The 115,343-nt window shown below is 71.3% G+C and carries 97 protein-coding genes, 1 tRNA gene and 1 pseudogene (1 of these 99 running past the window's edge); 64 read left to right on the forward strand and 35 right to left on the reverse strand.

Annotated elements, in window-relative coordinates; translation table 11 throughout:
• The first annotated feature begins 66 nt into the window (after nt 1-66).
• From lgt to RV983_RS26940, 4 genes are all read left to right on the forward strand, one after another.
• Nucleotides 67-1,101 (forward strand): prolipoprotein diacylglyceryl transferase, encoded by a 1,035-nt coding sequence (gene lgt, locus RV983_RS26925; RefSeq protein WP_475988301.1) that lies wholly within the window; start codon nt 67-69, stop codon nt 1,099-1,101.
• A gap of 186 nt (nt 1,102-1,287) precedes the next feature.
• Nucleotides 1,288-2,028 carry a VIT1/CCC1 transporter family protein gene (locus RV983_RS26930; protein ID WP_475988302.1) on the forward strand — a complete coding sequence of 247 codons (741 nt, stop codon included), beginning with the start codon at nt 1,288-1,290 and terminating at the stop codon, nt 2,026-2,028.
• 345 nt (nt 2,029-2,373) lie between these two features.
• A complete protein-coding gene (gene gltB, locus RV983_RS26935; protein ID WP_475990471.1) occupies nt 2,374-6,921 on the forward strand; it encodes a glutamate synthase large subunit in 4,548 nt (1,515 codons plus the stop codon).
• Entirely contained in the window at nt 6,914-8,374 is a 1,461-nt protein-coding gene (locus RV983_RS26940) for a glutamate synthase subunit beta (RefSeq protein WP_475988303.1), read from the forward strand. The genes gltB and RV983_RS26940 overlap by 8 nt, the downstream gene beginning before the upstream one ends.
• A 67-nt stretch (nt 8,375-8,441) precedes the next feature.
• Here the strand turns inward: RV983_RS26940 and RV983_RS26945 are convergent, their stop codons facing one another.
• From RV983_RS26945 to RV983_RS26955, 3 genes are all read right to left on the reverse strand, one after another.
• Nucleotides 8,442-9,155 (reverse strand): calcium-binding protein, encoded by a 714-nt coding sequence (locus RV983_RS26945; protein WP_475988304.1) that lies wholly within the window; start codon nt 9,153-9,155, stop codon nt 8,442-8,444.
• A complete protein-coding gene (gene wecB, locus RV983_RS26950; protein ID WP_475988305.1) occupies nt 9,152-10,378 on the reverse strand; it encodes a non-hydrolyzing UDP-N-acetylglucosamine 2-epimerase in 1,227 nt (408 codons plus the stop codon). Before wecB ends, RV983_RS26945 begins: the two co-directional genes overlap by 4 nt.
• Before the next feature lie 67 nt (nt 10,379-10,445).
• A complete protein-coding gene (locus RV983_RS26955; RefSeq protein WP_475988306.1) occupies nt 10,446-11,690 on the reverse strand; it encodes a glycosyltransferase family 2 protein in 1,245 nt (414 codons plus the stop codon).
• Nucleotides 11,691-12,214: 524 nt separating this feature from the next.
• On the opposite strand from RV983_RS26955, the gene RV983_RS26960 reads away from it, so the two are divergent.
• The 4 genes from RV983_RS26960 (at nt 12,215) to RV983_RS26975 (ending at nt 18,069) form a co-directional block, all read left to right on the forward strand.
• The gene (locus RV983_RS26960) at nt 12,215-14,047 is read left to right on the forward strand and encodes a DUF2334 domain-containing protein (RefSeq protein WP_475988307.1); all 1,833 of its coding nucleotides are present in this window, start codon (nt 12,215-12,217) and stop codon (nt 14,045-14,047) included.
• Entirely contained in the window at nt 14,044-15,141 is a 1,098-nt protein-coding gene (locus RV983_RS26965; RefSeq protein WP_475988308.1) for a glycoside hydrolase family 113, read from the forward strand. The genes RV983_RS26960 and RV983_RS26965 overlap by 4 nt, the downstream gene beginning before the upstream one ends.
• A 38-nt stretch (nt 15,142-15,179) precedes the next feature.
• A complete protein-coding gene (locus tag RV983_RS26970; protein WP_475988309.1) occupies nt 15,180-17,006 on the forward strand; it encodes an alkyl/aryl-sulfatase in 1,827 nt (608 codons plus the stop codon).
• A gap of 82 nt (nt 17,007-17,088) precedes the next feature.
• A complete protein-coding gene (locus RV983_RS26975; protein WP_475988310.1) occupies nt 17,089-18,069 on the forward strand; it encodes an alpha/beta fold hydrolase in 981 nt (326 codons plus the stop codon).
• Nucleotides 18,070-18,100: 31 nt separating this feature from the next.
• On the opposite strand, the gene RV983_RS26980 is transcribed toward RV983_RS26975, so the two are convergent.
• The 3 genes from RV983_RS26980 to RV983_RS26990 all read right to left on the reverse strand — a co-directional run bounded on the left by RV983_RS26980 (nt 18,101) and on the right by RV983_RS26990 (nt 20,568).
• Nucleotides 18,101-19,003 (reverse strand): zinc ribbon domain-containing protein, encoded by a 903-nt coding sequence (locus tag RV983_RS26980; RefSeq protein ID WP_475988311.1) that lies wholly within the window; start codon nt 19,001-19,003, stop codon nt 18,101-18,103.
• A gap of 33 nt (nt 19,004-19,036) precedes the next feature.
• Entirely contained in the window at nt 19,037-20,065 is a 1,029-nt protein-coding gene (locus RV983_RS26985; protein ID WP_475988312.1) for a class I SAM-dependent methyltransferase, read from the reverse strand.
• 95 nt (nt 20,066-20,160) lie between these two features.
• Entirely contained in the window at nt 20,161-20,568 is a 408-nt protein-coding gene (locus RV983_RS26990; protein WP_475988313.1) for a VOC family protein, read from the reverse strand.
• Nucleotides 20,569-20,731: 163 nt separating this feature from the next.
• Between RV983_RS26990 and RV983_RS26995 the strand changes: the two genes are divergently transcribed.
• The 5 genes from RV983_RS26995 (at nt 20,732) to RV983_RS27015 (ending at nt 27,142) form a co-directional block, all read left to right on the forward strand.
• On the forward strand, nt 20,732-20,893 hold the full coding sequence (locus tag RV983_RS26995) for a hypothetical protein (protein ID WP_475988314.1): 162 nt from the start codon (nt 20,732-20,734) through the stop codon (nt 20,891-20,893).
• A gap of 176 nt (nt 20,894-21,069) precedes the next feature.
• The gene (locus RV983_RS27000) at nt 21,070-21,429 is read left to right on the forward strand and encodes a sortase domain-containing protein (RefSeq protein WP_475988315.1); all 360 of its coding nucleotides are present in this window, start codon (nt 21,070-21,072) and stop codon (nt 21,427-21,429) included.
• Between the two features lie 142 nt (nt 21,430-21,571).
• Entirely contained in the window at nt 21,572-24,073 is a 2,502-nt protein-coding gene (gene pepN / locus RV983_RS27005; RefSeq protein WP_475988316.1) for an aminopeptidase N, read from the forward strand.
• Between the two features lie 188 nt (nt 24,074-24,261).
• A complete protein-coding gene (locus tag RV983_RS27010; protein WP_475988317.1) occupies nt 24,262-25,656 on the forward strand; it encodes a pyridoxal phosphate-dependent decarboxylase family protein in 1,395 nt (464 codons plus the stop codon).
• Complete coding sequence (locus tag RV983_RS27015; RefSeq protein WP_475988318.1) at nt 25,643-27,142, forward strand: lysine N(6)-hydroxylase/L-ornithine N(5)-oxygenase family protein; 1,500 nt, start codon at nt 25,643-25,645, stop codon at nt 27,140-27,142. The genes RV983_RS27010 and RV983_RS27015 overlap by 14 nt, the downstream gene beginning before the upstream one ends.
• Here RV983_RS27015 and RV983_RS27020 read toward each other — a convergent pair.
• Genes RV983_RS27020 through RV983_RS27030 form a run of 3 tightly spaced genes read right to left on the reverse strand, consistent with a single transcriptional unit; the run spans nt 27,096 to nt 30,477 of the window.
• Complete coding sequence (locus RV983_RS27020; RefSeq protein WP_475988319.1) at nt 27,096-27,842, reverse strand: succinate dehydrogenase/fumarate reductase iron-sulfur subunit; 747 nt, start codon at nt 27,840-27,842, stop codon at nt 27,096-27,098. The two genes, RV983_RS27015 and RV983_RS27020, sit on opposite strands and share 47 nt — an antisense overlap.
• The gene (locus tag RV983_RS27025; protein ID WP_475988320.1) at nt 27,839-29,773 is read right to left on the reverse strand and encodes a fumarate reductase/succinate dehydrogenase flavoprotein subunit; all 1,935 of its coding nucleotides are present in this window, start codon (nt 29,771-29,773) and stop codon (nt 27,839-27,841) included. Before RV983_RS27025 ends, RV983_RS27020 begins: the two co-directional genes overlap by 4 nt.
• Before the next feature lie 2 nt (nt 29,774-29,775).
• Entirely contained in the window at nt 29,776-30,477 is a 702-nt protein-coding gene (locus RV983_RS27030) for a succinate dehydrogenase cytochrome b subunit (protein ID WP_475988321.1), read from the reverse strand.
• A 106-nt stretch (nt 30,478-30,583) separates the two neighbouring features.
• Between RV983_RS27030 and RV983_RS27035 the strand changes: the two genes are divergently transcribed.
• Nucleotides 30,584-31,507 (forward strand): LysR family transcriptional regulator, encoded by a 924-nt coding sequence (locus RV983_RS27035; RefSeq protein ID WP_475990472.1) that lies wholly within the window; start codon nt 30,584-30,586, stop codon nt 31,505-31,507.
• A gap of 4 nt (nt 31,508-31,511) precedes the next feature.
• Here the strand turns inward: RV983_RS27035 and RV983_RS27040 are convergent, their stop codons facing one another.
• Nucleotides 31,512-33,323 carry a bifunctional metallophosphatase/5'-nucleotidase gene (locus RV983_RS27040; RefSeq protein ID WP_475988322.1) on the reverse strand — a complete coding sequence of 604 codons (1,812 nt, stop codon included), beginning with the start codon at nt 33,321-33,323 and terminating at the stop codon, nt 31,512-31,514.
• Between the two features lie 150 nt (nt 33,324-33,473).
• On the opposite strand from RV983_RS27040, the gene RV983_RS27045 reads away from it, so the two are divergent.
• Together RV983_RS27045 and pyk are read left to right on the forward strand one after the other, a co-directional pair.
• Complete coding sequence (locus RV983_RS27045; RefSeq protein WP_475988323.1) at nt 33,474-34,181, forward strand: SIMPL domain-containing protein; 708 nt, start codon at nt 33,474-33,476, stop codon at nt 34,179-34,181.
• 196 nt (nt 34,182-34,377) lie between these two features.
• On the forward strand, nt 34,378-35,817 hold the full coding sequence (gene pyk / locus RV983_RS27050; protein WP_475988324.1) for a pyruvate kinase: 1,440 nt from the start codon (nt 34,378-34,380) through the stop codon (nt 35,815-35,817).
• Between the two features lie 132 nt (nt 35,818-35,949).
• Here the strand turns inward: pyk and RV983_RS27055 are convergent, their stop codons facing one another.
• Nucleotides 35,950-37,170, reverse strand: coding sequence for a lytic transglycosylase domain-containing protein (locus RV983_RS27055; protein ID WP_475988325.1), 1,221 nt, complete (start codon nt 37,168-37,170; stop codon nt 35,950-35,952).
• 189 nt (nt 37,171-37,359) lie between these two features.
• Between RV983_RS27055 and RV983_RS27060 the strand changes: the two genes are divergently transcribed.
• Nucleotides 37,360-38,277 carry a DUF4184 family protein gene (locus RV983_RS27060; RefSeq protein ID WP_475988326.1) on the forward strand — a complete coding sequence of 306 codons (918 nt, stop codon included), beginning with the start codon at nt 37,360-37,362 and terminating at the stop codon, nt 38,275-38,277.
• Here the strand turns inward: RV983_RS27060 and polA are convergent.
• Nucleotides 38,208-40,940 (reverse strand): DNA polymerase I, encoded by a 2,733-nt coding sequence (gene polA / locus RV983_RS27065; RefSeq protein ID WP_475988327.1) that lies wholly within the window; start codon nt 40,938-40,940, stop codon nt 38,208-38,210. The two genes, RV983_RS27060 and polA, sit on opposite strands and share 70 nt — an antisense overlap.
• Before the next feature lie 67 nt (nt 40,941-41,007).
• On the opposite strand from polA, the gene RV983_RS27070 reads away from it, so the two are divergent.
• Both RV983_RS27070 and RV983_RS27075 read left to right on the forward strand, forming a co-directional pair.
• On the forward strand, nt 41,008-43,320 hold the full coding sequence (locus RV983_RS27070; protein WP_475988328.1) for an FdhF/YdeP family oxidoreductase: 2,313 nt from the start codon (nt 41,008-41,010) through the stop codon (nt 43,318-43,320).
• A 56-nt stretch (nt 43,321-43,376) separates the two neighbouring features.
• Complete coding sequence (locus RV983_RS27075; RefSeq protein WP_475988329.1) at nt 43,377-43,862, forward strand: PaaI family thioesterase; 486 nt, start codon at nt 43,377-43,379, stop codon at nt 43,860-43,862.
• 63 nt (nt 43,863-43,925) lie between these two features.
• Here RV983_RS27075 and RV983_RS27080 read toward each other — a convergent pair whose 3' ends face one another.
• From RV983_RS27080 to RV983_RS27100, 5 genes are all read right to left on the reverse strand, one after another.
• Nucleotides 43,926-44,696 (reverse strand): ABC transporter ATP-binding protein, encoded by a 771-nt coding sequence (locus RV983_RS27080; RefSeq protein WP_475988330.1) that lies wholly within the window; start codon nt 44,694-44,696, stop codon nt 43,926-43,928.
• Entirely contained in the window at nt 44,693-45,622 is a 930-nt protein-coding gene (locus RV983_RS27085; protein ID WP_475988331.1) for an ABC transporter ATP-binding protein, read from the reverse strand. The genes RV983_RS27080 and RV983_RS27085 overlap by 4 nt, the downstream gene beginning before the upstream one ends.
• Entirely contained in the window at nt 45,619-46,989 is a 1,371-nt protein-coding gene (locus RV983_RS27090; RefSeq protein ID WP_475988332.1) for a branched-chain amino acid ABC transporter permease, read from the reverse strand. The genes RV983_RS27085 and RV983_RS27090 overlap by 4 nt, the downstream gene beginning before the upstream one ends.
• Nucleotides 46,986-47,915, reverse strand: coding sequence for a branched-chain amino acid ABC transporter permease (locus RV983_RS27095; RefSeq protein ID WP_475988333.1), 930 nt, complete (start codon nt 47,913-47,915; stop codon nt 46,986-46,988). The genes RV983_RS27090 and RV983_RS27095 overlap by 4 nt, the downstream gene beginning before the upstream one ends.
• Nucleotides 47,916-48,042: 127 nt before the next feature.
• Nucleotides 48,043-49,176, reverse strand: coding sequence for a branched-chain amino acid ABC transporter substrate-binding protein (locus tag RV983_RS27100; protein WP_475988334.1), 1,134 nt, complete (start codon nt 49,174-49,176; stop codon nt 48,043-48,045).
• Nucleotides 49,177-49,457: 281 nt separating this feature from the next.
• On the opposite strand from RV983_RS27100, the gene RV983_RS27105 reads away from it, so the two are divergent.
• Nucleotides 49,458-50,015, forward strand: a complete 558-nt coding sequence (locus RV983_RS27105) for a hypothetical protein (RefSeq protein ID WP_475988335.1) — start codon at nt 49,458-49,460, stop codon at nt 50,013-50,015.
• A gap of 15 nt (nt 50,016-50,030) precedes the next feature.
• Here RV983_RS27105 and RV983_RS27110 read toward each other — a convergent pair whose 3' ends face one another.
• Nucleotides 50,031-50,663: an ANTAR domain-containing response regulator gene (locus RV983_RS27110; RefSeq protein WP_475988336.1), complete on the reverse strand. Its 633-nt coding sequence runs from the start codon at nt 50,661-50,663 to the stop codon at nt 50,031-50,033.
• A gap of 97 nt (nt 50,664-50,760) precedes the next feature.
• Between RV983_RS27110 and RV983_RS27115 the strand changes: the two genes are divergently transcribed.
• Both RV983_RS27115 and RV983_RS27120 read left to right on the forward strand, forming a co-directional pair.
• A tRNA-Leu gene (locus tag RV983_RS27115) sits at nt 50,761-50,835 on the forward strand.
• A gap of 140 nt (nt 50,836-50,975) precedes the next feature.
• Nucleotides 50,976-51,685 (forward strand): annotated as a pseudogene (locus RV983_RS27120) (helix-turn-helix domain-containing protein).
• Here the strand turns inward: RV983_RS27120 and hrpB are convergent.
• Nucleotides 51,666-54,224, reverse strand: coding sequence for an ATP-dependent helicase HrpB (gene hrpB / locus RV983_RS27125; RefSeq protein ID WP_475988337.1), 2,559 nt, complete (start codon nt 54,222-54,224; stop codon nt 51,666-51,668). The pseudogene RV983_RS27120 and the gene hrpB sit on opposite strands and share 20 nt — an antisense overlap.
• The gene (locus RV983_RS27130; protein ID WP_475988338.1) at nt 54,221-55,054 is read right to left on the reverse strand and encodes a class I SAM-dependent methyltransferase; all 834 of its coding nucleotides are present in this window, start codon (nt 55,052-55,054) and stop codon (nt 54,221-54,223) included. The genes hrpB and RV983_RS27130 overlap by 4 nt, the downstream gene beginning before the upstream one ends.
• 302 nt (nt 55,055-55,356) lie before the next feature.
• Here RV983_RS27130 and rpsA point away from each other — a divergent pair, with 302 nt between their 5' ends.
• From rpsA to RV983_RS27155, 5 genes are all read left to right on the forward strand, one after another.
• On the forward strand, nt 55,357-56,856 hold the full coding sequence (gene rpsA / locus RV983_RS27135; RefSeq protein WP_475988339.1) for a 30S ribosomal protein S1: 1,500 nt from the start codon (nt 55,357-55,359) through the stop codon (nt 56,854-56,856).
• Between the two features lie 149 nt (nt 56,857-57,005).
• Nucleotides 57,006-57,941 carry a PAC2 family protein gene (locus RV983_RS27140; RefSeq protein WP_475988340.1) on the forward strand — a complete coding sequence of 312 codons (936 nt, stop codon included), beginning with the start codon at nt 57,006-57,008 and terminating at the stop codon, nt 57,939-57,941.
• A gap of 112 nt (nt 57,942-58,053) precedes the next feature.
• Nucleotides 58,054-58,656, forward strand: coding sequence for a dephospho-CoA kinase (gene coaE, locus RV983_RS27145; RefSeq protein ID WP_475988341.1), 603 nt, complete (start codon nt 58,054-58,056; stop codon nt 58,654-58,656).
• 69 nt (nt 58,657-58,725) lie between these two features.
• The gene (locus RV983_RS27150; protein WP_475988342.1) at nt 58,726-59,685 is read left to right on the forward strand and encodes a slipin family protein; all 960 of its coding nucleotides are present in this window, start codon (nt 58,726-58,728) and stop codon (nt 59,683-59,685) included.
• Nucleotides 59,686-59,784: 99 nt separating this feature from the next.
• Nucleotides 59,785-60,153 (forward strand): tetratricopeptide repeat protein, encoded by a 369-nt coding sequence (locus RV983_RS27155; protein WP_475988343.1) that lies wholly within the window; start codon nt 59,785-59,787, stop codon nt 60,151-60,153.
• A 63-nt stretch (nt 60,154-60,216) separates the two neighbouring features.
• Here the strand turns inward: RV983_RS27155 and RV983_RS27160 are convergent, their stop codons facing one another.
• Both RV983_RS27160 and RV983_RS27165 read right to left on the reverse strand, forming a co-directional pair.
• Complete coding sequence (locus RV983_RS27160) at nt 60,217-61,050, reverse strand: N-formylglutamate amidohydrolase (protein WP_475988344.1); 834 nt, start codon at nt 61,048-61,050, stop codon at nt 60,217-60,219.
• A gap of 47 nt (nt 61,051-61,097) precedes the next feature.
• Nucleotides 61,098-61,670 carry a methylated-DNA--[protein]-cysteine S-methyltransferase gene (locus RV983_RS27165; protein WP_475988345.1) on the reverse strand — a complete coding sequence of 191 codons (573 nt, stop codon included), beginning with the start codon at nt 61,668-61,670 and terminating at the stop codon, nt 61,098-61,100.
• A 171-nt stretch (nt 61,671-61,841) separates the two neighbouring features.
• On the opposite strand from RV983_RS27165, the gene RV983_RS27170 reads away from it, so the two are divergent.
• Both RV983_RS27170 and RV983_RS27175 read left to right on the forward strand, forming a co-directional pair.
• On the forward strand, nt 61,842-62,780 hold the full coding sequence (locus RV983_RS27170; protein ID WP_475988346.1) for a hypothetical protein: 939 nt from the start codon (nt 61,842-61,844) through the stop codon (nt 62,778-62,780).
• 134 nt (nt 62,781-62,914) lie between these two features.
• Complete coding sequence (locus RV983_RS27175; protein WP_475988347.1) at nt 62,915-63,757, forward strand: MHYT domain-containing protein; 843 nt, start codon at nt 62,915-62,917, stop codon at nt 63,755-63,757.
• Here RV983_RS27175 and RV983_RS27180 read toward each other — a convergent pair.
• Nucleotides 63,704-64,762, reverse strand: coding sequence for a chitinase (locus RV983_RS27180; protein ID WP_475988348.1), 1,059 nt, complete (start codon nt 64,760-64,762; stop codon nt 63,704-63,706). The genes RV983_RS27175 and RV983_RS27180 overlap by 54 nt on opposite strands.
• 253 nt (nt 64,763-65,015) lie before the next feature.
• Between RV983_RS27180 and uvrB the strand changes: the two genes are divergently transcribed.
• From uvrB to RV983_RS27200, 4 genes are all read left to right on the forward strand, one after another.
• Nucleotides 65,016-67,112, forward strand: coding sequence for an excinuclease ABC subunit UvrB (uvrB, locus tag RV983_RS27185; protein ID WP_475988349.1), 2,097 nt, complete (start codon nt 65,016-65,018; stop codon nt 67,110-67,112).
• Nucleotides 67,113-67,225: 113 nt separating this feature from the next.
• Nucleotides 67,226-67,804 carry a TerD family protein gene (locus RV983_RS27190; RefSeq protein WP_475988350.1) on the forward strand — a complete coding sequence of 193 codons (579 nt, stop codon included), beginning with the start codon at nt 67,226-67,228 and terminating at the stop codon, nt 67,802-67,804.
• A 32-nt stretch (nt 67,805-67,836) separates the two neighbouring features.
• Complete coding sequence (locus RV983_RS27195; RefSeq protein ID WP_475988351.1) at nt 67,837-69,648, forward strand: TerD family protein; 1,812 nt, start codon at nt 67,837-67,839, stop codon at nt 69,646-69,648.
• Between the two features lie 264 nt (nt 69,649-69,912).
• Entirely contained in the window at nt 69,913-70,905 is a 993-nt protein-coding gene (locus RV983_RS27200) for a TerC family protein (RefSeq protein WP_475988352.1), read from the forward strand.
• 31 nt (nt 70,906-70,936) lie between these two features.
• Here RV983_RS27200 and RV983_RS27205 read toward each other — a convergent pair whose 3' ends face one another.
• The 3 genes from RV983_RS27205 to RV983_RS27215 form a co-directional block, all read right to left on the reverse strand.
• The gene (locus tag RV983_RS27205) at nt 70,937-72,259 is read right to left on the reverse strand and encodes an MFS transporter (RefSeq protein WP_475988353.1); all 1,323 of its coding nucleotides are present in this window, start codon (nt 72,257-72,259) and stop codon (nt 70,937-70,939) included.
• 85 nt (nt 72,260-72,344) lie between these two features.
• Entirely contained in the window at nt 72,345-73,001 is a 657-nt protein-coding gene (locus RV983_RS27210) for an MBL fold metallo-hydrolase (RefSeq protein WP_475988354.1), read from the reverse strand.
• A gap of 4 nt (nt 73,002-73,005) precedes the next feature.
• Nucleotides 73,006-73,737: a maleylpyruvate isomerase family mycothiol-dependent enzyme gene (locus tag RV983_RS27215; protein WP_475988355.1), complete on the reverse strand. Its 732-nt coding sequence runs from the start codon at nt 73,735-73,737 to the stop codon at nt 73,006-73,008.
• A 237-nt stretch (nt 73,738-73,974) separates the two neighbouring features.
• Between RV983_RS27215 and uvrA the strand changes: the two genes are divergently transcribed.
• The 15 genes from uvrA to pgi all read left to right on the forward strand — a co-directional run bounded on the left by uvrA (nt 73,975) and on the right by pgi (nt 91,637).
• Complete coding sequence (gene uvrA, locus RV983_RS27220; protein WP_475988356.1) at nt 73,975-76,893, forward strand: excinuclease ABC subunit UvrA; 2,919 nt, start codon at nt 73,975-73,977, stop codon at nt 76,891-76,893.
• Nucleotides 76,894-76,974: 81 nt separating this feature from the next.
• Nucleotides 76,975-77,409, forward strand: coding sequence for a Rieske (2Fe-2S) protein (locus tag RV983_RS27225; protein ID WP_475988357.1), 435 nt, complete (start codon nt 76,975-76,977; stop codon nt 77,407-77,409).
• 40 nt (nt 77,410-77,449) lie between these two features.
• Entirely contained in the window at nt 77,450-79,513 is a 2,064-nt protein-coding gene (uvrC, locus tag RV983_RS27230) for an excinuclease ABC subunit UvrC (RefSeq protein ID WP_475988358.1), read from the forward strand.
• Nucleotides 79,510-80,433 carry an RNase adapter RapZ gene (rapZ, locus tag RV983_RS27235; RefSeq protein WP_389251113.1) on the forward strand — a complete coding sequence of 308 codons (924 nt, stop codon included), beginning with the start codon at nt 79,510-79,512 and terminating at the stop codon, nt 80,431-80,433. Before uvrC ends, rapZ begins: the two co-directional genes overlap by 4 nt.
• Nucleotides 80,430-81,437: a gluconeogenesis factor YvcK family protein gene (locus RV983_RS27240; RefSeq protein WP_475988359.1), complete on the forward strand. Its 1,008-nt coding sequence runs from the start codon at nt 80,430-80,432 to the stop codon at nt 81,435-81,437. The genes rapZ and RV983_RS27240 overlap by 4 nt, the downstream gene beginning before the upstream one ends.
• A complete protein-coding gene (gene whiA, locus RV983_RS27245) occupies nt 81,428-82,405 on the forward strand; it encodes a DNA-binding protein WhiA (RefSeq protein ID WP_475988360.1) in 978 nt (325 codons plus the stop codon). Before RV983_RS27240 ends, whiA begins: the two co-directional genes overlap by 10 nt.
• Before the next feature lie 182 nt (nt 82,406-82,587).
• Nucleotides 82,588-83,592, forward strand: a complete 1,005-nt coding sequence (gene gap, locus RV983_RS27250) for a type I glyceraldehyde-3-phosphate dehydrogenase (RefSeq protein WP_475988361.1) — start codon at nt 82,588-82,590, stop codon at nt 83,590-83,592.
• A gap of 149 nt (nt 83,593-83,741) precedes the next feature.
• Nucleotides 83,742-84,953, forward strand: coding sequence for a phosphoglycerate kinase (locus RV983_RS27255; protein WP_475988362.1), 1,212 nt, complete (start codon nt 83,742-83,744; stop codon nt 84,951-84,953).
• A 3-nt stretch (nt 84,954-84,956) separates the two neighbouring features.
• Nucleotides 84,957-85,733, forward strand: coding sequence for a triose-phosphate isomerase (gene tpiA, locus RV983_RS27260; RefSeq protein ID WP_475988363.1), 777 nt, complete (start codon nt 84,957-84,959; stop codon nt 85,731-85,733).
• Between the two features lie 131 nt (nt 85,734-85,864).
• Nucleotides 85,865-86,101, forward strand: coding sequence for a preprotein translocase subunit SecG (gene secG, locus RV983_RS27265; RefSeq protein ID WP_475988364.1), 237 nt, complete (start codon nt 85,865-85,867; stop codon nt 86,099-86,101).
• Between the two features lie 161 nt (nt 86,102-86,262).
• On the forward strand, nt 86,263-86,598 hold the full coding sequence (locus tag RV983_RS27270; protein WP_078862516.1) for an RNA polymerase-binding protein RbpA: 336 nt from the start codon (nt 86,263-86,265) through the stop codon (nt 86,596-86,598).
• Between the two features lie 128 nt (nt 86,599-86,726).
• The gene (locus tag RV983_RS27275; RefSeq protein WP_475988365.1) at nt 86,727-87,707 is read left to right on the forward strand and encodes an N-acetylglucosamine kinase; all 981 of its coding nucleotides are present in this window, start codon (nt 86,727-86,729) and stop codon (nt 87,705-87,707) included.
• A gap of 71 nt (nt 87,708-87,778) precedes the next feature.
• Complete coding sequence (locus RV983_RS27280) at nt 87,779-88,546, forward strand: sugar isomerase domain-containing protein (RefSeq protein WP_475988366.1); 768 nt, start codon at nt 87,779-87,781, stop codon at nt 88,544-88,546.
• A 107-nt stretch (nt 88,547-88,653) separates the two neighbouring features.
• Nucleotides 88,654-89,955, forward strand: coding sequence for an MFS transporter (locus tag RV983_RS27285; protein ID WP_475988367.1), 1,302 nt, complete (start codon nt 88,654-88,656; stop codon nt 89,953-89,955).
• Nucleotides 89,955-91,637, forward strand: a complete 1,683-nt coding sequence (gene pgi, locus RV983_RS27290; RefSeq protein ID WP_475988368.1) for a glucose-6-phosphate isomerase — start codon at nt 89,955-89,957, stop codon at nt 91,635-91,637. The genes RV983_RS27285 and pgi overlap by 1 nt, the downstream gene beginning before the upstream one ends.
• Nucleotides 91,638-91,714: 77 nt before the next feature.
• Here the strand turns inward: pgi and pgl are convergent, their stop codons facing one another.
• The 5 genes from pgl to tkt are packed head-to-tail and all read right to left on the reverse strand — an operon-like array spanning nt 91,715 to nt 98,324.
• Nucleotides 91,715-92,497, reverse strand: coding sequence for a 6-phosphogluconolactonase (pgl, locus tag RV983_RS27295; protein WP_475988369.1), 783 nt, complete (start codon nt 92,495-92,497; stop codon nt 91,715-91,717).
• A complete protein-coding gene (opcA, locus tag RV983_RS27300; protein WP_475988370.1) occupies nt 92,494-93,564 on the reverse strand; it encodes a glucose-6-phosphate dehydrogenase assembly protein OpcA in 1,071 nt (356 codons plus the stop codon). Before opcA ends, pgl begins: the two co-directional genes overlap by 4 nt.
• Entirely contained in the window at nt 93,561-95,084 is a 1,524-nt protein-coding gene (zwf, locus tag RV983_RS27305) for a glucose-6-phosphate dehydrogenase (RefSeq protein ID WP_475988371.1), read from the reverse strand. The genes opcA and zwf overlap by 4 nt, the downstream gene beginning before the upstream one ends.
• Nucleotides 95,085-95,089: 5 nt before the next feature.
• The gene (tal, locus tag RV983_RS27310; RefSeq protein ID WP_475988372.1) at nt 95,090-96,208 is read right to left on the reverse strand and encodes a transaldolase; all 1,119 of its coding nucleotides are present in this window, start codon (nt 96,206-96,208) and stop codon (nt 95,090-95,092) included.
• A 40-nt stretch (nt 96,209-96,248) separates the two neighbouring features.
• On the reverse strand, nt 96,249-98,324 hold the full coding sequence (gene tkt / locus RV983_RS27315; RefSeq protein WP_475988373.1) for a transketolase: 2,076 nt from the start codon (nt 98,322-98,324) through the stop codon (nt 96,249-96,251).
• 388 nt (nt 98,325-98,712) lie between these two features.
• Between tkt and RV983_RS27320 the strand changes: the two genes are divergently transcribed.
• From RV983_RS27320 to RV983_RS27335, 4 genes are all read left to right on the forward strand, one after another.
• The gene (locus RV983_RS27320; protein ID WP_475988374.1) at nt 98,713-99,657 is read left to right on the forward strand and encodes a heme o synthase; all 945 of its coding nucleotides are present in this window, start codon (nt 98,713-98,715) and stop codon (nt 99,655-99,657) included.
• Nucleotides 99,658-99,681: 24 nt separating this feature from the next.
• Nucleotides 99,682-100,041 (forward strand): hypothetical protein, encoded by a 360-nt coding sequence (locus RV983_RS27325; RefSeq protein ID WP_475988375.1) that lies wholly within the window; start codon nt 99,682-99,684, stop codon nt 100,039-100,041.
• Between the two features lie 64 nt (nt 100,042-100,105).
• On the forward strand, nt 100,106-101,497 hold the full coding sequence (locus RV983_RS27330; RefSeq protein ID WP_475988376.1) for a glutamine synthetase family protein: 1,392 nt from the start codon (nt 100,106-100,108) through the stop codon (nt 101,495-101,497).
• Entirely contained in the window at nt 101,494-102,606 is a 1,113-nt protein-coding gene (locus tag RV983_RS27335; protein ID WP_475990473.1) for an amidohydrolase family protein, read from the forward strand. The genes RV983_RS27330 and RV983_RS27335 overlap by 4 nt, the downstream gene beginning before the upstream one ends.
• A gap of 22 nt (nt 102,607-102,628) precedes the next feature.
• Here RV983_RS27335 and RV983_RS27340 read toward each other — a convergent pair whose 3' ends face one another.
• On the reverse strand, nt 102,629-103,642 hold the full coding sequence (locus RV983_RS27340; protein WP_475988377.1) for a COX15/CtaA family protein: 1,014 nt from the start codon (nt 103,640-103,642) through the stop codon (nt 102,629-102,631).
• A 61-nt stretch (nt 103,643-103,703) separates the two neighbouring features.
• On the opposite strand from RV983_RS27340, the gene RV983_RS27345 reads away from it, so the two are divergent.
• Nucleotides 103,704-104,984: a glycosyl hydrolase family 28-related protein gene (locus tag RV983_RS27345; protein WP_475988378.1), complete on the forward strand. Its 1,281-nt coding sequence runs from the start codon at nt 103,704-103,706 to the stop codon at nt 104,982-104,984.
• 1 nt (nt 104,985) lies between these two features.
• Here RV983_RS27345 and RV983_RS27350 read toward each other — a convergent pair whose 3' ends face one another.
• From RV983_RS27350 to RV983_RS27360, 3 genes are read right to left on the reverse strand one after another with little or no spacing between them, the layout of a single operon-like run.
• Entirely contained in the window at nt 104,986-105,495 is a 510-nt protein-coding gene (locus tag RV983_RS27350; protein ID WP_475988379.1) for a DinB family protein, read from the reverse strand.
• 37 nt (nt 105,496-105,532) lie between these two features.
• Nucleotides 105,533-106,303: an ABC transporter permease gene (locus RV983_RS27355; protein ID WP_475988380.1), complete on the reverse strand. Its 771-nt coding sequence runs from the start codon at nt 106,301-106,303 to the stop codon at nt 105,533-105,535.
• Nucleotides 106,300-107,226 carry an ABC transporter ATP-binding protein gene (locus tag RV983_RS27360; protein ID WP_475988381.1) on the reverse strand — a complete coding sequence of 309 codons (927 nt, stop codon included), beginning with the start codon at nt 107,224-107,226 and terminating at the stop codon, nt 106,300-106,302. Before RV983_RS27360 ends, RV983_RS27355 begins: the two co-directional genes overlap by 4 nt.
• A gap of 272 nt (nt 107,227-107,498) precedes the next feature.
• Between RV983_RS27360 and RV983_RS27365 the strand changes: the two genes are divergently transcribed.
• The 11 genes from RV983_RS27365 to RV983_RS27415 all read left to right on the forward strand — a co-directional run.
• Entirely contained in the window at nt 107,499-108,230 is a 732-nt protein-coding gene (locus tag RV983_RS27365) for a helix-turn-helix transcriptional regulator (RefSeq protein WP_475988382.1), read from the forward strand.
• Nucleotides 108,227-109,648 carry a Fe-S cluster assembly protein SufB gene (sufB, locus tag RV983_RS27370; protein ID WP_475988383.1) on the forward strand — a complete coding sequence of 474 codons (1,422 nt, stop codon included), beginning with the start codon at nt 108,227-108,229 and terminating at the stop codon, nt 109,646-109,648. The genes RV983_RS27365 and sufB overlap by 4 nt, the downstream gene beginning before the upstream one ends.
• Nucleotides 109,649-109,844: 196 nt before the next feature.
• The gene (gene sufD, locus RV983_RS27375; RefSeq protein WP_475988384.1) at nt 109,845-111,020 is read left to right on the forward strand and encodes a Fe-S cluster assembly protein SufD; all 1,176 of its coding nucleotides are present in this window, start codon (nt 109,845-109,847) and stop codon (nt 111,018-111,020) included.
• The gene (locus tag RV983_RS27380) at nt 111,017-111,346 is read left to right on the forward strand and encodes a bifunctional 3-phenylpropionate/cinnamic acid dioxygenase ferredoxin subunit (RefSeq protein ID WP_389251057.1); all 330 of its coding nucleotides are present in this window, start codon (nt 111,017-111,019) and stop codon (nt 111,344-111,346) included. The genes sufD and RV983_RS27380 overlap by 4 nt, the downstream gene beginning before the upstream one ends.
• Before the next feature lie 7 nt (nt 111,347-111,353).
• Complete coding sequence (gene sufC, locus RV983_RS27385; protein ID WP_475988385.1) at nt 111,354-112,118, forward strand: Fe-S cluster assembly ATPase SufC; 765 nt, start codon at nt 111,354-111,356, stop codon at nt 112,116-112,118.
• A complete protein-coding gene (locus tag RV983_RS27390) occupies nt 112,115-113,374 on the forward strand; it encodes a cysteine desulfurase (protein ID WP_475988386.1) in 1,260 nt (419 codons plus the stop codon). Before sufC ends, RV983_RS27390 begins: the two co-directional genes overlap by 4 nt.
• Before the next feature lie 17 nt (nt 113,375-113,391).
• Nucleotides 113,392-113,856, forward strand: coding sequence for a Fe-S cluster assembly sulfur transfer protein SufU (sufU, locus tag RV983_RS27395; protein ID WP_319661209.1), 465 nt, complete (start codon nt 113,392-113,394; stop codon nt 113,854-113,856).
• Nucleotides 113,853-114,194, forward strand: coding sequence for a metal-sulfur cluster assembly factor (locus RV983_RS27400; RefSeq protein ID WP_475988387.1), 342 nt, complete (start codon nt 113,853-113,855; stop codon nt 114,192-114,194). The genes sufU and RV983_RS27400 overlap by 4 nt, the downstream gene beginning before the upstream one ends.
• A 106-nt stretch (nt 114,195-114,300) precedes the next feature.
• Nucleotides 114,301-114,621 carry a DMT family transporter gene (locus tag RV983_RS27405; RefSeq protein ID WP_475988388.1) on the forward strand — a complete coding sequence of 107 codons (321 nt, stop codon included), beginning with the start codon at nt 114,301-114,303 and terminating at the stop codon, nt 114,619-114,621.
• A complete protein-coding gene (locus RV983_RS27410; protein ID WP_475988389.1) occupies nt 114,621-115,232 on the forward strand; it encodes a TetR/AcrR family transcriptional regulator in 612 nt (203 codons plus the stop codon). Before RV983_RS27405 ends, RV983_RS27410 begins: the two co-directional genes overlap by 1 nt.
• Before the next feature lie 105 nt (nt 115,233-115,337).
• Nucleotides 115,338-115,343, forward strand: partial view of an MFS transporter gene (locus tag RV983_RS27415; RefSeq protein WP_475988390.1) — the 5' end (the start) only. The gene runs 1,206 nt beyond the window's last position; 6 of the gene's 1,212 nt are visible here — the first part of the coding sequence; the start codon lies at nt 115,338-115,340; its stop codon lies beyond the right edge, outside the window.

Below are 115,343 nucleotides of genomic sequence, written 5' to 3' on the forward strand. Positions count from 1 at the left end.
CGTTACTCAGCCGTTGCCGGGCGGGTGCCCGCCGCACCCGCCCGGCACGGTAGCGTCGGCACTGCCATGGAATTCATCGCCTTCATTCCCAGTCCGTCGCGCGGGGTGCTCCACCTCGGACCCGTACCGCTGCGCGGCTATGCCTTCTGCATCATCATCGGTGTCTTCGTAGCCGTCTGGCTCGGTGGCAGGCGATGGGCCGCCCGCGGCGGACAGAAGACCACGATCGCGGACATCGCCGTGTGGGCGGTGCCGTTCGGTCTGGTCGGTGGCCGTCTCTACCACGTGATCACCAGTTACGAGCTCTACTTCGGTGAGGGCAAGCACTGGGTGAACGCGTTCAAGATCTGGGAGGGCGGCCTCGGCATCTGGGGCGCGATCGCCCTCGGCGCCCTGGGCGCGTGGATCGGCTGCCGGCGCCGTGGCATCTCGCTGCCCGCCTATGCCGACGCCGTCGCCCCGGGTATCGCCATCGCCCAGGCCATCGGCCGCTGGGGCAACTGGTTCAACCAGGAGCTCTACGGACGGCCGACCGACCTGCCGTGGGCGCTGAAGATCGACAGCGCGCACCGGCCGGCGGACAGCCTGGACGTCGCGACGTACCACCCGACGTTCCTGTACGAGTCCCTGTGGTGCGTCGGCGTGGCCCTGCTGGTGATGTGGGCCGACCGCCGCTTCAAGCTCGGCCACGGCCGCGCCTTCGCGCTGTACGTCGCGTCGTACACCGTCGGCCGCTTCTGGATCGAGTATCTGCGCGTCGACGGCGCCCACCACTTCCTGGGGCTGCGGCTCAACGACTGGACGTCGATCATCGTCTTCGCCGGGGCCGTCGCCTACATGATCGTCTCGGCACGGCGGCGTCCGGGCCGCGAGGAGAACGTCGAGCCGGCGCCCGTCGCCGCCGCGGAGGGTGAGCCGGAGGGCAAGGACGTCAAGGACGGCAAGGCCGACCTGACCAAGCCCGCGGCCAAGGACACGAAGAAGGACGGGGCGGAGGCCGGCGACGGGACCGCCGCCGGCAGTGACGAAAAGGCCGACGAGCCGGAAGAGGCGGCGGAGGCCGGGGCCACAGCCCGGGCCGAATCCGCCAAGAACGGCTGATCCCGGTAGATCTCTACGCCGGGCCGCGGCGCCGCCAGGGGTATGACCCCGGGTGGCGCCGCGGTCGTTTCCGCAGGTAGGAGAGGCTTTCCTTGCTGGAAACGCAAGGAATCCGGGCGTACGGTCGAGGCGTTCCAAGGGGGAGGACGCGGGCGGTCGCCACCCGCGGGAAGGAGAACGCGGATCATGTCGGCAGCCGTGGAGCGCAGCGAACTGGAGCCGAACGCTCCGTACCACGTCGCGCACCATACCCACCGGGACGTGAGCGGCGGCTGGCTGAGGCCGGCGGTGTTCGGCGCGATGGACGGCCTGGTCTCCAACCTCGCGCTCATGACCGGCGTCGCCGGTGGCAACGTCGCCCCGTCCACCATCGTGATCACCGGGTTGGCCGGTCTGACCGCCGGCGCGTTCTCGATGGCGGCGGGCGAGTACACCTCCGTGGCCTCCCAGCGCGAGCTGGTCGAGGCGGAGCTCGAGATAGAGCGCCGGGAACTGCGTCGCCATCCGAAGGACGAGCTGCGGGAGCTCGCCGAGCTGTACATCGCGCGCGGCGTGGAGCCCGAGCTGGCCTACGAGGTGGCCCGGCAGATGTCCCGCGACCCGGAGCAGGCGCTGGAGATCCACGCGCGAGAGGAACTGGGCATCGACCCGGCCGACCTGCCGTCGCCGCTGGTGGCGGCGGGCTCGTCCTTCCTGTCCTTCGGTATCGGCGCGCTGCTCCCGGTGCTGCCCTACCTGCTGGGCGCCACCGTGGTGTGGCCCGCGGCGATCGTCGCCCTGATCGGTCTCTTCCTCTGCGGTGCGGCTGTGGCACGTGTGACGGCACGCAGTTGGTGGTTCAGCGGTTTGCGACAACTTGTCTTGGGTGGAGCGGCCGCCGGGGTTACCTTCGTTCTGGGCGCGCTTTTCGGCACCGCCGTCGGCTGAGGCATTGCGGGGCCGCGAACCACTTGTTACCTCCTCGTTTCAGCGCGGCCGACACAGGGCATCAGTCTGTGGCGCCGCGGGCAGTGTCGCCTGCGTCTCACGTGAGCGATGCTGGCCCAGAACTGCCTGCTCGTAGCGCTGTTCAGTCCACATGATGGAATCCGCTATCCACTTTTCGGTCATCGGGCCATCATGTAACCTGCACGAAATCGCAGAGGGCCAACGTCGTCCCTAGCGCGCATGCATATGCCAGATGACGACGACGGGAGAGCCGACCAGATGCGTCCTGTTCTGCACCGGCCCACACACCCCCACGCCGCCGGCTCCGGTTCCGGCCGGGCCCACATGGACGGGCGTCCCGCCCCCCAGGGGATGTACGACCCCCGTAACGAGCATGACGCGTGCGGCGTCGGCTTCGTGGCGACCCTCACCGGTGAGGCCGACCACGCGCTCGTGGAGCAGGCCCTGACCGTGCTGCGCAATCTGGAGCACCGCGGGGCCACCGGCTCCGAGCCGGACTCCGGCGACGGCGCGGGCATCCTGATGCAGATCCCGGACGTGTTCCTGCGCGAGGTCGCCGCCGAGCGCGGCATCGAGCTGCCGGGCGCCGGACACTACGCCGTCGGCATGGCCTTCCTGCCGGTCGAGGACGAGGACCGGCGCAAGGCCGTCGAGTCCATCGAGCGGATCGCCGCCGAGGAGGGCCTGACCGTCCTCGGCTGGCGCGAGGTGCCGACCGACGCCGCGAGCCTGGGCGCCACCGCCCGCTCGACGATGCCGTTCTTCTCGCAGCTCTTCGTGGCCGACGCCCAGGGCCTTGCGAGGGCCGGGATCGACCTCGACCGCCCGGCCTTCGTGCTGCGCAAGCGCGCCGAGCGCGAGGCGGACGTCTACTTCCCGTCGCTGTCCGCCCGGACGGTCGTCTACAAGGGCATGCTGACCACCGGCCAGCTGGAGCCCTTCTTCCCCGATCTGTCCGACCCGCGTGTCGCCACCGCGATCGCCCTGGTCCACTCGCGCTTCTCCACCAACACCTTCCCGAGCTGGCCGCTGGCGCACCCGTACCGCTTCGTCGCCCACAACGGTGAGATCAACACCGTCAAGGGCAACCGCAACTGGATGCGCGCCCGCGAGTCACAGCTGGCCTCGGAGCTGTTCAGCGGGGACCTGGAGCGGATCTTCCCTGTCTGCACCCCGGACGCCTCCGACACGGCGACCTTCGACGAGGTGCTGGAGCTGCTGCACCTCGGCGGCCGCTCGCTGCCGCACAGCGTGCTGATGATGATTCCCGAGGCGTGGGAGAACCACGACTCGATGGACCCGGCCCGCCGCGCCTTCTACCGCTACCACTCCACCCTCATGGAGCCCTGGGACGGCCCGGCCTGCGTGACCTTCACCGACGGCTCCGTCGTCGGCGCGGTCCTGGACCGCAACGGCCTGCGCCCCGGCCGCTACTGGGTCACCGACGACGGCCTGGTCGTGCTGGCCTCGGAGTCCGGTGTCCTGGACGACATCGCCCCGGAGCGGATCGTCCGCAAGGGCCGTCTCCAGCCCGGCCGGATGTTCCTGGTCGACACCGTCGGGCACCGGATCATCGAGGACGACGAGATCAAGTCCCAGCTCGCCGCCGAGCACCCTTACGCGGAGTGGCTGGACGCCGGCCTGATCCACCTCGACGACCTGCCCGAGCGCGAGCACATCGTGCACACGCACGCCTCGGTCACCCGCCGCCAGCAGACCTTCGGGTACACCGAGGAGGAGCTGCGCGTCATCCTGGCGCCGATGGCCAAGACCGGCGGCGAGCCGCTGGGCTCCATGGGCACCGACTCGCCGATCGCGGCGCTGTCCGAGCGGCCCCGGCTGCTCTTCGACTACTTCACCCAGCTGTTCGCGCAGGTCACCAACCCGCCGCTGGACGCCATCCGCGAGGAACTGGTCACCTCGCTGATCAGCGCCGTCGGCCCGTCCGGAAACCTGCTGGAGCCCTCGCCGGCCTCCTGCCGCAACATCACCATGCCGTTCCCGGTGATCGACAACGACGAGCTGGCCAAGCTCATCCACATCAACGCCGACGGCGACCTGCCGGGCCTGAAGGCCGCGACCCTGTCCGGCCTGTACCGGGTCTCCGGCGGTGGCGAGGCACTGGCCGCCCGGCTCACCGAGATCTGCGCCGAGGCCGACGCCGCCATAGAGGCCGGCGCCCGCTTCATCGTGCTGTCCGACCGGCACTCCGACGCCGAGCACGCGCCGATCCCGTCGCTGCTGCTCACCTCGGCCGTCCACCACCACCTCATCCGCACCAAGCAGCGCACCCAGGTGGGCCTGCTGGTCGAGGCCGGCGACGTCCGCGAGGTCCACCACGTCGCGCTGCTGATCGGCTACGGCGCCGCCGCGGTCAACCCGTACCTGGCCATGGAGTCGGTGGAGGACCTGCTGCGCGCGGGCACCTTCATCTCCGGCCTGGAGCCCGAGAGGGCCATCAAGAACCTGATCAAGGCGCTGGGCAAGGGCGTGCTGAAGGTGATGTCCAAGATGGGCATCTCCACCGTCGCCTCCTACCGCGGCGCGCAGGTCTTCGAGGCGATCGGCCTGAACGGCGAGTTCGTGGACACCTACTTCCACGGCACCACCAGCAAGATCGGCGGCGCCGGGATCGACGTGGTCGCCCAGGAGGTCGCGGCTCGCCACGCCAAGGCGTACCCCGCATCGGGCATCGCGCCGGCGCACCGCCGGCTGGAGATCGGCGGCGAGTACCAGTGGCGCCGCGAGGGCGAGCCGCACCTGTTCGACCCCGACACGGTCTTCCGGCTGCAGCACGCCACCCGCTCCCGCCGCTACGACATCTTCCAGCAGTACACGAGCCGCGTGAACGAGCAGTCCGAGCGGCTGATGACGCTGCGCGGCCTGTTCCGGTTCAAGGACGCGGACGGCGGGCGGCAGCCGGTGCCGGTCGACGAGGTCGAGCCGGTCTCCGAGATCGTCCGGCGCTTCTCCACCGGCGCCATGTCGTACGGCTCCATCTCGCGCGAGGCGCACGAGACGCTCGCCATCGCCATGAACCAGCTGGGCGGCAAGTCCAACACCGGCGAGGGCGGCGAGGACCCGGACCGCCTGTACGACCCGGAGCGCCGCTCCGCGATCAAGCAGGTCGCCTCGGGGCGCTTCGGCGTGACCTCGGAGTACCTGGTCAACGCGGACGACATCCAGATCAAGATGGCGCAGGGCGCCAAGCCCGGCGAGGGTGGCCAGCTGCCCGGCCACAAGGTCTACCCGTGGATCGGCAGGACCCGGCACAGCACCCCCGGTGTCGGCCTGATCTCGCCTCCGCCGCACCACGACATCTACTCCATCGAGGACCTGGCGCAGCTGATCCACGACCTCAAGAACGCCAACCCGGCCGCCCGCATCCATGTGAAGCTGGTGTCCGAGGTCGGCGTCGGCACGGTCGCGGCGGGCGTCTCCAAGGCCCATGCCGACGTCGTGCTGATCTCCGGCCACGACGGCGGCACCGGCGCCTCCCCGCTGACCTCGCTGAAGCACGCGGGCGGCCCCTGGGAGCTGGGTCTGGCCGAGACGCAGCAGACGCTGCTCCTCAACGGCCTGCGCGACCGGATCGTCGTGCAGACCGACGGCCAGCTCAAGACCGGCCGCGACGTGGTCATCGCCGCGCTGCTGGGCGCCGAGGAGTTCGGCTTCGCCACCGCCCCGCTGGTGGTCTCCGGCTGCGTGATGATGCGCGTGTGCCACCTGGACACCTGCCCGGTGGGCATCGCCACCCAGAACCCGGTGCTGCGCGACCGCTTCTCCGGCAAGGCCGAGTACGTGGTGAACTTCTTCGAGTTCATCGCGCAGGAGGTCCGCGAGCTGCTGGCCGAACTGGGCTTCCGCTCGATCGAGGAGGCCGTCGGCCACGCGGAGCTGATCGACACCACCGCGGCCGTCGACCACTGGAAGGCGCAGGGCATGGAGCTGGCCCCGCTCTTCCACGTGCCCGACCTGCCCGAGGGTGCGGCCCTGCACCGCACCACCGAACAGGACCACGGCCTGGACAAGGCGCTGGACAAGCAGCTCATCGAGCTGGCCGGCGAGGCGCTGCACACCGGCGACCCGGTCCGCGCCCAGGTCAAGATCCGCAACGTCCACCGCACGGTCGGCACCATGCTCGGCCACGAGGTGACCAAGAAGTACGGTGGCGCGGGCCTGCCCGACGACACCATCGACATCACCCTGACCGGCTCGGCCGGTCAGTCCTTCGGCGCCTTCCTCCCCAAGGGCATCACCCTGCGTCTGGAGGGCGACGCCAACGACTACGTCGGCAAGGGCCTGTCCGGTGGCCGCATCGTCGTCCGCCCGGACCGCGGCGCCGACCACCTGGCCGAGTACTCGACCATCGCCGGCAACACCATCGCGTACGGCGCCACCGGCGGTGAGCTGTTCCTGCGCGGCACCACCGGCGAGCGCTTCTGCGTCCGCAACTCCGGTGCCACCGTGGTGTCCGAGGGCGTGGGCGACCACGGCTGCGAGTACATGACCGGCGGCCGGGCGCTCGTGCTCGGCCCGACGGGCCGCAACTTCGCGGCCGGCATGTCCGGCGGCATCGCCTACGTCCTCGACATCGACCCGTCGAACGTCAACCCCGGCATGGTGAACGTCGAGGACCTGGACGCGGACGACATCAAGTGGCTGCACGACGTGGTGCGCCGCCACTCCGAGGAGACCGGCTCGACGGTGGCCGAGAAGCTCCTCGCCGACTGGGGGAACACCCTGACCCGCTTCGGCAAGGTCATGCCGAGGGACTACAAGGCAGTGCTCGCCGCCAAGAACGCCGCCGAGCAGGCCGGACTCTCCGAGTCCGAGACCACCGCGAAGATGATGGAGGCGGCAAATGGCTGACCCGAAGGGCTTCCTCACCACGCCCCGCGAGACCGCCCCGACCCGGCCGGTCGAGGAGCGCAGGCGGGACTGGAACGAGGTCTACGTTCCCGGCGGGCTGCTGCCGATCATCACCGAGCAGGCCGGACGCTGCATGGACTGCGGCATCCCCTTCTGCCACAACGGGTGTCCGCTGGGGAACCTGATCCCCGAGTGGAACGACTACGCCTACCGCGAGGACTGGCAGGCCGCGAGCGAGCGTCTGCACGCGACCAACAACTTCCCGGAGTTCACCGGCCGCCTCTGCCCGGCGCCCTGCGAGTCGGCCTGCGTGCTCGGCATCAACCAGCCCGCGGTGACCATCAAGAACGTCGAGGTCACCATCATCGACAAGGCCTGGGACAGCGGCGACGTCACGCCGCAGCCCCCGGACCGGCTCTCCGGCAAGACCGTCGCCGTCATCGGCTCGGGCCCGGCGGGCCTGGCCGCCGCACAGCAGCTGACCCGGGCCGGCCACACGGTCGCGGTGTACGAGCGCGCCGACCGCATCGGCGGCCTGCTGCGCTACGGCATCCCCGAGTTCAAGATGGAGAAGCGGCACATCAACCGCCGCATCGAGCAGATGCGCGCGGAGGGCACCAAGTTCCGCACCGGTGTGGAGATCGGCCGCGACCTCGACGGCGCCAAACTGCGCAAGCGGTACGACGCGGTCGTCATCGCCGCCGGCGCCACCCAGTGGCGGGACCTCCCGGCCGAGGGGCGTGAACTCCGCGGCATCTACCAGGCCATGGAGTACCTGCCGCTGTCGAACAAGGTGCAGGAGGGCGACTTCGTCGCCCCGCCGATCACCGCGGCCGGCAAGCACGTGGTCGTCATCGGCGGCGGCGACACCGGCGCGGACTGCGTCGGCACCGCCCACCGCCAGGGCGCCGCGTCGGTCACGCAGCTGGAGATCATGCCGCGGCCGTCCGACGACCGTCCGGCGCACCAGCCCTGGCCGACCATGCCGATGACGTACAAGGTCACCTCGGCCCACGAGGAGGGCGGCGAGCGCGTCTACGCCGTCAACACCGTGAAGTTCGAGGGCGACGAGAACGGCGACGTCAAGGCGCTGCACCTGGTCGAGGTCGCCTTCCAGGACGGGAAGTTCGTCCCGCAGCCGGGCACCGAGAAGGTCATCCCGGCCGACCTGGTGACCCTGGCCATGGGCTTCACCGGCACCGACCGGCACAACGGCCTGGTCGAGCAGTTGGGCCTGGAGATGGACGCCCGCGGCAATGTGGCCCGCGACAAGGACTTCGCCACCAACGTGGACGGCGTCTTCGTCGCCGGTGACGCCGGGCGCGGACAGTCGCTGATCGTGTGGGCCATCGCCGAGGGCCGCTCCGCCGCCCGCGCGGTGGACCGCTTCCTCACCGGCGCCAGCATCCTGCCCGCTCCGATCCGCCCGACGGACCGGCCGCTGACGGTCTGAGAGCCCCACGAAGAAAAGAGCTGTCCCGTACAACGGCGTACGGAACGGAAGGCGGCGCCTGCCCTCACTACCCGGCCGAGGGCAGGCGCCGCACTTGAAGGCCGGCGAAACCGGCCTGCGCGTCCTCGGTGTACGCGCCCACGCTGCCGCTCGTATAGGGCCGTTCGGCGTCGGTGAACGAGGTCAGGAAGCGCCCGCCCACCGTGACGGTGACCACGGCGCCGCGCTGCTCCACCCCGACCTCGTACCAGGGGCCCGGGGGGAACGGCGTCGGCCCCGTCGCCAGGAAGCGCTGGCCGCCGGGGTAGGCGGGGTCGCGTTTGCCCAGCTCCCAGCCGTTGGGCTTGAGGGTGACGTAGTAGAAGTGCTCGGGGTCGCTGTACCCCCACACCAGCCAGGGCACCTCCCACGGGTTGGGCGCGGGGGAACGCAGCAGGCGCAGGGCCCGCATGCGCGCCGAGTACGCCACGTCGGCGTACCGCTCGGTGGTGACCACCAGCCCGGCGTGCGTCTCGTCGGGGCGCGTCGAGGCGGCCGGGGTGAGCGTCAGCGAGGTGTCGTCGCCGCGGTTGTCGCCGTACCCGTCGTACACCGACAGCCAGCGGCCGTGCACCGAGCCGTCCTCCCAGCCGGGGACCGCCGCGACGGGTCCGGTGCAGGCGTGCACGACGCCGCCCGCCACCAGCAGCAGCACCACCAGCGCGAGCCCGGCAGACCGGCAGCCCCTCCGCCGCGGGCGGGGGAGGGGCCGGGACGTGAGGAACCGGGGCGCGGTGGTCATGCCCTGGAGTACGGCTCCGTGACCCGGGGCGGCGCGGCCGCCGCGGAGAGTTCGCCGCGCAGGGCGTCACCGCGTACGTCCGTCACGAACTCCCCGAAGTCCTCGGCCAGTTGTGCGAGGATGCGGTCGGCCGCAAGGCCGTCGCCGAAGGGATTGCCGGCGGTCGCCATGCGGTGGTACTCCGCCGGGTCGTCCAGCAGCCGTGTCGCCGCGCCGAGGATCGCCTCGGGGTCGGTGCCGATGAGCCGGGCCGCACCCGCCTCGACGGCCTCGGGCCGCTCGGTGGTGGTACGCAGCACCAGGGCGGGCTTGCCGAGGCTCGGCGCCTCCTCCTGGATGCCGCCGGAGTCGGTGAGCACCAGGTCGCAGTCGGCGAGGGTGGCCGCGAAGTCCGGGTAGCCCAGCGGCTCGACGACGTGGACCGCGTGGTGACCGGTCAGTTCGGGGAGCAGGGCCTCGCGGACGGCCGGGCTCTTGTGCAGCGGCAGCAGGATCTCCACGTCGCCGCGCTCGCCCAGCCGGCGCAGCGCCCTGCCCATCGCGCGCATGCGCTCGCCCTGGTTCTCCCTGCGGTGCAGCGTCAGCAGGACCCGGCGGCGGCCGGTGCCGGGGAAGGCGCTGCGGCCCACGCCCTCGCCGATCACCCACAGCAGGTTGTCGATGACGGTGTTGCCGGTGACGAACACCTGGGTGTCCGGGGTCCCCTCGGCGCGCAGATGGCCGGCGGCCTGCGCGGTGGGCGCGAAGTGCCAGCGCGCGATCCGCCCGATGAGGCGGCGGTTGAGCTCCTCGGGGAAGGGGTTGTCGAGCACGCCGGTGCGCAGGCCCGCCTCGACATGGGCGACGGGCACCCGCTCGTAGAAGGCGGCCAGCGCACCGGCCAGCGCGGTGGTGGTGTCGCCCTGGACGATGACCAGGTCGGGGCGGTCGCTCCGGATGACCTCGCCCAGGCCCTCCACCAGACGGGCGGTCAGTTCGGACAGCTGCTGGCGCTCGCGCATCACGTCCAGGCCTGTCCTGGCGGGGACCCGCAGCAGATCCAGCATCTGGTGCAGCATCTCGCGGTGCTGCCCGGTGGTGACCACCAGCGGTTCGAAGAGGTCGGAGGCGGCCATCGCGCGGGCCACCGGGGCCAGTTTGATCACCTCCGGCCTGGTGCCGAGAACGAGCATCGCGCGGATGGTGCCCGGCACTTCGGGCGCATCGGCGGAGTATGCGGACATGGATCCCCCTGGGACGGTGTGGCGGTGTGGCGGTGTGATGGTGAGCCGTGGGAACGCGCGGTGCGCGTCAGGTGCGGGCGGTCTTCAGCCAGGTGCGCTTTCCGGTGACCATCCGCCACAGGCCCCACCATCCGGCGGCGAACCAGATGTAGCCGTAGAGGATGAACACGTGCGCGACCAGGACCGAGCGCAGCAGCCCGAGGGTGCGCTCGCGCTTGGCGTAGACGAACCCGTACACATAGGCCGCGGTGAAGGAGAGCACGTACGGGCCGAGCAGCCACATCGGCGACACGAGCGAGTGGCCCGCCCGCACGGAGGCGACGGCGGTGCCGGCGAGGGCGATCAGGAAGGAGAGCGGCAGCAGCGAGGTGAGCAGGATCAGCACCGGGCTGGACAGGTGGTAGAGCAGGTCCAGGGCCGGCCGGGTGGCGACCTCGCGCAGGATCAGCGGGACGAGGTTGGCCGACTGAAGATGGCCCTGGAACCAGCGGGAGCGCTGCCGCACCAGCCGGCGCACGTCGAGCACGGCCTGCTGGGAGACCGCGGCGGTGGTGCAGTACTGGTTGCGCCAGCCGCGGGCGATGAGCCGGACGCCCAGGTCGAGGTCCTCGGTGAGGCTGTCGCTCCACGGGCCCGCGCCGCCCAGCGAGTCCAGTGCGGACAGCCGCATGAACTGGCCGTTGCCGCCCATGCCCACGCTGCCGATGAAGCGCCGGGCACTCTGGAAGACGTCGCCGTAGACGACGAACTCCATGTCCTGGAGCCGGGCGAGCAGGCCCAGATGGCGGTTGTACATCCGGACGCCGATCTGGACGGCGCCGGTGGCCGGGTCGTCGAAGTACGGGTCCACGGACTGCAGGGTGTGCGGGTCCAGCCGGCCGTCGGCGTCGACCACGCAGATGATCACGTCCTGGGGGTCGCGACCGCCGAGCAGTCCTGAGGACCGCAGATGGCGTACGCCGGCGTTGAGCGCCGCGCCCTTGCCGCGGCGGGCGTCGGGCAGGCGGCGCTGGTAGAGCCAGACCCGTTCGGGGTCGGCGGCGCGGACGACATCGGCCGTGCGGTCCTCGGAGGCGTCGTCGATGACCAGGGCCACGAAGCTGTCGGCGGGCAGTGAGGTGATGCGCGCCAGACTCTCGCCGATGACCTTCTCCTCGTTGAGGCAGGCCAGCAGGAAGACGTAGAAGCGGGGTGTGCCGGGGCGGCGGGACCTGCGGATCCGCCGCCGGGAGAGCAGGAAGAGCACGGTGTTGTAGGCGCCGGCCATCACGATCAGCGTGGTCGCGGCCCACAGCGGGATCCGGGAGATCATCCGCCGCCCCCGGGGAGCCGCGGGGCCGGGGTCCGGCCGGTGGGCCGGCGCAGCCACCATCGTGCAGCGATCAGACCGAATGCGATCAGGCAGTACAGCAGGAAGCCCATTCCTGCTGCTATTTGTAAACCCCTGGCGAACGGAATGCCAGGAACGGTTCTCGTCGCCGATGCCATACCGGCAAGCGGCAGCATTGTGCCCAGTGCGGGCCTTCCGTACATGAGTGATTCCCCCCAATGTGCTCCGGCTCCGAAGTCGGGCCGAAACTCCCTCAGGGAAGTTAGCAGATACTTTTAGACGATCATCCTCCGCGATGTCAGCCGCGGGAGGGGGCTCTTGGTCAGCCTTGCGTTTCCACAGGTGAGGCGGGTGGGGGGAGAAGGTAATTCACCCTTCCGGGTGGAGTCGGCCGCGGTAATGGAATGAATAATCGAACGAGATGGGTATCCGATGATCCGGTTGACAGCGGGCATTGCCGCTCTGAACAATCAGCGGCCTGTTCATTCGGTGCAATGGGGGGAAATATGCAATCCCGCATCGGGAGACCACGGAAGTCCCGGGTCTCCGTCATCGTCATGCTCGTCGCGGCGCTTATGGGCGCCGCATTCCTGACCGGCCCGGCCGGCGCCGCGGCCCGCGGCACGGCAGCCGATCCCGGCGGGCGCCACCACCGTCACGGCGAGAACCTCGGCGGCCGCTCGGGCGTCGGCACGATCGACCTCGCCGCGTGGGCGAAGTCCCAGCAGTCCGCCGACCGCGACCGCCGCGCCAAGGGCCCGTCCCTGGGTGTCCTCGCGGGACTGCCGGCCGCCGGCGCCGCGCTGCTCGCCAAGCCGGCCGCCGCGGCCGCCGGCACCTCGGCACTCGTCCTCTACGACACCGCGGGGCCCTACGGACAGCTCGGTGAGCTGTACGCCATGGCCACCGCCAACCTCGCCGGCCACTTCGGCACGGTGACCGCCAAGCCGGTCGAGCAGTACACCGCCGGCATGGTGAACCAGTACACGGCGACCGTCTACCTCGGCTCGACGTACTACGGGGGCAGCGTGCCCGACGCGGTCCCGGCCGCGTTCTACCGGGACGTCGTCACCACCACCCACCCGGTGACCTGGGTCGGCGACAACATCTGGTCACTGGCGAACGCCACCGGCGTCACCCAGTTCCAGAACACGTACGGCTGGGACCCCAGCACGTCGTACTTCGACTCCGCCTCCGTCACGCAGGTGACGTACCGGGACCAGACCCTCACCCGGAAGATCCCGGCCGGCCAGGACGGCGGCGTGCTGCGTCCGACCATCCTGTCCGGACCCGGCTACCCGGCGGTGACATCGCTGGCCCAGGCGGTCGACACGGGCAGCGGCACATCCTTCCCGTGGGCGGTGCGCTCGGGCAACCTCACCTACGTCGGCGAGATCCCGTTCGCCTACGTCTCCGAGAGCGACCGCGTCATCGCCTTCGAGGACCTGCTCTTCGACGCCCTCGCGCCGAACACCCCCGAGCGGCACCGCGCGCTGCTGCGACTGGAGGACATCAGCCCCGACTCCGACCCGGCCGAACTGCGCGCCACGGCCGACTACCTCTACTCCCAGAAGATCCCTTACGGCATCAATGTCATCCCCGTCCACACCGACCCGCACGGCACCTACAACAACGGCCGTGCCGAGACCGTCACCCTGGTCCAGCGCCCGCAGGTGGTCTCCGCGCTGAAGTACATGCTGGCGCGCGGCGCCGTCCTGATGAACCACGGCTACACCCACCAGTACGGCACGGTCGCCAACCCCTACGACGGCGTCTCGGGCGACGACTTCGAGTTCTACCGGGCCCACGTCGACAGCGCCGACAACGTGGTCTACGACGGCCCGGTCGCCGAGGACTCCGCGCTGTGGGCGCAGACCCGGGTCACCCTGAGCCTCGCCCAGTTCCTCCTCGCGGGGCTGCCGACGCCGAGACTGTGGACCACCCCGCACTACGCGGCCTCCGCCACCGACTACAAGGTCTTCGCGCGGAACTACACGGCCCGCCTGGAGCGTTCGCTGTACTTCTCCGGGACGCTGAGCGGTACCGCGGGCGACCCCGACCGCTTCATCGGGCAGTTCTTCCCGTATGTGGTGAAGGACGTGTACGGCACCACCGTGCTGCCCGAGAACATCGGCAACTACGAGCCTGAGGCGTTCAACAACCACCCGGCCCGGCTGCCCGCCGACCTGATCGCCTCGGCCAAGGCCAACCTCGCCGTGCGCGACGGCTTCGCCAGCTTCTTCTACCACCCGTACAACCCGGTCCAGCCGCTCCAGGAGACGGTCGACGGTATCCGCGCCCTCGGCTACACCTTCGTCAGTCCCGCGGCTCTCACGTGACCTTGATCCGGAGGACCGCCGCCGCCATCGCGGCGGCGGTCCTCGCCCTCACGGCCGGCTGTACCGCCGGCCACTCCGGCGACAGCGACAGCGACAGCGGCGGCGACGGCGACGGCCGCGGCCGCACCGTCGCCCCCGCGCACCCGTCCTCACCGAAGGGTCCGGTGGCGTCCCGGCTGCGGGGGATCGCCCTGCCGTCCTGGGCCTCCGAGGACTACGACAGCCCCGCCGCCGCCCGCTACCTGCGCGACATCGCGGCGACCGGGGCGGGCTGGGTGTCGCTCACCCCCACCTGGTACCAGTCGGCCCCGGCCGACGCGTCGATGCACACCACCGAGGAGACCGCGAGCGACGACTCGCTGCGCCGGGTCATCCGCGAGGCGCACGCCGCCGGGCTCAAGGTCCTGCTCAAGCCGCACGTCGATCTCCCGGGCGACAAGGACCGCGCGGAGATCCGGCCCGCCGACCGCGCCGCCTGGTTCGCCGCGTACACCCGCTTCATCACCCACTACGCGCGACTGGCCGAGGACCTCGGGGCCGAGCAGGTCTCCGTCGGCACCGAACTGGCCGGAACGTCGCGGGACGGCGCCCACTGGCGGGCGGTCATCCGCGCCGTCCGGCGGGACTACCGGGGACCGCTGGTCTACGCCGCCAACTACGACGAGTACGCGCAGATCCCCTTCTGGGGCGACCTCGACCTCATCGGCGTCGACGCGTACTGGCCGCTGGCCGAGCGCCCCACCGCCGACGTCGGCCGGCTGCGCGCCGCCTGGCGGCCGATCGCCCGGCAGCTCGCCGCCTTCTCCGTCCGTCACCACCGCCGCGTCCTGTTCACCGAGGCCGGCTACGTCAGCCAGCGCGGCACGACCACGGCCCCCTGGTCCTGGACGGTCAGCGGGCGTCCCGCCGACGACGAACAGGCCGCCGCCTACCAGGCCCTGCTCGGCGCCATGGAAGGGGAGCGCTGGTGGGCAGGGGTGTGCTGGTGGATGTGGGACGACTGGCCGGACAGCGGCGAGACACCGCCGCGGCTGGCCTACACACCGCACGGCAAACCCGCCGAGGAGGTGCTGCGCCGCTGGTGGCGCAGATGAACGAGACAAAAGGTGCGAATCGCTGGGATCGTGTTCCCATGACCGCTCTCGCGCCCCCCGACCACGAGGACACGACGGACTTCGCCGACGCCGACCGCGGCTTCCTCGGCGCCCTGACGCCCGGCCGAGTCACCGCCGACGACGGCCGGGTGGTCTGGGACAACGACGCCTACTCCTTTCTTCAGGGCCCCTGCCCCGACACCGCCCACCCGGGCCTGTGGCGGCAGAGCCGGCTCGCGGCGAAACAGGGCCTGTTCGAGGTCGTCGAGGGGGTCTACCAGGTCCGCGGCCTGGACCTGTCCAACATGACGCTCGTCGAGGGCGATCGCGGGGTCGTGGTCATCGACCCGCTGCACTCCTCCGAGGGCGCGGCCGCCGCCCTGGCGCTCTACCGCGAGCACCGGGGCGACCGCCCGGTCACCGCGCTCATCTACACCCACTGCCACGTCGACCACTTCGGCGGCGCGCGCGGCGTCCTGCCGTACGGCCACGACCCGGTCCCGGTCCTCGCCCCGGCCGGCTTCCTGGAGCACGCCGCGAGCGAGAACGTCTACGCCGGCACCGCGATGAACCGCCGCGCCGTCTACATGTACGGCTCCGAACTGCCCAAGGGCCCCGCCGGCCAGATCGGCTGCGGGCTCGGGCAGACCGTCTCCACCGGAGCCATCGCCCTGATCCGGCCGACGGTCGCCGTCACCCGCACCGGGCAGGACGAGACCCTCGACGGCGTCCGCATCATCTTCCAGCTCACCCCCGGCACCGAGGCGCCCGCCGAGATGAACTTCGTGCTGCCGGGCAGGCGCGTGCTGTGCATGGCCGAGAACGCCACCCACACCATGCACAACATCCTGACCCTGCGCGGCGCCCAGGTCCGCGACGCCCGCGAGTGGGCCCGGTACCTCAACGAGTCGCTGGTGCTGTTCGGCAACTCCGTCGACGTCGTCGTCGCCTCCCACCACTGGCCCACCTGGGGGCGGGAGAACATCCACCGGCTGCTGGCCCACCAGCGCGACCTGTACGCCTACCTCCACGACCAGACGCTGCGGCTGCTCAACCAGGGCCTCACCGGCAGCGAGATCGCCGAGGAACTGCGGCTGCCGCCCGCCCTGGAGCGTTTCCACGCCAACCACGGCTACTACGGATCCCTCAGCCACAACGTGAAGGCCGTCTACCAGCGCTACATGGGCTGGTTCGACGGCAACCCCGCCCACCTGTGGGAGCATCCGCCGGCGCAGGAGGCGCGCCGGTACGTCGACTGCCTCGGCGGCGTCGACGCCACCGTGGCCAAGGCGGGGGAGTACGCCGACGCGGGCGACCTGCGCTTCGCCGCGACCCTGCTCAACCACGCCGTCTTCGCCGACCCGGGGGACGGAGCCGCCCGTCACGAACTGGCCGCCGTGTACACACGGTTGGGCTACGGCTGCGAGAACGGGCCCTGGCGGAACTTCTATCTGATGGGCGCCAGGGAACTGCGCGACGGCATCAGCCCCACCCCGACGACGACCGCGGGACCCGAGCTCACCGCGGCCCTGACCGTCGATCAGCTGATCGACTCGCTCGCCATCCGCATCAACGGTCCCAGGGCCTGGGACACCCATCTCACCATCGACTGGCGGCTCACCGACGAGCACCGCACCTGGCACCTCACCCTCTCCAACGGGGCGCTCACCCACTACTCCACCCAGGACGGCCGCCCCAGCCGGCACGCCGACCTGACCCTCACCCTCACCCGGCCCGAGCTCCAGGGCCTGCTGGCCGGCGGACGCTTCGACGGGATCGAACACGAGGGCGACCTGAAGGTGGTGGCCACTCTCGTCGGCCTGCTGGACGGCCCCGACCGGGACTTCGCCATCGTCACCCCCTGAACCGCGGGCGCCCGTCGGGCGCGAGCGGTGTCCTGGCCTGTCCGGCGGGGCGACCGGACGGCGGACGCATAGCCTGGGCGCCATGGTCGAACACCGCCATGCCGAAGTGAACGGTCTCCGCCTCCACATCGCGGAGGAGGGCGAGGGCCCCCTCGTCGTACTGCTGCACGGCTTTCCCGAGTGCTGGTACTCCTGGCGCCACCAGTTCGGCCCACTCGCCGCCGCCGGCTACCGGGTGGTCGCACCCGACCTGCGGGGCTGCGGGCGCAGCGACCGCCCCGAGGCGGTCGACGCGTACACCATGCTGGACCTGGTCGGCGATGTGATCGGGCTGATCCACGCCCTCGGCGAGGACACCGCCGTCGTCGTCGGCCATGACTGGGGCGCTCCCGTCGCCTGGCACACCGCCCTGCTGCGCCCCGACGCCGTGCGCGCCGTGGCCGGGCTGAGCGTCCCGCCGACCCCGCGCAGCCAGGACACACCCCCGCTGCGCGCCATGCGGGAGCTGTACGACGGGCGCTTCTACTGGAACTACTTCGCCCAACCCGGCGTCGCCGACGCCGAGTTCGCAGCCGACCCGCACTCCACCTTCCGTCGCTTCCTGTACGGCGCCTCAGGCGACAACCCGGCCAACGACCCCGTCCCCGCACAGCCGTTGATCCCGCCTGGCCAGGGGTTCCTCGACCTGGTCGGCGAACCGGAGAAACTGCCGGACTGGCTCACCGAGGAGGACATCGCCGTCTTCGCCGCCGAGTACGGGCCCCAGGGCTTCACCGGCGGGCTCAACTGGTACCGCAACCTCGACCGCAACTGGCGGCTGACCGCGGCCTGGAGCGGCGCCACCCTCCAGGTCCCCGGCCTGTACATCACCGGCGACCGCGACGTCGTCCACGCGATGCCCGGCGTCTGCGACCTCGTCCCGGTGCTGCCCCAGCTCTACCCGACGCTGCGCGAGCCCGTCGTCCTCCCCGGCTGCGGCCACTGGACGCAGCAGGAACGTCCGAAGGAGGTCAACGCGGCACTGCTGGACTTCCTGCGGGAGACGGCACCGGCCCGCGCCTGACCGCCGCGCCCGCCCGCCGCCGGCCACCGGCTCAGGTGTCGCACTCCAGCACGGTGCGGCACAGCCCGCACCGTGCCTTCACCCGGCCGCGCACCGGGACCCGGATGCGCTGGTGGCAGGTGGGGCAGGGGAAGGAGACCCGCATCGGCGCCTGCCCCTCGAACGCGTAGCCGGCCACCGGGTGCGCGGCGCCGCGGCGGCGGTCGTGCGCGTAGCGGCGGCGGTTCGCCCAGCCGCAGCCCAGCAGCGGCGCGTTCCGCAGGTCGTCCCTGGCCAGCCCGAGGCCGTCCCGGTAGGCGTCGCGGGCCCGCGGGCCGGTCAGCCACGGCTCGATGTCGTCGCCGAACGCCAGCGCGCGCTTGGCCAGCACGTATCCGAACTCCTCCGGGGTGAGATAGCCCAGCTTCGACGCCGCCATCGTCACCCGGTCGCCGAACAGCGCGGGCTCCTCGCGGTAGGAGTCCAGCAGCAGCCAGCCCGCGCCGAGGTAGGCCGTCGCGGTGTCCGTGAGGATCTCGTTGTCCCGCGTCCCGGGGAACTCCAGGCCCAGCCGGTGCAGATACACGTGCATGACCTCGTGCGCCAGCGCCGCGCCCACGTCGCGGCGGTCCTCGCGGAAGCGGTCGTGCAGCTCCACGAAGTACTCGGGACCGGAGGCCAGCTCCACATTGCCCGCGTGCGTCATGTCGCGGAAGCTCACCACCATCCGGGCCTCGGGCAGCCGGAAGTGCTGCAAGATGACCCGGGCCACCCGCTGCGCGCCCAGGTGCAGATCCTCGTACGGCGGGAACTCCACCGCCTCGGGACGGACGCTGGCCGCGAAGCGGATCACCGTGTCGTACGACAGCCTGCGGTAGAGCGCGGTCAGGGCCGACCGCACCTTCTCCAGGTGCGGAAAGCCGTGCTCGATCGGGCTGGACGACGGCTCGCCCACGGCGCCTCCCCCAAGCGGTGCGACGCTACGAGCCTACGCGTCCACCCACGCGGTTGTCGCCGTGCGATCCGGTCCCGTACCGGACGCCGAACCGGCCACCGGCATCCCCACCCCCGTCAGCCGCTCCGCCGCGCCCGGTGCCGCGCCGCCGGCCGGCTGGTACGCGCTCACCAGCAGCCGGCCGCCCGGCTCCACCAGTTCGGCGAGCAGCCTGCGCAGCAGTCCGCCGAGCCTCGCCGCCGGCACGCAGTCCACGAGGACGTGCACAAAGGTGAAGCGCCCGCCGCCGGCCGGCCGCCAGTCCAGCGCGTTGCCGACGGCTATCCGCTCCGCCCACCGCGGCAGCCGCCGGCGGGCCAGTTCCACCAGCCCCGGCGCGATGTCCACCCCGTAGGGCTCGATCGCCCGGCCGCGCTCGGCGGCCCACGTCCGCACCGACTCCATCAGCAGCCCGTTGGCGCAGCCGATGTCGAGGAAGGTGCCGTCCCTGTGGAGCGCGTCCACCACCATCGACCGGCGCGCCCGCCACCCCTCGGGGTCACCGCCGAAGCCGGAGCCCCCCTCGGCGGTGGCGGCCCGCAGATAGGCGGGCTGAATCAGCCGTAGGTTGTCCGCGAACCACGAGGTGTCGTCCTGCCCCAGGAAGGAGCGAGCCGCGTCCAGCACCGCCCGCCGCTCGGTGCGGTCCGCCAGCCGGGCGGCGACCTCCTCCGGGGTGCCGGTGAACAGCTCCACCCGGGTGTGCGGCCGCCGGCCGCGGTAGCGGTCGCCGTCCAGCCACGCGTACAGCCGCAGTTCCAGGCCGTCGTAGGCGAAGGGGTGCACCCGCTGCCGCAGGAAGCCGGCGGTCATCAGCGGCACCCGCTCGGAGGTGTCGAGCACCCAGTCCTCGCCCGGCAGCACGCGCCCCGACGGCAGCCGCGGGCCCGCGCCGCCGTGGCCCTCGGCGGGGACCGCGCAGCGCCCGTCCGGCAGGAAGAGCACATACGTCACCCGGCGCACCACCTCCGGGTCCCGCGGATCGTGCTCCATCGGCTCGTACGCATGCGGCCCCGCCACCATGCCGTCCCCCTCGGCCGAATCCGATCGCCCCCCGGGCGATCCGCCGGACGCCCTGGAGCCGTGGGCAGCTTCCCGCCCGGCGCGGTGGCCCCGGGTCAGCCCGCGGCGGCGGGGGACGGGGGCGGCGGGAGCTGCCCGTAGCAGAGGCAGAAGGGGTGCCCGGCAGGATCCGCGAAGACGCGGAAACCGCTCCGTTCGCCCCCGCTGTCGTGCAGGAAGGTCGCACCCAGCGCGACCACCTCCTTCTGGGCCCGTTCCACGTCCGCGCGGGTGGGCACCTCGAAGTCGAGGTGGAACTGCTGCGGGTGCTCGGGGTCCGGCCACTGCGGCGGGCGGTGGAACAGCACCTCCTGGAAGGCCAAGCGCGTGCCGCCCGGTGCCGTCAAGGTCGCCCACGAGGGATCGGAGTCGTCCAGGGACCCGCCGAGGATCCCCTGGTAGAAGGCGCCCAGCGCCCTCGCGTCGGGACAGTCGATCACGGTGAGCTGCATCGTGGCGATCATCCGGCGAGCCTGCCCGCTGTCATACCTGAGGCGCAAGCCCCGTGGCCGGGACCATACTTTCGGTGGATACGGACAGGGACGGCCGGGGGAGGCGCGGCACGCACCCGGCTCCGTACCCTGGGGACCGTCACCGTAGCCGCCGGCCGCGAAGGACCCCGCCGCGATGCCCGACCTGCCTCTGCCCCTGATACCCGCCGCGCTCGCCGCCGGGGTCGCCGCCCTCGTGTGCTGCGCGGCGGTCGTGTGGGGCCCGCTCGCGGCGGTGTTCGCGGGACTGCTGGCTCTGGGCGTGTGGGGTGTGCGCTACGCGTTCCACCCGCGGTGAGCCCGTGGGCTCCGTGACGACGTCCCACCGCCGGATCAACCTGCTCGCCCTCGCGCTGCTCGTCACGGCCACCGCCGTGACCGTCCGGGCCGTCGCGCGCACCGGCGCGGGGCGCACCGGCGCCGTCGTGCACGGCAGCACCTCCGCGCGCCGCCGACCCGGCCGGCCACACCCCTGTGCGCGTCCACACAGCCCGCGCCCGGGTGCACGCCCGCGTCCTGGACCTCGGGCTCAACGACGACGGCAGTCTGCAGACCCCGGCCGGGGACGAGGGCCGCCGCTGGGCCGGCTGGTACGACCGCAGCGCCGCGCCCGACGACCCCGGCACCGCCGTGATGGTCGGCCACCACGACACCCCAAGCGGCCGCGGCGTCTTCCACGACCTCGGCGACCTGCGCCCGGCCGACACGGTCGCCGTCACCCACCGCGACGGCAGCCGGGCCCGCTTCGCGGTCACCCGGGACCTCCGCGTCCCAGGGCGCTCGCGGCCCACCGGGCCTGGTCCACCGGCGCCGGAGCCCCCACCCGGCGCCTGATCACGTGCACCCGCGGCCACGGTGACAGCGTGACCGTCGACGCCACCGCCGTCCCTCCCTCCTGACGCCCCCGCACGGCGGCCGTCTCCGCGGGCGGCGAACTTTCGTGCGGGTCCTACGGCGCATGAGGCAGCATGGCGGCATGCCTGCTCTCACCCGTGCCGAGGCCGAGACCCGCGCCCGGCTCCTCGACGTCCACACCTACGCCGTCGACCTGGACCTGACCCGTGGTGACGACGTGTTCGGCTCCACCACCGTCATCCGCTTCACCGCCCTCGCCGACGGCGACACCTTCGCCGAGCTCAAGCCCGCCACGCTGCACCGCGCGGTGCTCGACGGCCACGCACTCGACCCGGCCGCCCTGGACGACAACCGGCTGCCCCTCACCGGCCTCACGGCAGGCCCGCACGAGCTGCGGATCGAGGCCGACATGCGCTACTCGCGCACCGGGGAGGGCATGCACCGCTTCACCGACCCGGCGGACGGCGAGACGTACCTGTACACCCAGCTCTTCCTGGACGACGTCCAGCGCGTCGCCGCGGCCTTCGACCAGCCCGACCTCAAGGCCGTCTTCGAGGTCACCGTCACCGCACCGCCCGCCTGGACCGTCCTCGGCAACGGCGTCGCCGAGCGCACCGGCGAGGCCGAGGGCCACTGGCGGATCGCGCCGACCCCGCGCATCAGCACCTACCTGCTCGCGGTCGCCGCCGGCCCCTGGCACTCGGTGCGCACCGAGCACGCCGGCCTGCCCTTCGGCCTGCACTGCCGGCGCTCGCTGGCGCCCCATCTCGACGCCGACGTCGAGGAGCTCTTCGACATCACCCGGCGCTGCTTCGACCGCTACCACGAACTGTTCGCGGAGCCCTACCCCTTCGACTCCTACGACCAGGCCTTCGTCCCCGAGTTCAACGCGGGCGCGATGGAGAACCCGGGCCTGGTCACGTTCCGCGACGAGATGGTCTTCCGGTCCGCCGTCACCGACGCCGAGCGGCAGACCCGCGGCATGGTCGTCGCCCACGAGATGGCGCACATGTGGTTCGGCGACCTGGTCACGCTGCGCTGGTGGGACGACATCTGGCTGAACGAGTCCTTCGCCGAGTACATGGGCTACCAGGTGCTCTCCGAGGCCACCCGCTTCACCGGAACCTGGACCGACTTCGCCGTCGCCCGGAAGGGCTGGGGCTACGACGCCGACCAGCGCCCCTCCACCCACCCCGTCGCCCCCGATCCCGAGGCCGTCCCCGACACCGCGTCGGCGCTGCTCAACTTCGACGGCATCTCGTACGCCAAGGGCGCCTCCGCCCTGCGCCAGCTCGTGACATGGCTCGGCCGCAAGGACTTCCTCGCCGGCATCAACGAGCACTTCTCCCGGCACCGGTTCGGCAACGCCGCCCTCGCCGACTTCATCGACTCCCTCGCCTCCGCCACCGACCGCGACGTGCACGCCTGGGCCGACCGCTGGCTGCGCACCACCGGAGTCGACACCCTCACCCCGGTCCCGGCCGAGGCCGACGGCGGCTGGCGCCTCGAGGTGGTCCGCGCCGGCGAGCGCCCGCACCGCATCGCCGTCGCCGCGTACGACCGCGAGACCATTCACCCAGACCCGGCGCGGCTCGTGCTGCGCGAGCGCTTCGAGACCGACGTCCCCGCCGGCGCCGAGGCCGGCGCGACACGGCCCGGTCCGCGCCCGGACCTGGTGCTGCTCAACGACCAGGACCTGACGTACGCCAAGATCCGCTTCGACGCCGGGTCCTGGGACACCCTCGTCCAGCGCCTCGGCGGTCTTCCCGACCCGCTCGCACGGGCCCTGGTCTGGAACGCCGCCCGCGACCTCGTGCGCGACGGCGAACTTCCGCCGGCCGCCTACCTGGACGTGGCCCGCGCCCACCTGCCGCACGAGACCGACGTCGCCGTGGTGCAGGGCGTGCTCGGCTTCGCCCGGGTCCAGATCACCGACCGCTACCTGCCCGCCGGGCAGCGGCCCGCGGCCCTCGCCGTACTGGAGGCCCTCGCCCGCGACCTGCTCCGCCACGAGGACCCCGGCATGCGGCTCACCGCCGCCCGTGAACTGATCACCGCCGTCACCGACGCCGCCGAACTGCGCGGCTGGCTCACCGCCGGAACCCTGCCGGACGGGCCGCCGCTCGACCCCGAGCTGCGCTGGCAGATCCTCACCCGGCTCGCCGTCCTGGGCGCGGCCGACCGCGCGGACATCGACGCCGAACTCGAACGCGACCCCAGCGCCACCGGCCGGGAGGGCGCCGCGCGCTGCCGGGCCGCGCTGCCCGACCCGGAGGCCAAGCGGGAGGCGTGGACCTCGATGTTCGAGGACGACACGCTCTCCAACTACCTGTTCAACGCCACCGCCCAGGGCTTCTGGCAGCCCGAGCAGCTCGGCCTCCTCGGCGACTGGGTGCCGCGCTACTACCCGGCCGCCGTCGCCCTCGCCGCCCGCCGGGGACCCGCCCTGGCCGACGCCGCCGGCCGCTGGGCCTTCCCCGGCCCCGTCGTCGAGGCCTCCGTCCTCGATCTCGGCGAGGCCTGCCTCCGCACCGCCGACCCCGCTCCCACCCCCGCCCTGCGGCGCAAGCTCGTCGACCAGCTCGACGACCTGGCCCGCGCCCTGCGCGTGCGGGGCGCATGACCGCTCACTTTGGTGCGCGGGGGCGCCCGACCGGCCCTCGCCCCCGCGCACGGCAGTGACACCGATCCCGATGAGGGGGACTTCACAGGCGGGGCAGCATCCCCGCAGCGGCGGCGTCGTTACGCAGTCCGGACTGCGCGGGTGGGTCGCGCGGCGGTGATCGCTGTGTTCTCGGAGGGTGCCAGGACGTGTCACCTCAGCTCGCCGGCGGCAGGGGAGGGCCGGGCCGGCTGCAACCGTTGCTGGGGGTGGTGCTGGACGCGCTCGCGCAGGGTGCCGCGCGGCGCGCGGGACCCCTGCCCGCGGGCGGACCGTGGGCAGTGGCCTCGCGGGCCGCGGAGGCACTGGGCGAGGTGCTGCCGGAGCACGGTACGGGGGCCGAGGAGGCCCTGCGGACGCTGGTGCGGCTGGCCGCCGAAGGCGCCGCGGACCCGGCGGAGCCGTTCTGCGTCGCGCATCTGCACTGCCCGCCGCTGGCGGTGGCCGTGGCTGCCGACCTGGCCGCGAGCGCGCTGAATCCGTCGATGGACTCCTGGGACCAGGCCCCGGCGGCGACCGCCCTGGAGGCGGCGGTGACGGCGGCGCTGGCACGGCTCGTGCACCCCGCGGCGGCGGCGCCCGACGCCCTGATCACCACCGGCGGTACCGAGTCCAACCAGCTCGCGCTGCTGCTCGCCCGCGAACGCGCCCCCGGTGTGCGGATCGTGACCGGGGCCAACGTCCACCACAGCGTGCCCCGCGCCGCATGGCTGCTGGGGCTGCCGGAGCCGGTCGTCCTGGACACCCCCGCCGGGGTGCTCGATCCCGCGCGGGCACGCACCGCGCTCGCCGCCGTCACGGGCCCGGCCCTGCTCGTCGCCACGGCCGGGACCACCGACACCGGGGCCGTCGACCCGCTGCCCGAACTCGCCCGGGCCGCACGGGAGTACGGCGCCGGGCTGCATGTGGACGCGGCCTACGGCGGCCCCCTGCTGTTCAGTGACCGGGAGGCGCCGCGGCTGGCCGGGCTGGCGGAGGCCGGCACCGTCACCCTGGACCTGCACAAGCTCGGCTGGCAGCCCGTCGCGGCGGGCGTGCTCGCCGTGCGCGAGGGGGAGTGGCTGCGTCCGCTGGCGCACCAGGCGGACTATCTCAACGCCGCCGACGACACCGAGGCCGGCTTCCCCGATCTGCTCGGCCGCTCGCTGCGCACCACGCGCCGCCCGGATGTGCTGAAGATCGCCGTGACGCTGCGCGCCCTCGGCAGGCAGGGCCTGGGCGGGCTCGTGGACACCGTCTGCGACCGGGCCCGCGAGCTCGCCGGCCTGGTGGAGCGGCATCCGGACCTCACCCTGTACGCCCGCCCCGCGATCAGCACCGTGCTGCTGCGCCCCACCGGGGCCGACGACGAAGCCGTCGCCGCGATCCGGCGCCGGCTGATGCTCGACGGACGGGCGGTCCTCGGCCGGGCCCGCGCCGGCGGACGCCTGTGGCTCAAGGCGACCCTCCTCAACCCGGCGCAGGCCGCCGGCGACCTCGAGGCACTCCTCGCGCTCGTGTGCGCGACCCATCAGGAAGGCAGCACCTCCGATGACCGTGGCTGAAGACGCCGAGTACACCCCGCACACCGAGTACACCCCGCACACCGAGTACACCCCGCACACCGAGCACACCGCACACGCCGCCTACGCCCAAGAGACCGCGCCGTACGCCGAGCAGCCCTACGACCTGCTCGGCATCGGCATCGGGCCGTTCAACCTGTCCCTGGCCGCCCTCGCCGACGGCGTCCCGTACCTCAGTGCCGCCTTCTACGACCAGGAGCCTGCCTTCCACTGGCACCCCGGGCTGCTGATCGAGGGCGCGACCCTCCAAGTGCCCTTCCTGGCCGACCTGGTGAGCCTCGCCGACCCCTCCAGCCGCTGGTCCTTCCTGAACTGGCTGAAAGCCCGTGAGCGGCTGTTCCCGTTCTACTTCGCCGAGCGCTTCCATGTGCACCGCGCCGAGTACGACGCCTACTGCCGCTGGGTCGCCGAGTCGCTGACCAGCACCCATTTCGGCCACCAGGTCGACTCCGTCCGCTGGAACCCGGGCCGCGGCCTGTTCGAGGTCGGCCACACCCGGTTCGGCGCCGACGGAAAGGCCGGGTCGGCGGGCCTCAGCCACGCCCGCAACCTCGTCCTCGGCATCGGCTCCCAGCCGTACGTCCCCGAGGCGCTGCGCCCGCTCACCGATGTGTCGGTGGTGCCGGTCGTGCACTCCGCGGACTACCTGGCACACCGCGACCGGCTGCTGGCCGCCGGCCACGTCACGGTCGTCGGCGCCGGACAGTCCGGTGCCGAGGTCTTCCTCGACCTGCTGCGCGCCCGTCCCGCCGGGGGCGAGCGGCTGACGTGGATCGCGCGCAGTCCCGCCTTCGCGCCGATGGAGTACAGCAAGCTCGGCCTGGAGCAGTTCACCCCCGACTACGCGCGCTTCTTCCACGGCCTGGCCGAGCCGGTGCGCGACGGCCTGCTGCCCCGGCAGTGGCAGTTGCACCGGGCCGTCGACCACGGCACCCTCGCCGCCATCCACGACGAGCTCTACCGCCGCTCCCTCGGCGGCTGGCCGGACGTCGTCCTCACCCCCGGTGTCACCGTGCGCACCGCGGGACGGATGGGCCTGGGCGCCGTCGAACTCCACCTGGAGCACCAGGAGCAGGGCACCCGCACCCGGATGGTCACCAACGCCGTGGTGCTCGCCACCGGCTACCGCGAGCGGCCCACCGACAGGCTGCTCGCGGCCCTGGACCCGTACATCCGCCACGACGCGGCGGGCCGGCCCCGGATCGACGAGCAGCACCGGATCGTGCTGGACCCGGCGGTCGGCGGATCGGTGTACGTGCAGAACGCGGACCGCCACTCCCACGGTGTCGGTGCCCCCGACCTGGGCCTGGCCGCGTGGCGCTCGGCGGTCATCCTCAACTCCGTGACGGGCAAGGAGCCCTATCCGCTCCCCGCCCGCACGGCCTTCACGACATACGGCCTGAACTCGGTCACTGCGCCGGTCAGCGAGATCCCTTCCGCACGGCTCGCAGGTATTCGCGGTTCATAGCGGCGATCGACGGCAGCGGGATGCCCTTGGGGCAGGCCGTGGCGCACTCACCGGTGTTGGTGCAGCCGCCGAAGCCCTGGTCGTCCATGGCGGCGACCATGTTCAGCACCCGGGTCTCCCGCTCCGGACCACCCTGCGGCAGCACATTGAGGTGGTTGACCTTGGCGGAGGTGAAGAGCATCGCCGAGCCGTTGGGGCAGGCCGCCACGCAGGCCCCGCAGCCGATGCACTCCGCGTGCTCGAAGGCGAGGTCGGCGGCCGCCTTGGGGACGGCCGTCGCGTGCGCCTCGGGCGCGCTGCCGGTCGGCACCGAGATGTACCCGCCGGCCTGGATCACCCGGTCGAAGGCCGAGCGGTCCACGACCAGGTCCTTGACCACCGGGAAGGCGGCGGCCCGCCACGGCTCGACGTCGACGGTGTCGCCGTCCTCGAAGTGCCGCATGTGCAGCTGGCAGGTGGTGGTCCGCTCAGGTCCGTGCGCCTGCCCGTTGATGACCATGCCGCAGGCGCCGCAGATGCCCTCGCGGCAGTCGTGGTCGAAGGCGACGGGCTCGTCGCCGGCGAGGATCAGTTCCTCGTTGAGGACGTCGAGCATCTCCAGGAACGACATGTCGGGACTGATGTCCTCGACGCGGTAGGTGACCATGGCGCCGTCCTCCTGCGAGGACCGCTGGCGCCAGATGCGCAGGGTGAGGTTCACGCGTAGCTCCGCTGGGTGGGGTGTACGTAGTCGAAGGTGAGCGCCTCCTTGTGGAGCACCGGCGCGCCGTCGTCGCCGGGGTACTCCCAGGCGGCGGCGTACGAGAACCTCTCGTCGTCGCGCAGCGCCTCCCCTTCGGGGGTCTGGCTGTCCTCGCGGAAGTGGCCGCCGCAGGACTCGGCGCGGTGCAGTGCGTCCAGGCACATCAGCTCGGCCAGCTCGAGGAAGTCCGCGACCCGGTTGGCCTTCTCCAGGGACTGGTTGAACTCCTCGCCGCTGCCGGGCACCTTGATGCGGCGCCAGAACTCCTCGCGCAGTGCGGGGATGCGCTCCATCGCCTTGCGCAGGCCGCTCTCGGTGCGGGCCATGCCGCACTCGTCCCACAGCAGCTCGCCGAGCTCGCGGTGGAAGGAGTCCGGGGTGCGGTCGCCGTCCACGGACAGCAGCAGGTTCAGCCGGTCCTCGACCTCCGCGACGGCCTCGGCGACGGCCGGGTGGTCCGGGGCGACCGCCTCGTGGGGGCCGCGCGCCAGGTAGTCGTTGATCGTGGCGGGCAGCACGAAGTAGCCGTCGGCCAGGCCCTGCATCAGGGCGCTGGCGCCGAGCCGGTTGGCGCCGTGGTCGGAGAAGTTGGCCTCGCCGATCGCGAACAGGCCGGGGACCGTGGTCTGGAGGTCGTAGTCCACCCACAGGCCGCCCATCGTGTAGTGCACGGCGGGGTAGATCCGCATCGGCCGGGTGTACGGGTCCTCGGCGGTGATCCGCTCGTACATCTCGAAGAGGTTGCCGTACTTCGCCTCCACCTCGGCGCGGCCCAGGCGGGCGATCGCGTCGGCGAAGTCCAGGTAGACGCCCTGGCCGCCGGGGCCGACGCCGCGGCCCTCGTCGCAGACGTTCTTGGCGGCGCGCGAGGCGATGTCACGGGGGACCAGGTTGCCGAAGGAGGGGTAGATCCGCTCCAGGTAGTAGTCCCGCTCGTCCTCGGGGATCTCGTGCGGCGGGCGGTCGTCGCCCTTGGCCTTCGGCACCCAGATGCGGCCGTCGTTGCGCAGCGACTCGCTCATCAGGGTCAGCTTCGACTGGTGGTCGCCCGAGCGCGGGATGCAGGTGGGGTGGATCTGCGTGAAGCAGGGGTTGGCGAAGTACGCGCCCCGGCGGTGCGCCCGCCAGATGGCGGTCGCGTTGGAGCCCTTGGCGTTGGTCGACAGGTAGAAGACGTTGCCGTAGCCGCCGCTCGCCAGCACCACGGCGTCGCCCAGGTGCACCGAGATCTCGCCGCTGACCAGGTCGCGGGCCACGATGCCGCGGGCCCGGCCGTCCACCACGACCAGGTCCAGCATCTCGGTGCGGGCGTGCAGTTCCACGTTCCCCGCGTCGATCTGCCGGGACAGCGCCTGGTAGGCGCCGAGCAGCAGCTGCTGGCCCGTCTGGCCGCGGGCGTAGAAGGTCCTGGAGACCTGTACGCCGCCGAAGGAGCGGGTGTCCAGCAGGCCGCCGTACTCGCGGGCGAAGGGCACGCCCTGGGCCACGCACTGGTCGATGATCTGCAGCGACACCTCGGCGAGGCGGTGCACATTGGACTCGCGGGCCCTGAAGTCGCCGCCCTTGACGGTGTCGTAGAACAGGCGGTGCACGCTGTCGCCGTCGTTGCGGTAGTTCTTCGCCGCGTTGATGCCGCCCTGGGCGGCGATCGAGTGCGCCCGGCGCGGCGAATCCTGGTAGCAGAACTGCACGACGTGGTAGCCCTGTTCGGCCAGCGTCGCCCCCGCGGAGCCGCCCGCCAGGCCCGTGCCGACGACGATGACCTTGTGCTTGCGCCGGTTGGCCGGGTTGACGAGCTTCGCCTCGAACTTGCGGCGGCTCCAGCGCTCCTCGATGGGCGCGGAGGGCGCCTTGGTGTCGGCGATCGGCTCGCCCTCGCGATACTGCATGGTCAGTCCACCAATCCGGTCATCACGGCGACGGGTACCAGGACGAATCCCGCGGTCAGCACCAGCGCCAGCACGTTCGCGGTGGCCTTCAGGGCCCGGTCGCTGCGCTTGGTGACCGCCCCGAGGGTCTGCGCCGCGCTCCAGAACCCGTGCCTGACGTGCAGGCCGAGGGCGAGCATCGCCACGATGTAGACGACGTTCACCCACCACAGCCGGAAGTCGGCCACCACGTTCTCGTAGGGGTGCTCCGCCTGGCCGCGCGGGTTCACGGTCAGCGTCGTCAGGTCGAGGATGTGCCACACGATGAAGAGGCCGAGGATCACCCCGCCCCAGCGCATCGTCCGTGTCGCGTAGCTCGCGCGCGGCCGTGTGTGCGCGTACTTCGCCGGGCGCGCCCTGATGTCGCGCCTGCTGAGCTGGTAGGCGGCCACGCCGTGCAGGACGACCGCGGCCACCAGGCCCGTCCGCTGGATGTACAGGTACCAGCCGTTGTGCAGGGCCGGCTCGCCGATGGTGCGCAGCCATGCCGCGTACCCGTTGAACTCCGTGGGGCCGAAGAAGATCTTCAGATTGCCCACCATGTGCGCGACCAGGAACAGCAGCATGATCACGCCGGTCGCGGCCATGACCGCCTTCTTGCCCACGGTCGAGCCCCACAGCGCCCGCACCGCGGACGGTCGCACCGCTCTCGTCGCCAAAGCCATGCGGCTGACGCTAGATCCCGGCGCATTGAAAGGTCCAAGACGAGTTCGGGCTCGTTTCGATAGGTCTGTCCTATCGTCGATTGGCGTGTCGATTACCGTGGGCAGCGTGCAGCTGCAACAACTCGTCTACTTCCTGGCCGTCACCGACGCCCGGCACTTCACCCGGGCCGCCGAGCGCGTCCACGTGGCCCAGCCCTCGCTGTCGCAGCAGATCAAGGCCCTGGAGCGGGAACTCGGCGCGGAACTGTTCAGCCGGGCCCGGGGCAACATCGCGCTCACCGACGCGGGGGAGGCGCTGCTGCCGATCGCCCGGCGCATCGTCGCGGACACCGAGGCCGCCACGCAGGAGGTCCAGGAACTGGTCCAGCTGCGCCGCGGGCGGGTGCGCCTCGGGGCCACGCCGAGCCTGTGCACCGGCCTGCTCCCCGACGTGCTGCGCGACTTCCACACCCGCTACCCGGGCATCCGGCTGGTCGTGGAGGAGGGCGGCTCCCGCGACCTGGTCAGGGAGCTGGCCTCCGGCAGTCTGGACCTGGCACTGATCGTGCTGCCCCTGCAGAGCCACGACCCGGCGCTGGACGCCACCCCGCTGCTGCACGAGGACCTGGTCGTGGTCACCGCGGCCGACGCGCCGCCGCCCTGGCCGGGGCCCCGGGTCGCCGTGGCCGATCTGCGGGACCAGCCCCTGGTGATGTTCCGCCGCGGCTACGACCTGCGGGAACTGACCGTCGGCGCGTGCCGGGCGGCAGGCTTCGAGCCCCTCCTCGCGATCGAGGGCGGCGAGATGGACGCCGTCCTCGGCTTCGTCGAGGCGGGGCTCGGCCACGCCGTCGTGCCCAGCATGGTCGCCGGGCGCCGCCCGCGGCTGCGGACGACGCTCTTCACGGCACCGGGGCTGCAACGCACCGTCGCCCTCGCCCACCGCAAGGACGCCGAACCGCCGCGTGCCGCCCGCGAACTGCGCCGGGTGCTGCTGGAGCACGTACAGGACAGGGACTGCCCATCCCGGCAGACGCGGCGGCGGGACTGACGGATCAGAACACCGGCACGCCCTCGCGGGTCAGCTTCCAGTCCTCGCCGGCGAACCGCGCCGGGTCGATGGTGCCGGTCGCCTCGACGTAGTTGATGATCGTGTTCCGGATCTCCTCGGAGTTCGCCCACACCTGCGGCGCGGAGGCGACACCGGGGAAGTTGCCGCCGCCGTTGGCACGGTAGTTGTTCACGGCGAACACAAAGCGCGCGGACTCGTCGATGGGCGCGCCCTCGAAGCGCACCTGCGAGACACGCGAGCCGGCCGGCCTGGCGATGTCGATCTCGTAGCTGACACCACTGACCACGTCGTAGTTGTAGTCCGGGGTGTTGCCGGCATTTGTCAGCTTCGACACGTCGACCGGGGCGCCGGCCGGGGTCTGCACGAAGTAGTTCGCGGAGAACTCCAGGTACGCCTTGATCTGGGCACCGGTCAGGACGCGGGCCTCCAGCGTGTTCTCGAACACGTACAGGCCGGCCACGTCGCGCAGGGTGACCCGGCCCGCCGGGATGGCGGCCGTGCGGGAGAAGCACGCGGCCTGCGACAGCACCGGCAGGGCGGCGTACTCGGTGCCCGCCAGCGCGGCCTTGACCGTCTCGGCCTGCACGTGGTTGATGAAGTCGATGATCGGGGTGTCCTTGTACGGGGACTCGGTGGCCGACATCGCGGCGGCGGAGTCGCCGATCACCTGGTTCACGTAGGTGACGACCTTCGCGTGCTCGTCGCGCAGCAGCCCGACGATCTCCGGGTCCTCCTCGACCGTGTTGGAGTTGAGCACGGACGCGCCGACCGTGACGACCTCCCAGGCGCCGCCCACCCTCTCCATCTCGAAGTCGAAGACGGTCAGCCGCTGGCCCCACTTGGACGGCTCGGACAGCACCACGCCCTGGCCGGTCTGCTTGTTGGCCACCACGTACTCGGGGATCTCGCTGTGCGCGTGGCCCACGAGGATCGCGTCGATGCCCGGCACCCGCTCGGCCACCAGTGCCGCCGCGTTCTCCACGTACGGCAGCTGGTCACCCCAGGAGGAGGTGCCCGAGGTGCCGCTGTGCGCCGAGACGATCACCACGTCGGCGCCCATCGCGCGCAGCCGCGGCACGTACGCGGCCGCCTGCTCCTCCAGGCCCGGGAACGTCATCTTCCCCTGGACGTTGCCCTTGTCCCAGATCGCGATGCCTGGGTTGGTCAGGCCCAGGACGGCCACCGTCACGTCCGGCGCGCCCTGCACCCGCATCCGGTGGAGGGAGTACGGCGCGAAAGCGGGCTGCCCGGTCTTCGCGTCCAGGGCGTTGGCGCCCAGCAGCGGGAACTTGCACTGGTGCTCGAACTCGCGCAGCAGCGGGATGCCGTAGTTGAACTCGTGGTTGCCGAGGGCCGCCGCGTCGTAATCCATCGCGTTCATGGCCTGGGCCATCGGGTGCTTGGGGCCGTGCTTCGCGGTGATCGGGTCGACCCGGGCGTAGTAGTACGACAGCTGGGTGCCCTGGATGGTGTCGCCCGCGTCGATCAGCAGGACGTTGCGGCGGCCCTTGGCGGCCCGCTGCTGCTTGACCAGCGTGGAGATCTTGGCGAGGCCGACGTCGTTGTGCGGCTTGTCGTCGAACTCGGCGTCGGTGAAGTAGTCCCAGTTGAAGACGTTGCCGTGCAGGTCCGTGGTGCCGAGGACACTGAACGAGTAGCGCTCGGGCTCCTCCGGCTTGTGGCTCCTTGCCTGGGCGGGAGCCGCCGTGGCCAGTGCGCCTGCCGCACCGGTCAGCGCGAGCCCCGCCCCGGTGACGGCGGAGCGGTTGAGGAAGTCCCTGCGGTTGAGCGGCATACGTCGGCTCCCGTTGGTTGACGGAACGATGGGCGACTCTCTGCGGTAACGCGCGTAGATTCTGACCCAGGCACTACACCCCGCAACACCCCCGCGACGTTGCGATCAGATGACTCGTCAGCGAGGCCACGCCCTGAGACAGTGGGACGCATGACGAACGAAGCGGCCAGGACGTACCCGACCCCCGAGGTCCCGCACGTGGGCGTCCGGGGCGAGGCGACCCTCGAGGTCGAGCCCGAACTCGCCCGGATCGCCGTCACCGTCAGCGCCCGCGGCACGGACCGCCGCGGCACCCTGGACGGCCTCGGCGCGCGCAACGCCCAGGTGCTGGAACTGGCCAAGGGCTACGGCGAGGCGGTCGACAAGCTGGAGACCGGCGCCTTCGTGATCACCCCGGAGCTGCGCGAGCGCCGCCGCGGGGAGCGGATCCGGGCCTACCACGGCAGTGTTCGCATCGGCGTCACCCTCACCGACTTCACCGCCCTGGGCGAACTCACCACCCGCCTGGCCGACCTCGACCTCACCCGCGTCGACGGCCCCTGGTGGTCCCTGCGCCCGGACTCCCCGGCCTACCGCGCGGCCCGGCAGCTGGCCGTGCGCGACGCCGTGCAGCGCGCCCGCGAGTACGCCGAGGCGCTCGGCGCGCGGCTGCTCGCCCTGGTCGAACTGGCCGACGAGGGCATGCAGCAGACGCTCCCCTTCCCGGGCCGCCCGGCGATGCGGGCCGCCGCCTTCGCCGCCGCGCCGGGCGGCGCGGAGGACATGGCCCAGGCCCTCGACATGGAGCCGGCGCAACAGAGCGTGTACGCCCAGGTCACGGCGCACTTCACGATGACGGCCCCGGACCTGTCGGCCTAGCCGCGGGATCCGGCCCCGGGGGGCGTTGGACGCGGGGGCGACGCGGCCATTGTCGCCATGTGCGCTGTTCACGGCGACATCACCCCGAATGCCGCGTACGTCTGTTCATCGGTTGTCGGCAAGCGTTAATCACGGCGACGTTGGACAGTCGCCTTGCGCGGGCTCTCTACTGTGAAGTAGGTCATAGGCTCCCCCCATGCGCCGAGCAAAAATCGTCTGCACCCTCGGGCCCGCCACCGACGGCTACGACCAGATCAAGGCTCTGGTCGAGGCCGGGATGGACGTCGCCCGCCTGAACATGAGCCATGGCTGCCTCGCCGATCACGAAGAGCGGTACCAGCGCGTGCGCAAGGCCTCCGACGAGAACGGCCGCAGCGTCGGGATCCTCGCGGACCTTCAAGGCCCGAAGATCCGCCTGGGACGTTTCGCCGAAGGACCCGTACTCCTTGAACGTGGTGACGAGTTCACGATCACCACCGAGGAGGTCCAGGGAGACCGGCTGATGTGCGGCACGACGTACGCGGGTCTCGCCGGCGACGTCACGCGCGGTGAGCGCATCCTCGTCGACGACGGCCGGGTCACCCTCGAGGTCACTGAGGTCGACGGCCCCCACGTCCGCACCATGTGCATCGAGGGCGGCCTGATCTCCGACCACAAGGGGCTGAACCTCCCCGGCGTCGCCGTGTCCGTGCCGGCCCTGTCAGAGAAGGACGTGACCGACCTGCGCTGGGCGCTGCGCACCGGGGTCGACATCATCGCGCTCTCCTTCGTGCGCAGCGGGCGGGACGCCGAGGAAGTGCTGCGGATCATGCGCGAGGAGGACCGCCGGGTCCCCGTCATCGCCAAGATCGAGAAGCCTCAGGCGGTGGAGAATCTGGAGGAGATCGTCGCCGCCTTCGATGGCATCATGGTTGCCCGCGGCGACCTCGGCGTCGAGATGCCGCTGGAGGCCGTCCCCCTGGTCCAGAAGCGCGCGGTGAGCCTCGCCCGGCGCAACGCCAAGCCGGTGATCGTGGCGACCCAGATGCTGGAGTCGATGATCGAGTCCTCCCGGCCCACCCGCGCCGAGGCCTCCGACGTCGCGAACGCGGTCATGGACGGCGCGGACGCGGTGATGCTGTCCGGCGAGACCAGTGTCGGCAAGCACCCCGTCGAGACGGTGAAGACCATGAGCCGGATCGTCGCCTCCGCCGAGGAGGACATGCTCGCGGGCGGCCTGCCGCCGCTGACCGAGCAGAACAAGCCGCGTACCCAGGGCGGTGCCGTCGCCCGCGCGGCGGCCGAGATCGGGGACTTCCTGGACGCCAAGTACCTGGTGGCGTTCACCCAGTCCGGCGACACCGTCCGCCGGCTGTCCCGCTACCGCTCGCCGATCCCCGTCCTGGCCTTCACCCCCGAGCCGGCGACCCGCTCGCAGCTCAGCCTCACCTGGGGGGTGGAGACCTTCATCGGGCCGGTGGTGCAGACGACCGACGAGATGATCCAGCAGGTCGACGAGCAACTGCTGCGGATCGGCCGCTGCCAGAAGGGCGACACCGTGGTCATCACGGCCGGCTCGCCCCCCGGCGTGCCGGGCTCCACCAACCTCGTGCGGGTGCACCACATCGGCGAGGACGACTCGCCTTCGGGCCGCTGACGGCGGGCTGCCGGCCGCGTGCGGCAGCCGGTGGCGCGACGTCCCGCGGAAGACAGCGCGTCAGGCGGGGAACCAGCGGGAGCCGGTTCCCCGCCTGACGCACTGTCCGTCAGGTCTGACGGGCCTTGCCGGTCAGCCGGCCTGGCCGGAGGCGGTGGCGCCCTCGGTCTCCGTGGAGGAGGGGGAAGGCGATCCGCCGGGCGTCTCCGTCGCGCAGGGGTCCGGCGAACCGGTCGGCGACGAGGTGTCCGTGGGCGTGGGAGTCGCGCCGTCCGTGGGCGACGCGGAGCCGCTCGGACAGGTCGGCGACGTGGGGTCCGTCGGCGTGTCCGTCGGATCCGTGGTGGGGCCACCGGTGGTCGGATCGCCGGTGGTCGGATCGCCGGTGGGCGAGGCCGGACCGGTCGGCGAGGTGCCGCCGGTGGGCGTCGGGGTGCCGATCGTGCCGCTGGACGACGACGTGGGCCGCGGCGACTTGGTGGGCCGGGGCGAGGCCGGTCCGGTCGGCCAGGCCGACGGAGACGGCGACCAGGAGGGGAAGGGCTGCGGGGTGGCTGTCGGCACGGTCTCCGGCGTGTCGCTGCCGGCGCCCCCGATGTCCGGGAGCGAGACGACGCCGCTCTTGCGGAAGTGGGCGTACCAGGCCAGCACGGTGTTCAGGTACTCCTCGGAGTGGTTGTACCCGAGGATGGCCTGGTGGAGGTTGCTCTCCACCGACATGTCACGGTTGCCCGCGCACAGGTATCGGCCGGCGGCCAGTGCCGCGTCAAATATGTTGTTCGGGTTGGCCACCCCGTCGCCGTTGCCGTCGGCGCCCCAGGTCTGCCAGGTCTGCGGGATGAACTGCATCGGGCCGACCGCGCGGTCGTGGACGCTGTCCCCGTCCCACGTGCCGTGGTCGGTGTCGGTGATGTTCGCGAAGCCCGCACCGTTCAGGACCGGACCGAGGATCGGGGAGATCGTGGTGCCCTCGGAGTCCACGTTGCCGCCGCGCGCCTGGTTGGACTCCACCTGGCCGATCGCGGCCAGCAGTTCCCAGCGCATGTTGCAGCCCGGGTCGCTGGCGGCGAGCGCCACCTCGGCCCGGCGGTACGCCTCCAGCACCGTCGCCGGCAGCCCCGAGCCGTCGGTGGCCACGTTGCCCGTGCCTGCGCCGGTACCGGTGCCGGGCAGCGTGGACGTGCCGGGCGCGGGCGTGTTGAGCGGCGGGAGCGCGGTGAAGTAGTCCGGCGAGCCACCGTCGATGGGGTCGCCCGGCGGGGGCGTGACAGGGGCACCCGAGCTGGTGTTGATGATCTGCGGGAACGCCGCGGACTGGGAGCCCGTCAGCGCCGCCATGGCCGCGGCGGCCACCGCTGTGCCTGCGACTCCCCTGCGGATTCGCCGTCCGTACCGCGCTCGCATATGGGCTGCCCCTCCCGAAACCGAGTTGCGCGTCTCCCTGCGCGACAACCCTGGTGACCCTACGGCAACTTCCTGAACGGAGCTACCGTCCAAAGCGCCGCATACTGATCTGACAGACATGTTTCGGAAGGAGGTCGCATGCCGTTCACGATCAGCCACGCCCTGGCGGTGCTCCCCGGCCTGCGGCAGGACCGCGACGGCACCCCGCGCGGCCGTGGCCCGCTGGTCGCCGCGGCTCTGATCGCGGGCTCCTTCGCCCCGGACGTCCCCTACTTCGCCGACTCGCTGGTCTCCGGTGTGTACGGCTACGGCACGTTCACCCACGCGCCGCCGGGCCTGGTCACCGCGGACCCGCTCATCGCGGCGGCGCTGGCCGGTGGCTGGCTGCTGCTGCGCGAACCGGTCGTGGCACTCCTGCCCGAACGGTCGCGGGACCGCGTCGCGGTGCTCACGGGATGCGGTGACCGGCGCCGGCCCACCGTGCGTTCCGCCGCCGCCTTCTGGGTCTCGGCCGCGGCCGGGGCCGTGACCCACGTCGTCTGGGACGCGTTCACCCACCACGACCGCTGGGGCGTCCGCCTGCTGCCGGTGCTGAACCAGCAGGTGCACGGCACACCGCTGCACAAGTACGCGCAGTACGGCAGCTCCGCCGTGGCGCTGGTGGTGCTGGCCGGGTACGCGGTCCGCGCGCTGCACGCCGTGCCGGGACCGCAGCCGCGGCCCGCGGGAGCGCCGGAGCGGGCCGAAAACCGGCGTCAAGGGCTGCCGCGGCTCTCCCGGCGGGTCCGCGGCATCGTTTTGGCCGCGATCGGGACCACCACGGTCGCCGCGGCCGCCGTGCGCGCCGGGCAGTGGTACCGGGCCACCGGTGACGCCTTCGGGATCATCCCGTCCGGGCTCTTCGGCGCCGGCGCCGGCCTGGCCCTGGCCGCCACGGCCTACGCCGGTGCGGTGCGTCTGGCGCACCGCACCGGGGGCGGGACGGCTCAGTGGGCCGCGGACTCCCAGTCCGTACCGACGCCCACCGAGACATCCAGCGGGGCCCGCAGGGGATAGGCGGCGGCCATCTCGCGGCGCACGAGCTCCTCCACGGCGGCCCGCTCGCCCGGAGCCACCTCCAGCACGATTTCGTCGTGCACCTGGAGCAGCATCCGCGACCGCAGCCCCTCCGCGGTCAGCGCCGAGGCGACCTTCAGCATCGCGATCTTGACGATGTCGGCTGCCGAGCCCTGGATCGGCGCGTTCAGCGCCATGCGCTCGGCCATCTCGCGGCGCTGCCGGTTGTCGCTGTTCAGGTCCGGCAGATAACGCCGGCGGCCCATCAGCGTCTCGGTGTAACCCGTCACCCGGGCCTCCTCCACCACGCGCTGGAGATAGTCCCGCACCCCGCCGAACCGCTCGAAGTAGGTGTCCATCAGACCGCGCGCCTCCGCCGCCTCGATGCTCAGCTGCCCCGACAGACCGAACGCCGACAGCCCGTACGCCAGCCCGTACGACATCGCCTTGATCTTCCGCCGCATCTCGGCGTCCACCTGCTCCGCGGGCACCGAGAAGACATAGGAGCCGACGGTGGTGTGCAGGTCCTCGCCCGAGTCGAACGCCGCGATCAGCCCCTCGTCCTCCGACAGATGGGCCATCACCCGCAGCTCGATCTGGCTGTAGTCGGCGGTCAGCAGCGACTCGTAGCCCTCGCCCACCACGAAGCCGCGGCGGATCGCCCGGCCCTCGTCCGTGCGCACCGGAACGTTCTGCAGATTGGGGTCGGTCGACGACAGCCGGCCGGTCGCCGCCACCGTCTGGCTGAACGTGGTGTGGATCCGCCCGTCGGGCGCCACCGTCTTGATCAGGCCCTCCACCGTCACGCGCAGCTTGGCCTGCTCGCGGTGGCGCAGCATGATGACCGGCAACTCGTGCTCGGTCTGCGCGGCCAGCCAGGCCAGAGCGTCCGCGTCGGTGGTCCAACCCGTCTTGGTCTTCTTCGTCTTGGGCAGCCCGAGCTCGCCGAACAGCACCTCCTGCAACTGCTTGGGCGAGCCGAGGTTGAACTCGTGGCCGACCGCGGCGTGCGCCTCCTTCACCGCCAGTTGCACCTCGCCCGCGAACCGCTGCTCCAGGCGCTCCAGATGCTCGCGGTCCGCGGCGATACCCGCCCGCTCCATGCGCGCCAGCAGCGCGGAGGTCGGCAACTCGACCTCCCTCAGCAGGCGCAGCGCGCCGTCCTGCTCCAGCCGGCCCGTGAACGCCTCGCCCAGGTCCAGCACGGCGCGCGCCTGCACCATCAGCGCGTCCGCCTCGGCCTCGTCGTCGGCACCGAAGGCCAACTGGCCGTCCTCGCCGCCGGCCGGGGACAGCTCACGGCCCAGGTACTCCACCGAGAGCGTGTCCAGCGCGAACGAGCGGCGGCCGGGCTTCACCAGGTACGCGGCCAGCGCCGTGCACATCGCGATGCCCTCCACGCTCCAGCCGTGCTCGGCGAAGACCCGCGTCAGGCCCTTCGCGTCGTGCACCACCTTCGGCCGCTGAGGGTCGGCCAGCCACGCAGCGAACGCCCGCTCGTCCTCCTCGTCCAGGGCGGACGGGTCGAACCAGGCGGCCTGCCCGGCCGCGGCCGCCAGCGCGACCTCCGAGACGCTGCCCGCGCCCAGCGCCCAGGCGTCGACCGTGGCGACGCCCAGCGGCCCGCCGCCGTGCTCCGCCAGCCAGCCCGCCAGCTCGCCCGTGCCCAGCACCCGGCCGTCCACGGCGACACCGCCGGCGATCTCCTGCTCCTCCTCCTGCGCCCCGGGATCGGCCGCGAACAGCCGCTCCCGGAAGTTCGGGTGACGGAACTCCAGTGCGTCCAGCACCACGTTGAGGCCCTCGCGGTCGTACGGCAGGCGCTCCAGACCCTCCGGGCCGCAGGGCAGCGTCACATCCCGGACCAGCTCGGTCAGCCGCCGGTTGAGCTTCACCGACTCCAGGTGGGCCCGCAGGTTCTCACCGGCCTTGCCCTTCACCTCGCCCGCGCGCTCCGCCAGTTCCGCGAACGAACCGAACTGGGTGATCCACTTGGCGGCGGTCTTCTCGCCCACACCGGGGATGCCCGGCAGGTTGTCCGACGGGTCGCCGCGCAGCGCCGCGAAGTCCGGGTACTGCGCCGGGGTGAGGCCGTACTTCTCCTCCACCTTCGCCGGGGTGAAACGCGTCAGCTCCGAGACGCCCTTGGTCGGGTAGAGGACCGTGACGTGGTCCGAGACCAGCTGGAAGGAGTCCCGGTCGCCGGTGACGATCAGCACCTCGTAACCCAGCGCCTCCGCCTGGGTGGCGAGCGTGGCGATCACGTCGTCCGCCTCGAAGCCCTCCAGGGCGAAACGCCGCACGCTCATCGAGTCCAGCAGCTCGCCGATCAGCTCGACCTGGCTGCGGAACTCGTCCGGTGTGGCGGACCGGGTGGCCTTGTACTCGGGGAACTCCTCCAGCCGCCAGGTGTGCCGCGAGACGTCGAAAGCCACCGCGAGATGCGTCGGCCGCTCGTCACGGAGCGTGTTGGCCAGCATCGAGGCGAAGCCGTACACCGCGTTCGTCGGCTGACCGGTGGTCGTGTTGAAGTTCTCCACCGGCAGCGCGTAGAACGCCCGGTACGCCAGCGAATGCCCGTCCAGCAGGAGCAGCCGGGGCCGCCCGCTCTCCTGGGGTCCGGTGCCGGTCGCTGCGCTCGTCTTCTCTGCCTTTGCTGCCACGCAACCGATCCTCCCACGCCCGACCGACACTGCCGGTCCTCCGCCTTGTCGTGGCAGGATCGGAACCATGGCAGGCAAAGCACCCGCAGGCGACCCCGTTCAAGACGCACCCGAGGTCAGCGCCCCGCAGCACGCCGCTGCCGGGCTCCCGGCCGTCGGCCGTTCGCTGCGGATCGCGCAGCAGCAGATGGGCATGAGGCGTACCGCTCTCACCCTCCTCAAGGTCAACCAGAAGGACGGGTTCGACTGTCCCGGCTGCGCCTGGCCCGAGCCCGGGCAACGGCACACCGCGGAGTTCTGCGAGAACGGCGCCAAGGCCGTCGCGGAAGAGGCCACCTTGCGCCGGGTCACCCCGGACTTCTTCGCCGAGCACTCGGTCGGCGACCTCTCCGGCCGCAGCGGCTACTGGCTCGGCCAGCAGGGCCGGCTGACCCAGCCCATGTACCTGCCCGACGGCGCCGACCACTACGAGCCCGTCCCCTGGGAGCGGGCCTTCGAGATCGTCGCCGACGAGCTGACCGCCCTGGGCGGCCCCGACGAGGCCCTCTTCTACACCTCAGGCCGCACCAGCAACGAAGCCGCCTTCCTGTACCAGCTCTTCGCCCGCGAGTTCGGCACCAACAACCTGCCCGACTGCTCCAACATGTGCCACGAGTCCTCGGGCTCCGCCCTGGGGGAGACCATAGGCATCGGCAAGGGCAGCGTCCTGCTGGAGGACCTCTACCGCGCCGACCTGATCATCGTCGCCGGACAGAACCCCGGCACCAACCACCCCCGCATGCTCTCCGCCCTGGAGAAGGCGAAGGCCGGCGGCACCCGCATCGTCACGGTCAACCCGCTGCCCGAAGCCGGACTGCAGCGCTTCAAGAACCCGCAGACGCCCAAGGGACTGGCCGGCGGCGGCACCGCGCTGGCCGACCTCTTCCTGCAGATCCGCCTCGGCGGCGACCAGGCGCTGTTCCGCGCCCTGAACAAGGCCCTGCTGGAAGCCGAGGACGCCGGCGACAGGCCCGGCACCGTCCTGGACCGCGCCTTCATCGACGAGCACACCCACGCCTTCGAGGAGTTCGCGCGGGCCGCCCGTGCCACCGACGCCGCCGAGGTCGCCCGCGCCACCGGCCTGCCGCAGTCCGACATCGACGAACTGCTCGCCATGGTGCTCAACGCCAAGAGCGTCATCGTCTGCTGGGCCATGGGCCTGACCCAGCACAAGCACTCCGTGCCCACCATCAAGGAGGTCGTCAACTTCCTCCTCCTGCGCGGCAACATCGGCCGCCCCGGCGCCGGCGTGTGCCCCGTGCGCGGCCACAGCAACGTCCAGGGCGACCGCACCATGGGCATCTACGAGAAGCCCGCCCCCGCCTTCCTGGACGCCCTGGAGAAGGAGTTCGGCTTCGCCCCGCCCCGCGAGCACGGCCTGGACACCGTCGACTCCATCCGCGCACTGCGCGACGGGCGGGCCAAGGTCTTCTTCGCCATGGGCGGCAACTTCGTCGCCGCCTCACCCGACACGGACGTCACGGAAGCGGCCATGCGCCGCGCCCGCCTCACCGTCCACGTCTCCACCAAACTCAACCGCTCCCATGTCGTCACCGGCGCCCGCGCCCTGATCCTGCCCACCCTCGGCCGCACCGAGAAGGACCTCCAGGCGGCCGGCGAGCAGTTCGTCACCGTCGAGGACTCCATGGGCATGGTCCACGCCTCCCGCGGCGGCCTGCGGCCCGCGAGCCCGCAACTGCTGTCCGAACCCGCGATCATCTGCCGCCTGGCCCGCGCCGTCCTCCCGCACTCCGGCGTCGACTGGCAGGGCCTCGAAGGCGACTACGACCGCATCCGCGACCACATCTCCCGGGTGATCCCCGGCTTCGACGACTTCAACGCCAAGGTGCGCCGCCCCGGCGGCTTCACCCTGCCGCACGCCCCCCGCGACTCCCGCAGCTTCCCCACGGCCACCGGACGCGCCAACTTCTCCGCGGACGCCCTGGAGTACCCGCACGTCCCCGAAGGCCGGCTGCTGCTGCAGACACTGCGTTCGCACGACCAGTACAACACCACCATCTACGGCCTCGACGACCGCTACCGCGGCATCAAGGGCGGCCGCCGCGTGGTCCTGGTCCACCCCGAGGACGCCGCCGCCCACGGCCTCGCCGACGGCGCCTACGCCGACCTCGTCGGCGAATGGACCGACGGCAGCGAACGCCGCGCCGAGGGCTTCCGCGTCGTGCACTACCCGACGCCCCGCGGCTGCGCCGCGGCCTACTACCCCGAGACCAACGTCCTGGTGCCGCTGGACCACACCGCCGACACCAGCAACACCCCCGCGTCCAAGTCGGTCGTGATCCGGCTGGAGCCGACCACCCCGCCCGGCGCCCCGCACTGACCGTCGGGTAGAAAACGGGCCAGTACACCGAACGACGACGATCGGAGCCACCGTCCATGTCCGAGCAGACCTCCACGAGCCTTCTCCCGCCCGAGGTCATCGAGCAGTACGCCGATCTCGGCGTCGACCTGGTGGCGCTCTTCTCCGCCGGCAGCCTGGGGAACCGTATGGGCATCGAGATCATCGAGGCCTCCGCGGAGCGTGTCGTCGGCACCATGCCGGTGGAGGGCAACACCCAGCCCTACGGCCTGCTGCACGGCGGCGCCTCCGCCGTCCTGGCCGAGACCATCGGCTCCGTCGGCGCCATGCTGCACGGCGGCCCCGGCAAGGTCGCCGTCGGCGTCGACCTCAACTGCACCCACCACCGCGGCCTGCGCTCCGGCGTCGTCACCGGTGTCGCCACCCCCGTCCACCAGGGCCGGTCCTCCGCCACCTACGAGATCGTGATCAGCGACGAGCAGAACCGCCGCGTCTGCTCGGCGCGCCTCACCTGCGCCCTGCGCCCGGCCACGCCCGCCGCCGCGGGCGGCACCCCCGCCTGACACGGAAAACCGCCCCCGGAACACTCCGGGGGCGGTTCTCGTGCACCAGGGGGCCGGTCGCCGCTACGCGGCGCCCTCGCCCAGGTACGCCGCCCGCACCCGCGGGTCGGACAGCAGACGCGACGCCTCGTCCTCCATGACGACCGCGCCGGTCTCCAGGACGTAACCGCGGTCGGCGAGCTGAAGCGCCTGCGCGGCGTTCTGCTCCACCAGCAGCACGGTCGTGCCCTGGTCGTTGATCTCCTTGATGATCTCGAAGATCTGCTGCACGATCAGCGGCGCCAGACCCATCGACGGCTCGTCGAGCAGCAGCAGGTTCGGCCGCCCCATCAGAGCGCGGCCGATGGCCAGCATCTGCTGCTCACCGCCGGACAGCGTGCCGGCCATCTGCGTACGCCGCTCCGCAAGACGCGGGAAAAGCGACAGCACCCGGTCCAGGTCGTCCTTGGGCACGCCCTTGAAGCGGTACGCGCCCATCTCCAGGTTCTCCAGCACGGTCATCACCGGGAAGACCCGGCGGCCCTCCGGGGAGTGCCCGATGCCGAGCTCGACCACCTTGTGCGACGGAACTCCGTCGATGCGGGCGCCACCCAGCCGCACCTCGCCATGGCGCGGTTGGAGCAGACCGGAAATCGTGCGCAAGGTGGTGGTCTTGCCGGCGCCGTTGGCACCGAGCAGCGCCACGATCTCGCCCTGGCGAACCGTCACATTGATGCCCTTGAGCGCCTGGATCGCGCCGTAGAACACCTGCAGATCGACCAGCTCCAGCATCGCCGGGGTGGCCTCGGCGACGGAAGCTCCCGACGCCTTCTCGACGTTGGCGGCCTCGGTCATCGGCCCTCCTCCTCGGACTCGCGCGGTGCGGGGACCTCCGGGGTCGCGGGCGCGGCAGCAGCGTCGGCCTCGACCAGCTCCGCGACGGCCTCCACGGCCTCCTCGTCGGCCGACCCCAGGTACGCCTCGATCACCGCGGGATCACGCTGTACCTCCTCGGGCAGCCCCTCGGCGATCACCTTGCCGAAGTTGAGCACCATGACACGGTCCGCGACCGACATCACGAGCTTCATGTCGTGCTCGATCAGCAGCACACTGACGCCCAGGTCCTGGTTGATCCGGCGGATCAGCTGCTCCAGCTCCAGCTTCTCCGTCGGGTTCGTCCCGGCGGCCGGCTCGTCCAGCAGCAGCACCTTCGGGTCGGTCGCCAGCGCCCGCGCGATCTCCAGGCGCCGCTGGTCGCCGTAGGACAGGCTCGCGGCCAGCTCATTGTGCTTGCCCGCCAGACCCACGTACGACAGCAGCTCCTGGGACCGCAGGTCGCTGGCCTTCTCGTCACGGCGCGCCCACGGCATGCCCAGCATGATCGAGATCGCTCCCGACTTCTGCCGCGACTCCGCCGCGATCTTGACGTTCTCCAGCGCCGTCAGCGCGCTGAACAGCCGGATGTTCTGGTAGGTACGGGCCACGCCGTACCGGTTCACCAGGTACGGCTTCGCACCGAGCAGTTTGCGCTCCGTGCCGCCCTCCTGGTGGTAGGCGATCGTGCCCTCCTGCGGGACGTACACGCCCGTCAGGGAGTTGAACAGCGAGGTCTTGCCCGCACCGTTCGGGCCGATCACCGCGAGGATCTCCCCGCGGCGCATCGTCAGGTTCACCTCGGAGAGGCTGGTGAGACCACCGAACCGCAGCGTCACACCGCGGGCCTCCAGCACCGTGTCACCGGTCTGCGCGGGCTGCACGCCCGCTTCCGTCACTGCGCTCATTTCTGCACGCCTCCCGTCGGCTCGCTCATGGCGTCGGCGTCACCGATGCCCGCCTCCGCCATGTGCAGCTCGCGCTGCCTGCGGCGGGAGGGGATCACGCCCTGCGGACGGAAGATCATCATGATGACGAGCAGCCCGCCCAGGTAGATGAAGCGGTCCGCCGGGGGCACGTAGTCCTTGAGCGCGTTCGGCAGCCACACCAGCAGCGCCGCGCCGAAGAGCACGCCCGCGATCGAGCCCATGCCGCCGAACACCACGTAGGCCAGCGCGAGGACCGACCACACAATGGTGAAGTTCTCCGGGTTGATGAAGCCGACCTTGCTGGCGTAGACGACACCCGCCAGGCCCGAGGTCGACGCGCCGATCGCGAACGCCAGCAGCTTGTACCGGACCGTGTTGATGCCGGTCGCCGCCGCCGCCACCTCGTCCTCGCGGATCGCCGTCCAGGTGCGGCCGACGCGCGAGTGCTCCAGGCGGGTGTACAGGAAGACCAGGACCGCCAGGAAGAACAGGAGCAGGTACCAGTACGGCAGCGGGTCGAAGGTGTGCCACACATAGTTGATCGGGCCGATGTGGATCTCGGGGCTCGGGATGCCGAAGGCACCGCGCGTACCGCCGGTGAACCCGTCGGAGTTCTTCGCGACCAGATACACGATCTCGTGGAAGCCCAGGGTCACGATCGCCAGGTAGTCACCGCGCAGCCGCAGCGTCGGGCCGCCCAGCAGCACACCCGCGATCAGGCAGGTGGCGATCGCGAACGGGATCGACTCCAGGGAGCTCAGCGTGAACGGCGGCTTCACCGGCATGTGGCCGGTCCAGTAGGCGCACGAGTACGCGCCGATCGCGTAGAAAGCGATGAAACCCAGGTCCAGCAGACCGGCCCAGCCGACCACCACGTTCAGGCCGACCGCGATGATCATGTAGATGCCCATCTGGCTGACCAGGATCTCTTGCCACTCCACGCTGGCGTTGGCCGGAACCACGATCGCCACGACCAGCAGGACCGCCAACGAGGCCAGTTTCAGCCAGCGGTTGGACGCGTAGGCCTGCTTCGCCGGGGCCGTCACCACCGTGACGCGCGCCGTCGCCCTGCGGGCCGCCTCGCGGGCCGGCGAACCGAACTCCGCGATGGCCCAGACGGCGGCCAGGATCGCCAGACAGACCCACAGCCGCACCGACGCGAACGTGGTGGTGAACGCGGACAGTTTGTCCGCCGGGTTGCCGTCCTCGCCCGTCATCAGCGCGAGGACGAACCCCAGCACCAGCATGCCGAACAGCCGTACCCAGCGCGGTTCCTGATACCACGCACGGCGGCGCAGCTTCGCCACGTCCACCGTGAAGGACTTGGTAGCGGTCGTGTTGCTCATGCCGACCTCCCCAGCCGCTCGCCCATGATGCCCGAGGGGCGGAACATCAGGACGAGGATCAGGACCACAAACGCGGTCACGTCGACCCACTCGGTACCGAAGACCGGCGAGCTCAGGTTCTCGACGATGCCCAGCAGGAGACCGCCCAGCATCGCGCCGCGGATGTTGCCGATACCGCCCAGCACTGCCGCCGCGAACGCCTTGATACCCGGCAGGAAGCCCACCGTGAACCAGACCTGGCCCGAGATGCCGAAGCCGTACAGGAACCCGGCCGCGCCGCCGAGCAGACCGCCGATGATGAAAGTACGTGAGATGATCTTGTCGATGTCGACGCCCATCAGACCGGCCGTCTCCGCGTCCTGCGCGACGGCACGGATACCGGCGCCCATTTTCGTGCGGTTGACCACCAGGTCCAGGCCGATCATCATCGCCACCGCGGAGCCGATGATGATCAGCTGAGTGATCTTCACCGGGGTGCCGAAGACGCTGAAGACCTCACCATTGGTGTACAGCTCCGGCATCGGCACGGGGTTGCGGCCCCACAGCTTGCCCGCCAGGTTGTACAGGAAAAACGATGCGCCAATGGCGCTGATCAGGAAGACCAGCTTCGGCGCATTGCGCTTGCGCAGCGGCTTGTAGGCGGCCTTCTCCAGGCCGAACGCCGTCAGCGCGCCGATCAGGGCGCCGGCGATCATGCCGACGATCACCCAGACCACTGAGGTGAAACCGTGCGGGTCCTGGGGAGCGAGCCCGGAAAGCACGACGAGCGAACCGAAGCCGCCCATCATGAAGACCTCGCTGTGGGCGAAGTTGATGAGCTGGAGCACACCGTAGACCAACGTGTACCCGATGGCGATGACGGCGTACATAGAACCCGTCGTCAGCCCTGGGATGAAGTAATCCCAGAAGTTGTGGAAGAGATTCATCGTGCGTGGGAGTCCTTGCTGAAGCCGGTGAAGGGCGGCGAAATCGCGTCCGACACGGCGATGGGGGGCGCGGGGCGACGGCCGGAGCCGCGTCCCACGCCCCCCACCTCAGGTGCCGGAAGCCGGGTCAGCCGTTGCTGAGGGTGGCCACGTCACCCAGGTAACCGATCTTGCCGTCGGTCACCTGGTACAGGTACACGTTCTTGGTCTTGAGCTCGCCCTTGTCGTCGAAGGCGAAGTCCTTGGTCAGACCCTTGTAGTCCACGACCTTGAGCGCCGCGAGCAGCTTGTCGCGGGTGACGTCCTTACCCAGCTTCTTCATCTCGGAGATGATCAGGTTCGCGATGTCGTACGACTCGGCCGAGTAGGTGCCGGGAGGCGTGCTGAACTTCTTGCTGTACGCGTCGGTGAACGCCTTGGTGGCGGTGTTCTTCGTCGCGTCGGTGCACGGGCAGGTCAGGAACCACTTGTCCGACGCCGCGCCCGCCAGCTCCACGAACTTCGCGTCGTTGGAACCGTCACCGGAGATGCCGATGCCCTTGAATCCGCCGTCGACCAGCTTCTTGGCGAACGGCGCCAGGTCCGCGTAGTAACCCGCGTAGATCAGCGCGTCCGCCTTGGAGTTGACGACCTTGGTCGCGGCGGTCGTGTAGTCCGGGGTCTTCGCCGGGACGCTGTCGGTGACGACCTCGACACCCGCGTCCTTCAAGGACTTGATCGCGACCTCGGCCAGGCCGACGCCGTACTCGCTCTTGTCGTCGATGACGAAGACCTTCTTGGCCTTCTCCTTCTTCGACAGGTACTCCGCCATGCCGGCGCCCTGCTCGTTGTCGTTCGGCGCACCGCGCAGGAACGACGTGAAGCCCAGCGACGTCAGACCCGGGTTGGTCGCCGACGGCGTCACCGCGGCAAGCTGCGCCTGCGCGTACAGCTGGCCCGAGGCCTTGGTCGGACCCGAGAAGGCCGGACCGACGACCGCGACGACGCTGCTCTCGCCGATGAGCTTCTGGGCGGCCGCGGGGGCCTGGTCCGGAAGACCCTGGTCGTCGCCGTCCACGACCTTCAACGTGAAGGGCAGGTCGCCCTTGGCGTTGGCCTCTTCCACGGCCAGCTTCAGGCCGTTGTCCTCGTTGATACCCAGCGCGCTGTTGTCACCTGACAACGGACCCTGGAAGCCGATGGAGAACGTCGGCTTGCCACCATTGCTGCTGTCGTCCTTGCCGCCACCGCACGCGGTGAGCGCAAGAGCGCCAACGGCCACCGGAAGAGCAAACCTGACGAGCTTCTTGTTGAGCACTACGACCCCCTGGATCCGCCCATGTGATTACAGTCGGCGGGCCGTAGGCCCTCCGCATTGCGACCGCGTGTGTGCCACGCGGGTTGGCGGGAATGTAATCCGCTGATCAGGCGCACAGATAGGCCGATGGGAGAGATGTGATCGTACAGTGACCTCGGTCATGTGCCGGAAACAGAACGGTCCTTACCGGTAACCGGACGAGCCCAGGGGGAGAAGTGCGGCTGAATGCCCGAAATGGCGTCACTGTGCGGCAACTTGCCCGACACCTACCGGTCGTCGCCGCGACAGCCGCCCTCGCGGGCGCCCTGGCCGCCGTCCTCGTCGCCGCCGCATTATGGCCCGACACCCCCCGGCCGGCGCCCCAACACCCCCTGCGCCAATTGGAGATCGCCTTCGACGCCCCCGCCGTCCACCCGGGGAACCTCGAATTCCGCGCCATCGCACTGCGCTGCGGAATCGCCGTCATCGTCGGCACCCACGCCGAACACAGCGCCGAAGGCCGGCTCTGCCGCATCAGGATCGAGGTCACCGTCGACGACTCCGTCAGCGCCCACCTCGACAACGACAGCCAGCGGCTTGTCCTCGCCGACGGAACCCGCCACTCCATGGACTGGGAAGCCATGCAGATCAAGCGCCAGCCGCTCACCCTCGACATCGGCGCCCACGACAGCGCCCAGTACGACCTCTGGTTCGACATCCCCCAGGGCGCCGCCGTCGACCGCCTCGCCGTCACCAACGACAAAGGGATGCCCACGAAGGACATCCCCCTGCCGCGGCTCGACTGGCCGGACCACGCGGCCTGACGGCCGCCAAAGCTCCTACTGGGCGGCGTCGTCCACCTCGTCCAGCACCGCCTGGGCCACCGCCTGCATGGTCATCCGGCGGTCCATCGACGTCTTCTGGATCCACCGGAACGCCGCCGGCTCACTCAGCCCGTACTTCGTCTGCAACACGCTCTTCGCCCGGTCCACCAGCTTCCGGGTCTCCAGCCGCAGACTCAGATCCGCGACCTCCGCCTCCAGCGCCCGCAGCTCCGTGAACCGCGACACGGCCATCTCGATGGCCGGCACCACGTCGCTCTTGCTGAACGGCTTCACCAGATACGCCATCGCACCGGCGTCCCTGGCCCGCTCCACCAGCTCCCGCTGCGAGAACGCGGTCAGCATCAGCACCGGCGCGATCTTGTTCTTGGCGATCCGCTCGGCCGCCGAGATCCCGTCGAGCACCGGCATCTTCACATCCAGGATCACCAGATCCGGACGAAGCTCCTCGGCGAGGTTCACGGCCGTCTCACCGTCGCCGGCTTCCCCGACCACGGAGTAGCCCTCCTCTTCGAGCATCTCCTTGAGGTCGAGCCTGATCAGAGCCTCGTCCTCGGCGATCACCACGCGGGTGGTGTGCGGCGGTACGTGCGTGTGCTCGTCAACGGGCTCGGGCTCGGCGGCGCTCACGGGACTCCTCGTTCCAGGGCAGGTGCTGGGTATAGAGCCTACCTAGCTGCGGTATGTTTGAGGTGCGGAGGGTCTAGACTGGCCTTCGTTTCGAAAGGCCCCGGTAGCCCAACTGGCAGCAGGCAATGGATTCAAAACCCATACAGTGTCGGTTCGAATCCGACCCGGGGCACTCTGCCTTCGAATCCAAGGTTCACCGACCGTTGGCGATCTTCAGTGGTTGAGGTGAACAAGACTTCCAATGACGCCCGGCGGGTGGTCTTTCGCAGCAATGTCGGAACTGTGTAGGACCTCGCAGAACGCCGTCGGGTCATCGTCCTCGTCTCTCAGGGGCACAGCCTCAATGCCGTGAGCCGGATGACCGGAGTATCCCGATCCGCCATTCGCGACTGGCGTGTCCGCATCGAACCCGAACGCCCCGTTCCTGTCTGTACCGGCCGCGCTTCGGGCCCCGCCTACGCCTACCTGCTCGGCCTCTACCTCGGCGACGGCTGCATCAGCCCCCAGGCCCGGGGCGGCTATGCCCTACGCATCGCCTGCGGCGACGCATGGCCCGGCCTCATCGACGCCTGCGAGGAAACGATCCGGGCCGTGCGCCCCGGGAACTCCGTCTGCCGCGTCCGTGCTCAGGGCTGCACCATGGTCACGTCCTACAGCAACCACTGGCCGTGCCTGTTCCCGCAGCACGGCCCAGGGCAGGAAGCACGAACGGCCCATCGCGCTGGAACCGTGGCAGCAGGCCGTCGTCGGAGAGCATCCATGGGACTTCGTACGCGGGCTCATCCATTCGGACGGCAGCCGGGTCATCAACTGGACCACGCGGACGGTGGCCGGTGAGCCCAGGCGCTATGAGTACCCGCGGTACTTCTTCACCAACGTCTCCGACGACATCCGGCGCCTGTGCACCGACACCCTCGACGCGCTCGGTGTCGCTTGGAGGCAGGCCAACGCCTGCAACATCTCCGTCGCCCGCAAGGACTCCGTCGCGCTTCATGGACCGCTTCATCGGTCCGAAGTATTGAGCCGCGCCTTCGTGTGCCGCGTGGCGACCGCCGTCGCCGGGTCCTCCGGCCACGGGTGCTTCGGGTAGCGCCCGCGCAGTTCCGCGCGGACCGCGCGGTAGCCCTCGCGCCAGAAGGAGGCGAGGTCGGAGGTGACGGCGGCGGGGCGTCCCGCGGGGGACAGGAGGTGGACGACGACGGGGACGCGGCCGTCGGCGACGCGCGGGGTGGCGGTCCAGCCGAAGAGTTCCTGGACTTTGGCGGCGAGGACGGGGTGGTCGCCGTCGTACGAGACGCGGACGCGGGAGCCGGAGGGGATCTCGATGCGTTCCGGGGCGAGTTCCCCGAGCCGGGCGGCCTCGCCGCCGGCCCAGGGCAGGAGGCGTGGCAGGGCGGCGCCGGCGTTGATGCGGGTGAGGTCGGCGCGGCGGCGGGCGCGGGCGAGTTCGGGGGCGAGCCATTCGTCGGTGCGGTCGAGCAGGGCGTCGTCGGCCATGTCGGGCCAGGGGGCGCCGAGTTCGCGATGGAGGAAGGCCAGGCGTTGCCGGAGGGCGGTGGCGTCGCGTGACCAGGACAGCAGGCCGAGGCCTTCGCGGCGCAGGCCGTCGAGGAGGGCGGCGTGCAGGAGTGCGCGGTCGGGGTTGGCCAGGGGCCGGGTGCCGAGTTCGATGGCTCCGAGGCGGACGGCGTGGTGTGCGGTGATGTCGCCGTCGGTCCAGGAGACCTCGTCGTGGGCGGTGAAAAGGGGCGCGGCGGCGGTGCGGGCGGTGTCCTCGTCGATGACGGTGGCGAGGCGGACGCGGGCGGAGGGTGCGCCGGCGGGGCGGTCGGCCACGGCGATGGCGAGCCATTCGGGGGTGCCGAGGCGGGTGCCGGCGGTGATGTCGGCGGCGGTGCCGGAGGCCATGAGGTAGCTGCCGGCGGCGCGGCGGCGTGCGACGCGTTCGGGGAAGGCCAGGGCGGTGACGAGGCCGGCGGCGGTGTCGTCGGTGTGGGTGCCCGCGGGGTGGTCGGGGGCGGCTGCGGCGAGGCGGCGGGTTTCGGCGCGCCAGCGTGCGGCGTAGGCGTCGTGGGCCTGGCGGGCGGTGCGCCAGGCGCTGGTGAGGTCGTCGCCGTAGTCGCGTGGGGGTTCTTCGGCGATGAGGGCGACGATGTCGGCGGCGCGCCGGGTGCCGACGCGGGGGGCGCCGTCGAGGAGGGCGCGGGCGAGGCGGGGGTGGAGGCCGACGCGGGCCATGCGGGTGCCGCGGTCGGTGGGCCGGCCGTCGGGGCGGGTGGCGCCGATGGCGGTGAGGACGTCCCGTGCGGCTGCCAGGGCGCCCGCGGGGGGCGGGTCGAGGAGGGCGAGCCCGGTGGCGTCGGGGTCGCCCCAGGCGGCGGTCTGGAGGGCGAACTGGGTGAGGTCGGCGATGGCGATCTCGGGGGAGGGGTAGCGGGGGCGGCCGGCGTCGTCGGCCTGGTTCCAGCAGCGGTAGGCGTGGCCGGGGGCTTCGCGGCCGGCGCGGCCGAGGCGCTGGGTGGCGGTGGCGTGGGAGGCGCGGACGGTGGTGAGGGAGCCGAGGCCGCGGGCGTGGTCGGTGCGGGGTTCGCGGGCGAGTCCGGAGTCGACGACGATGCGGACGCCGGGGACGGTGAGGCTGGATTCGGCGACGGAGGTGGTGAGGACGACGCGCCGGCGGGTGCCGTCGCTGCCGCGCAGGACGCTTTCCTGCACGGCGGCGGGGGCTTGGCCGTGGAGCTGGAGTACGTCGGTGCCGGGGTTTTCGGGGCCGCCGGGGTTTTCGAGGTCGCCGAGGAGTCTGGCGACGCGGGCGATTTCGCCGGTGCCGGGCAGGAAGCACAGGACGTCGCCCTGGTGGTCGCGCAGGGCGGTTCGTACGGTGGCGGCGACGTGGTCGAGGAGGGCGGGGTCGACGCGCATGCCGTGCGGGGGCCGTGTGCCGTGCGGGGGCGGCGCGTAGGTGAGGTCCACGGGGTGGGTGCGGGCTTCGGCGCGGACCACGGGGGCGTCGTGGAGCAGCCGGGACCAGGCGTCGGCGTCGGTGGTGGCGGAGGCCGCGACGATGCGCAGGTCGGGGCGGAGCGTGGCGCGGATGTCGAGCAGGAAGGCCATGGCGGTGTCGGCGTCGAGGTGCCGTTCGTGGCACTCGTCGAGCAGGACGGTGTCGGTGCCGGGGAGTTCCTGGTCGCGCTGGAGGCGTTGCAGCAGGACGCCGGTGGTGACGACCTCCACGAGGGTGGCGGGGGAGACTTTGCGTTCGCCCCGGACGGTGAATCCGACGCGGGCTCCGGGTTCTTCGCCGAGCAGCCAGGCCATGCGCCGTGCGGCGGCTTTGGCGGCCATGCGGCGTGGTTCGGCGACGACGACGCGGCGGGTGGGCCCGCCTGCGGTGAGGCCCGCGAGGGCGAGTGGTACGAGGGTGGTCTTTCCGGTGCCGGGGGGTGCGGCGAGGACGGCGCAGCCGTGGGTGTCGAGTGCGTCGCGCAGTGCGGGCAGTGCGGTGCGGACCGGGAGGGCCGCGAGGGCTTCTTGGCGGTGGCCGGGGGGTGTGGTGGTCATGCGGCGGTGCAGACGAAGATCGCCGTGCCGGGGATGAGCCTGCCGCGCAGTGGTGACCAGCCGCCCCATGCCTCGGTGTTCCATGCGGGCCACTCGGGTTCGACGAGGTCGGTGAGGACGAAGCCGGCGGCGGTCAGTTCGCGGATGCGGTCGCCGAGGGTGCGGTGGTGTTCGACGTAGACGGCGTGTCCGTGCTCGTCCTGTTCGACGTAGGGGGTGCGGTCGAAGTAGGACGCGGAGGCGGTGAGGCCCTCGGGGCCGGGTTCGTCGGGGAAGGCCCAGCGGACGGGGTGGGTCACGGAGAAGATCCAGCGTCCGCCGGGGCGCAGGACGCGCCGTACTTCGCTCATGACGCGGGCGGTGTCGGCGATGAAGGGCAGCGCGCCGTAGGCGGAGCAGGCGAGGTCGAAGGCGGCGTCGGCGAAGGGCAGGGCGCTCGCGTCGGCCTGTACGAGGGGGAACGGGCTGTGGCCGTCGTCGATGCGGCGGGCGTGCTGGAGCTGGCGGTGGGAGAGGTCGAGGGCGACGGGGCGGGCGCCCTGGGCGGCGAGCCAGCGGGAGCACTGGGCGGCGCCTGCGCCGATCTCGAGGACGGCGGTTCCGGCGAGCTGCGCGGCGGGGCCGAGGAGCCGGACGTCCTCCTCATTCAGCCCTTCGGGTCCCCAGACGAATTCGGCGTCACCGAGGAACGTGCCGTGGTCGGTCTGGTAGTCGTCGGCGTTGCGGTCCCACCAGCCGCGGTTGGCGCGGCTGCTCTCCGTGTTGCCCGCGACACGGCGGGTGGCCTCGGCTTCTTCGGGGACTGGCTGGGGGGGCGGTGCTTGGATCATTGCGGTGGCCGTCGTACCCTCTGTGGTGACCTGTGGCTGTGGTGCCGCCGCAGCACGTGATGTGCCAGTGCCCGGTACGGGGTGTTCTGCCCGTGGTGTGCTCTTCGCGCATTGACCGTGCCCGGCTGCCCCCGTATGCTACAAGTTGCGCTGCGAGCCTGCGCGCCTCGGACGGAGCAGGCTGCGCTCACATCTGTTGTAGACCTGCCGGCCTTGTGGGCTGTCCGGAATCGCAGGAGTGAAACGGGCTTACGGCGTAGCAGTACCTACGACTTCATGTCCGTACCGGAGCCCTTTTCCTAATGACGAGCAGCACCGAGGCCCAGGCCCCTCGCACCACCCCGCAGGTGGCGATCAACGATATCGGTAACGAGGAAGCCTTCCTCGCCGCGATCGATGAGACGATCAAGTACTTCAACGACGGCGACATCGTCGACGGCGTCATCGTGAAGGTCGACCGGGACGAGGTTCTCCTCGACATCGGTTACAAGACCGAGGGCGTCATCCCCTCCCGCGAGCTTTCGATCAAGCACGACGTCGACCCCAACGAGGTCGTCGCCGTGGGCGATGAGATCGAGGCTCTTGTTCTCCAGAAGGAGGACAAGGAAGGCCGTCTCATCCTGTCCAAGAAGCGGGCTCAGTACGAGCGCGCCTGGGGCACGATCGAGAAGATCAAGGAAGAGGACGGGATCGTCACCGGTACCGTCATCGAGGTCGTCAAGGGTGGTCTCATCCTCGACATCGGCCTTCGCGGCTTCCTCCCCGCCTCCCTGGTCGAGATGCGTCGTGTCCGCGACCTCCAGCCGTACGTCGGCAAGGAGCTCGAGGCCAAGATCATCGAGCTGGACAAGAACCGCAACAACGTGGTCCTGTCCCGCCGCGCCTGGCTGGAGCAGACCCAGAGCGAGGTCCGTCAGACCTTCCTCACCACCCTGCAGAAGGGTCAGGTGCGCTCCGGCGTCGTCTCCTCCATCGTCAACTTCGGTGCCTTCGTGGACCTGGGTGGCGTGGACGGCCTCGTGCACGTCTCCGAGCTGTCCTGGAAGCACATCGACCACCCCTCCGAGGTCGTCGAGGTCGGCCAGGAGGTCACGGTCGAGGTCCTGGACGTCGACATGGACCGCGAGCGCGTCTCCCTGTCGCTGAAGGCGACCCAGGAAGACCCGTGGCAGCAGTTCGCCCGTACGCACCAGATCGGCCAGGTCGTCCCCGGCAAGGTCACCAAGCTGGTGCCGTTCGGTGCGTTCGTCCGGGTGGACGAGGGCATCGAGGGTCTGGTCCACATCTCCGAGCTGGCCGAGCGCCACGTGGAGATCCCGGAGCAGGTCGTCCAGGTCAACGACGAGATCTTCGTCAAGGTCATCGACATCGACCTCGAGCGCCGTCGCATCAGCCTCTCGCTGAAGCAGGCCAACGAGGCCTTCGGTGCCGACCCGGCGTCGATCGAGTTCGACCCGACCCTGTACGGCATGGCCGCGTCGTACGACGACCAGGGCAACTACATCTACCCCGAGGGCTTCGACCCCGAGGCCAACGACTGGCTCGAGGGCTACGAGACCCAGCGCGAGGCGTGGGAGCACCAGTACGCCGAGGCGCAGTCCCGCTTCGAGCAGCACCAGGCCCAGGTCATCAAGTCCCGCGAGGCCGACGCCGAGGCTGCGGCCGAGGCCGGCCAGGCCGCTCCGGCGGCCGGCCCCGCCGGTGGCTCGTACTCCTCGGAGTCCAGCGACACCTCGGGCGCGCTCGCGTCGGACGAGGCGCTCGCCGCGCTCCGCGAGAAGCTGGCCGGCGGCCAGAGCTGATCGCAGGGGCTCCGGCCCCGGGTACGACGGAACGGCCCGTTCCCCTCTGGGGGGCGGGTCGTTCCGCGTTCCGGGGTTCCGCCGTGGGAATGCGGGGGGTGCACCCTTCGTTGGACCAGAAGTTGATCAGAACGAAAGAAGGGTGCACGGTGCTGGATCCCCAGGGGCTGTACGCATACGAGCCGGGCGGGGCAGAGGCCGTCGACGAGGCGTTCGGCGAGACCGGGCCCGTGCTGCTGTACCACTTCGACGGGTACATCGACGCCGGGGAGACCGGCGCCCAGGTCGTCGAGGAGCTGCTGGAGCGCCAGGAGCACCAGGTGGTGGCGCGTTTCGACGCCGACCGGCTGGTGGACTACCGCGCCCGGCGCCCGATGATGACGTTCCAGCGCGATCACTGGACGGCTTACGACGCCCCGGAGATCGCCCTGCGCCTGGTGCGCGACAGTACGGGTGCCCCGTTCCTGCTGCTGTCGGGCCAGGAGCCCGATGTGGAGTGGGAGCGGTTCGCCGCTGCGGTCGTGGAGGTCGTGGAACGGCTCGGGGTGCGGCTGGCGTTCAACTTCCACGGCATCCCGATGGGTGTTCCGCACACCCGCCCGGTCGGGCTGACGCCGCACGGCAACCGGCTGGACCTGATGCCCGGTCACCGCAGCTGGTTCGACGAGGCGCAGGTGCCCGGCAGCGCGGAGTCGCTGATCGAGCTGCGGCTCGCGGAGTCCGGCCGTGACGTGCTGGGCATCGCCGCCCATGTGCCGCACTATCTGGCCCGGTCCGGCTACCCGGATTCGGCGCTGGCCGTGGTGGAGACGCTGACGGCGGCGACGGGGCTTGTGCTGCCGCAGGTGGCGCACGCGCTGCGGACCGAGGCGCACACCGTCCGGGTGGAGATCGACCGCCAGGTCGAGGAGGGCGACGCGGAGTTGCTGTCCGTCGTCCGCGGGCTGGAGAACCAGTACGACGCGCTGGCCGGGAGTCAGACGCGGGACAATCTGATCGCCGAGCCGGTGGATCTGCCGTCGGCGGACGATCTGGCGGCGGAGTTCGAGCGTTTCCTGGCCGACCGCGAGGACGACGGTTCCTGACCCGGATGTGCTGACCTGGGGTTCCTGACCCGGTCCTGCCCAGGCTGTCCTGATGCCGGCCCGGCTCGGGACCCGGCTCGTCCGGGGCGGAGGGCAGCGGTAGTCTCGCGCCATGGTCACTGTGGGGCTGACGGGTGGGATCGGGGCGGGCAAGAGCGAGGTCTCGCGGCTGCTGTCCTCGTACGGGGCGGTACTGATCGACGCCGATCGCATCGCGCGGGAGGTCGTTGAGCCGGGTACCCCCGGCCTGGCGGCGGTCGTCGCCGAGTTCGGCGAGGGTGTGCTGAGCGCCGACGGAAGCCTGGACCGGCCCGGGCTCGGTGCCATCGTCTTCTCCGATCCCGAGCGGCTGAGCGCGCTCAACGCGATCGTGCACCCTCTGGTCCGGGAGCGTTCCGCCGCACTGGAGGCGGGTGCCGGGCCCGATGCGGTCGTGGTGAACGACGTGCCCCTGCTCGCGGAGAACAAGTTGGCCCCGCTGTACGACGTGGTCGTGGTCGTGGACGCCGCCCCGGACACGCAGCTGGACCGGCTGGTGCGGCTGCGCGGCATGACCGAGGACGAGGCGCGGGCGCGTATGGCGGCCCAGGCGGACCGCGAGGAGCGGCTGGCGATCGCCGATGTGGTGATCGACAACGACGGCCCGCTGGAGGCGCTGGAGCCTCAGGTCCGGGAGCTCTGGGCGCAGTTGCGTCAAGATATCGTCAAGAGCTGATCCGGCACCCCCTTCACCGGCGTCCGAGGAGCAGTAGCTTCGCTGCACCTGTGGACAGAGGGGGATGGGATGGAAGGCGTTTCGGCCGTGCTCGCGGTGGCTGCCGTGGTGCTGGTCCTGGTGGGTCTCAAGAGCGGTTTTCGAGTGATCAAGGAGTACGAGCGCGGTGTGGTCTACCGCCTCGGGCGGGTACGGGCGGCGGCCAAGCAGCCGGGGCCGCGGATGCTCGTGCCGTTCGTGGACCGCATGACCAAGGTCAACATGCAGGTGGTCACCATGCCGGTGCCCTCGCAGGAGGGCATCACCCGGGACAACGTCTCGGTGCGGGTGGACGCGGTGCTGTACTTCCGGGTCGTCGACCCGATCAAGGCCACGGTGCACGTGCAGAACTACCAGTTCGCCATGTTGCAGGTCGCGCAGACCTCGCTGCGTTCGGTGATCGGCAAGAGCGAGCTTGACGACCTGCTGTCGGGTCGCGAGGCGATCCACGAGGGCTTGGAGCTGCTGCTGGCCACCCCCGCCGTCGAGTGGGGCATCCACATCGACCGGGTGGAGATCAAGGACGTGGCCCTGCCCGAGTCGATGAAGCGGTCCATGGCCCGGCAGGCCGAGGCCGACCGGGAACGGCGGGCCCGCATCATCACCGCCGACGGTGAACTGCAGGCCTCGGAGAAGCTCGCCCAGGCGGCCCTGGCGATGGACCAGACGCCGGCCGCGATGCAGCTGCGTCTGCTGCAGACCGTCGTCGAGGTGGCGGCGGAGAAGAACTCCACGCTGGTCATGCCGTTCCCCGTGGAGATGCTGCGGTTCTTCGAGCGCGCTTCGGGCGCGGACAGGCCGGGGCCGCAGGAGCCTCAGGCGGCCGCCGCGGCCCTGCCGCCGGCCCCGGCCGCCTCGCCTGCCTCGTCTGCGGAGGCTGTCGCGGCCGTCGAGGCCGGCGGCGTCACCCCGGCGGCACTGGAGGTGCCGCAGGGAGGGGCGAAGCCCGCGGCGCTGGAGGAGGGGCGGCCGGTCGCCGAGGAGGTGTGACGTCCGCCGGGGGTCGTGCCCGATCCTGTGGGGAATGCATATGCGAGTGGTGATGTTGGGTAGTTGTGACCCATTGAATGCCCGGGGAAGGAGGCGGCTGTGCCCGAGCAGAGCCCCGAGAACCACGTGATCGACTTCCGCGCGGCGGAGCAGCTCCTCGAGGCGCGGGATGCGCGTGGGGCGGTCAAGCTGCTGGACTCGGTCATCGCCGTACATCCGGAGAACACCGCTGCCCGTCTGCTGAGGGCGCGGGCGTTCTTCCTGTCCGCGCAGCTGCGTCCGGCCGAGCTGGAGTTCCAGGTCGTCCTGGAGCGCGAACCGGACAACGCCTTCGCCCACTTCGCGCTCGGCCGCACCCTGGAGCGGGCGGGCCGCGACGGAGAGGCACGGCGGCATTTCCGGCTCGCCGCGGCGCTCGACCCCAAGCCGGACTATCTGCAGGCCGCCCGGTTCCCCGACTCCGCCTGAGCGGAGCGGGGACCGCCGCGGGGCTCCGCCTGCGGCGGCGCGCCATGGCCGGCGGACTCGTGGTCAGCCGTGGGCGTGTGCCTCGATGACGGCCGTCAGCGCGGCCAGAGCCCCGGCGACCTTGTCGAGGCCGCCGTGCGGGGCGCCGCCGGGCTCGTGCATGTAGACATCCCGCCGGATCTCGACCATCAGCGCGGACACCCCGGGCGTTGCCCGGTAGTGCTTCAACGGCACATAGGTGCCGGAGAACGGCGAGTCCAGCCCGACGTCACCGTAGCCGGCGAAGGCCTCGAGCGCCGCGGCCGTCAGCCACGGCGGGGTGTGGAAGGCATCGGTGCCCAGGCACACCGCGTGCCGGGGCCCGTCGCCGTGCAGCTCGTAGGGCAGCGGCGCGCTCGGGTAGGAGTGCACGTCGATGACGACGGCCCGGCCCGCGGCATCCAGCCGGTCCTGCACGGCGGCGGTCATCGCCGCGGCATAGGGGTGGAACCAGGTGTTCAGCAGCGCGTGTTCGTGCGCGGGGTCGTCCTCGCGCAGCGGCGTCAGACCCGACGTGCGGGTGTAGACGGCGCCCATGCCGACGGCGCGCATCTCCTCGCGTTCGTCCGGGAACCGTTCGGGGTCGACGACCAGCCGGGACAGCGTGTTGACGAAGCGCCAGGCGCCCGTCCCGGCGGCGGCCCGTTCGGCCAGGAGTGCGGTGTGGGAGTCCGTCATGCGGTCGAGCTCCGCGTCGAGTCGGGCGTCGTCCAGCAGGATCCGCTCGCGGACCCGGGCCGGCACCGCCCGTGCGCTGTGCGGCACGTGCAGCAGGACCGGCGAGCCGGGCGCCCCCTCTTCCAGGCGGAAGGGGGCCGCATCGTCCCCGCCGTATGTGTCCGTGCCGTATGTGTCCATGGTGACGTCCCCCTCTTCCCGGACCGGCCGTGCCCGCTGCGCGGCCGTCAGAACAACGGCTCGGGCAGGACGCCCTCCCTTGCCAGCAACGAGCGCTTGATGTCCAGCATCCGCAGGCCGCCGCCGAAGCCGCCGATCCCGCCGTCGCTCTCCAGCACGCGGTGGCAGGGCACGACGACCGGCAACGGGTTGGAGCCCATGGCGACCCCGACCGCCCGGGCCGCGCCTGGCTCCCCGACGCGGTTGGCCAGGTCCTGGTAGCCGACGACGCTGCCGAACGGCACGCCCCCCGCCAGTTCGCGCAGCACCCTGCGGTTGAAGCCGGCGCTCAGCGACCAGTCCAGTTCGAGGGTGAACGCCCGCAGGGTGCCCCCGAAGTACGCGTCGACCTGCTCCACCGCCTCGCGCAGCCTGTCGCCCGCAGGGCCGTCCGGCAGGTGTTCGGGCGTGGCCCCGAGCCGGGAGGCGAGGCGCTCGAGGGCGGCGGCGGTGGTCGCCTCGTCGGCCCGGAAGGCGACGTGGACCAGGCCCTTCTCGGTGGCGGCCAGCAGCAGCGGACCGACCGCGGTGTCCGCCACCGTCCAGGCCACCGCGAGGGTCGAGGTCTCGGGATTCGTCACGTCCACCAGCCTATGCGGGGGCACCGACAACGGGCCGGGGCGGCGGTGCACCCGCCGCCGGCACCACCGCGCCGGCAACACCGCGCAGCAGGGCCACTCGTGAGGGTGGCGGTTCTCGACAGCTGTGTCACAGGAGGTAGTCAGGTGGCCACGGTGGGGGATGGGGCTCGTATGACGCGTAACGACTACTCCGCGGCTCTCCGCAAACTCGCCCGTGAGCAGGACCGGGTGGCCACCGTCGCCCAGCTCGCCGAAGCCGGTGTGCCGCAGCGCCTGGTGCGCGAGCGCTGCCGTCCCGGGGGCAGGTGGCAGCGGCCGCTGCCCCGGGTCGCGGTGCTGCACTCCGGCCCGCTCAGCGCCGCCCAGCGGTGCCGGGCGGCCCTGGCGTTCGCCGGGTACCCGCTGACCCGGGCCATGATCACCGGGGCCACGGCACTGCGGCTGCACGGCGTCGCCGCCGCCGCGCTCCCGCCGGGTCTGCCGGTGGTGGACGTCCTTGTGCCCAGTGACCGGCGCATCCGCACCCACACCTGGGTGCGGGTCCACCATGCGCGGGACCTGCCGGCACCCGATCTGGTGGACGGCGTGCCCCTGGCCCCGGTGGTACGGGCGGCCGCCGACGGACTGCGGGAGTCCATCGATCCCGAGTGGGCCCGCGACGTCGTACAGGAGTTGGTCGTGGTGATGGGCGTGCCCGCCGGCATAGTCGCAGCCGAACTGGGCGGGGCGGTGCTCGGCCGCCGCCCGGCCGTGGCCGCCCTTCTGGAGTCCCTCGCGGCCGAGTCCCGGCCGCCCGTCGCCGGGCCCCTGGCGCGCGCCCTGGTGGCCAGGTCCGGTCTGCGGCAGCCGCTGTGGCGTCCCACGCTCCACCTCGACGGCGCCTTCCTCGGCTCCCCGGACGCCTATTGGGCGCGCGACGGGCTCGTGCTCGACCTCGGCCCCGGCGGCGGGCGCGCCCGGTGGGAGGCGCTGGGCCTGCGGGTGCTGCGCGTCGCCCCTGCCGCGCTCGCCCGCGCCCCGGGCGAGGTGGTCGCCGCCCTGCGCGCCGCGCTGGAGGGTGGCCCGTACGGGCCGCTGGAACGGATCACGGCGCTGCCGGGGGTGATCTGAGGCTGCCGGGGTGACGCGTGGGTTTCCGCGCGATGAAGTCCCGGAGAGCTGGCCGCGCGGACATCGTCCGTGACCTACCGTGTGTGCCGCGCGGGGGTGGACGGACGGGGGCCAACGGGCAAGGGGAGGGTGCCGTGGGCGGCACGTACGGAATGGTCAACGGGTTCACCTATGGGTGGGCCACACCGGTGGCGGGCTACTTAATGGCCTGCTTGGGCGCCGGACTCGGGCTGCGCTGCATCACGCGCGCACTGGCGATGCACCCCTCACGGCGGGCCGGCTGGCTCGCGCTCGGCGCCACCGCCATCGGCTCCGGCATCTGGACCATGCACTTCATCGCGATGATGGGCTTCACCATCGGCGGGGTGCCCGTCTCCTACGACTTGGTGACGACTTTCGCAAGCCTGCTGGTGGCCGTGCTCGTCGTCGGCGTCGGGGTCTTCGCCGTCGGCTTCCTGGGCCGCTCCGTGCCGGCTGTCCTGGCCGGTGGCGTCGTCATGGGCCTCGGGATCGCCGGCATGCACTACTTGGGCATGCGGGGCATGCGGCTCCACGCCGCACTGGAGTACTCCACGCCGACCGTGGCCCTGGCCGTCGGGGTCGCGGTGCTGGCCGCGACGATCGCCCTGTGGTGCGCGGTGGCGATCCGCGGCCTGGCCGGGGGCCTGGTCGCGAGCCTGATCCTGGGCCTCGCCATGACCTGCATGCACTACATCGGCATGGCGTCGGTGACGGTGCACCTGCTCAACGGCGCCCGGGAGGGCACGCGTGGCGCCGGTCCCGCCGCGCTCGCTCCGGTTCTGATCGGGCCCGTGGTGTTCCTCCTGCTCGCGGGTGTGGTCGTGGCGCTGGACCCGCTCGCCCCCGAGCCCTATACGCCCGACCGGTCCAGCGGTGAGCAACCCGGCCGCTCGGCCCCCGCCTCACGCGCCGCCCACGCTTCCGGGGTGCGCGAACGCCCGCGCGAACGCCATTGAGCCCTGCCCGACACCACTGCAGCGGTTGGAAACCGCCTCCATAGTGCCGCCGCCGGCCGCGACCGCACACCCGCGGTCGCGGTCGGCGGACCACATCGACAGTCCGCCCAGTCCCTTCCTCCGTGCGAAGGCCGCCAGTTGGGCGGCGTCCTGGAGGGTGAAGATCTCGCCCTCGATGTCGTTGACGCCGATCATCGGGGTCACCTCCAGTGCCCGCCAGGCGTCGGCGTCCGACAGGCCCAGCAGGGACTTGACGCGCGCCTGGGCGGCGGTGGCGGCGCGGGTCGCGTACGTGCCCATGTCGCCGGTGTACGCGGGTCCGTAGTCCATCGCCATGATGTTGACGGCGCCGACGTCCACGCCCTCGCGTGCGGCCGCGGCCACCACCGCATCGGCGCCTTCCGTGAGACCCGACGGCATGGCGGGCAGCGTGAAGGAGACGGTGAGGGACCGGCCGGCGGCCTTCGCCTCCCGCTGCAACCGGGCCACGGCGCGCGCCCGGCGCGCGGTGGCGGACGGATCGGACAGGGCGGCGCCCTCGATGTCGAAGTCCACCCGGGTCAGGTCGTAACGGTCGATCACCGAGGCGTAGGCGGCCGCCAGTTCGTCGGTGCTGCCGCAGGCGCTCGCCAGTTCCGTGCCGTCCGCGCCACCGAAGGACACCCGCAGGGTGCCGCCCGCGGCGCGCAGGGCGGCGACGCGGGCCGCCAGGGGGCCGTGGTCGATCCCGTCGCGGCCGTCCCAGGCGGGCGTGCATCCGCCGCGCGCGGTGACGAAGCCGAGCGTGAAGCCGTCCACGCCGCTGTGCCGGACGGCCGCCGCCATGTTGTAGACCGAGGTCTGCGACGCGTCCACGTACGGCAGGAAGGTCACGTGCGTCGCCTTGCGGAGTGACGCCGCGTCCCCGGTTCCCTCCGGCGCCGTCCCGCTGAGGAGGTGTGCGGCCCCGGCGGCCGTGCCGGCCGCCACGAGGCCGGCGATCAGAACTGTCGTACGGCGCTTCATGCCGGAGAGGCTATCGGCGACGGGCAATTCCTTCGGGCCTTTCCGGGGGCGTGCGCGAAATTCCCGAACCTCCTCTCTCTGATCGCTTTCGAATGATTCTGATAACTCGTCTCCGGAAATTGAGGGGCGGATCTCGGACCGGGTATTCCCGCGCACCGCGCGCACGCGTCCCGGCCGGGTCGCCCCACCCCAGCCCGGGGGCAGGACCGGCGCCCCGGGCCCGGTTGTCAGTGGGGGGTCGTACCGTTGTCCCATGCGGCCCGTATCAGACATCGAACGCAGTGTGGCGCCCTTCGAGGTCGTCAGCCCCTTCCAGCCCAGCGGCGACCAGCCGGCGGCCATCGACGACCTCGAGCGGCGCATCCGCGCCGGTGAGAACGGTGTCGTCCTGCTCGGCGCCACCGGCACCGGAAAGTCGGCCACCACCGCCTGGACGATCGAGCGGCTGCAGCGTCCGACCCTGGTCATGGCGCCCAACAAGACCCTGGCCGCGCAGCTCGCGAACGAATTCCGCGAACTGCTCCCGAACAATGCGGTCGAGTACTTCGTGTCGTACTACGACTACTACCAGCCCGAGGCGTACGTCCCGCAGACGGACACCTACATCGAGAAGGACTCCTCCATCAACGAGGAGGTCGAGCGGCTGCGCCACTCCGCCACCAATTCCCTGCTGACCCGCAGGGACGTGATCGTGGTCGCCTCGGTGTCCTGCATCTACGGCCTCGGCACGCCCCAGGAGTACATCGACCGCATGGTCCGTCTCAAGGTGGGCCAGGAGATCGACCGCGACGCGCTGCTGCGCAGGTTCGTCGACATCCAGTACGCGCGCAACGACGTGGCGTTCACCCGCGGCACCTTCCGCGTGCGCGGCGACACCATCGAGATCTTCCCGGTCTACGAGGAGCTCGCCGTCCGCATCGAGATGTTCGGCGACGAGATCGAGGCCCTGTACACCCTGCACCCGCTCACCGGCGAGATCATCACCGAGGACGAGCAGATGTACGTCTTCCCCGCCACCCACTACGTCGCCGGCCCCGAGCGCATGGAGCGCGCCATCGCCGGCATCGAGAAGGAACTCGGCGAGCAGCTGGCGGTCATGGAGAGGCAGGGCAAGCTGCTGGAAGCCCAGCGGCTGCGGATGCGCACCACGTACGACATCGAGATGATGCGGCAGATCGGCACCTGCTCCGGCATCGAGAACTACTCGCGGCACATCGACGGCCGCGAGACGGGTTCGGCCCCCGACACCCTCATCGACTACTTTCCCGAGGACTTCCTCCTCGTCATCGACGAGTCGCACGTCACCGTGCCGCAGATCGGCGCCATGTACGAGGGCGACGCCTCCCGCAAGCGCACCCTGGTCGACCACGGCTTCCGGCTGCCCTCCGCGCTCGACAACCGCCCGCTGAAGTGGGAGGAGTTCCTGGGACGCGTCGGCCAGACCGTCTATCTGTCGGCCACCCCGGGCCCGTACGAGCTGTCCCGCGGCGACGGCGTCGTCGAGCAGATCATCCGCCCGACGGGTCTGGTCGACCCCGAGGTGATCGTCAAGCCCACCAAGGGGCAGATCGACGACCTGGTGCACGAGATCCGGGTGCGCGCCGAGCGCGACGAGCGCGTCCTGGTCACCACCCTCACCAAGAAGATGTCCGAGGACCTCACCGACTACATGCTGGAACTCGGCATCCAGGTGAGGTATCTGCACAGCGACATCGACACCCTGCGCCGTGTGGAGCTCCTGCGCGAGCTGCGTGCGGGCGAGTACGACGTCCTGGTGGGCATCAACCTGCTCCGCGAGGGCCTGGACCTGCCCGAGGTCTCACTGGTGGCGATCCTCGACGCGGACAAGGAGGGCTTCCTGCGGTCGGGCACCTCGCTGATCCAGACCATCGGCCGCGCGGCCCGCAATGTCTCCGGCCAGGTGCACATGTACGCCGACAGGATCACCCCGGCCATGGAGAAGGCCATCGACGAGACCAACCGTCGGCGGGCCAAGCAGATCGCGTACAACGAGGAGCGGGGCATCGACCCGCAGCCGCTGCGCAAGAAGATCGCCGGCATCATGGACTCCTTCGCCCGCGAGGACGCCGACACCGAGGAGCTGCTGGGCTCCGGCCGCCAGCGCTCGCGCGGCAAGGCGCCCGTTCCCGGGCTGTCGGGCAAGGCCGGTGGCAAGCGCGCCGACAAGAGCCTGCCGGCCGCCGAACTGGCCGAGCTCATCGGCGAGCTGACCGATCGGATGCACACGGCCGCGGCAGACCTGCAGTTCGAGGTCGCGGCCCGACTGCGCGACGAGGTGGGCGAGTTGAAGAAGGAGCTGCGGCAGATGCGGGAGGCGGGTGTGGCCTGACACCTTTCCCCGTCGCGCGCCGCGGTTGCCGAACCGCGGTGCGCCGGGCGCGCGTCTACCCATAGGGTGCGGAGCAACCGCACGTCGGCAAACTGGGTGAGAGGGGACAGCGCGTGACGGTCAACATGACCAAGGGTCAGAAGATCAGCCTGCAGAAGACGGACGGGGGGACCCTCACGTCGGTGCGCATGGGGCTCGGCTGGCAGGCGGCCCCGCGTCGTGGCCTGTTCGGCTCCCGTACCCGGGAGGTCGATCTCGACGCCTCCGCCGTGCTCTTCGCCGACAAGCAGCCCGTGGACGTGGTGTTCTTCCGGCACCTCGTCAGCGACGACGGCTCGGTCCGGCACACCGGCGACAACCTGGTCGGCGGAGCCGGCCAGGGAGGCGACGACGAGTCCATCCTGGTCGACCTGGCGCGGGTGCCCGTGCACGTCGACCAGATCATCTTCACGGTCAACTCCTTCACCGGGCAGACCTTCCAAGAGGTGCAGAACGCCTTCTGCCGGCTGGTCGACGAGACCAACGGGCAGGAGCTGGCCCGCTACACCCTCACCGGGGGTGGCGCCTACACCGCGCAGATCATGGCGAAGGTGCAGCGCAACGGCGCGGCCTGGTCGATGACCGCCATCGGCACCCCGGCCAACGGCCGCACTTTCCAGGACCTCATCCCGGCGATCCTGCCGGCGCTCTAGACAGGCAGGGCAGGCGCAAGGGGGGCACGGGCATGACCGCCGAACTGGTCCACGGACAGAACCATCCGCTCCCCGGCACCCGGGTCGAGATCCGGGTGTCGGCGGGCACGGCGGTGGTGCCCGGCGCCACCCTGGGCGACGGGCAGGGCAGGGTGAGCGGGCCCGGGGCGGTCGCCCTCCCCGGCTCCGGCGGCCTGCCCGGCATCGAGGTGCCGTCCGGCCCGGGCCCCGAGCACCGGCTCACCGCCGACCTGGACGCGGTCCCGGCGGCCGTGGAGCGGGTGCACATCCTGCTCGCGCTGCCCGCCGCCCCGGGTGCGCCCACCCGGTTCGGGGCCTGCGCCGCGCCCCATCTCGCACTCTTCGCCCCCGGCGGCTCCGAGATCGCGAGCTTCACCGTCACCGGGCTCGGCAACGAGTCCGCCATCGTCGCTCTGGAGCTGTACCGCCGCCAGGGCGCCTGGAAAGTGCGCGCTTTGGGCCAGGGCTATGCGGGCGGGCTCCCCGAACTCCTCCGCGACCAGGGGCTCACCGCGACCGACGCGGACCGTCTGGCCGCCGCGCCGACGCCGAAGACCGCACCGGCGGCCCGGGAGGCGGCCGGCGGCGCGCCGCCGGTGCCGTCGCAGCCCCGGGACCGCGTCCCGCCCCGGGACCGGCCCCGGCCGGACGGCGCCGCCCGGCACGCCGCCGCGGACACGGCGACGCCTCCGGTGGCCCCTCCCGCCGGCACGGCGCCCCCGGCACCCGTCGCGGGCGACGCCGCCGGCTGGACGATGGAGGAGCGCCTGTACAACCAGGTCTGGGGCATGTTCGAGGACCTGTCCCGTGCCATCGCCGCGTACCGCAGCGCCGTCGACTTCGCCGAGACCCGCCTCGACCAGGAGCTCGACTCCGTCCTCGCGGATCCGCGCACCCGTGTCGGCCCCGCCGCCGAGGCCGCCCGCGACCAGGCCCGGGCCCGCCAGGCCGAGCTCGTCGACCGGGCCCGCGCCGTCCTGGACAGGGACACGGCGCAGCTGGCCGCCGAACGCGACGTGGTCGAGCCCGCCCTGCCGCCGCCCTTCGCGGGCTGGGACAGCCCGGCGTGGCACGGCTGGACGGCGCCCGCCGAGCCCCCCATGGCGGTGCGGCTCGGCGACCTCCATCTGCCCGAGCAACCCGAGCTGCGCATCCCGATGCTGGTACGGCTCCCCCTGGAGCGGGGACTGTGGGTCGACAGCGCGCAGGAGCGCCGCAGGGCCGTGGACGTGGCGGTCACCCTCGCCGCGCGGCTGCTGGCCTCCTATCCGGCGGGGGAGTTCGCCGTCCACGTGGTGGACCCGGCCGGATCGGCCGCCGGGGCGCTGGGCCCCTTCACCGACTCCGGCGCGCTGCGCGAACGGGCCGCCACGGGGGCCGCCGGGGTGGCCGCGCTGCTCGCCCGGCTGACGCAGCGCGTCGACATGGTGCAGATGGCACTGGACGCGGGCGGCCCGGTGCAGCTGCCGGCCGGCCTCGACCCGGCCCGGCAGCTCCTGGTCGTCAATGACTTCCCGTACGGCTTCGACGACCGGACCATCAGCCAGCTGCGCTACCTGGCCGACGAGGGCCCCCAGGTCGGCGTCCACCTCCTGATGGTCGCCGACCGTGAGGACGCCCGGGAGTACGGCCCCGTGCTGGATCCCCTGTGGCGCTCACTGCTGCGGCTGACCCCGCTGCCCGACGACCATCTGGCCGACCCGTGGGTCGGCCACGCCTGGACGTACGAACCTCTGCTGGCCCCGCCCGGCAGCCAGGTGGTGCCGAGGGTCCTGCGCCAGGTCGCTGCGGCTCGGCAGACCTACGACCGGGGCCGCCGTTGAGCGGGCGGCCGGCTGCCCGCTCAACGGTCACCAGCGGCGCTCCCCCGCACCCAGCTGATTGACCATCACTTTACCATCTTTACCTTTCCTTGGGGTTTCATGTACTGTTCTTTACGCGGAGGGGAGTACTCCTGACGCGGTGCACCCGTCAACACGGGAAAGAACAGCCCCGGGGCACCGGCCCGAGCGCGAGGCGCCCGGGTGGAAGAGACCTCCGGCAGCGATCACGCTGACAATTGCCAGCCCATCTGCCGGAGGCATCGCATGGATGTGTCCTTGAACCTCTGGGTGCTGACCATCGCCGGTCTCAGCGCCCTCATCGCCATCGATTTCTTCATCGGGCGCAAGCCCCATGACGTGTCGATCAAGGAGGCGGGGATCTGGACCGTCGTCTGGATCACCCTGGCCGCGCTCTTCGGTCTCGGCCTTGCGCTCTTCGCCGGGGGACAGCCCGCGGGCGAGTTCTTCGCCGGCTTCATCACCGAGAAGTCGCTGAGCGTCGACAACCTCTTCGTCTTCGTCCTGATCATGGCGAAGTTCTCGGTGCCCACCCAATACCAGCAGCGCGTCCTGCTGGTCGGCGTGCTGATCGCGCTGGTGCTGCGTGCGGGCTTCATCGCCGCAGGCGCGGCGATCATCGCCAACTTCGCCTGGATCTTCTACCTCTTCGGCGCCTTCCTCATCTGGACCGCCTGGAAGCTGATCCAGGAGGCCCGCGCCGGGGAGCAGGACGATGAGTTCGAGGAGAACCGGCTGCTCAAGGCCGCCGAACGCCGCTTCGGTGTCGCCGACCGCTACCACGGCACCAAGCTGTTCATCCAGAAGAACGGCAAGCGGATCATGACCCCGATGCTCGTGGTCATGCTGGCGATCGGCACCACCGACGTCCTGTTCGCGCTGGACTCCATCCCCGCGATCTTCGGCCTCACCCAGGACCCGTACATCGTCTTCACCGCGAACGCGTTCGCGCTGATGGGCCTTCGGCAGCTGTACTTCCTCATCGGCGGCCTGCTGAGGAAGCTGGTGCACCTGTCCTACGGCCTGTCGGTCATCCTCGGCTTCATCGGCGTGAAGCTGGTGCTGCACGCGCTGCACGAGTCGGGTGTCCATGTGCCCGAGATCAGCATCCCGTTCTCCCTCGGCTTCATCGTCGTGGTCCTCGCCGTCACCACGGTGACGAGCCTGAAGGCGTCCAGGAAACAGGCGGCGCTGGAGGAGCGGACCCGCAGCGACGAGGAGCGGCACGTCGACGCCTGACCCGCCTCCGGGGTGCCGGCGCCGGGAGATCTCAGCCCGTGCGGGGTGTGTGGCCGACGGCCGCGCGCCCCGCAGTCCCGTCCGGGTCCGCCGGCGTCGTCGCGGCCGTGCGGCGCGGGTCCGGCAGCGCGGCGAAGCAGGCCGCGCTGAGCAGCGCGACCGCCGCGACGTAGACCGCCACCGCCCAGGGCGGGCCGGCACCCTCCCCCGACAGCCGGGTCGCCGCGATCGGGGTGAGGGCGCCGCCCAGGATCCCGCCGAGGTTGTAGCCGAGCGAGGCGCCGGTGCAGCGCACCCGCGGCGGGTAGAGCTCGGGCAGGTACGCCCCCAGCACCGCGAAGACCGTGATGAAGGCCAGCAACTGCGCCACGGACCCCAAGGCGAGCGCCGTCGGCGAGCCGGTGCCCAGCAACCAGATGTACGGGAAGATCACCAGTCCCATCGCGGCCGTCCCGGCGAGCGCCAGCGGCCGCCGCCCGCAGAGGTCCCCGAGCAGCCCCACCCAGGGAGTCGCCGCGCCCTTGACCACGACGGCCGCCAGCACGCAGCCGAGCACCATGGTGCGGTCCATGCCGAGCCGTTCGGTGGCGTAGGACAGCGACCACGTGGTCACCGTGTAGAAGACGGCGTAGCCGCAGGCCATCGCACCCGCCGTGAGCAGCAGCAGCCGCCAGTGGCCGCGCAGCAGTTCCACCAGCGGCACCCGGGACAGCTCGCCCCGCTCCGCGGCCCGGGCGAACTGCGGGGTCTCCGGCAGTGCGGCCCGCAGTGCCAGCCCGGCCAGCGCCAGCGCCCCGGCCGCCCAGAACGGCACGCGCCACCCCCAGGAGCGGAACGCGGCGTCGCTCAGCCCCGCCGACAGCACCAGCACGATCCCGTTCGCCAGCACGAAGCCCACGGCCGGGCCGGTCTGCGGCAGGCTCGCCCACAGTCCGCGCCGTCGCGCCGGCGCGTGCTCGGCGGCCAGCAGCACCGCCCCGCCCCACTCGCCGCCGAGCCCGAGCCCCTGCAGGAACCGCAGCGCCACCAGGATCACGGGCGCGGCCGCCCCGATCGCGTCGTAGGAGGGCACCAGGCCCACGGCGGTGGTAGCGGCACCGGTCAGCAGCAGGGAACCCATCAGCACCGGACGCCGTCCGAGGCGGTCGCCGATGTGGCCGAACAGCACCGAGCCGAGCGGCCGTGCCACGAAGCCCACGGCGAAGGTGCCGAACGCGGCGAGCGTCCCGGCGACGGGGGAGAAGGCGGGGAAGAACAGCGGGCCCAGGACGAGGGCGGCCGCCGTGCCGTAGGCGAAGAAGTCGTAGAACTCGATCGCGGTCCCGGCCGCCGAGGCCGCGGCGATCCGGGTCATGGAGACAGGAGTGCGCACGCCGGTCCAACGACCCGGGTGCGCGGGGGTGGCGCCGCCGAAGCGGTGGCGCCACCCCCGCGGGCGGTCACCAGCCGCGTTCGCGCCATTCGGCCAGGTGCGGCCGCTCGTCGCCGAGCGTGGTGTCCCGGCCGTGCCCGGGGTAGACCCAGGTCTCGTCGGGGAGGGTGTCGAAGAGCTTGGCCTTGACGCCCTCGAAGAGGCTCGTGAAGTGGCCGGGGTTGTCGTGGGTGTTGCCGACGCCGCCCGGGAACAGGCAGTCGCCGGTGAAGATGTGCGGATGGCCGTGCGGGTCGTCGTAGATCAGGACGATGGAGCCGGGGGTGTGGCCCACCAGGTGGCGGGCGGTGAGGGTGACCTGGCCGACGCCGATGGTGTCGCCGTCCTCGACGGGGACGTCGGTGCGGACCGGGATGCCCTCGGCGTCGTGCCGTCCCGCGTAGGTGCGGGCGCCGGTCGCGTCCACCACGGCCTGGAGGGCCTGCCAGTGGTCGCCGTGCCGGTGCGTGGTGACGACGGACGCGAGCCCGTCGCTGCCGGCCACCTCGATCAGCGTGTGCGCGTCGTTGGCCGCGTCGATGAGCAACTGCTCGTCCGTGGCGCGGCAGCGCAGCAGGTACGCGTTGTTGTCCATCGGGCCGACCGCGACCTTGGTGATGATGAGGTCCTTGAGTTCGTGCACGTCGGGGGCGCCGCCCACCCTGACCTCGCCGCTGTACGTCATGGCCTCAGCCTAGTGGCGGCAGCACGGGCAGGGGGACGTCCGGCTGAACGCTCAGGTCCTTGCCGTCGGAGCGGCCGGTGACCCAGCCGAGCAGGGCGTGCCGGGCTCCGCTGACCGTGAGGTCGGGCTCCAGCGCGGCGCCGATCACCCACTTCTCGCCGCTGTCGGTGTCGTGCAGGCGTACGGCGGCGACGCCCTCGTGGCCGGACAGGTCGTCGATGACGGCGGCGAGCTCGCGGACCGAGAAGGGCGTGGGGAGGTGCTGGCAGGTGTAGCCGATGCCGAGGTCGACGTGGTGGAAGTAGATCTCCATGAGGCGCGCGTAGGGGATCTCGGCGGCGGCGATCACGTGGCCGGAGCGCATGACCACCTGGGAGGCCCAGCACCGCGGCGGGGTCTCCTCGATCGCGGTCGCCAGCCGGGCGGCGGACCGGCGCAGGTCGTCCAGTTGTTCGGCGAGCGGGCGGCCGGAGCCGGCCTCGATGTCGCGGTCGCGGCTCTCACCGCTCGCGTACTGGGGGACCTCCTCGCCGGTGCGCGCCCAGATGAGCAGGTTGACCAGCGAGTCGGCGTTGCGGGACAGATGGGTCAGAACGTGGCCGCGGGTCCAGCCCGCGAGTCGGGACGGCTCGGCGACGCTCGTGGGCGCGAGCACGGACACGGCGTCGATCAGCCGTTCGGTGGCCTGGCGCAGCTCGGCCGCATCGTGCTCGGGGTCGGGTCGTTGGACAGACACGGGGCCTCCTGGTCGCACGTGGGTGCAGGACGGGTGCACGTGATCCACATCTTGCCGAAGACGCTAGCGCGGACACTCGATCGGGTGAAGATGGCGCACCAGCGCCTTAAATCGAATACGCGTGCTATAGGCTCGTTCTCGTCGCAACCGGAAGAAATCCCGTCGGCGCCCCGTTTAGGCTGTCTGGGGGCCGTTGCAGCTTGCCTCTTGTCTGTTCTATGAAAGGTACGCACTGGCGTGGCCGATCGACTCACTGTCCGTGGCGCTCGCGAGCACAACCTGAAGAACGTCTCGCTCGACCTCCCACGGGACTCCCTCATCGTCTTCACCGGCCTGTCCGGCTCGGGGAAGTCGTCCCTGGCGTTCGACACGATCTTCGCCGAGGGACAGCGCCGTTACGTGGAGTCGCTCTCCTCTTACGCCCGGCAGTTCCTGGGACAGATGGACAAGCCGGACGTCGACTTCATCGAGGGCCTGTCGCCGGCCGTCTCGATCGATCAGAAGTCGACCTCCCGCAACCCGCGCTCGACCGTCGGCACCATCACCGAGGTCTACGACTACCTGCGCCTGCTCTTCGCCCGCATCGGCAAGCCGCACTGCCCCGAGTGCGGCCGGCCGATCTCCCGGCAGTCGCCGCAGGCGATCGTCGACCGGGTGCTCGAGCTGGAGGAGGGCTCCCGCTTCCAGGTGCTCTCGCCGCTCGTCCGCGAGCGCAAGGGCGAGTTCGCCGACCTCTTCGCGGACCTGCAGACCAAGGGCTACAGCCGGGCACGGGTCGACGGCGCGACGGTCCAGCTGACCGAGCCGCCGAAGCTGAAGAAGCAGGAGAAGCACACCATCGAGGTGGTCGTGGACCGCCTCACCGTCAAGGAGAGCGCCAAGCGCCGGCTGACCGACTCGGTCGAGACCGCGCTCGGGCTGTCCGGCGGCATGGTCATCCTGGACTTCATCGACCTGCCCGAGGACGACCCGCAGCGCGAGCGGATGTTCTCCGAGCACCTCTACTGCCCGTACGACGACCTGTCCTTCGAGGAGATGGAGCCGCGCTCCTTCTCCTTCAACTCGCCGTTCGGCGCCTGCCCGGACTGCACCGGCATCGGCACCCGCATGGAGGTCGACCCCGAGCTGATCGTCCCCGACGAGGACAAGTCCCTCGACGAGGGCGCCATCGCCCCCTGGTCGCTCGGCCACACCCGGGACTACTTCCAGCGCCTGATCGGCGCGCTCGCCGACGAGCTCGGCTTCCGTACCGACATCCCGTGGGCCGGGCTGCCCCAGCGGGCGAAGAAGGCCCTGCTCAACGGGCACCGGACGCAGATCGAGGTGCGCTACCGCAACCGCTACGGACGGGAACGCGCGTACACCACCGCCTTCGAAGGGGCGATCCCCTTCGTCCGGCGGCGGCATTCGGAGTCCGAGAGCGACTCCAGCCGCGAGCGCTTCGAGGGCTACATGCGCGAGGTGCCCTGCCCGACCTGCCAGGGCACCCGGCTCAAGCCGATCGTGCTGGCCGTCACGGTGCAGGACAAGTCCATCGCCGACATCTCCGCGATGTCGATCAGCGACTGCGCGGAGTTCCTGCGCGGGATGAAGCTGAGCGCGCGCGAGAAGACCATCGCCGAGCGGGTACTGAAGGAGGTCAACGAGCGACTGCGCTTCCTGGTCGACGTCGGCCTGGACTACCTCTCGCTCAACCGCGCAGCGGGCACCCTGTCCGGCGGCGAGGCCCAGCGCATCCGGCTGGCCACGCAGATCGGCTCCGGCCTGGTCGGCGTGCTCTATGTGCTCGACGAGCCGTCGATCGGCCTGCACCAGCGGGACAACCACCGGCTCATCGAGACCCTGGTGCGGCTGCGCGACCTGGGCAACACCCTGATCGTGGTCGAGCACGACGAGGACACCATCAAGACCTCCGACTGGGTGGTCGACATCGGCCCCGGCGCCGGTGAGCACGGCGGCAAGGTGGTGCACAGCGGTTCCCTGGAGGAGCTGCTGCGCAACGAGGAGTCCCTGACCGGCCAGTATCTGGCCGGCAAGCGCCAGATCCCGATCCCGTCGATGCGGCGCCCGCTGGAGAGCGGCCGGCAGCTGACGGTGCGCGGCGCCAAGGAGAACAACCTGCGGGACATCGACGTGTCCTTCCCGCTGGGTGTCCTGACCGCGGTCACCGGTGTCTCCGGCTCGGGCAAGTCCACCCTCGTCAATGACATCCTCTACACCCACCTGGCGCGCGAACTGAACGGTGCCCGGGGCGTCCCGGGCCGGCACACCCGGGTCGACGGGGACGACCTCGTCGACAAGGTGGTCCATGTCGACCAGTCGCCGATCGGCCGCACGCCGCGCTCCAACCCGGCGACGTACACCGGTGTCTTCGACCACGTCCGCCGACTCTTCGCGGAGACGATGGAGGCGAAGGTGCGCGGCTATCTGCCGGGCCGCTTCTCCTTCAACGTCAAGGGCGGTCGCTGCGAGAACTGCTCCGGCGACGGCACGATCAAGATCGAGATGAACTTCCTCCCGGACGTCTACGTCCCGTGCGAGGTCTGCCACGGCGCCCGGTACAACCGGGAGACCCTGGAGGTCCACTACAAGGGCAAGTCCATCGCCGAGGTCCTGGACATGCCGATCTCCGAGGCGCTGGACTTCTTCGAGGCGGTGCCCACCATCGCGCGGCACCTGCGCACCCTGACCGAGGTCGGCCTGGGGTACGTGCGCCTGGGCCAGTCGGCGACGACGCTCTCCGGTGGCGAGGCGCAGCGCGTCAAGCTCGCCTCCGAATTGCAGAAGCGGTCCACCGGTCGCACGGTCTACGTCCTGGACGAGCCGACCACGGGTCTGCACTTCGAGGACATCAGCAAGCTGATCAAGGTGCTGTCCGGGCTGGTCGAGAAGGGCAACACCGTGATCGTCATCGAGCACAATCTCGATGTGATCAAGACCGCGGACTGGGTCATCGACATGGGCCCCGAAGGCGGCAGCGGCGGCGGACTGGTGATCGCGGAAGGCACGCCCGAGCAGGTCGCTGGGGTGGGGGCGAGCCACACCGGCAAGTTCCTGCGGGACATCCTGGGCTCCGAGCGGATCTCCGACGCCCCGCCCGTGCCCGCTGCCCGCAAGCGGACCAGTACCCGGAAGAAAGCGGCGGCCAAGGCCTGACGGGCTGCGGAGAGCTTCGGCACGTAAGGTCGGTCGGGTCCAAGGTCGACTTTTCCTCACGTGCCGAAGCGGAGCACTGCCATGGCTGACACCACCGGATTTCCTCCCTGCCGTCGAACCGTCCTGAAGGGCGCGGCCGTCGCCGGGGTCGCGGGGCTAGGCCTCACAGCGTGCGGCGCGGGCTCCGAGGACGGCGCCGACTCCGCCGGGCCGACCAGCCCCGTGGAACTCGGTGCGGCCTCCGAGGTGCCCGTCGGCGGCGCGAAGCTCTACGGCGCCGCCAAAGTTGTCGTAGCCCAGCCCACCAAGGGCGTCTACAAGGCCTACAGCGCCGTGTGCACGCACCAGGGCTGCGTCTGCAACAAGCTGAGCGGCACGACCCTCTCCTGCCCCTGCCACGGCAGCGGTTTCAACGCCTCCACCGGCGCCGTCGAGAACGGCCCCGCCTCGCGGCCGCTGCCCTCCGTCGGCATCCGGGTCGAGGCGGGCAGGCTGGTGGCGGGTCCGTCGGCCTGAGGGCGACGGGAATGTCACCGCCAGTCAGTAGGGTGGGGGCATGGCCGACCCCTCCAGCTACCGCCCCCAGCCGGGACAGATCCCGGAGTCCCCAGGGGTGTACAAGTTCCGGGACCAGCACGGCCGGGTGATCTACGTCGGGAAGGCGAAGAGCCTGCGCCAGCGGCTCTCCTCGTACTTCCAGGACATCGCGAACCTGCACCAGCGCACCCGCACGATGGTCACCACCGCCGCCTCCGTGGAATGGACGGTGGTGACCACCGAGGTCGAGGCGCTGCAGCTGGAGTACTCCTGGATCAAGGAGTTCGACCCGCGCTTCAACGTCAAGTACCGGGACGACAAGAGCTATCCGTCGCTCGCCGTGACCATGAACGAGGAATTCCCCCGCGTCCAGGTCATGCGCGGTCCCAAGCGCAAGGGCGTGCGCTACTTCGGCCCGTACGCGCACGCCTGGGCGATCCGCGAGACCGTGGACCTGCTGCTGCGGGTCTTCCCCGTGCGCACCTGCTCCTCCGGGGTGTTCAAGCGCTCCGCGCAGATCGGCCGGCCCTGCCTGCTCGGTTACATCGGCAAGTGCTCCGCGCCCTGCGTCGGCCGGGTCACCCCCGAGGAGCACCGCCAACTCGCCGAGGACTTCTGCGACTTCATGGCGGGCCGCACCGGCACGTATCTGCGCCGCCTGGAGCAGCAGATGAAGGACGCCGCCGTCGCGATGGAGTACGAGAAGGCCGCCCGGCTGCGGGACGACATAGAGGCGCTCAGACGCGCCATGGAGAAGAACGCGGTCGTCCTGGCCGACGCGACGGACGCCGATCTGATCGCCGTCGCCGAGGACGAGCTGGAGGCCGCCGTCCAGATCTTCCACGTCCGCGACGGGCGGGTCCGCGGACAGCGCGGCTGGGTCACCGACCGGGTCGAGGAGATCGGCACCCCCGAGCTCGTCGAGCACGCCCTGCAGCAGCTGTACGGCGAGGAGCGGGGCGACTCGGTCCCCAAGGAGGTGCTGGTCCCCGCGCTGCCCGAGCCGTACGAGCCGGTCCAGCAGTGGCTCAGCGAGCGCCGCGGCTCCCAGGTCAGCCTGCGCGTGCCGCAGCGCGGCGACAAGAAGGACCTGATGGCCACGGTGCAGCGCAACGCCCTGCAGGGGCTCGCGCTGCACAAGACCCGGCGTGCCTCCGACCTGACCACCCGTTCCCGCGCCCTGGAGGAGATCGCCGAGGCGCTCGGCCTGGACACGGCGCCGCTGCGCATCGAGTGCTTCGACATCTCCCACCTCCAGGGGGACGACGTCGTCGCCTCGATGGTGGTCTTCGAGGACGGCCTGGCCCGCAAGAGCGAGTACCGGCGCTTCCAGATCAAGAGCTTCGCCGGGCAGGACGACGTCCGCGCCATGCACGAGGTGGTCTCCCGGCGCTTCCGCCGCTATGTGCTGGAGAAGCAGAAGACCGGCGAGTGGGTCGACGGGAACGGCGACGGCGCGGGCGCGGGCGCGGAGGACGGCGCCGGCCCCGAGGTCGCGGGCGGCCCCATCGACCCGGAGACCGGCAGGCCCCGCAAGTTCGCCTACCCGCCCCAGCTGGTCGTGGTCGACGGCGGGGCGCCGCAGGTCGCGGCGGCCCGGCGGGCCCTGGAGGAACTGGGCGTGGAGGAGGTCGCCGTCTGCGGTCTCGCGAAGCGGCTGGAGGAGGTCTGGCTGCCCGGTGAGGACGACCCGGTCATCCTGCCGCGCACCAGCGAGGGCCTCTACCTGCTGCAGCGCGTCCGTGACGAGGCGCACCGCTTCGCCATCGCCTACCAGCGCAGCAAGCGGTCCAAGTCGATGAAGGCCGGCGCCCTGGACTCCGTCCCGGGCCTGGGCGAGAGCCGGCGGCAGGCGCTGCTGAAGCACTTCGGCTCGCTCAAGCGGCTGCGCGCGGCGACCGTCGAGCAGATCTGCGAGGTGCCCGGTGTGGGCCGGCGCACCGCGGAGGCCGTGCTCGTGGCCCTGGCCGGGGCCACCCCGGCCGGGCCGGCCGTGAACACGGCCACAGGAGAGATCATTGAGGAAGAAGAGGGGACGGCCGGTCCGGTGACCGTCTCCGTGGAACGGGGGAAGGGATCATGAACGAGAACGACGGAGGCGGATCACAGGTGACGACGGGCGGAGCGGGAGAAGCCGCGGAGGCGATCCCCGAACTCGTGATCATCTCGGGCATGTCCGGCGCCGGCCGCAGCCACGCCGCCAAGTGCCTGGAGGACCTCGGCTGGTTCGTCGTGGACAACCTGCCGCCGGCCCTCATTCCCACCATGGTGGACCTCGGCGCCCGCTCCCAGGGCAACGTGGCCCGGATCGCCGTCGTCGTGGACGTCCGCGGCCGGCGTTTCTTCGACAACCTGCGCGACTCGCTGGCGGACCTGGACGCCAAGGGCGTCAAGCGCCGGGTGCTCTTCCTGGAGGCCTCCGACGACACGCTGGTGCGCCGCTTCGAGTCCGTCCGCCGTCCCCACCCGCTTCAGGGCGACGGACGGATCGTGGACGGCATCGCCAAGGAGCGCGAGCTGCTGAGCGAGCTGCGCGGCGACGCGGACCTGGTGATCGACACCTCCAGCCTCAACGTCCACGAACTGCGCGCCAAGATGGATGCCCAGTTCGCCGGCGAGGAGGAGCCGGAACTGCGGGCCACGGTCATGTCCTTCGGCTTCAAGTACGGGCTCCCCGTGGACGCCGACCTGGTCGCCGACTGCCGCTTCCTGCCCAACCCGCACTGGGTCCCCGAGCTGCGCCCCTTCACCGGGCTCAACGACGAGGTCGCCACCTACGTCTTCAACCAGCCGGGTGCCAAGGAGTTTTTGGACCGCTACGCGGAATTGCTGCACATCGTCAACGCGGGGTACCGGCGCGAGGGCAAGCGCTACGTGACAATCGCCGTCGGCTGCACCGGCGGAAAGCACCGGAGTGTGGCCATGTCCGAGCGGCTCGCCGCCCGGCTGTCCGCGGACGGAGTGGAGACGGTGGTCGTCCACCGGGACATGGGGCGCGAGTGAGGAAGACGACTCGGCGCTTGCGCCGGTCGGCACAACGCAGCGGCGCGGCGCCGAAGGTCGTGGCGCTCGGTGGCGGCCATGGACTGGCCGCCTCGCTGTCGGCGCTGCGCCGGATCACCCAGGACCTGACCGCCGTCGTCACCGTCGCCGACGACGGGGGCTCCAGCGGCCGCCTCCGGCAGGAGATGGGCGTTCTGCCCCCCGGTGACCTGCGCAAGGCGCTCGCGGCGCTCTGCGGTGACGACGACTGGGGCCGGACCTGGTCCAAGGTCGTCCAGCACCGCTTCTCCAGCCAGGGCGACCTGCACGGCCACGCGGTCGGCAATCTGCTGATCGTGGCGCTGTGGGAGCAGCTCGGAGACCCGGTCGCCGCCCTGGAGTGGGTGGGCCGGCTGCTCGGGGCGCACGGCAGGGTGCTGCCGATGTCGGGCGTGCCGCTGGAGCTCACGGCGACCGTGCGCGGGCACGACCCGGAGAAGCCGGACGACATCTCGACCGTGCACGGGCAGGCGACCGTCGCGCTCACCCCCGGTGAGGTGCAGGAGGTCCAGCTGGTGCCCAGCGACCCGCCGGCCGTTCCGGAGGCCGTGCAGTCCGTGCTGGACGCCGACTGGGTGGTGTTGGGACCCGGTTCCTGGTTCTCGTCCGTGATACCCCACCTCCTGGTGCCGGATCTGGTGTCCGCGCTGATGGAGACCCGGGCCCGGAAGGTGCTGGCGCTGAACCTCGCCCCGCAGCCAGGAGAGACCGAGGGCTTTTCTCCGCAGCGTCACTTGGAGGTTTTGGCCCGACACGCCCCTAAACTCACCATCGACGTGGTGCTGGCTGACGACGCCGCCGTACCCGACCGCGGAAGCCTGATAGAAGCAGCCGAGCGGTTGTCAGGAACGGTGGAGCTGGCCCGGGTCGCCGCGCCCGACGGGCCGCGGCACGACCCGGAGTTGCTGGCCGCCGCGTTCGACCGGATTTTTCGTATGCATGGAAGGATCGGCCCATGGCGATGACGCCAGCGGTGAAGGACGAGATCTCCCGGCTCCCCGTCACCCGGACCTGCTGCCGCAAGGCCGAGGTCTCGGCGATCCTCAGGTTCGCGGGGGGACTGCACCTGGTCAGCGGTCGCATCGTGATCGAGGCGGAGCTGGACACCGGGATCGCTGCCCGCAGGCTGCGCAAGGACATCCTGGAGATCTTCGGGCACTCCTCCGACCTCGTCGTCATGGCGCCCGGGGGGCTGCGCCGCGGCAGCCGGTTCGTGGTGCGGGTGGTCGCGGGCGGCGACCAGCTGGCCCGGCAGACCGGGCTCGTCGACGGCCGGGGCCGCCCCATCCGCGGGCTGCCCCCGCAGGTGGTCTCGGGTGCGACGTGCGACGCCGAGGCGGCCTGGAGAGGGGCCTTCCTGGCCCACGGCTCGCTCACCGAGCCGGGCCGCTCCTCCTCCCTGGAGGTCACCTGCCCCGGTCCCGAGGCGGCCCTCGCGCTGGTCGGCGCCGCGCGCCGGCTGCAGATCGGCGCGAAGGCCCGCGAGGTACGCAACGTCGATCGTGTGGTCGTCCGTGACGGTGACGCCATCGGCGCGCTGTTGACGCGGCTGGGCGCCCACGAGTCCGTGCTCGCCTGGGAGGAGCGCCGCATGCGGCGCGAGGTCCGCGCCACGGCCAACCGGCTCGCCAACTTCGACGACGCGAACCTGCGCCGCTCCGCCCGCGCGGCGGTCGCGGCGGGTGCCCGTGTCCAGCGCGCGCTGGAGATCCTCGGCGAAGAGGTGCCCGAGCACCTCGCGGCGGCCGGCCGGCTGCGCATGGACCACAAGCAGGCGTCGCTGGAGGAGCTCGGCTCGCTGGCGGAGCCGCCGCTCACCAAGGACGCGGTCGCGGGCCGCATCCGGCGGCTGCTGGCGATGGCCGACAAGCGCGCGTCGGACGTCGGCATCCCCGGCACGGAGTCCAACCTGACCGAGGAGATGGTCGGCTGAGACCGGCCGTGCGGAGGGCGTCGGCCACGCCGGGCCCGGTTACCCGTCCGTAGGGCGGGCACCGGCGGTGCCGATGTCACCGCTGGGTTCCCGCCGGGGTAGGGTCGTCCTTGGTCGGGGACATCCCATACGTCGCAGCCGGAGCGAAATGGCATCCGGCACATCAGCGAGGAGATCGGTTCGTGACGATCCGCGTAGGCATCAACGGCTTTGGTCGCATCGGTCGTAACTTCTTCCGTGCCGCCCTGGAGCAGGGTGCGGACATCGAGATCGTGGCTGTCAACGACCTGGGCGACACCGCCACCACGGCACACCTGCTCAAGTACGACACGATCCTGGGCCGCCTGAAGGCCGAGGTCACCCACACCACCGACTCCATCACGGTGAACGGCCAGACCATCAAGGTGCTGTCGGAGCGCAACCCCTCCGACATCCCGTGGGGCGAGCTGGGCGTCGACATCGTGATCGAGTCCACCGGCATCTTCACCAAGGCCGCGGACGCCAAGAAGCACATCGAGGGTGGTGCCAAGAAGGTCATCATCTCGGCGCCGGCGTCCGACGAGGACATCACGATCGTGATGGGCGTCAACAACGACAAGTACGACGCCGCGAAGCACAACATCATCTCCAACGCCTCCTGCACCACCAACTGTGTGGCGCCGATGGCGAAGGTCCTGGACGAGAACTTCGGCATCGTCAAGGGCATGATGACCACGGTGCACGCGTACACGAACGACCAGCGCATCCTTGACTTCCCGCACAAGGACCTGCGTCGCGCCCGTGCCGCCGCCGAGAACATCATCCCGACCTCGACCGGTGCCGCGAAGGCCACCGCCCTGGTCCTCCCGCAGCTCAAGGGCAAGCTGGACGGCATCGCCATGCGCGTCCCGGTCCCGACCGGCTCCGTGACCGACCTGGTCATCGAGCTCGAGCGCGAGGTCACCAAGGACGAGGTCAACGCCGCCTTCCAGAAGGCGGCCGAGGGCCAGCTCAAGGGCATCCTGGATTACACCGAGGACCCGATCGTGTCCTCGGACATCGTCAACTGGCCGGCCTCCTGCACCTTCGACTCCTCCCTGACGATGGCTCAGGGCAAGCAGGTCAAGGTCATCGGCTGGTACGACAACGAGTGGGGCTACTCCAACCGCCTCGTCGACCTGACCGTGTTCGTCGGCGGCCAGCTCTGACAAGGGCTCCCCAGCCCGCCATGCGATGAGGACAGGGTCCGAACGACGCAGTGTCGTCCGGGCCCTGTCCCATGACCTTTCCACGACTGCCCCATGACGCGAGCGCCGTGCCGCCACGCCGTCAGGGCCGAGGCAGGAGAGTCCTCACCATGAAGACGATCGACGAACTCATCGACGAGGGGGTCGGCGGCAAGCGCGTTTTCGTCCGCGCCGACCTCAATGTGCCGCTGTCCGGCGACACGATCACCGACGACGGACGCATCCGCGCCGTCGTTCCGACCATCACCAAGCTGGTCGAGGCCGGCGCCAAGGTGATCGTCGCCTCACACCTGGGCCGCCCCAAGGGCGCGCCCGACCCGCAGTTCTCGCTGGCGCCGGTCGCCGGCCGGCTCGGTGAACTCCTCGGTGCGAAGGTCGCCTTCGCGACCGACACCGTGGGGGAGAACGCCCACGACGTGGTCGGCGCCCTCGCCGACGGCGGCGTCGCGCTGCTGGAGAACCTGCGCTTCAACCCGGGCGAGACCAGCAAGGACGACGCCGAGCGCGGTGTCTTCGCGGACGAGCTGGCCGCCCTCGCGGAGCTCTACGTCGGCGACGGCTTCGGCGCCGTGCACCGCAAGCACGCCTCCGTCTACGACCTCCCGGCCCGGCTGCCGCACGCCGCGGGCCTGCTGATCGCCACCGAGGTCGGCGTGCTGAAGAAGCTCACCGAGGAAGTGGCCCGCCCGTACGCGGTGGTGCTCGGCGGTGCCAAGGTCTCCGACAAGCTGGGTGTCATCGACCACCTGCTGGAGCGCGCCGACCGCATCCTGATCGGCGGCGGCATGCTCTTCACGTTCCTCAAGGCCCAGGGCCACGAGGTCGGCAAGAGCCTGGTGCAGGAGGACCAGCTCCAGACCGTCGCGGAGTACCTGGAGCGCGCGAAGGCCAAGGGCGTGGAGTTCGTGCTGCCCCTGGACATCGTCGGCGCGCCGTCCTTCCCGGACCTGAAGAACCCGGTCGCAGGCAACCCCGTGACCGTGACCGTCGACGCCTTCCCCGGCGACCTGATGGGCCTGGACATCGGTCCGGAGACCCGCAAGCTCTTCGCCGCGAAGCTCGCCGACACGGCGACCGTCTTCTGGAACGGGCCCATGGGCGTCTTCGAGCACCCCGACTACGCCGAGGGCACCCGCGCGGTCGCCCAGGCGCTGGTCGACAGCCCGGCGTTCAGCGTCGTCGGCGGCGGCGACTCCGCCGCGGCCGTGCGCATCCTGGGCTTCGACGAGAACGCTTTCGGCCACATTTCGACCGGTGGCGGCGCGAGCCTCGAGTACCTCGAGGGCAAGACGCTCCCCGGCCTCGCCGCACTGGAGGACTGACCGATGACCCCGCGCACGCCGATCATGGCGGGCAACTGGAAGATGAACCTCAACCACCTCGAGGCCATCGCCCACGTCCAGAAGCTCGCTTTCGCGCTCAACGAGAAGGACTACGACGCCGTCGAGGCCGTCGTCCTGCCCCCCTACACCGACCTGCGGTCCGTGCAGACCCTGATCGACGGGGACAAGCTCAAGATCAAGTACGGTGCGCAGGACCTCTCCGCGCACGAGTCCGGCGCGTACACCGGTGAGATCTCCGGCTCGATGCTGGCCAAGCTGAAGTGCTCGTACGTGGTCATCGGCCACTCCGAGCGCCGTCAGTACCACGGCGAGAACGAGGAGATCGTCAACGCCAAGGTCAAGGCCGCCTTCCGCCACGAGCTGACCCCGATCGTGTGCGTCGGCGAGGGCCTGGACGTCCGCAAGGCCGGCAACCAGGTGGCCTTCACCCTCGCCCAGCTCGACGGCGCCCTGAAGGACATCCCGGCCGAACAGGCGAAGACCCTGGTCATCGCCTACGAACCGGTGTGGGCCATCGGCACCGGCGAGGTCGCCACCCCCGAGGACGCCCAGGAGGTCTGCGGGGCGATCCGCGGCCGGCTGGCCGAGCTGTACGACCAGGAGCTGGCCGACGAGGTCCGCATCCAGTACGGCGGCTCCGTGAAGAGCGGCAACGTCGCGGCGATCATGGCGCAGCCCGACGTGGACGGCGCCCTGGTGGGCGGCGCGGCGCTCGACGCGGAGGAGTTCGTCAAGATCGTCCGCTTCCGCGACCAGTAACGCGATCACGCGTTCCCACGGGCAGTAGGCTGTCGGGCCCTGCCCGAAGTACTCTGTCGGGGGCCGGAGGGCTGCATGTCAGCCGACCGGCCCCCGCCTCGTCCTAGGTCACCGAGAGAGTTGGTCCAGCTGTGGTCATCGGGTTCTCCATCGCCCTCATCATCTTCAGCCTGCTGCTGTTGCTGCTCGTGCTGATGCACAAGGGCAAGGGTGGCGGTCTGTCCGACATGTTCGGCGGCGGCATGCAGTCGTCCGTCGGCGGTTCCTCGGTGGCCGAGCGCAACCTCGACCGGATCACCGTCGTGATCGGTCTGCTGTGGTTTGCGTGCATTGTCGTCCTCGGTCTTCTGCTCAAGTTCCAGAAGTGACCGACTCCCGCGTATCCGGGGAGAACTGACGCCTTGTCGCCGACGCGACTTATCATGGAAGCGCGTCTTGGGATACGGTGCCCTCTCCCCGCCGCGGCGGGGTGAACCGGTCTCCGTAAACTGGGCGACCTCGCAGCACGATCACGCAGGGAGTTACGACCGTGGCAAGTGGCAACGCGATCCGTGGCAGTCGGGTCGGGGCGGGGCCGATGGGAGAGGCCGAGCGGGGCGAGTCCGCGCCGCGTCTGCGCATCTCCTTCTGGTGCTCCAACGGGCACGAGACCCAGCCGAGTTTCGCGAGCGACGCGCAGATCCCCGACACCTGGGACTGCCCGCGCTGCGGCTTCCCGGCCGGGCAGGACGAGGAGAACCCGCCGGCGCCGCCGCGCACCGAACCGTACAAGACGCACCTCGCGTATGTGCGGGAGCGCCGCAGCGCGGCCGACGGCGAGGCGATCCTCGCCGAGGCGCTCGCCAAGCTCCGGGGCGAGATCTGAGCGGTTCCCGCCGCACGTCCGGCAGGACATTCACCACGGGCCCGGCCCGCGAGCAGGAGATCCTCCTTTCGCGGTCCGGGCCGTCGCGTTCGGTCGACACTGGGTAACGGGAACGTATACTCGCGGTTGTGGCTCTGGTGATCGGCATCGATGCGGGCGGAACGCGGACCCGGGCGTATCTCGCCGACGCGGCTCCCGAGGGGCGGGTTCTCGGCGAGGGCGAGGGTGGACCCGGTAACGCGATGAGCGTCGAACGGGTGGTGCTCACGCAGCACCTCGCGGACGCGCTCAGGGGCGCGGTCCCGGACGACCGCAAGGGCGAGGTCACGGCCGTCGTCGGCGGCTTCGCCGGAGCCGCCCTGGACACCGGTCCCGAGGTCGGGCGGCGGCTCGCCGCCTCCTGTCTGCGGGCCGCGCTGGACAGTACGGGGATCGGCGCCGTGAACGTGACCGTATGCGGCGACATCGAGGTCGCCTTCGCCTCCGCCCCTGGTGTTCCCGCCGACGGCCTGGCGCTGGTCGCGGGCACCGGCGCGGTCGCCGCCCGGATCGAGAAGCGCCGCCAGAGTCTTCTGGCGGACGGCAACGGCTGGCTCATCGGCGACGAGGGCAGCGGGTTCTGGCTCGGTCGCGAGGTGATGCGCGCCGCGGTGCGCGCCCTGGACGGCCGGGGCCCCTGGACGACGCTCGTCGAGGCCGTCCTCTGCCACTACCTGGACTCCCCGGGCGGCCCGTACCTGGCCCAGGAGCGCCCCAGCGACCACGAGTGCCACGTGCTGCGCAACCGCTTGGTGCCCCATGTCTACGCGGAACCGCCCGTCCGTCTGGCCCGGCTGAGCCCCTTGGTCGTCGCCGCCGACCGGGACGGCGACGAGGTGGCCGGCAGCCTGCTGGACGACGCCGCCGACGAACTCGCGGCGACCGTCGCCGCCCTCGACCCGCAGGCGGGCGAGCCGCTGGTCGTCACCGGCGGTCTGCTGGGCCCCTCGGGACCGCTGCTGGGACGCGTCTCGGCCCGCGCGGAGGAGATGGAGCTGCACGTCCTGCCGGTGCAGGACGGCGGCGCGGGCGCTCTGGCGCTGGCCCGCATGCAGATGCAGGGGGATTGACGTGGACTAGACCTCTCGTCCATCGTTGCCGTGGACATCCACTGGATCACCGGACTCAGGGGGAACCGGCCATGGCCGACGACGTGACGACGAGTGCTGCCCGATTCGCCGAGGAGGCCCGTGCCGCCATCGACCGGGTGGTCGAGGCGAACCAGGACTCCGTGGCGGCGGCGGCCCGGCTGATCGCCGACTGCGTGGCCGCGGACGGCATCCTCCAGGCTTTCGGCACCGGGCACTCGCAGGCCACCGCGCTGGAGATCGCGGGCCGGGCCGGAGGACTGATCCCCACCAACCGCATCGCGCTCAACGACCTCGTCCTGCGCGGCGGCGACGACCGCTCGGTGCTCACCGACCCCTTGCTGGAGCGCTCCCCGGGCCTGGCCAAGCGGCTGTACGAGTTGACCGCGCCCCGGCCGGGCGACCTGTTCGTGATCATCTCCAACTCCGGGGTCAACAACTCGATCGTGGACATGGCCCTGCACGTCAAGGCCGAGGGCCACCCCCTGATCGCGCTCACCTCGCTGGAGCACACCCGTGCCGTGCCCGCGCTGCACCCCAGTGGCAAGCGGCTGGCCGACCTCGCCGACGCGGTCCTCGACAACGGCGCCCCCTTCGGCGACGCGCTGCTGCCGCTGCCCGGCGGCGGGGCGCTGTGCGGGGTCTCCACGATCACCTCGGCGATGCTCGTCCAGATGACGGTGGCCGAGGCGGTCGGCCTGCTCACCGCGGAGGGCTTCGAGGCGCCGGTGTACGTCTCGGCGAACGTGCCGGGCGGCTTCGAGCGCAACCTCGTCCTGGAGGAGCACTACGGCGAGCGACTGCACCGCGCGGGCGCCTGAACCGCCTGCCCGCTTGCCTCTCTGCCGCTCTGACCTGCGCGGACGACGCATTGTCAGTGGGTCCCACTACGGTCTGTGACAGCTGATCGTAGACCGGTGGGGGATCCATGAGTGCCGTGAATGTGCGCGCGGGGGAGCACAAACCCGCCTGGAGGGGCGGGTTCGGGCGGCTGTGGGCGGCCGCGGCCGTCTCCCGCTTCGGCGACGGGCTGCGCGGCGCGGCCCTGCCACTGCTCGCGGTGGGGCTCACCGACTCTCCGCTGCTGGTCTCCCTTGTCACGGCCGCCGGGTTCCTGCCCTGGCTGCTCTTCGGCCTGCTGGGCGGTGCCGTCGCCGACCGCGTGGACCAGCGGCGGGCCATGTGGGCGGTGGACGCGGTGCGCGGTGCGCTCGTGGCGGTCTTCGCGGTGGCCGTCGGGCTGGGCGCGGCGAGCATCGGGCTGCTGCTCGTCCTGGCCTTCGCGCTGACCACTCTGCAGACGCTCTTCGACAACGCCGCGACCGCCCTGCTGCCTTCCGTCGTCCCTGGGGAGAACCTGGGGCGCGCGAACGCCCGGCTGATGACCGGCCAGACCATTGCGGGCACCTTCCTCGGCGCCCCGCTGGTGCCGGCGCTTCTCGGCCTTGCCGCCGCTGTGCCGTTCGCCGTGGACGCCGTGACCTATGCCGCCGCCGCGGTGCTGGTCGCCTCGCTGCGCCGGCCCGCACCCGTCCAACCGTCGCGCGCCGCGGGCCGCACCGTACGGCAGGACATCGCGGAGGGGATACGCGTCCTGCGGCGGGACCGGGTCCTGCGGGCGCTGTGCGTGGCCAACACCATCGCCAACACCGGCGTCGGCGCTGTCATCGCCACCCTTGTGTTCCAGGTGACCGGCCGGCTGCACGCCGGGCACGCCGGCTATGCCGCGGTCCTCGTCGCGTACGGCGCGGGCAGCGTGGCCGGGGGAGCGGTCGCCGGGCGCTGGTCCGCACTGTTCGGCGGGCGCGGCCGGGCGCTGATACCGGGGCTCGCCGTCCAGGCCGGCTGCCTTGTCGTACTCGGTGCGGTGCGCTCCCTCCCGGTCGCCGTCACCGTCATGGCCGTGTTCGGCGCATTCGGCATGATCTGGAACGTCAACGAGACGACGCTGGTCCAGCGGCGGACCCCCGACGCCCTGCTGGGCCGGGTGAGCGCCGCCATGCGCACCCTGGCCGTGGCCGGGGCGCCGCTGGGGGCGCTGATGGGCGGCGCCGCCGCCGGGGCCTGGGGTCCGGGCACCCCGTCGCTGCTGGCCGCTGTGCTGTTCGTGTGCGCGTTGGCCGCGTTGACACCAGTCGTCACCACGCCAGACACCGGGGGTGAATCTCCTGCGCGGCCGGGATCAACTAGTTTGGACCTGCAGCATGGAGGACGAGGAGAAGTGGACTGATGTCCGGAACCAACACGCAGGGCCGTACCCGTCTCGATCAGCGACCGGAGTGGCAGGCGCTCGCCAGGCACCGTGAGGAGCTGGGCTCGGCCCACCTGCGGGAGCTGTTCGCCGCCGACCCCGACCGCGCCGAGCGCTACACCCTCCAGGTGGGCGACCTCCATCTGGACTACTCCAAGAACCTGGTGACCGACGAGACGCTGAGCCTGCTGCGCGAACTGGCCGCCGCCGCCGGCGTCGCCGAGCTGCGGGACGCGATGTTCCGCGGTGAGCGCATCAACGTCACCGAGAACCGCGCGGTGCTCCACACGGCGCTGCGGGCTCCGAAGTCGTCAGACGTGGAGGTCGACGGGGAGAACGTCATCCCGGCCGTCCACCATGTGCTCGCGAAGATGGCGCACTTCGCCAACGCCGTGCGCTCCGGCAAGTGGGTCGGGTCGACCGGACGCCGCATCAAGAACGTGGTGAACATCGGCATCGGCGGTTCCGACCTCGGCCCCGCGATGGCGTACGAGGCCCTGCGGGCCTACAGCGACCGCTCGCTGACCTTCCGTTTCGTCTCCAATGTGGACGGCTCGGACCTGCACGAGGCCGTGCGTGACCTGGACCCGGCGGATACGCTGTTCATCGTCGCGTCCAAGACGTTCACCACCATCGAGACCATCACCAACGCCACCTCCGCGCGCGAGTGGCTGCTGGACGGCCTCGGCAAGGCGGGCACTCAGGCGGATGCCGAGGACTCGCCGGTCCGGTTCCACTTCGTGGCGCTGTCCACAAACGCCGACGAGGTCTCCAAGTTCGGCATCGACACGGCCAACATGTTCGAGTTCTGGGACTGGGTCGGCGGCCGCTACTCGTACGACTCCGCCATCGGCCTGTCGCTGATGATCGCTATCGGCCCGGACCACTTCCGGGAGATGCTGGCCGGCTTCCACCTGGTCGACGAGCACTTCCGCACGGCCCCGCCGGAGCAGAACGTCCCGATGATGCTGGGCCTGCTCGGCGTCTGGTACGGCCAGTTCTTCGACGCCCAGTCGCACGCGGTGCTGCCGTACAGCCTCTACCTGTCGAAGTTCCCGGCGTACCTGCAGCAGCTCGACATGGAGTCCAACGGCAAGTCCGTGGACCGGGACGGAAACCCCGTCACCTGGCAGACCGGCCCGGTCGTCTGGGGCACGCCCGGCACCAACGGCCAGCACGCCTACTACCAGTTGCTGCACCAGGGCACGAAGTTCATCCCCGCGGACTTCATCGGCTTCGCCCGGCCCCTCGGTGAGCTCGAACCGCGGCTGGCCGACCAGCACGACCTGCTGATGGCGAACTTCTTCGCCCAGACCCAGGCGCTGGCCTTCGGCAAGACCAGCGACGAGGTCCGCGCCGAGGGGGTGGCCGAGGAGCAGGTGCCGCACCGCACGTTCCGCGGCAACCACCCGACCACCACGATCCTGGCGACCGAACTGACCCCCTCGGTGCTCGGCCAGCTCGTGGCGCTGTACGAGCAGAAGGTCTTCGTCCAGGGCGCGATCTGGAACATCGACTCCTTCGACCAGTGGGGTGTCGAACTCGGCAAGGTTCTGGCCAGGCGCCTGGAGCCCGCCCTGACCGAGGGCGCGGACGTCCCGGGCCTCGATGCGTCCACCAAGGGCCTGGTCGCCGACTACCGCGCGCTGCGCGGCCGCTGAGACACCAAGAACGCCGGGCGGGCTCCTCGTTGGAGGGAGCCCGCCCGGCGTTCGTGTTCCGGACCGAACAGCGACGTCTACAGCGACGCCGGCGGGTAGAGCTGCGGAGGCAGCTTCGCCGCCGCGGTACGGTCCAGCAGCCACAGCGTGCGCGACCGGCCGCGGGCGCCCGCGGCCGGGGCCTGGATCTCGCCGGACCCCGACAGGGCGACGGCGACGGCACCGGCCTTGTCCTCCCCGGCGGCCAGCAGCCACACCTCGCGGGCGGCGCGGATCGCGGGGAGGGTGAGCGAGACGCGTGTCGGTGGCGGCTTCGGCGATCCGTGGACCCCGACGACGGTCCGCTCGGTCTCGCGGACCCCCGGATGTCCGGGGAAGAGCGAGGCCACATGGGTGTCCGGTCCGACGCCCAGCATCAGGACGTCGAAGGACGGCACCCGGCCGTGGTCCTCCGGGCCCGCGGCCCGTGCGAGCTCCTCGGCGTACGCCTCGGCCGCCGCGTCCGCGTCGTTTCCGTAGGGGCCGTCCGACACGGGCATGGTGTGCACCCGCGCGGGATCGACCGGGACGGCGTCGAGCAGGGCCTCGCGGGCCTGGGTGTCATTGCGTTCCGGATCGCCCTCGGGCAGGAAACGCTCGTCACCCCACCACAGGTCCAGTCGCGCCCAGTCGATCGCGTCCCGGGCCGGGGAACCGGCCAGTGCCGCGAGCAGGGCGTTGCCGTTGCGGCCGCCGGTCAGGACGACCGAGGCGGTGCCCCGGGCGGCCTGGGCGTCCACGACCCGCGTGATCAGCCGGGCGGCCACGGCCTGCGCCATCAGCTCCTTGTCCCGGTGGACCACGACCTGGGGCGCGTTCACTTGGCCGCCGCCTTCTTGCCGGCGGTGGCCTGAGCGGCCTTGCCGTCGCCGCCGTCCTTGCCGTCGCCGCCGTCCTTGCCGGCCGCCGCGTCCGCCTCGGCGATCTGCGCCTCCGCCTCGTCGGGAGTCACGGTCTCCTCGGCCTCCGTCAGCCGGTCCACGCCGAACTTGACCGCGGCCGCGTACGCCTCGTCCGGGTCGAGTCGGCGCAGTTCCTCGGCGATCAGGTCCGAGGTCGCCCGGCGCTGGAGCGCCACGTGCCGGTCGGGCTGGCCGGGGATGGCCAGCTCGGCCAGCGAGCCGCTGGGCCGGTCCAGGCAGATCTCGCCCTCGGAGGTCGCCAGCCGTACGGCCGTGATCCCGGGGCCCTCCGACACCTTGCGCCTGACCGGGACGCCCAGCCGCCGTGCGAGCCACAACCCGAGCAGTTCCGTGCTCGGGTTGTCGGCCTCGCCCTCGACGACGGCGCCCTTGACCGCGGCCTGCTTCTGGTCCAGCGCCGCGGCGAGCACACTGCGCCACGGGGTGATGCGGGTCCAGGCCAGATCCGTGTCGCCGGGGGTGTAGGTCTCGGCCCGCAGCCCGAGGGACGCCACCGGGTCCTCGGTCGGCGCCGCGTCGGTGATCCGGCGCTGTGCGAGTGCGCCCAGCGGGTCCGCCGCGGGGTTCACCGGAGCCTCGTCGGGCCACCACACCACGACCGGTGCGTCCGGCAGCAGCAGCGGCAGGACGACGCTCTCGGCGTGGTCGGCGAGTTCGCCGTGCAACCGCAGCAGCACCGTCTCGCCGATGCCGGTCTCGCCGCCGACGCGCACCTCGGCGTCCAGGCGGGCGCTCTTGCGCTCGCGCGGGGAGCGGCCGGGCCGCTTGATGACCACCAGGATGCGCGAGGGGTGCTCGCGCGAGGCGTCCGAGGCGGACTTGAGCGCGTCGTAGTGGTTGCCCTCGTCCGTCACTATGACGAGCGTCAGCACCATGCCGACGGCCGGACTGCCGGTCGCCCGCCGCGCCTTGACGAGCGCGGAGTTGATCTTGCTGGAGTTGGTCTCCGTGAGGTCGATGTTCATGGCCGGCGCCAGCTCCTGCCGTCTCGTGCGAGCATCTCGTCCGCCGCCTTGGGACCCCAGGTGCCCGCCGTGTACTGCTCGGGCTTGCCATGCCGGTCCCAGTACTCCTCGATCGGGTCGAGGATGTGCCAGGACTGCTCGACCTCCTGGGTGCGGGGGAAGAGGTTGGAGTCGCCGAGCAGCACATCCAGGATGAGCCGCTCGTACGCCTCCGGGCTGGACTCGGTGAAGGACTCGCCGTAGGCGAAGTCCATCGTCACGTCGCGGATCTCCATCGAGGTGCCGGGCACCTTCGAGCCGAACCGGATGGTGATGCCCTCGTCCGGCTGCACACGGATGACCAGGGCGTTCTGCCCCAGCTCCTCGGTCGCGGTGTTGTCGAACGGCGAGTGCGGGGCGCGCTGGAAGACCACCGCGATCTCCGTGACCCGGCGGCCGAGCCGCTTGCCGGTGCGCAGGTAGAAGGGGACGCCCGCCCAGCGGCGGTTGTCGATCTCCAGCTTGATGGCCGCGTAGGTGTCGGTCTTGGACCTGGGGTCGATGCCCTCCTCCTCCAGGTAGCCGAGCACCTCCTCGCCGCCCTGCCACCCGTGCGCGTACTGCCCGCGCACCGTGTGCTTGCCGAGCTCGGCGGGCAGCTTGACCGCCTGGAGGACCTTGAGCTTCTCCTGCACGAGCGAGCTCGCCTCGAAGGAGGCGGGCTCCTCCATGGCGGTCAGCGCCAGCAGTTGCAGCAGGTGGTTCTGGATGACGTCGCGGGCGGCGCCGATCCCGTCGTAGTAGCCCGCGCGTCCGCCGATGCCGATGTCCTCGGCCATCGTGATCTGCACGTGGTCGACGTAACTGCGGTTCCACAGCGGCTCGAACATCGTGTTGGCGAAGCGCAGCGCCAGGATGTTCTGGACTGTCTCCTTGCCCAGGTAGTGGTCGATGCGGAAGACGTCCTGGGAGCGGAAGACCTGGTGGACGACGCGGTTGAGCTCCTGCGCGCTGGCCAGGTCGTGCCCGAAGGGCTTCTCGATCACGGCCCGGCGCCACGAGCCCTCGGGGGCCTCGGACAGCCGGTGCTTCTTCAGCTGCTGCACCACGCTGGGGAAGAACTTCGGAGGCACGGAGAGATAGAAGGCGAAGTTGCCGCCGGTACCCCGGGCCTTGTCCAGTTCCTCCACGGTGGCGCGGAGCTTCTCGAACGCCTCGTCGTCACCGAAGTCGCCGGGCACAAAACGCATGCCTTCGGCGAGCTGCTGCCACACCTCCTCGCGGAAGGGGGTGCGCGCGTGCTCCTTGACGGCGTCGTGCACGACCTGGGCGAAGTCCTCGTCCGCCCAGTCGCGGCGGGCGAAGCCGACGAGCGAGAAGCCCGGCGGCAGCAGCCCACGGTTGGCCAGGTCATAGATGGCGGGCATCAGCTTTTTGCGTGACAAATCACCCGTGACCCCGAAGATCACCAGGCCCGACGGCCCCGCGATACGCGGGAGCCGTCGGTCCACCGGGTCACGCAGCGGGTTGGCGCTGCTCAACGTGGTTACGCCTCCTTCGGCGCCAGGCGCTCGAGCTCCGCCTTGGTCGAGTCCAGCAGCTCGTTCCAGGACGTCTCGAACTTCTCGACGCCCTCGTCCTCCAGCAGCTGGACGACGTCGTCGTACGAGATGCCGAGCGCGCCGACCGCGTCGAGCTCGGCCTTGGCCTGCGCGTACGTGCTGCGGATGGTGTCGCCGGTGATCTCGCCGTGGTCGGCGGTGGCCTCGAGCGTGGCCTCCGGCATGGTGTTGACGACGCCGGGGGCGACCAGCTCGGTCACGTACATGGTGTCCGGGTAGGCGGGGTCCTTGACGCCGGTGGAGGCCCACAGGGGGCGCTGCTTGTGGGCGCCGTCGTGCTCCAGGGCCTTCCAGCGGTCGGAGGAGAAGACCTCCTCGTACGCCTGGTAGGCCAGCCGGGCGTTGGCGATGGCGGCCTTGCCCTTGAGGCCCTTGGCCTCGTCGGTGCCGATCTTCTCCAGGCGCTTGTCGATCTCGCTGTCCACGCGGGAGACGAAGAAGGACGCCACGGAGCGGATCAGGGACAGGTCCAGGCCCGCGGCCTTGGCCGTCTCCAGTCCGGTCAGGTAGGCGTCCATGACCTGGCGGTAGCGGTCCAGCGAGAAGATCAGCGTGACGTTGACGCTGATGCCCTTGCCGATCACCTCGGCGATGGCCGGCAGGCCCGCCTTGGTCGCCGGGATCTTGATCAGGGTGTTCGGGCGGTCCACCAGCCAGGCCAGCTGCTTGGCCTCGGCGATCGTCGCCACGGTGTTGTGGGCGAGCCGCGGGTCGACCTCGATCGACACCCGGCCGTCCTGCCCGCCCGTCGCGTCGTACACCGGACGCAGCACATCGGCCGCGTCACGGACATCGGCGGTGGTGATCATGCGCAGCGCCTCGTCCACCGTGAGCCGGCGGGCGGCGAGGTCGGTCACCTGCGGTTCGTAGCCGTCACCGCCGGCGATCGCCTTCTGGAAGATGGACGGGTTGGTGGTCACGCCCACCACGTGGCTCTGGTCCAGGAGCTCGGCCAGGTTGCCGGAGGTGATCCGCTTGCGGGACAGGTCGTCGAGCCAGATCGCCACGCCCTCGTCGGAGAGGCGCCTGAGTGCGTCTGTCATGAGTCTTGCATCTCCTCGATACGTCGTATGCGTCTGTGCGTCAGCGGGTCGCGGCGGCGATCGAGTCGCGCGCGGCGGCGGCGACCGCCTCGGAGGTCAGGCCGAACTCGCGGTAGAGGACCTTGTAATCGGCGCTTGCCCCGAAGTGCTCCAGGGACACAATCCGGCCGGCGTCACCGACGAAGCGGTACCAGGTCAGGGCGATGCCCGCCTCGACGGCGACCCGCGCCTTGACGTCCGGGAGAAGGACGCTGTCGCGGTAGGCCTGGTCCTGCTCCTCGAACCACTCCACGGACGGCATGGACACGACGCGCGCCTGGATCCCTTCGCTCTGGAGCTGCTCGCGGGCCTCGACGGCCAGCTGCACCTCGGAGCCGGTGGCGATCAGGATGACCTGCGGCCGGCCGCCCTCGGCGTCCAGGAGTACGTAGCCGCCCTTGGCCGCGTTCACGTCGGCGGGGTAGGTCGGGACGTTCTGCCGGGTGAGCGCCAGGCCGTGCGGGGCGGGCTTGGCGGTGTGGCGGCGCGTGATCTCCGCCCACACGGTCGCGGTCTCGTTGGCGTCGGCCGGGCGGACCACGTTCAGGCCCGGGATGGCGCGCAGCGCGGACAGGTGCTCGACCGGCTGGTGGGTCGGGCCGTCCTCGCCGAGACCGATGGAGTCGTGCGTCCACACATAGGTGGTCGGCAGCTTCATGAGCGCGGCCAGACGCACGGCGGGGCGCATGTAGTCGGAGAAGACCAGGAAGGTGCCGCCGTAGATACGGGTGTTGCCGTGCAGCGCGATGCCGTTCATCGTCGAGCCCATGGCGTGCTCGCGGATGCCGTAGTGCACCGTGCGGCCGTACGGGTTCGCCTCCGGCAGCGGGTTGTCCGCGGGCAGGAAGGACGACGAGGCGTCGATGGTGGTGTTGTTCGAGCCGGCCAGGTCGGCGGAGCCGCCCCACAGCTCGGGCAGGATGGCGCCGAGCGCCTTCAGCACCTCGCCGGAGGCCTTGCGGGTCGCCACGGCCTTGCCCGCGGGGAACTCCGGGATCGCCTCTTCCCAGCCGGCCGGCAGCTCGCCCGCCTGGATGCGGTCGAAGGTCCTGGCCCGCTCGGGGTTGGCCGAACGCCACTCCTCGAAGCGCTTGGTCCACTCCGCGTGGGCCTCGCGGCCCCGGTCGCCGACCTTGCGCGCGTGCGCCAGGACCTCGGGCGCGACCTCGAAGTGCTGCTCCGGGTCGAAGCCGAGCACCTGCTTGGTCGCCGCGACCTCGGCCTCGCCGAGCGCCGAGCCGTGGGCGGCCTCGGTGTTCTGCGCGTTCGGGGCCGGCCAGGCGATGATCGTGCGGGCGGCGATGATCGACGGGCGGTCGGTGACGGCCTGCGCCGCCTTGAGCGCCGCGTACAGCTCCTGCGTGTCGAAGTCGCCGGAGGGGTCCTGCTCGATGCGCTGCACGTGCCAGCCGTAGGCCTCGTAGCGCCCCAGGACATCCTCGGAGAAGGCGGTCGCCGTGTCGCCCTCGATGGAGATGTGGTTGTCGTCGTACAGCGCGACCAGGTTGCCGAGCTTCTGGTGCCCGGCCAGCGAGGAGGCCTCCGCGGAGATGCCCTCCTCCAGGTCGCCGTCGGAGACGATGGCCCAGATCGTGTGGTCGAACACCGACTCGCCGGGAGCCGCGTCCGGGTCGAACAGGCCGCGCTCGTAACGGGCGGCCATCGCCATGCCCACCGCGTTGCCGACACCCTGGCCGAGCGGGCCGGTGGTGGTCTCCACGCCGGTGGTGTGACCGTGCTCCGGGTGACCGGGGGTGCGCGAGTCCCAGGTGCGGAAGGCCTTCAGGTCGTCAAGTTCCAGTCCGTACCCGGACAGGAACAGCTGCGTGTACAGCGTCAGGGACGTGTGGCCGGGCGACAGGACGAAGCGGTCCCGGCCCACCCATGAGGCGTCCGCAGGGTCGTGCCGCATCAGCTTCTGGAACAGCAGGTAGGCCGCGGGGGCCAGGCTCATCGCCGTCCCCGGATGGCCGTTTCCGACCTTCTGCACGGCATCCATCGCCAGGACACGCGCGGTGTCGACCGCACGCCCGTCCAGCTCGCTCCACTCCAGCTCGGTGGTCGGCTCGGTGCTCACCTGAGAGGGCTCCTCTCCACATGTCATACGCCGGTGACGAAGTGCACACCGGGCGTTGCCGAGCCTACCCCCGCAAGGGTGTGCGCCTTTTCGAATGCGGACGCGGTGGGCTCGTCGCCACGGGGAACCGACGCACGGGCAGGCGCATTCCCACCCGGCACCGGGCCTGTCACCAGCGTGCCCCGCGCGGCGTCACTTCGCCTGTTGAAGCCTGCCGGAGTCCGCTGAACCCCCGCTGAACACCGTCAGGTGGCGCGGCCCTTGCGCCGGGGAGACGCTCCGGCGTCAACACGTGGCACCCCCGGCGCGGTCGGAGTATCCGCTACGTCTAGAGTGGCGTGGTACGTGCAAGCGGAGCCGCTTGCTGGACTTTTCCTCAGGGGTGTTCGTGACGGCCGTCGAATCCCGGCCCGCCGGAGCCATCGGGTCGATCAACGGTCACCGGCCGTTCGGGGCCCGCGTGATGGCGTTCGTGGCGCTGACCAAGCCGCGCATCATCGAGCTGCTGCTCATCACGACAGTTCCGGTCATGTTCCTGGCGGCGGGTGGCGTTCCCGATCTATGGCTCGTCGCGGCGACGATGATCGGCGGCTACATGTCCGCCGGCGGCGCCAACGCGCTGAACATGTACATCGACCGCGACATCGACGCGCTCATGCACCGTACGGAGCGGCGCCCGCTGGTCACCGGCATGGTCGCGCCCTGGGAGTGCATGGTCTTCGGCATCGCCCTCTCGGTGGTCTCGACCGTGTGGTTCTGGCTGCTGGTCAACCCGCTGTCGGCGGTGCTGTCGCTCGTGGCCATCCTCTATTACGTCTTCGTGTACACCCTCGGCCTGAAGCGCCGTACCGCGCAGAACATCGTGTGGGGCGGGATCGCCGGCTGCATGCAGGTGCTCATCGGCTGGTCCGCGGTGCGCGACGAGCTGGCGTGGGCGCCCTTCGTCCTCTTCCTTGTCCTCTTCTTCTGGACGCCGCCGCACTACTGGCCGCTGTCGATGAAGGTGAAGGAGGACTACGCGCGCGTGGGCGTGCCCATGCTGCCGGTGGTCGCGGGCAATGTGGTGGTCGGCCGGCAGATCGTCCTCTACAGCTGGGCGATGGTGCTGGTGTCCCTCACCCTGTGGTGGCCGCTCGGCGCCGCGAGCTGGTTCTACGGGGCGGCCGCCGTGCTGCTGGGCGCCTTCTGGCTCGTCGAGGCCCATGCCCTGTACGGGCGGGCCAAGGCGGGCGTGGCCGGGGGCAAGCTCAAGGAGATGCGGCTGTTCCACTGGTCCATCACCTACGCGACGCTGCTGTTCGTGGCCGTCGCCGTGGACCCCTTCCTCCACTGATTACCGACGGGTAGCATTGCTGTCATGGCAGACACCCAGGCAGCAGACACTCCGGTCGCCGCATCGAGGGCGCAGGCCCGTGCCGAGCGCCGGGCCGCCCGGCTGGGGCGGCAGATCGAGCGGTTCGCCACCGGTCACGGCGGTGCCGAGGGCCAGCTCGCGTACATCGGCGAAGCCGGCACCCGGATCGTGCTGGTGGGCGAGGACGGCGGCTGGGGCGATCTCGTCGCCCCCTCCTTCGATATCGCCCGACGTGCCGTGGAGCTCTCCGGCATCACGCTGCACGAGTCCTTCGACGGCGACCTCGCCGCCAAGGTGCGCACCGGCCGCTACGAGTGGCGGCGCATGGCAGGCATCCAGATCGGCGGCCCCTCCAACACCTGACGCCGGGCCCGCCCGTTAGGACCGTGGAACGGTTCGGGACGGCGGGTACGAGGAGGCGTGTGCGGTGGACGCGGCAGAACGGGACGAACGGCGGCTGACGGCCCGGCAGGACGCGGCGCGGCTCACCGCCGACGGCGTGCGGGCCGTCGCGGTGAGCTGGGTCGACAACGCGGGCATCAGCCGGGTCAAGACGGTGCCCACCGCCCGGCTCGCGCAGGCGGCGCACCGCGGCATCGGCATGTCGCCGGTCTTCGACGTCTTCACCTCCGACGACATCGTCACCACCTCCGAGCACATCGGGGGCCCCGACGGCGACCTGCGGCTCTTCCCCGACCTCGACCGGCTCACCGTGCTTGCCGCGCAGCCCGGCTGGGCCTGGGCACCGGCCGACCGGTACGACCAGCAGGGGCGGCCGCACCCCGCCTGCCAGCGGCAATTCGCCCGGCGCATGACCGACCGGGCCGCCGACCGCGGGCTGGAGCTGCGGATGGGCTTCGAGACCGAGTGGACGGTCGTCCGCGACAGTGGCGACGGTGCCGGCGGCGGCGGCCACAGGATGGCCCCTCGTGCGGGTGACTTCGCGGGCCGCGGTCCCGCCTACGGACTGACCCGGGTCACCGAGCAGTCCGCCTACCTGCTGGCCCTCCACGACGCCCTCGACGCGCAGCGCGTGGAGGTCCTCCAGATCCACCCCGAGTACGCGCCCGGGCAGTTCGAGGTCTCCACCGTGCCCGCCGACCCCGTCCGGGCGGCCGACGACCTCGTCCTGGTCCGCGAGACCGTACGGGCCGTCAGCGCGGCCCACGGGCTGCGCGCGTCCTTCGCGCCGACGGTCGTCGCCGGCCAGGTCGGCAACGGCTGCCACCTGCACCTGAGCCTGCGTGAGCAAGGGCACAACCTGCACCGCGACCCCACCGGCCGGTACGGCCTCGCCGCGACCGCGGACGCCTTTTTCGGTGCCGTCCTGGACGCGCTGCCCGCGCTGTGCGCCATCGGAGCGCCCTCCCCGGCGAGCTATCTGCGCCTGGTCCCCTCGCACTGGGCCGGTGTGCACCGCTGCTGGGGCGTGGAGAACCGCGAGGCCGCGCTGCGACTCGTGCTCGGTGAACCCGACGACCCCGACGGCGGGCACGCCGAACTCAAACCCTTCGACGCCGCCGCCAACCCCTATCTGCTCGCCGGTGCGGTCATCGCTGCGGGCCTGCGGGGCGTGCTCGACGGAGGCCCGCCGCTGCCCGAGCCGGTGAGCGGCGACCCGGCTGCGCGCGGCGACCAGAAGCGGCTGCCGACCTCGCTGAGCGAGTCCGTCGCGCACTTCGTCCGCGACGACGCGCTGCGCGAGGCGCTCGGCGAGGAACTGTGCGGCGCGATCGTGGCCGTACGGCGGGCCGAATCCGAGGCGCTGGCGGGACTCGGGCCGGAGGAGCTCGCCGAGGCGACCCGGTGGCGCTGGTGATCGAGCTGCCGCCGCTGGTCGACCAGCACTGCCACGGCGTCGTCCGCGGCGACCTCGGTATCGCCTCCTTCGAGACGTATCTCACGGAGTCGGACGCGCCCGCCGCGCCCGGCACCACCTTCTTCGACACCCAGACCGGCTTCGCCGTACGCCGCTGGTGCCCGCCGCTGCTCGGGCTGGAGGCGCACTGCCCGCCCGCGCGGTACCTGGCCCGGCGGCGGGAGCTCGGCGCGTACGAGGCCGCGCGGCTGCTGCTGCGGGGCACCGGCATCGGGACGTATCTCGTGGACACCGGGCTGCCCGGCGACCTGATGACGCCGGAGGAACTGGCCGCGGCGGGCGGCGGCGTCACCGCTCACGAGATCGTCCGGCTGGAGCGGCTGGCGGAGCTCGTCGCCGACACGAGTCCCGGCGGGGAGGCCTGGGTCTCCGGTGTCGCGGAGGCCGTCCACGGGGTGGCGCCGACCGTCCTCGGCTTCAAGTCGATCGCCGCCTACCGCCACGGTCTCGCCCTGGCCCCCGAACCGCCGGACAGCGCGGGCGTGGCGCGCGCCGCCGCGGTCTGGCTCGACGCGCGGCACGAGTTCGGCAGTCGTCTCACCGACCCCGTCCTGCTGCGGCACCTGCTGTGGACGGCCGTCGCGACCGGCCTGCCGTTGCAGCTGCACACCGGCTTCGGCGACCCCGACCTGCGGCTCGACCACGCGGACCCGGCGCTTCTCACGGACTTCGCGCGGGCGACCGCGGGCCTGGGCACGGACCTGGTGCTGCTGCACTGCTACCCGTACCACCGGCAGGCCGCCTACCTGGCGAACGTCTTCCCGCACGTCCACGCCGACGTAGGACTCGCCCTCACCCATGTCGGGCACCGGGCGGGCGCGGTGCTCGCGGAATTCCTGGAGCTGGCGCCCTTCGGCAAGCTGCTCTTCTCGACGGACGCCTACGGGCTCCCCGAGCTCTACGTCGTGGGCGCTGAGGCCTTCCGCACCGCGGTACGGGAGGTGCTGGGCGGCTGGATCGCGGACGGCGCCTGTTCCGCCGCCGACGCGCGCCGCGTCGGCGCCCTCATCGCCGCGGACAACGCCCGCCGCGTCTACCGACTGCCCTGACGCGGCTCGTGGGCCGGGCCCGTCACGCGGCCGGGGCGGGCTCCGGAGCGGAGACGGCGGTGGGGGCGGGGACGGCGCCGGGCTCGGTCAGCGGGCGCTCGCGCAGCGAGAGCAGGACACGCAGGACCGCGATCCACACCAGGGTGGAGCCCAGCATGTGCGCGGCGACCAGGGCCTCGGGGAGCTTCGTGAAGTACTGGACGTAGCCGATGACACCCTGCGCCAGCAGGACGAGGACCAGGTCACGGACCCGCGCCCGCGGCCCCGCGGGGGCGTCGACGGCGCGCAGCGCGAACCACAGCGCCACGGTGAGCCCGCACACGACCCAGGCCAGGTCGGCGTGGAGCTGGGCGATGGTCTCCCACTTCACATCGACGCGCGGCACATCGCTGCTGTCGCCGGCGTGCGGGCCGGCCCCCGTCACCAGCGTGCCGACCGCGATGAGCACGGCGGAGGCGACGACCAGCAGCCAGGTCAGCTGCCGCACCGGCTTGCCGACCAGCGGGCGGGGGCCCGCGTCGCCCTCGCCGGCACGCTGCCAGGTCAGCAGCGCGACCGCGATGAGGGCACTGGACAGCAGGAAGTGCGCGGCGACGGTGTAGGGGTTGAGCCCGGTCAGCACGGTGATGCCGCCCAGCACCGCGTTGCCCATGACGACCCAGAACTGCGCCCAGCCCAGCCGGGTCAGCCCGCGCCGCCACGGCTGCGCGGCGCGCGCCGCGACGATGGCCCAGCCGACGGCCGCGCACAGCACATACGTCAGCATGCGGTTGGTGAACTCGATCGCGCCGTGCACGCCCATGGCACCGGTCGCGGTGAGGCTGTCGGCCGTGCACTTGGGCCAGGTCGGGCAGCCGAGCCCCGAACTGGTCAGCCGGACGGCGCCCCCGGTCACCACGATGACCACGCTCATCACGAGCGCCGCCATGGCGGCCCGCCGGACCGTCGCGGGGGACGGGGTCCAGCGCCGGGCGATGAAGGCCAGGGGGTTTCGCAGGGCTTCGCCTGCTTGGCTGAGATTCGGCACGGCCACCATCGTAGGCGGCCCCTTGTGCAATCCTTCACGAGGGGGACGGCCAGGGGGAGGGGATCGGGCCATGGGCGGGGTCGACCGGCGGAAACTGATCTACGGCGGCGCCGCCGCGGCGTTGACGGGCATCGGCGCGGCCGCGTACACCGCGGCGGACACGCCCGCCGCGGAGGCCGTACGGCAGCCGAGGGGCACCGGCCACCCCGGCGTGGTCGACGTCGTCGCCGACTTCGGCGCGAAGGGCGACGGCACCACCGACGACAGCCGCGCCTTCGCCGACGCCTACCGCTACGCCGAGTCCCGCCTGGACGACCACACCGGCCGCACCGTGATCGACGTCCCGCCCGGCAGGTACCTGGTCACCGAGCCCGGCGCGCTGCTCGCCGGCGACAACCCCCGCAACCAGGCCAACGGGTTGCGCTTCCGGGGCGCCGGCCTGCGCATCAGCGAGATCGTCTTCGCACCGGTGAAGGCCGACGGCGCCTTCCTGTGCGTCAACGACGACATGTGGCAGAACATCGCCTTCGAGGGCCTGCGCTTCACCTCCGGCACGCCCGGTGCCTCGTTCTTCTCCTCCTACTCCACCGGCGGCGCGGCGAACTACCGCTTCTCCGACTGCGAGTGGATGGGGGAGTGGGAATACGGCATCGCCCTCGACGGCACCAACACCAACTCCGAGATGCGCTGGGAGGCGTGCCGGGTCGGCGGCGCCTACCGGAGGGCGTTCCTCTACTCCGGCCTGTCGAAGCGCTCGGAGCACCCGCAGCAGCAGGACCAGTTCCTCAACTACTGGTTCACCGACATGAACGTCACCTACGAGTGGGGCAACTTCCTGGAGTTCCCCTACGGCGGCTCCGTCACCTGCCGCGCCGGGAGCTATGTCGTCACCGGCCGCCGCCCGGTCGCGCACCCCGTCTACGGATTCGAGAGCGCCTTCTTCCGCTTCCCCCGGGCCCAGCACTTCAGCTCGGTCCAGCGCTTCCACGCCGAGGACATCCGCTTCGAGCTGCGCGGCCCGGACACCGTCGTCATCGACTGCGAATGGTCGGGCGGCACCGTCCACTTCAACGACTGCGACGACACCGCCAACGCCTTCAAGCCCTTCGCCCCCGGGCTGCGCGCCCACCGCTACACGCTCGGCCCGCGCGGTCCCCTGGTGCGGTACGACTCCTGCCAGCTCACCGGTGCGCACCGCTACCGCACCGACGCCGCGGCGCCGCCGCCGGTGTGTGTGCGCTACGACATGTGCCTGCTGGCGAGCCACGGCCCCGAGGACGGCTTCCTGGCCCTCGACGACGGCCGGGACAGCGGCTTCGCGCGTTTCGTGGACTGCGTCACGCCCGCGTGAGTCAGGCGCCCACGGTGCCGTCGACGCCCTCGCGGAGGAAGTCGGCGTGCCCGTTGTGGCGGCCGTACTCCAGCAGGACGTGCACCATCACCATCCGCAGCGAGACGTCCTCGCCCCAGCGGGGCTGATGGCCGGCCAGGTCCAGGGACGCGGCCTCGCGCTCGATGCGGCGCGAGGTCTCCACCTCGGCCTCCCACGCGCCGAACGCCTCGGCCCGGGTCGACGCGCTCGCGTCGTACGCCGCCTGGAAGTCGATCCGGTCGGACCACACCATGGGGGCGTCGTGGTCCTCGAACACCCGACGGAACCAGGCGCGTTCCACTTCCGCCATATGCCGGACCAGGCCGAGCAGGGACAGTGCGGACGGGGGCATGGACCGCTGCCGCAACTCCTCGTCGGTGAGGCCCTCGCACTTCATCGCGAGCGTCGCCCGGTGGTAGTCCAGGAACGCGCGCAGCGTCTCGCGTTCGCCGCCGAGGCTCGGCGGTCCGACACGGTGGTCGGTGGTCATGGACGGGTCCCCCGTTCTGGACGGTCAGCGCCGGATGCTACTCCCAGCGGAACCAGCGAGCCGCCGCGCCCAGGCCCAGCACCGCCCAGACGGCGAGGATGCCGAGGTCGCCCCAGGGCACGCCGGCGCCGTGCTGGAGCACGTCCCGCAGTCCGTCCGAAAGGGCGGAGACCGGCAGGAGTTCGAGCACGGAACGGACGCCGTCGGGGAATCTGTCGAGCGGCACGACGACCCCGCCGCAGACCAGCAGCAGCAGGAAGACCAGGTTGGCGGCGGCCAGCGTGGCCTCCGCCTTGAGGGTGCCGGCCATGAGCAGGCCGAGTCCGGAGAACGCGGCGGTGCCCAGGACCAGGAGCAGCAGCACGGACAGCGGGTCGCCGTGCGGGGACCAGCCCAGCGCGAAGGCGATGGCCGTCAGCAGGACGACCTGCAGCACCTCGGTGACCATGACGGACCCGGTCTTGGCGGTCATCAGCGCCCAGCGCGGCAGCGGGGAGGCGGCGAGCCGCTTCAGGACGCCGTAGCGGCGCTCGAAGCCGGTCGCGATCGCCTGTCCGGTGAAGGCGGTCGACATCACGGCCAGGGCCAGGACGCCCGGTGCCAGGAAGTCGACGGCCTTGCCGGCGCCGGTGTCGACGACGTCCACCGTGGAGAAGAGGACCAGCAGCAGGGTCGGGATGACGACGGTGAGCAGCAGCTGCTCGCCGTTGCGCAGCAGCATCCGCGTCTCCAGGGCGGTCTGCGCGCCGATCATGCGGCCCAGCGGCGCGGAGCCGGGGGCGGGGGTGAAGGTCCCGGTGGCGGTCACGAACGCAGCTCCTTGCCGGTCAGCTCCAGAAAGACGTCCTCAAGGGTGCGCCGCTCGACCGCGAGCCGGTCGGGCATCACGCCGTGCTGGGCGCACCAGGAGGTGACGGTGGCCAGCATCTGCGGGTCGACCTTGCCCTCGATGCGGTAGCTGCCCGGGGTGAGCTCGGCCGCGGCCGAGTCGGCGGGCAGCGCCTTGAGGAGCGAGGCGAGGTCGAGGCCGGGGCGGCCGTTGAAGCGGAGCGTGTTCTCGGCGCCGCCGCGGCACAGCTGCTCGGGGGTGCCGCTCGCTATCACGCGGCCCTGGTCGATGATCGCCACGTCGTCGGCGAGCTGCTCGGCCTCGTCCATGAAGTGCGTGGTCAGGACGACGGTGACGCCGTCGGCGCGCAGTTCCCCGACGAGGTCCCAGGTGACGCGGCGGGCCTGCGGGTCCAGGCCCGCGGTCGGCTCGTCGAGGAAGACCAGTTCGGGACGGCCCACGATCGCCATGGCGAGCGCGAGGCGCTGCTGCTGGCCGCCGGAGAGCCGGCGGTACGTGGTGCGGCCGCAGGACCCCAGGCCCAGGCGCTCGATGAGCAGCGCGGGGTCGATGGGGTCGGCGTGCAGTTTCGCCGTGTGCCGCAGCATCTCCTCGGCGCGGGCGCCCGCGTACACGCCGCCGGACTGGAGCATCACCCCGATCCGCGGCCGCAGCGCGGCGGCCTCCCGTACGGGGTCCAGGCCCAGCACGCTCACGTGTCCGCCGTCCGGACGGCGGTACCCCTCGCAGGTTTCGACGGTGGTGGTCTTCCCGGCGCCGTTCGGGCCGAGCACGGCGGTCACGGTGCCCCGGGCGACGGACAGGTCGAGCCCGTCCACCGCGGTCTTGGCGCCGTACCGCTTGACCAGTCCGGTCACCTCGACCGCGGGGTCCATTCGCATGACGGGCAGTCTACGAACCCCGGCGGGGCGCTTGGGCGGGAGGGCTGTCGCGGGTGCGGGATCCGGGCGGGGCCGGGCGGCCCGGCCAGCACTCCTACGGGTGACGAAGGCCCCTGCTCCCCAGGTGGGAGCCTTGCGCGGGGGGACCGGCCCGCCGCGATCGGAAAGATCGTTCCCGCAGGTCAGGTTAGGTTTCCCTAAGTGACGCAGCGCACCGTTCGCCCGTCGGACGCCGCTTGCCTCTCCCGGATGAATTACGCAACACTGGACTTGTGAAAAACGTGTCCGAGGCTCAGGAGGAGCAGACGACCGGGGAGCGGAGCACCCGCAACCGGGTCGCCAGGTCCGTCCTGCTCCACGGGCCGTCGACCGCCGCGGACGTGGCGGAGCGGCTGGGCCTGACGCAGGCCGCCGTGCGGCGCCATCTGGACGCGCTCGTCGCCGAGGACATGGTGGAGCCGCGCGAGAAGCGGGTCTACGGTACCCGCGGCCGGGGCCGCCCCGCGAAGGTCTTCGCGCTCACCGACTGCGGACGCGACACCTTCGACCAGGCGTACGACCAGCTCGCCGCGGACGCGATGCGCTGGATCGCCGAGTCCGCCGGCGGCGGGCCGCAGGGAGAGGCCGCGGTGTCGGCCTTCGCCCGCGCCCGGGTCGCCGCGCAGGCCGAGCGCTACCGTGCGGTCGTCGAGGCGGCCGACCCCGAGGAGCGCACGCAGGCACTCGCCAGGGCGCTGAGCCAGGACGGGTACGCTGCCACGACGCGCGGCGCGCCCGCCTCCGCCGGGGAGCAGCTCTGTCAGCACCACTGCCCGGTGGCCCACATCGCCGAGCAGTTCCCCCAGTTGTGCGAGGCGGAGGCCGAGGTCTTCTCCCGCCTGCTCGGAACCCATGTACAACGGCTGGCCACCATCGCCCACGGCGACGGTGTGTGCACCACCTTCGTGCCGAAGGCCGGCCCGCAATCCCACCATGCAAGCAACGCCGGGAGGAACCCCGCATGACTGCCCCCCTGGAGACGGCTCACCCTGAACTCGAGGGTCTGGGCACCTACGAGTACGGCTGGGCCGACTCCGACACCGCCGGAGCCGCCGCCCGCCGCGGCCTGAGCGAAGAGGTCGTCCGCGACATCTCGGCGAAGAAGAACGAGCCCGAGTGGATGCTCAAGCTGCGGCTGAAGGGTCTGAAGCTCTTCGGGAAGAAGCCGATGCCCACCTGGGGTTCGGACCTCTCCGACATCGACTTCGACAACATCAAGTACTTCGTGCGGTCCACCGAGAAGCAGGCGGAGTCCTGGGAGGACCTGCCCGAGGACATCAAGAACACCTACGACCGGCTCGGCATCCCCGAGGCGGAGAAGCAGCGCCTGGTCGCAGGTGTCGCCGCCCAGTACGAGTCTGAGGTCGTCTACCACCAGATCCGTGAGGACCTGGAGGAGCAGGGCGTCATCTTCCTGGACACCGACACGGCGCTCAAGGAGCAGCCGGAGCTCTTCCAGGAGTACTTCGGCACGGTCATCCCCGCGGGCGACAACAAGTTCGCGTCGCTGAACACGGCCGTGTGGTCCGGCGGTTCCTTCATCTACGTGCCGAAGGGCGTGCACGTAGAGATCCCGCTCCAGGCCTACTTCCGGATCAACACCGAGAACATGGGCCAGTTCGAGCGGACGCTGATCATCGTCGACGAGGACGCCTACGTCCACTACGTCGAGGGCTGCACCGCCCCGATCTACAAGTCGGACTCGCTGCACAGCGCCGTCGTCGAGATCATCGTGAAGAAGGGCGGCCGCTGCCGCTACACGACCATCCAGAACTGGTCGAACAACGTCTACAACCTGGTCACCAAGCGCGCCGTCGCCTACGAGGGCGCCACCATGGAGTGGGTCGACGGCAACATCGGCTCCAAGGTGACCATGAAGTACCCGGCCGTCTACCTGATGGGCGAGCACGCCAAGGGCGAGACCCTGTCCATCGCCTTCGCGGGCGAGGGCCAGCACCAGGACGCCGGCGCCAAGATGGTGCACATGGCGCCGAACACCTCGTCGTCGATCGTCTCCAAGTCCGTGGCGCGCGGCGGTGGCCGCACCTCCTACCGCGGTCTGATCGAGATCGGCGAAGGTGCCCACGGCTCCAAGTCCAACGTGCTGTGCGACGCGCTGCTGGTGGACACCATCTCCCGCTCGGACACCTACCCCTACGTGGACGTCCGCGAGGACGACGTGTCCATGGGCCACGAGGCGACGGTCTCCAAGGTCAGCGAGGACCAGCTCTTCTACCTGATGAGCCGAGGTCTGGAGGAGAACGAGGCGATGGCCACGATCGTCCGCGGTTTCGTGGAGCCGATCGCGCGTGAGCTGCCGATGGAGTACGCGTTGGAGCTCAACCGGCTCATCGAGCTGCAGATGGAGGGCTCGGTCGGCTGACGCCGCCCGCTCCGTCCCCACGAGTCGTTGCCCGTGCAGGGCCCGTGAGCGAGCCGAAGGGCGCGCCGGTACCGAAAGCGACGAGACCAAGCGACCGAGGAACACAGGGAGCGCAGTGTCGAGGAGCGTCGGTACCGGGCCCACGCGCCCGGAGGCGAGCGAACACAATAAGGCAGAAAGAGGCAGTACTACAGCCATGGCTGAAACCATCCCGGCCGCCGGTGCCACCACCGATGGGGCCATCCAGGTCGGCCAGCCCCGGGACGCCCGGGTCAGCGCCCCCGCGTCCTACGACGTGGCCGACTTCCCCGTGCCCAACGGCCGTGAGGAGGAATGGCGCTTCACCCCGCTGGAGCGGCTGCGCGGTCTGCACGACGGCACCGCCGTCGCGACCGGCGGCGGCGTCAGGGTCGAGGTGAGCGCCCCCGACGGCGTCACCGTCGAGACCGTTGGCCGGGAGGACACCCGGGTCGGCAAGGCGGGCAAGCCGGTGGACCGGGTCGCCGCGCAGGCGTACAGCTCCTTCGAGAAGGCCGGCGTCGTCTCCATCCCCAAGGACGCGGTACTCACCGAGCCGGTGCGGATCGCGGTGCGCGGCGAGGGCGGCGTGGCCTACGGCCACCAGGTCGTCGAGGTCGGCGCCTTCGCCGAGGCGGTCGTGGTCCTGGACCACACCGGTGACGCCATCGTGGCCGCCAACGTCGAGTACCTGATCGGCGACGGCGCCAAGCTCACCGTCGTCTCCATCCAGGACTGGGACGACACCGCCGTGCACGCCGCCCAGCACACGGCGCTGATCGGCCGCGACGCGACCTTCAAGTCCGTCGTGGTGACCTTCGGCGGCGACCTGGTACGGCTGCACCCGCGCGTGGTCTACGGCGCCCCCGGCGGCGAGGCGGAACTGTACGGCGTGTACTTCACCGACCGGGGCCAGCACCAGGAGCACCGCCTCTTCATCGACCACGACACCCCGCACTGCCGCTCCAACGTGGCGTACAAGGGCGCGCTGCAGGGCCAGGACGCGCACGCGGTGTGGATCGGCGACGTGCTCATCCGTGCCGAGGCCGAGGGCACCGACACCTACGAGCTCAACCGCAACCTGGTGCTCACCGACGGCGCCCGGGTCGACTCCGTCCCGAACCTGGAGATCGAGACCGGCGAGATCGTCGGCGCCGGCCACGCCTCGGCGACCGGCCGCTTCGAGGACGAGCAGCTGTTCTACCTGATGGCCCGCGGCATCCCGGCCGACGAGGCCCGCCGGCTGGTCGTGCGCGGCTTCTTCGCCGGGCTGATCCAGCAGATCGGCGTGGCGGACCTGGAGGAGCGCCTGCTGGAGAAGATCGACGCGGAGCTGGAGGCGTCCGTCGTATGACCACCGCTGGAGGCTTCGTCCGCGTCTGCGCGCTGAGCGAGCTGGAGGAGGACACGCCCAGGCGTGTCGAGCTCGACGGCGTCCCGGTGTCGGTCGTCCGCACCGCGGGCGAGGTGTTCGCGATCAACGACATCTGCTCGCACGCGAACGTCTCGCTGTCGGAGGGCGAGGTGGAGGACTGCCAGATCGAGTGCTGGCTGCACGGATCGTCCTTCGACCTGCGCACCGGCAAGCCGTCCGGGCTGCCCGCGACGCGGCCCGTCCCCGTTTACCCCGTACAGATCCAAGGGGACGATGTGCTCGTCTCCGTCACCCAGGAGTCCTGAGGCACCCATGGCAACGCTTGAGATCCACGACCTGCACGTCTCCGTCGACGCCGAGGGCGGTCCGCGCGAGATCCTTCGCGGCGTCGACCTGACCGTGAAGCAGGGCGAGACACACGCCATCATGGGCCCCAACGGCTCCGGCAAGTCGACCCTCGCCTACTCGCTGGCCGGGCACCCGAAGTACACCGTCACCGGTGGCACCGTCACCCTCGACGGCGAGGACGTGCTGGCCATGTCCGTCGACCAGCGGGCCCGCGCGGGCGTCTTCCTCGCCATGCAGTACCCGGTCGAGGTGCCCGGCGTCTCGGTCTCCAACTTCCTGCGGACCTCGGCCACCGCCATCCGCGGCGAGGCCCCCAAGCTGCGCACCTGGGTGAAGGAGGTCAGGGAGGCCATGGAGCGCCTGCACATGGACACCTCCTTCGCCGAGCGCAACGTCAACGAGGGCTTCTCCGGCGGCGAGAAGAAGCGCCACGAGATCCTTCAGCTCGAACTGCTCAAGCCGAAGATCGCGATCCTGGACGAGACCGACTCCGGCCTGGACGTCGACGCCCTGCGCGTCGTGTCCGAGGGTGTCAACCGGGTGCGCGAGAGCGGTGAGGTCGGCACCCTGCTGATCACTCACTACACGCGCATCCTGCGCTACATCAAGCCCGACCGCGTCCACGTCTTCGCCGCGGGCCGGATCGCCGAGTCCGGTGGTCCCGAGCTGGCGGACAAGCTGGAGGCCGAGGGCTACGAGGCCTATACGAAGGGAGGCGTATCCGCGTGACACCACAGCTGCCGGGCCTGCTCGACACCGAGGCCATCCGCAAGGACTTCCCGGTGCTCGACCGTCTCGTCCACGACGGGAAGAAGCTCGTCTACCTGGACAACGCGGCGACCTCCCAGAAGCCGCGTCAGGTCCTGGACGCCCTGAGCGAGTACTACGAGCGCTACAACGCCAACGTCCACCGCGGCGTGCACACACTCGCCGAGGAGGCCACGGCGCTGTACGAGGGCGCGCGCGACAAGATCGCCGCCTTCATCAACGCGCCCAGCCGCGACGAGGTCATATTCACCAAGAACGCCTCGGAGTCGCTGAACCTGGTCGCCAACATGCTGGGCTGGGCCGACGAGCCCTACCGCGTGGACAGCGACACCGAGATCGTCATCACGGAGATGGAGCACCACTCCAACATCGTCCCGTGGCAGCTGCTCTCGCAGCGCACCGGCGCGAAGCTGAAGTGGTTCGGCCTGACCGACGACGGCCGGCTCGACCTGAGCAACATCGAGCAGGTCATCACCGAGAAGACGAAGATCGTCTCCTTTGTGCTGGTCTCCAACATCCTGGGCACGGTCAACCCGGTCGAGGCGATCGTGCGCCGCGCCCAGCAGGTCGGCGCCCTGGTGCTGATCGACGCCTCGCAGGCCGCGCCGCACATGGTGCTGGACGTGCAGGCGCTCCAGGCCGACTTCGTGGCCTTCACCGGTCACAAGATGCTCGGCCCGACCGGCATCGGCGTGCTGTGGGGCCGCCAGGAACTGCTGGAGGACCTCCCGCCGTTCCTGGGCGGCGGCGAGATGATCGAGACCGTCTCGATGCACTCGTCGACGTACGCACCCGCGCCGCACAAGTTCGAGGCGGGCACGCCCCCGATCGCGCAGGCGGTCGGTCTCGGCGCGGCCGTGGACTACCTGGCGGCCCTGGGCATGGACAAGGTCGAGGCGCACGAGCACGCGCTGACCGAGTACGCCCTGCGGCGGCTGAAGGAGGTGCCCGAGCTGAAGATCATCGGCCCGGACACCCCCGAGGGCCGTGGCTCCGCGATCTCCTTCACCCTGGGTGACATCCACCCGCACGACGTGGGCCAGGTCCTGGACGAGCGCGGCATCGCCGTGCGGGTCGGCCACCACTGCGCGCGGCCGGTCTGCCTGCGGTACGGAATTCCCGCGACCACGCGAGCGTCGTTCTATCTGTACTCCACCCCGGCCGAGGTCGACGCCCTGGTCGAGGGTCTGGAGTACGTACGGAACTTCTTCGGCTGAGGACGGACGGCGAGCCTGTGAAGCTGGATTCGATGTACCAGGAAGTCATCCTGGACCACTACAAGAACCCGCACGGACGGGGCCTGCGCGACGGCGATGTCGAGGTGCACCACGTCAATCCGACGTGCGGCGACGAGATCACGCTGCGCGTGCGGCTGGACGGCACGTCCATCCAGGACATCAGCTACGAGGGCCAGGGCTGCTCGATCAGCCAGGCCAGCGCCTCCGTGCTCAACGAACTGCTGGTCGGCCGGCAGGTCGACGAGGCGGTGAAGGTCCAGGAGGTCTTCCTGGAGCTGATGCAGTCCAAGGGCAAGCTGGAGCCCGACGACGCGATGGAGGACGTTCTGGAGGACGCGGTCGCGTTCGCCGGCGTCTCCAAGTACCCGGCGCGCGTGAAGTGCGCCCTGTTGAGCTGGATGGCGTGGAAGGACGCCACCGCCCAGGCTCTGGGCGATGGCGCGGCGAGGGAGTCCGCATGAGTGACAACGTAGAGGTCATGACAACGACGCCGGCGAGCGAGGAGGAGGTCCGTGAGGCCCTCTACGACGTCGTCGACCCCGAGCTGGGCATCGACGTCGTCAACCTCGGGCTGATCTACGGCATCCACATCGACGACACCAATGTCGTCACCCTCGACATGACGCTCACGTCTGCGGCCTGCCCGCTGACCGACGTCATCGAGGACCAGGCCAAGTCGGCCACCGAGGGCATCGTCAGCGACCTCAAGATCAACTGGGTCTGGATGCCGCCGTGGGGTCCCGACAAGATCACCGACGACGGCCGCGAGCAGCTGCGGGCGCTCGGCTTCAACGTCTGACCCACGCACCACCTCTGCGGGCCGCGACTCTCCGGAGCCGCGGCCCGCAGTCGTTTCCGCCCGGTCGTGTGTACGGGTGTACACATCGATGTGTACGCTCGTACGCATGGCATACGCATTGCTGGGCGGGGCGATACTCGCCGAAGTGCTCGGGACGACCTCGATGAAGTACAGCGACGGTTTCACCCGGCTGTGGCCCTCGCTCGGCACCGCGGCCGGGTACCTCATCGCCTTCGGGCTCCTCGCGCAGACCCTCAAGACCCTCTCCGTCGGCACGGCCTACGCCATCTGGTCCGGCATCGGCACCGCCGCCGTCGCCGCCATCGGCATGGTCTTCCTCGGAGAGGCGGCTACCGCGACCAAGCTGATCGGGGTCGTCCTGGTCATCGCCGGAGTCGTCGTGCTCAACCTCGGCGGCAGCCACTGATGGCCCGCCGCTACGACCCGGAGCGCCGTCAGCGCATCATCGACGCCGCGATCCGGGTGGTCGGCGAACGCGGCATCGCGGGGCTCAGCCACCGCGCGGTGGCCGCCGAGGCCGATGTGCCGCTGGGCTCGACCACGTACCACTTCGCCACCCTCGACGACCTGCTCGTCGCCGCGCTGCGGCAGAGCAACGAGGCGTTCCTGCGCGAGACCCGGGAGCGCGGGCTGCTCATGGAGGACCCGGGCGGCCCGGACGGCGACGGCGGCTCCGGCCGATCCGGCGGCTCCGGCCGCGCCCAGGGCGACCTGGCCGCCGAACTCGCCCGGTTCACCGAGGAGACCGTCACCCGTGACCGCCCGCGGGCACAACTGGAGTACGAGCTCTACCTCGCCGCCCTGCGGCACGAAGCGGTCCGGCCCGTCGCCGCCGAGTGGGTCGACCTCATGACGGACCTGCTGGCGGCCCGTACCGACCCCGTCACCGCCCGTGCGCTCGCCGCGCTCGTGGACGGGATGTGCCTCCAGGCCCTGCTCACCGGCCGGGACATCGACCGCGGGGAGGCGTGCGCGATCTTCGCACGGGTCATCGGCGCGGCGGACCCGGCCCGCTGACCTATACCGGACGCGACCTGATCCGGCACCGCCCCCTGCGGCATTCATGTCTTCAGGTGATCGATTCTTGTAGAGCGTCGATCGGAGGACAGTATGAAACAGGCGATGAAG

The organism is Streptomyces sp. RLA123, from assembly GCF_056270165.1.

Bases quoted from the DNA above. Each gene is read 5' to 3' on its own strand.
- lgt (WP_475988301.1), top strand. From the start codon at position 67: ATGGAATTCATCGCCTTCATTCCCAGTCCGTCGCGCGGGGTGCTCCAC.
- RV983_RS26930 (WP_475988302.1), top strand. From the start codon at position 1,288: ATGTCGGCAGCCGTGGAGCGCAGCGAACTGGAGCCGAACGCTCCGTAC.
- gltB (WP_475990471.1), top strand. From the start codon at position 2,374: ATGGACGGGCGTCCCGCCCCCCAGGGGATGTACGACCCCCGTAACGAG.
- RV983_RS26940 (WP_475988303.1), top strand. From the start codon at position 6,914: ATGGCTGACCCGAAGGGCTTCCTCACCACGCCCCGCGAGACCGCCCCG.
- RV983_RS26945 (WP_475988304.1), bottom strand. From the start codon at position 9,155: ATGACCACCGCGCCCCGGTTCCTCACGTCCCGGCCCCTCCCCCGCCCG.
- wecB (WP_475988305.1), bottom strand. From the start codon at position 10,378: ATGTCCGCATACTCCGCCGATGCGCCCGAAGTGCCGGGCACCATCCGC.
- RV983_RS26955 (WP_475988306.1), bottom strand. From the start codon at position 11,690: ATGATCTCCCGGATCCCGCTGTGGGCCGCGACCACGCTGATCGTGATG.
- RV983_RS26960 (WP_475988307.1), top strand. From the start codon at position 12,215: ATGCAATCCCGCATCGGGAGACCACGGAAGTCCCGGGTCTCCGTCATC.
- RV983_RS26970 (WP_475988309.1), top strand. From the start codon at position 15,180: ATGACCGCTCTCGCGCCCCCCGACCACGAGGACACGACGGACTTCGCC.
- RV983_RS26975 (WP_475988310.1), top strand. From the start codon at position 17,089: ATGGTCGAACACCGCCATGCCGAAGTGAACGGTCTCCGCCTCCACATC.
- RV983_RS26985 (WP_475988312.1), bottom strand. From the start codon at position 20,065: ATGGTGGCGGGGCCGCATGCGTACGAGCCGATGGAGCACGATCCGCGG.
- RV983_RS26990 (WP_475988313.1), bottom strand. From the start codon at position 20,568: ATGATCGCCACGATGCAGCTCACCGTGATCGACTGTCCCGACGCGAGG.
- RV983_RS26995 (WP_475988314.1), top strand. From the start codon at position 20,732: ATGCCCGACCTGCCTCTGCCCCTGATACCCGCCGCGCTCGCCGCCGGG.
- pepN (WP_475988316.1), top strand. From the start codon at position 21,572: ATGCCTGCTCTCACCCGTGCCGAGGCCGAGACCCGCGCCCGGCTCCTC.
- RV983_RS27015 (WP_475988318.1), top strand. From the start codon at position 25,643: ATGACCGTGGCTGAAGACGCCGAGTACACCCCGCACACCGAGTACACC.
- RV983_RS27025 (WP_475988320.1), bottom strand. From the start codon at position 29,773: ATGCAGTATCGCGAGGGCGAGCCGATCGCCGACACCAAGGCGCCCTCC.
- RV983_RS27030 (WP_475988321.1), bottom strand. From the start codon at position 30,477: ATGGCTTTGGCGACGAGAGCGGTGCGACCGTCCGCGGTGCGGGCGCTG.
- RV983_RS27040 (WP_475988322.1), bottom strand. From the start codon at position 33,323: ATGCCGCTCAACCGCAGGGACTTCCTCAACCGCTCCGCCGTCACCGGG.
- RV983_RS27045 (WP_475988323.1), top strand. From the start codon at position 33,474: ATGACGAACGAAGCGGCCAGGACGTACCCGACCCCCGAGGTCCCGCAC.
- pyk (WP_475988324.1), top strand. From the start codon at position 34,378: ATGCGCCGAGCAAAAATCGTCTGCACCCTCGGGCCCGCCACCGACGGC.
- RV983_RS27060 (WP_475988326.1), top strand. From the start codon at position 37,360: ATGCCGTTCACGATCAGCCACGCCCTGGCGGTGCTCCCCGGCCTGCGG.
- RV983_RS27070 (WP_475988328.1), top strand. From the start codon at position 41,008: ATGGCAGGCAAAGCACCCGCAGGCGACCCCGTTCAAGACGCACCCGAG.
- RV983_RS27075 (WP_475988329.1), top strand. From the start codon at position 43,377: ATGTCCGAGCAGACCTCCACGAGCCTTCTCCCGCCCGAGGTCATCGAG.
- RV983_RS27080 (WP_475988330.1), bottom strand. From the start codon at position 44,696: ATGACCGAGGCCGCCAACGTCGAGAAGGCGTCGGGAGCTTCCGTCGCC.
- RV983_RS27085 (WP_475988331.1), bottom strand. From the start codon at position 45,622: ATGAGCGCAGTGACGGAAGCGGGCGTGCAGCCCGCGCAGACCGGTGAC.
- RV983_RS27090 (WP_475988332.1), bottom strand. From the start codon at position 46,989: ATGAGCAACACGACCGCTACCAAGTCCTTCACGGTGGACGTGGCGAAG.
- RV983_RS27095 (WP_475988333.1), bottom strand. From the start codon at position 47,915: ATGAATCTCTTCCACAACTTCTGGGATTACTTCATCCCAGGGCTGACG.
- hrpB (WP_475988337.1), bottom strand. From the start codon at position 54,224: ATGACCACCACACCCCCCGGCCACCGCCAAGAAGCCCTCGCGGCCCTC.
- RV983_RS27130 (WP_475988338.1), bottom strand. From the start codon at position 55,054: ATGATCCAAGCACCGCCCCCCCAGCCAGTCCCCGAAGAAGCCGAGGCC.
- rpsA (WP_475988339.1), top strand. From the start codon at position 55,357: ATGACGAGCAGCACCGAGGCCCAGGCCCCTCGCACCACCCCGCAGGTG.
- coaE (WP_475988341.1), top strand. From the start codon at position 58,054: ATGGTCACTGTGGGGCTGACGGGTGGGATCGGGGCGGGCAAGAGCGAG.
- RV983_RS27150 (WP_475988342.1), top strand. From the start codon at position 58,726: ATGGAAGGCGTTTCGGCCGTGCTCGCGGTGGCTGCCGTGGTGCTGGTC.
- RV983_RS27160 (WP_475988344.1), bottom strand. From the start codon at position 61,050: ATGGACACATACGGCACGGACACATACGGCGGGGACGATGCGGCCCCC.
- RV983_RS27170 (WP_475988346.1), top strand. From the start codon at position 61,842: ATGACGCGTAACGACTACTCCGCGGCTCTCCGCAAACTCGCCCGTGAG.
- RV983_RS27180 (WP_475988348.1), bottom strand. From the start codon at position 64,762: ATGAAGCGCCGTACGACAGTTCTGATCGCCGGCCTCGTGGCGGCCGGC.
- uvrB (WP_475988349.1), top strand. From the start codon at position 65,016: ATGCGGCCCGTATCAGACATCGAACGCAGTGTGGCGCCCTTCGAGGTC.
- RV983_RS27195 (WP_475988351.1), top strand. From the start codon at position 67,837: ATGACCGCCGAACTGGTCCACGGACAGAACCATCCGCTCCCCGGCACC.
- RV983_RS27200 (WP_475988352.1), top strand. From the start codon at position 69,913: ATGGATGTGTCCTTGAACCTCTGGGTGCTGACCATCGCCGGTCTCAGC.
- RV983_RS27205 (WP_475988353.1), bottom strand. From the start codon at position 72,259: ATGACCCGGATCGCCGCGGCCTCGGCGGCCGGGACCGCGATCGAGTTC.
- RV983_RS27210 (WP_475988354.1), bottom strand. From the start codon at position 73,001: ATGACGTACAGCGGCGAGGTCAGGGTGGGCGGCGCCCCCGACGTGCAC.
- RV983_RS27225 (WP_475988357.1), top strand. From the start codon at position 76,975: ATGGCTGACACCACCGGATTTCCTCCCTGCCGTCGAACCGTCCTGAAG.
- uvrC (WP_475988358.1), top strand. From the start codon at position 77,450: ATGGCCGACCCCTCCAGCTACCGCCCCCAGCCGGGACAGATCCCGGAG.
- rapZ (WP_389251113.1), top strand. From the start codon at position 79,510: ATGAACGAGAACGACGGAGGCGGATCACAGGTGACGACGGGCGGAGCG.
- whiA (WP_475988360.1), top strand. From the start codon at position 81,428: ATGGCGATGACGCCAGCGGTGAAGGACGAGATCTCCCGGCTCCCCGTC.
- RV983_RS27255 (WP_475988362.1), top strand. From the start codon at position 83,742: ATGAAGACGATCGACGAACTCATCGACGAGGGGGTCGGCGGCAAGCGC.
- tpiA (WP_475988363.1), top strand. From the start codon at position 84,957: ATGACCCCGCGCACGCCGATCATGGCGGGCAACTGGAAGATGAACCTC.
- RV983_RS27280 (WP_475988366.1), top strand. From the start codon at position 87,779: ATGGCCGACGACGTGACGACGAGTGCTGCCCGATTCGCCGAGGAGGCC.
- RV983_RS27285 (WP_475988367.1), top strand. From the start codon at position 88,654: ATGAGTGCCGTGAATGTGCGCGCGGGGGAGCACAAACCCGCCTGGAGG.
- pgi (WP_475988368.1), top strand. From the start codon at position 89,955: ATGTCCGGAACCAACACGCAGGGCCGTACCCGTCTCGATCAGCGACCG.
- opcA (WP_475988370.1), bottom strand. From the start codon at position 93,564: ATGAACATCGACCTCACGGAGACCAACTCCAGCAAGATCAACTCCGCG.
- tal (WP_475988372.1), bottom strand. From the start codon at position 96,208: ATGACAGACGCACTCAGGCGCCTCTCCGACGAGGGCGTGGCGATCTGG.
- RV983_RS27325 (WP_475988375.1), top strand. From the start codon at position 99,682: ATGGCAGACACCCAGGCAGCAGACACTCCGGTCGCCGCATCGAGGGCG.
- RV983_RS27340 (WP_475988377.1), bottom strand. From the start codon at position 103,642: ATGGTGGCCGTGCCGAATCTCAGCCAAGCAGGCGAAGCCCTGCGAAAC.
- RV983_RS27345 (WP_475988378.1), top strand. From the start codon at position 103,704: ATGGGCGGGGTCGACCGGCGGAAACTGATCTACGGCGGCGCCGCCGCG.
- RV983_RS27350 (WP_475988379.1), bottom strand. From the start codon at position 105,495: ATGACCACCGACCACCGTGTCGGACCGCCGAGCCTCGGCGGCGAACGC.
- RV983_RS27360 (WP_475988381.1), bottom strand. From the start codon at position 107,226: ATGCGAATGGACCCCGCGGTCGAGGTGACCGGACTGGTCAAGCGGTAC.
- sufB (WP_475988383.1), top strand. From the start codon at position 108,227: ATGACTGCCCCCCTGGAGACGGCTCACCCTGAACTCGAGGGTCTGGGC.
- sufD (WP_475988384.1), top strand. From the start codon at position 109,845: ATGGCTGAAACCATCCCGGCCGCCGGTGCCACCACCGATGGGGCCATC.
- RV983_RS27380 (WP_389251057.1), top strand. From the start codon at position 111,017: ATGACCACCGCTGGAGGCTTCGTCCGCGTCTGCGCGCTGAGCGAGCTG.
- sufC (WP_475988385.1), top strand. From the start codon at position 111,354: ATGGCAACGCTTGAGATCCACGACCTGCACGTCTCCGTCGACGCCGAG.
- RV983_RS27400 (WP_475988387.1), top strand. From the start codon at position 113,853: ATGAGTGACAACGTAGAGGTCATGACAACGACGCCGGCGAGCGAGGAG.
- RV983_RS27405 (WP_475988388.1), top strand. From the start codon at position 114,301: ATGGCATACGCATTGCTGGGCGGGGCGATACTCGCCGAAGTGCTCGGG.
- RV983_RS27410 (WP_475988389.1), top strand. From the start codon at position 114,621: ATGGCCCGCCGCTACGACCCGGAGCGCCGTCAGCGCATCATCGACGCC.